This is a genomic window from Vibrio sp. YT-16 (genome assembly GCF_033337405.1).
GTDB classification, from domain to species: Bacteria; Pseudomonadota; Gammaproteobacteria; order Enterobacterales; family Vibrionaceae; genus Vibrio; species Vibrio alginolyticus.
The window spans coordinates 57,672-173,014 of sequence record NZ_JAWOQQ010000001.1 but is presented as its reverse complement, the minus strand read 5'-3'; the positions used below and the strand labels follow the sequence as shown (position 1 = coordinate 173,014).

Below are 115,343 nucleotides of genomic sequence, written 5' to 3'. Positions count from 1 at the left end.
ATCAAACAACGCTGCTGATAAGCCAGCCATTGAAAAACAGGCATAAGGATAAGGCTTAACTTTAATGCTTGAACTACTCTTCTTGTTGTTGCCTATAGCTGCTGCGTATGGCTGGTATATGGGGCATCGCAGCGCTCAGCAAGACAAGCAGAAGCAATCTCATCAAATCTCTCGTCAGTATATGACGGGTCTTAATCTGCTGCTCTCTGACCAATCAGATAAGGCTGTCGATCACTTTATTGAATTGCTCCAAGTTGATAACGAGACCATCGATACTCACCTTGCGTTGGGTAACCTGTTCCGGTCTCGTGGTGAAGTCGACCGCGCAATCAGAATTCACCAAAATCTTATTTCTCGTTCAGGCTTAACACTGGACCAAAAGAACCTCGCCCTTCAACAGTTAGCGAAAGACTACATGGTCTCAGGTTTTCTTGATCGTGCAGAGAAAATCTTCGAACAGTTAGTCGAAGAGCCAGATTACAAAGAGGCGGCTCTTCAACAATTAGTGACCATTTATCAGCAAACACGAGAATGGGAAAAGGCGATTTATTACGCGAACCAATTGGCTAAGTTAGGTAATAAACGCTCAAGGATGCGTGCAAATATTGCCCATTTTTGGTGTGAAATAGCCATGCTCGACCAAGCTGATGGGAATACTAATAAGGCAATACAGCATTTTAAAAAAGCGTTAGCGGAAGACCCGAAGTGTGTTCGAGCAAGTATTGCTTTGGGACGAATTTACCTAGAGTCTGAAGACTATAAGCACACCATCAAATATCTGACGGGGGTACTTGAGCAAGATAAAGACTTTATCAGTGATGTCTTGCCAACTATTGCAGAATGCTATCATCATCTGGGTCAGGAAGATGAACTTGTCGAGTTTCTGAGAGCTTGTATTGATAAGAAAGCAGGCGTATCAGCCGAGTTGATGTTGGCTCAATTAGTTGCTCATCACGAGAACGTTGGGGCTGCTCAAGAGTTACTGACGAAACAATTGCTGAAAAACCCAACCATGAAGGGCTTCTACCGTTTAATTGACTACCACATTGCAGAAGCAGAAGATGGTCGAGCGAAAGACAGCCTATCAACACTACAAGCGATGGTGGGTGAACAGTTAAAAGTGAAACCGCATTACCGATGCCGGAAGTGTGGATTTTCTACCCATTCCCTTTATTGGCATTGTCCGTCCTGTAAAGGATGGGGGACGATCAAGCCAATCCGCGGATTGGATGGTGAATAATTCTTAATGCAGCTGGCAGAGTTTCTGTCCGCTGCATTTTTTTAACTTTTTATTTAATAAGAACCAAAACAGTTAGGAGATGAAATGATCGACCAAAAAGTTATTGTCGCACTGGATTATGATAACCAAGCAGATGCACTTGCGTTTGTAGATAGAATTGATCCTGCGTCATGCCGACTAAAAGTTGGCAAGGAGATGTTTACGCTATTTGGTCCTGATTTTGTACGTGAACTCCATAAACGTGGTTTCTCTGTATTCCTAGATTTAAAATTTCACGATATTCCAAACACCTGTTCGAAAGCAGTTCGCGCTGCGGCTGAAATGGGTGTATGGATGGTGAACGTACACGCGAGCGGTGGTGAGCGTATGATGACGGCATCACGTGAAATTCTTGAGCCATATGGTAAAGATCGTCCACTTCTTATCGGTGTAACGGTACTAACTAGTATGGAACAAAGTGATTTAGCTGGTATTGGTTTGAATGTTGCGCCTCAGGAGCAAGTGATTCGTCTAGCAACCTTGACCAAAAACGCAGGTTTAGATGGCGTGGTATGTTCAGCGCAAGAGTCCTCATTACTGAAGAGCGAACTAGGCCAAGAATTTAAGTTAGTGACCCCTGGTATTCGACCTGCTGGCTCAGAACAAGGTGACCAACGCCGTATCATGACGCCAGTAGACGCTATCCAATCAGGTTCAGATTATCTTGTGATTGGTCGCCCTATCACTCAAGCGTCAAATCCTGCAGAAGTGCTGAAGTCGATCAATGAGAGCTTATCTAACATGTAAGCACTGTCTCGATTGTATGGAGAAAAGTGAGGCTAAGATGCCTCACTTTTTACATCGAATGAAAATACTGATCGCGGTAAACAACCATTCCTTTTAACCAGCTATGTCTGATCATTTACTCGCTTTAACTGGTATATCGGGGCCAATTGAGATAAAGGTTCTGCGGTTTATTCTGAGTAAAGTAGGGCTTGGTACTATGCCGATCACACTTTTGTAACATAACTCACTGTGATGCCTCGAAAATGCAACCATGTGTTATTGATGGCTTGCGTTACAAATGTCTAAAGAATACTATGGCGAAGATGCATTCACTGCGTTGTAAGGTCTAGGATGACCTAGTGAAACTCTTTGAAATTAATATAGAAGCTGGCAGGACGTCACTTCATATTACGTTCCTATTATTTCCTATCTGCGTATTTTAAATCGCAGCTTTCTGTGAGCTTTCACACGCTGTCTTCCTTGTTACGACCTTAGTGCGCAAACACAACAAGGAAGAAACATGACTAAAAAACTGCCATTTTCAGTACTAGCAACACTGACCGCTGCCAGTTTTCAACTGAGTGCGGCAGAATTGCCAGCTGATATCGAATGGATTTCAAACAACAACGAACCTCTATTTGCCTCTGAAGAGGCGGTACGAGGTGGCACCTATCGCACTTACATTCAGAGCTTTCCGCAAACATTACGAAGTGTTGGTCCAGATGCGAACTCAGGTTTGCGCCAATACTTAATGGATGGTTCACCAAAACTGGCTCAGCGTCATCCAAATACTGGCAAATGGATCCCTCAACTTGCTAAGTCATGGGCATTTGGAGAAGACAACAAAACCGTATTCTTTAAACTCGACGAAACGGCCGAGTGGTCAGATGGTGAAAAAATTACAGCAGATGATTACGTCTTTATGATGAAGTACTACACGTCAAAAGACATTATCGACCCGTGGTATAACGACTTCTTCACAAACAGTATTGTGAGTGTTGAAAAAATTGATGACTACACGATCAAAGTCAATCTTGCTGTAGCTCAAAGTCATGACTCACTTATGGTTATGATTAACATGCCAAGTAATGGTTTTCAGCCTCGTCCTGAACACTTCTTTGAAGGAGAAAAGGACGCAAATAACGATGGCATGCCTGATAACTTCGTCAGAAAGTTTAACTTTAAATCTGAGCCAACCGCAGCGCCTTACTACATTGATCAAGTGAAGAAAGGTAAGAGCGTAACATTCAAACATGTCGGTGAAGATTGGTGGGGATACAACAACCGCTACTATAAAAACCGTTATAACGTTGAAAAGGTTCGCATTAAGGTGATTCGCGATCCTGATATTGCCATGAAGCACTTTGAGAAAGGCAACTTAGACTACTTTGAGATGGTGCTACCAAGCTTTTGGCATGACAAGACCAATAGTGATGTGTACAAAAAAGGCTATATCCAAAAGTACTGGGGCTTTAACGAAGCACCGCAAGGAGCTGGTGGTCTTTGGATGAACACAGCGATGCCGATGTTGGATAACCTAGAAGTGCGTAAAGGTGTTATGGCAGCCACTGACTATGACGGCATGATTGAAAACATCATGCGTGGAGATTATTCACGTAAACCGCATGGACTCGGCTTTGGTCATGGCGAATACGATGATCCTAACAATACACCGCCAAAGTTTGATGCTGATGCGGCGGTTAAACACTTCGAAAAAGCGGGCTTTGACAAAGTGGGCGCAGATGGTATTCGTGTTAACGACAAGGGCCAACGCTTGAGCTTTGCTATCACCTACGGATACAACTCTTGGACACCGCGTATTGCATACCTGAAAGAGCAAGCGAAACTTGCTGGTCTTGAGTTCACGTTAAACTTGGTGGATGGCTCATCTGCGTTTAAATACATTCTTGAGAAAAAGCATCAGCTAGCGTTTTTGAATATGGGCTCTGGTGAGATCCCTGCGTATTGGGAATACCTACACTCGGATAATGCAAATCGACCACAAACGAATGCTCACACCAACTACAGCAGCCCTGAGCTAGACAAGTTAATTGAAGCGTATGATTCTGAGTTTGATCAGGAGAAGCGTTACGACTTGTCGCATCAAATCCAAAACTATGTCAGCAAAGCGAATATCATCGTTCCTGGCTACATGGTGCCTTATTCTCGAGTTGCTCATTGGCGCTGGGTTAAAATTCCTAAAAACGGCATGACAAAAGCGACAGAATGGGTGCTTCATCCAATGGATATCGGTAATTTCTGGATTGATAACCAAGTAAAAGAAGAGACAGAAGAAGCGATGGACGAGGGTAAAACCTTCCCAGAATTAACGGTAATTGATGATCGTTACAAATTGTAAATCAGTAGTTTAGATAGAAAATGATAGCCCCGGTAATGAATTTTATCGGGGCTTTCTTTTTTACTTAACAAGGTAAGACACTTCTAAAAGGTAGGTTTTTGCATCACCAAGCAAAGAGAACGCTTTATCGATGGTTTTAAATCGATCATCAAGCGAGTCGCTGGATATCAGCTGGCTGAATGTTTGCAACGAGAAAGCTTCGTTTGCTTTGAAGAACTGATGTACGTTTTCAAGCTGCACTTTATGAATATGCTCCACCTTATTTAGGGCGGTGGTTAAATCGGAAATGTTAATCGACATTGCTACTCGGGAACCTTATCAACAAGACCTATATGAGGTCATAGAGTGGGGTTTTATATTTTGCGACAGAGAGTAACACCGAAGAGCAATTTATAGTCTGATGAAGATCAATTTGCCTTATTTAAGCATCTGTAACGCGGCACTAGACGTGTACCTAGAGCTAGTACACGTTACAACGCTTGAATATAGGCTAGGGTTTCACCTGATCAAAAGTAAAAGCCAAGTCCGACTAAAAGCCCTTGAGAAGCCGTATCATATTCAAATACCTCTTCATTTTTGTAATCGACCCAGGTCGACTTGTAAGCTAAGTTGAGATCAGACCATTCGTTAAAGCGATAACGAACACCAGTTTGAATGGCATAAGTGAAGTGAGTATCGTTGCCAAGTCCGGCGTCGATACTGGCATGAAATCGCCAGTTTTCACTCAATTCATCAATGAGTCGCAAGCCAACTAAAAAATCGACCCAATCTTCTTGTAATGACAGTCTATCTTCTAGTACCCGGTTATCATTACGATACAGCTTGCCGGTGATGTCATTGTCCCACCAACGTAATCCAAACATATAATCCAGTTTACCAAATGAATATTGTTCGCGTTGGAATGCCTTTGCTTCTAGAACACCTTGCCGTATTTCGATGTCCGCACGATAACGAGCGTTAGGCAGAGCGCCCTTGATATTATTAACATCACCACTTAAGTTCATGAAACTATAATCTATGTAGTAGCCCCACTTACTTTGGTAAATACTCTCGAATCGCAACATCGCCCCAATATCGAGGTGGTCTACGATGAACTTAGGATCGACATCCACCTCTGATGAAAAGCGACCAATACTGGTATCCCCGTGGATATTCAGTCCTAGCATGTACACTTCTATGCTATTTCGCCAACGAGATTCTTGTGTCTCGGCTGAGAGCGCTACTGATGTAGGTAATACAAGAATGAGTGAGGAGAGTGATAGCAGGTTACATGGTTTCATCCAATTTCCTTTTCGGCTTTTCGTCAGCTTTCAGCTTAGTAGAAGTCGCTACACTCTGCATAAAAAAGGGAAGCAACTTGCTTCCCTGTAATTAACATTGACTTAGAGTTGTTTGGCAATGTCTGAGGTTAGGCTTTCTAAGCCTATGGATAAAGCGTTGACGAGCGCTTCATAGCCCTCATCTTGAAGCGGCTGTGAGATTTGTATTGGCGCACTGTTTTCGACCTTACCTTCGGCATTAATGAGCAACCATTCTCCCTCAATTTCGATATTACCTTTGTAGCTGCCATTAAATTTATTTAACGTAAGCTGTAGTTTGGCTTCACCGCTTTGATCCAACAGATTGTTCATTTCAGTCGGCCAGTAATGACTTTGCTTTTGACGTAGTTCCGCGACAACTCTCTGAGTGATTTGCTCAGAAATACTGTGCGCCCATTGATTGTGTTTTGCCTGAATAACTTGGGTCTCAGAGATTCGATAAACAATGCCATTATCATTCAAATAACTCGCCAATGTCACTGGACGAACAACTAAAGTTGGGCGCTGAGCGATATCAGAAGAGCTCAGCGTCACTGGTTCCGCCTTAGGTAGAAGGTACATAGCTCCTTTAGTTTGCGGAGCGCTACTGCAACCCGTTAGACCGACAAATAGCGCGATAGACAGAAAGAATACTCGTTTCATTAGTTTTGGCCTTTAACTGGTATTGGGTCACTGATTTCATCTTCTCCAAACACAAGAGAGTTTGGCTTTTCGTTTAGCTGTTTAAGTACGGGTTTAAACTCTGTCATCACGCTTTCTAATTCTTTTAGCGTGGCTTCCATTTCGCTGTACATGGTTGAGTTGGGCCCATAACCATCGAGTGTTTTTTGTAATTGCTGTAAGCTTTGGCGAATATCTGTTGGGATCTCTTGCGTCTCTTTTTGATTCAAAAGTTTATCAATACTGTCCGCCACGCGTTCTGCTGAAGCTAACGTTTTTTCGGACGTTTTTAACGTTGAATTGAGAGAGTCTAGTGTTTCTTCCATTGGTAAGTTATTAATCTTATTTAGGAAGTCGTTCACTTGGCGCTGAACCTGCGCAAAACCACCACGCATGGTTGGGAAAACATCTAAATCAGCAAACTTACTCGGTACGTAAGGCTCGTCGTTTGGATAGAAGTCGGCGTCAACATACAGTGCGCCTGTTAATAAGTTACCTGTTTTTAAAGTACCACGTAGGCCTTTAGCAAACTCACTCTTCAATTTATCTTTTAACATTGGTAAAGATTGGGATTGGAAATCGCCATAAACACGGCCGAGCTCGATACGTACCAATACAGGGATTTTTTTCGCAGAAAAGTTCTCTTCTGGGGTTGGAAGTCGCATTGGTACACGCATCACAGTACCAATTCTCAAGCCTCGATATTCGACAGGTGCCTTACGTTTAAGTCCTCGTACCGATTCATCAAAAAGCATAACGAATTCAATATAATCATCGTACATGCCTTCTCGAAGTTGTTTAATATCATCGTACAAGCGGAAGTTGACCATATTTTCAGTGAGCTGTTCACCGGATTCAAGACCTGGAACGGTATCGAAGGTAACACCACCCGTTAGCATGCTCTCTAATGAGCCAAACTTGACTTCGAACCCTTCAGCGTTGAGCTGTAAATCTACGCCAGAATTCAGCCAGAACTTGGTACGAGTGCGCACTAAGCTGTCATAAGGCTTGAAAATAAAGAGTTGGTATAACGCTTTGCGAGTGTCAACATCAAAGCTGGTTTTCTCTACACGACCAACCGTAAAGCCTTTATAAATGACGGGGTCACCAACGCCTAGCTTACCAGCCTCGCGGTGTGTTAACACAAGGCGTAACCCCTCTGCATCAGGAGAGGCGACTGGGGGAACATCTAAGACCGTAAAGCGCTCTTTCTCTATCTTAGATTTACCCGGCTGAAGTTGGATATAAGCGCCAGAGAGCAAGGTCTCTAAACCTGAAACGCCATCACGGCCAATACGAGGCTTCACAACCCAAAACATGGTGTCATCTCGCAGCATGCGTTCTGCATCCTTGTTCATTTGTGCCTTAGCGATGATGTGATCGTAATTTTCACTGAGAGTGACTTCAGTAATCAGTCCGACTTTTACATTCAATGCTCGGATTTCGGTTTTGCCAACCTCAATCCCATCTGCGGTTGGCAGTTGGAGAGTAATTTGTGGGCCTGTACTGTTGATATATTGGAACAGCATCCACGCTCCCATGGCTAGCGCAAGGATCGGGACAATCCATATCGCAGAAATCTGCTTTTGCGGTTTTATTTGAGCGGTTACGTTGTTCTTATCACTCATATTTGGCTTTCTCGTTTAAGTTGTCAGAAATCGGCTCCTGCACTTCGTTTTGTGGCAATTGCCACAACAAACGTGAGTCAAATATCATTGCAGAAAGCATAGTAAAAATGACCACTGCCGCGAAAGAGAGCGCAGCAGGACCTGGATAAATCGCCATTAAGTTTTGCAGCTGAACCAGTGCAACTAAGATCGCGACGACGAAGATATCGATCATGGACCAACGGCCAATAAACTCAGTTATGCGGTAGATCTTTAAGCGTGAAATACTCTCTTCGTGCGGAAGATATCGCGCTTTTTGCGCATTGTAATACAGCCACGCGAGTGCCAGCATTTTCGCCATTGGAATAAATACGCTAGCAAAGAAAATTACCATCGCAATAGGGTAAGAACCTAAATGCCAAAGCAATATTACCCCCTCCATGATAGTCGAACCTTCTGCATGTCCAAGGCTTACGGTGTACATCATAGGGTAGAGGTTCGCAGGGATATAGAAAATGATTGAAGCAAACAAAAGCGCCCAAGCTTTTTGTAAATTGTCTGCGGGGTTGTATTTGTGAATAGGGCTTTTACAACGAATGCAGTGTTGGTGTTTTTTAGCTTCAATAGGGTTGAGCTGGTGGCACGTATGACAACCAATATGGTTGTGGTTATGGTGCGTATCACCCTCTTTTACATCAGGTAGCTCGATAGCTGGAATAAAGTGCCCCCAGAGCCAGCTTTTGTCGACCATTGATATGCATTTGACTACCAGAACGGTATATACACAAAACGCCCAGAATGAAGTGCCCATTCCTATGTCTGCGAGGGAAGCGATTTTAATTAAGCTGACCAACACGCCAATCAAAAATACATCCACCATTAACCAAGGTTCGACTCGAAACAGAAGACGGCATAAAACTTTTGCCATTCGTTGCTGCTTTTTAGAGGGGGTATGTTTACGTGCTTTTAATGCTTCAAGATGAAGAAAGAGAATGAGACCAACATAGATTGCAGGCAAAACGATAACTGTTGCGAGTAGCAGCACACCCAAAAGCACATTTTGAAACTCAGCCAGCATTTTGGCAGCGTGCAACAAGGTGATTTCTTGCGACAACCCTTGCACGCTGAACGACATAAAAGGGAAAGAAATGCTTAGCACTAACATGATCAAACATGCCGATGATATGGCGATCACGCTTTGGTAAGGCTTGGCATTCACTTTAGTCAGCGAATGCGAACATCGAGGACATTGTGCTTTTTGCCCCTGTTCGATATCGGGAATGCGAACAACAAGGCCGCACTCTTCGCATGAAATTAACTGACGGGAATTAGGTTGAATACTCATCGGGTAGGTTTTAGATTCATTTGCTTTAAGAATACTCTTTTTTCACTAGGCACGCTTGTTTTGATTCAGGAGTTTACGAGTTTCTTACTTTTGGCATTAGAGGATATGGGAGATCTAAGACATAAACGAAGTCGCGTTTGGTACAAGATTTTACGGCGAAGATGAGTATGTTGGAAGTCGAAAATAATGTGATATTGCTTGTCTGTGGAGGGGGGTAATTACTTGTTTTTAAGGGTAAGTAACCCTGCCCAGATAATCAGAGCAGGGAAAAAGAGCATTTTATTTAAGGTACTTAGTTGTACTTTACTTGACCGTTCCGCTCTTAAAGGCATTGGAGCCGACTTGCGTACCGTTGAGCGTTTTGCCGTAATAGCCTTGGTGCTGGTGATATTTCTCCGCGTTTGCGGTGACATTGCCTTTGAATCGAGGATCTTGTGGACGCTCATGGCTGTTGACGTATGCTGCGACATCCCAAGCTTCTTGCTCTGTCAGCTGCACACTTTTCCCAAGCGGCATGTTTTCGTAAATAAAATAGGCCGCTGTGTTAATCCGGTGCATACCTGCGCCCCAGTTATACGCATATTCGCCCCAAAGTGGTGGAATGTATGAATGGTCGTTGGTGTCTTTGATGCCTGAACCGTCGGCGCGATGGCAAGTTTCACAGTTCTTTTCGTAGACCAATGCGCCTCGCTCTATTGATGGTTCTTGCTCAGGGGCGGCGATTTTTGGGTAGCCACGCCCAGAGAGATTACCCCGCTTTTCAATTGGTAATGCTTGTGCGATGGCTTCGGGCAACGGGAAGTCTTTTGCTTTTCCACCAATTTGCAACGTTTTTGCGTCTAGTTCTGGAATGGGTTCATCCGCCATACCATGTTTGTCAAGCAAGCCGCCCATCGCTAACCAGTAGGCGTAAGCACTAAGGGCAACAATTTCTGTCGAATCGTAAGCGGGCGCTTTACCGTTCATGGAATACTCGAAACAACCTTGGATACGGTCAGCATAGCTGTTTACGCGATCGTTTTTCTTACGATATGCCGGGTATGCCATGTAAGCTGCCCACAGTGGCGCAGCGTTTGCTTTTCGTCCTGCCTCTATATGGCAGTTCACACAGTTTTGTTCGTTGCCAACGTATTTTCCGCGCATTTGTTGTGAGTTAACAAAGAGCGAGTAACCGCGTTTTACTTGCTCACCAAATGCGGTGTTTGGGATTGTGCTGAGATCACGCGGTTTTAAGTATTCACCGTGCTTTTCTTTTTCTATCGCAGGTAGCTCTTTCTGGCGGTCCGGTAATGGAGCGTTAGCTAGTACGAGCGTAGAAATGAAAGGCAGTGCGAACAAAGAATAGAAACGTTTCATGACTGCTCCTAGTAACGTAATGAGGCAAAGTAGTAAGCAAGATTTTCGATCTCTTTGTCAGTGAGATTTTTTGCGATGGTCCCCATCATATTGAGCGGGTCGCCACTGCGAGTGCCGTTTTTCCATGCCATCAATTGCGTTTTTAAGTAATCAGCATGTTGGCTTGCGAGGCGAGGGAACTTGTCGACGCCCATACCGCTGGCTCCATGACAAGTTGCGCAAGCTGGAATATTTCTATCCCAATCGCCTTGGAAAATTAACTTACGATACGGGTTACGAATATCAGCTTGGTCGCCGCGTTGTTCTGGATTCGTGAACTCATAGCTCGGGAGGTTAGCAAAGTACTCCATAACTTCCTTACGGCCTGCGGGATCGCTGAGTTCCTTCGCCATGCCTTGCATGACCACATTTTGGCGTTCGCCACTAAGGAATAGTTCGATTTGAGTGTTGAGATAATTCGCGTTTAAACCAGCGATCATCGGCGCGATATTTGGCTGTCCCATGCCATCTTGGCCGTGACAACCGCTACATACGCTGGCTTTTTCCGGAATAGACGAGGCGCTTGCGCCCATAGTGGTTGCTAACAAACAGGCCACCACCACTGGAAGAATTTTTGACATGCTGACTCACTTTAATTTTTATTAATATGTCTAAGTGCTACTTGGTAGTCACTCGGACGATATTGTCGGCCTTGTCAATAATGAAAGGTATTGTGGATTTCCACATATTTAATAAGTGTAAATGGCCGTATTTGTTTTTATTGGTTGTTCTATAAGCTATAAAAACAAAGTGGTGAAGAGCTGCACAAATCGGCAGCTCTAAGTGGTAGAGACGTCTTAACGTGCGGCGTTACGCTTTGCGGATTTTGGCCGGCAAGGACTGACGTGCCGCGGCGCCCACTACCCAATCCAACAATACACCTTTACCTTCTCGGGTAGGATCAATTAAGCCAATGTCGTTAATGTTGACGCCATCTTGGCTGCGCGTTTTTACGGGTTGTTGTTTATCGCCGATCCAGTGCGAGCGTTGTCCTAGCTCGGTATGACCAAACCCATGTTCAAATCCGAGTGTGCTAGGGCGAATCCCGCTGACTATCATCGCAAGTGCTTTGGTGCTTGCAGATGGTGTCTCGATAACAAACTCATCACCCGTTTTAATGCCCGCACGCTCGGCATCGATTGGATGGATGTACACTGGGTTTACGCCTTTAATCGAGTTCAACCTTGGCGATAGGTTGGATACCGCACTGTGAATGTTGGATTTAAAGTTCGTCAGGCTGAAAGGCCATTCTGAGCTTGGGAACTGGTCTTCCATTGATGTGCCATCGGCCAGTTTTTGTGGATGCCATGTTGGGCAACCCGTGTAGAAATCACCGGTCATGGTGTTTCTTGCGCTGCCGACACGTTCATTCCATATCGCGACAGGTCGTGTCCATTTGTGCTTCATTTGCTCACCTTGATACGCTTCGGTTGCATTTTCAAAACGTCCACCGCGAGCAAAAATAAACGCCACACGTTTCATCTCATCCGCTGTCAGCGTCTTCTGCATGGCTGGCATTAAACGCTCTAGGCCGGACCACGCAATGTCTTCTGCCGAAACTTCAGGCACCCCGCCTTTCACATAAGCCAAGTTTGCCGCGGAACGTAAGTAGAAATCTTCAGCGCTGTGGAGAGCGTGCCAATTCCCTTGCGCATCTTGAATCGCGTTGTCACCAAAGCCGCCTAGTTGCATTTTCTTGGCGACATCAATCAAAAAGTTTTCTAAGCAAATCGAACGACCATCGGCGGTTTTCTCTGTTCGCGCTTCCACAATCGGCCAACGAGCGGTGACGGCTTTCACCGGAACGTCGTGCCAAGGCGTTGCCATACCCCAGCTTTCGTAGGTGACCGTGTCAGGTACAATATAATCCGACAACGCGGTGGTTTCGTTAATGAACGCATCAATAGACACAATCAAACCGAGCTGCTTTGGATCTTTAAGCTTGTCTTCCAGCAGCGTTTTCAAACCGGGTACACCATACATCGGGTTCGCCATGTGGTTGATCCACGCTTTAACGCGATATGGATAACCATCAATAGCCGCAGACAAGTGTTCCGTCAGCAGTGGTGCTGCAAACGGATACCAAGGTGCGCGAGTTGGGTAAGGGGATTTTCCTGCCTCAACGCGACGTTTGTATTCGCTGGTTTTGTGGTAGGGGAATTTACTGCGCGACAAAAAGACGCCTTTCGGGCCGACTTTGCCAGCAAATTTGGTGAAGTCGTAACGAGGACCCGCAGCGGAAGTTGGGTAGCCACCCGCTTTCGCCATCGCGCCGCCTTTCATGTTGATGTTACCAATCAACGCATTGAGCATCATGATAGTAAACGAGTTATAGAACCCATTGGTGTGCATGTTGCCACCGTGGGTATCGACCACCGCTTTTGTGCCATAGCTTGTGAAGCGTTTCGCTAGTTCTGCGATTTGCTCTACAGGGATCTCACATTGTTGACTGTAGAACTCAAGGCTGTATTTAAACGCCTCTTCTTTGAGCCTTTGCAGAGACGATTTTACGCGCACTTTGCCTGATGCAAGCGAAACCGTTTTATCGACAAACAGTGTCGCTTCCTCAGTTTGGGTATGAACACCAAATTGGCCACTTTGCTCTTCCACGATGACGTACGGGTCGGAGTCAGACAACGCTACGCCCTCGAATGGCAGATTCAAGTCCGACGCGCGTAAAAACGTGCCGTTTCTCGGGTGCTGATTATCGCTTATCACGAGATGCGTAGCATTACACCAGTGCGCGGTGCCGGCTCGTTTCATCGCGTTTGCCCCCGGCTGCGCCAAGAAGGTTTTGTTGTAGCGTTGGTTTTCGATGATCCACTGGATCATGCCAAGCACGAGGGCAGAGTCGGTGCCCGGTTTGATTGCTATCCAGCGGTTGTTGTCACCGGCAGCCAAGCTCGATGAACCCGCAGGCAAACTTGGCGTGATGATGGTGTATTCCAAGCCACCTTCTGTTCGCGCATTGGCGAGTTGGCGCGCCTGACGCTTAAAAGGGTTGCCAGCTTGCGCAGGCGACATACCGATGAAGATGATGTATTCCGCATTATCAAAGTCTGGCTTCAAATGTGCGTTCTTATCTAAGTCGTTCATAAATGCGCCGCTGCCAGCACGAAATGCGTAGCCGCAGTAAGAGCCGTGATGCCCAAAGTTACGCGTACCATAGCTGTTGAACGCGAAGCGTTTGAATATGTCGTCTCGGCCTTCGTTACCGGCGTTGGTCATTAACAGTTGGTTGGCTTTCGGTCCATATTCTGGGTTTTCAGGATCAACGGGCGTTGTTAAATCGCGAATGTCGCGTAAGCCATCCACATGACCTTCACCAAATAAATCACCGCCCTCGACGACTTCTTCTATCAGTTGTTCGTAACTGATCGGAATCCATTTTCCTTCGCCGCGTTTTCCAACTCGTTTCAGTGGCTGAGTAATGCGGTACGGGCTGTTGCGAATTTCTAGCATCCCATTGCCACGTGCGCATGCTGTTGAACGACCGTCAAGGCCCGCTTCTCCTGCCAAACTTAAATAAGCACCTTTGACTGGCGTTTCGAACGGAATGTGTTGCTGATGAGAGAGTGGGTGATATGGGTTGCCAGTAATACGCAAAATCTCGTCGTTGCGGTTATCAATGCGTACACGCAATCCGCACAGTGACCAACAACCAAAGCACATCGATGGTGCAACGCGCTGATTTGGATTAGGGATTAGGTTGCCTTTGCTGTTGACCGTGTACTCTGGTTCAAGCGAGTTACCGTGGTGAATATCACGCGTTTTTTCTCCCGCAGTGCCTTCGAGCGCACCCTCGACCATGTGTTTGGTGGTGGTGGCGTAACCCGCAGCGAATGCGCCAAGCCCACCCACTGCAATGCCTGATTTCAAAAACTGACGGCGTTTGTTATCCATGATGAAATCCCCTTTGATTAGCGTTCAGTTAAGGTGGGTGATGAGGCTTTTACTTCGATCTTTTGTTTTGGCTGAACCAGCTCCGAACCGAGCAGTGCCAGTGCAAGCCATAATCCGAGCATGCCGATAATGCCTATCCAGCCATTTCCATCCATAGTGAGTTGGTATGGATACAGCCCTGCATCGAACTTGGCGATGGTTTGCACTTCCATGATGGTAAACCAGCGAATCAGCCATGCACTTTCCAGTGCGGCAGCAGACACAAAACTGAGCCCTATGACGTGACGAAATCTGGCTGATGCGGACTTTTTGGTATCGCGCAAGAAGATGAAAGCGAGCAAAACACAACCTAAAACGACAAAAGTGAGCAGGGCAATGTTGTGCATCCATTGTTCGCTAGAATAGAGCGAAAATGCGGAATTGTTGGATGCCCAAATCGGTAGCAGTATCAGCGTTAATACACCGCTGGTAACCACTGATTTTTTAAGTAAATTAGTATCGCCAGATGTCAGTGTCTTTGACTGACTAGGCAGCAAGAGCCAAATCAACAGAGAAAATCCGACCGCGCTCATAAATGCAGTGACAAACCAAAGAACCGGCGACGCGGGTTGGTGCCATAAAGAGCGCGATTTAACGACTGCAATTTCAGCTCCAGTATAAAGGGCGATGGTTAAGCCTGATAACACGGTGATTGCAGATATTGTGAGCATCACTTTGCGAGAAATAGCCCACTCACCAAGCGACAACTTAGATAACAGAGGTAGTACTTTTCCCGGTTGATTTCGCAGTGCGATAAGATCCTGATGCAGATACAGCCATGCAGTCACTACCGCTAAACCTGAGAAAACAGGCAGGAACAGCGAGCCTAGAGACATCCATGACCACGGCGTGATGTGCGCGTAAAAATGCCATGCGCGTCCCGGTTGGTGAAGGTCGCCAGTTAACGCTAATGGCCCCACGATGGCGCCGATGGCCAGCGTCAGAACAAGCGCAGCGCGTAGTCTGTGACTGGTGTGTTTTTCAAATAATAGGGCGATTAGGAATAAAACAGCAGCCGCATAAGCCGAACCGATGTAGAAGAAATATTGCACCGCCCACGGGAGCCAAGCCATCGCTTGAGGTTGGACTAACACTTCGGTGATGTTCATGCGCGCTCTCCCTGTGGGTCGTAAATAGCAGGTTGTCCGTCGATGTGGCTGGTGAAGCGTTCATCCATGCCGATGTAAAACACGTGAGGCTTGGTGCCTTCATTGGGTTTTAGCACTTTGATATCGTCTTGGTGCTTCGCAATTAAGTGGCGGACTTCACTTGATGGATCATTCAAATCACCAATTACACGTGCACCGCCAACACAGGTTTCCACGCAGGCAGGCAATAGACCTTGTTCTAGACGGTGAGCACAGAAGGTACATTTATCTGCGGTGAGGGTGTCTTCATTGATAAAGCGAGCATCGTAAGGGCAAGCTTGTACGCAGTACGCGCAGGCGACGCAGCGGCTGTTATCCACCATGACAATGCCATCTTTGCGCTGAAAGGTTGCTTGAACCGGACACACTGCCACGCAAGGTGGGTTGTCGCAGTGGTTACAAAGGCGCGGTAGCATAAAGGCTTTTGCTTCTCGCGTGGTAGAGCCATCATCTAACGTAACTTCGTATTGCTTTACGGTGGTTCGGAATTGACCGATAGGCGCTTGGTTCTCGATGCTGCAACCCACAGTGCAAGCCTGGCATCCGACACATTTACGCAAATCTATCACCATGGCATAACGCTTCCCGACTTGTCCTTTTCGGTCAGCGGACTGGTTATTTCGAATAATGTTTCCCGCAGTTGCCGTGCCAATGCCAGCGACTGGAATTAACGCGGCTCCGGCTGTGACCGCGCTGAGAAAGCGACGTTTGGTGGAATCCATAACTCACCTGCTTTTTTGTTGTATTTGAATTGACTGATTCCATTGTGAGAAATGCACTGCGAGGCTTATATTGTGGATTTCCACATACCCAGATCAAACTTGATCTAAAACAAATGTGGTTTAGGGAAGGTAGCTGTTATTCTTGTCGTACTCTCTTGACGGAACGATTCGACTCATCATGAAAAAAGCACTGTGGCTTCAGCTTTGGATTCTTTGCTTAGTTGCCTTTGCATCTTTGGCTCACGGCGCAGTTTCTGAACAAGCAGATCTGCAAGAGCAAAAAGCAGAGCAGCCACAGGTCAAGAAAAAAGTCGAAGTGGGCGTGTTAGCGATACGTGGTCATCTTTATGCTGAGCAGAGATGGCAACCGACCATTGATTGGCTCAATCAGCAAATTTCCGATGTGCATTTTGTCCTTCATCCCCTTAACTTGGATGAAATGGGCGAAGCGGTGAAGTTTCAGAAGATAGATTTCATCTTAACCAACCCAGGTCAGGCAGTGCGATTGGGCAGGCAATACGCGCTGTCGTGGATGGCAACGCTAACCAGCAGAGCACCACAAAACTCGAATTACGGCATTGGTTCGGCGCTGGTGGTTCGAGCCAATTCAAGTTATCAGACGGTGCAAGATGTCTCAGGACGTCCCGTTGCGGCGGTATCAGAAAAAGCGTTTGGTGGTTATCTAACGATGCGCTATCAAATAGTCAAAATGGGGCTTAATCCAAACGATTTCTTTTCTGATGTCCGCTATCTTGGTTTTCCTATTGATGCCAACCTGTATCAATTACGTGATGGTAATGTGGAAGCGGCCGTCGTCCCCGCTTGTTTATTGGAACAGATGTTAAGTGAAGGGCTTTTACAACCGGGTAATTACCGAGTTTTAAATCAACAGCCGAACGAGCGCTCGTTATGCGCTGTTTCCACACCGCTTTATCCTAACTGGTCATTTGCCAAAACAGAGCGCGGCTCAGCTCAGATTGCCAAACAGATTGCGCAAGTATTGTTAGCGATGCCACCTGAACACCCTGCGGTTATTGCGGCAGGCGCGTCAGGTTGGACGTCCCCCGTCAGCTTGCTGAGCATCGACAAACTTTATCAGGCGTTGGATCTCCATCCGTTGCAACAACCTTGGTGGAGTGAGGCTCTACGCTGGCTGCGTAGTCATCAAGAATGGGCATGGGCGCTGTTCATGTTTGTGATTGTGTTGAACGCGTACCACTTTTGGCTTGAGTATCGATTTAGCAAGAGTAAGCAAGCGTTGGAGCAGACATCGTTACGATTAAAAGAGAAAAGTGAACAGTTAGAACATTCACAAAGGGTCGCGATTGTCGGAGAAATCGGCACTAGTCTTGCTCATGAACTCAATCAGCCACTGGCAGCCATTCGCAACTATAGTGAAGGCGGTTTACTTCGCTTGGCCAAAAAGCGCCCTCATGAAGATATTGTCCCTGTACTTGAGAAAATACAGGGCCAAGTTGAAAGAGCCGATGCAATTATTCAGCGATTAAGAACGTTGATTCGTAAGCGCAGTGTCGACAAAACGTCGTGCGATCTTCAAGTACTCATTGATGACACGATTGAGTTACTCCATTTTCGAATGCAGAAGCAAAACATTTCTATTGTGGCCAGTACAGAAGGGAACATTCGTCCATTACTTGTCGATGCAGTTGGCGTACAACAGGTTTTAGTTAATGTGATCAGCAACGCGATTGATGCGTGTACTTTGTTCCAAGAGAAATATCACTCATCAGGTTATCAAGGTAAAATTGCCCTGCATTGCGATTACCAAATCAGTCAACTCTCTATTCGAGTGTTAGACAATGGTACAGGGTTGCAGCAAGAGAATCCGACTCAAGCGTTTGTGAGTAGCAAAGAAGAAGGGCTTGGGCTGGGGTTAGCCATTTGTCGCGATGTGATGGAAATGCATGGTGGCGAGTTTGTCATCAGCTCGATAGCACCACATGGTTGTTTGGTTGAGCTTGTGTTTCCATATCAAAACTAATCTGAACTAGGCATAGGAGCACTCAATGAGCAGCGGTGAAAAGCAGCTACCTGTTTTTGTAGTCGATGATGATGAATCGGTGCGTGACTCGCTCGCTTTTATGTTGGAAGAGCATGACTTCAACGTGACGACTTTTGCTGATGGGCAATCTTTTCTCGATAAAGTGAACATTCATCAGGCCGGATGCGTGATCCTTGATAGCCGAATGCCCAACCTTCGTGGCCAGCAAGTGCACCAAATTTTAAATCAAGCCAACAGCCCGCTAGCCGTTATTTATCTGACAGGGCATGGTGATGTTCCGATGGCGGTCGATGCATTGCAAGCTGGGGCGGTCAATTTCTTCCAAAAACCAGTCAAAGGCGATGAACTGGCACGAGCCATTTTGCAGGGACAGGCGCAGTCTGCCACAAACCTCGATATGGCAGCAGCTAAATCGGCTTATGAATCGCTCACACCTAGAGAAAAAGACATTTTACGTTTGATTATTGAAGGAAAGCGCAACATTCGTATTGCTGACGAACTTTGCATAGCAATGCGAACGGTTGAAGTACACCGAGCTAATCTATTGAAGAAGTTCTCGGCAAAAACCGTCGCAGAGTTGGCATATATTTATGGCAAGCTAGATTAAAGCTTACCGAGTGAAGCCTCTTAAGGCTATTTAGAGGATACAACTTGAGCTTTATGACGACTCGCGTATTATCTTCTTCGTTCTTACTTTATCTGAATTCTTATGAGTTTGTTGACTAAACGACATCACACGCCACATAAGCGGGCAAAATGGCTACTGGCGATTATTGGCTGGGTGGTCGTTGTGTGTCTGATGCAAAATTCAGGCTTTGCATCGTCATGCTCTATGAAATATGAGACGGAATCGCCCGCGGTTTCACTTGCTGATGAGCGTTCGAGCGTCAAGTCGATTGATACTAAAGAAACCAGCAAGTGCGAATTGTCTGAAAAGTTAATTCAGTTTTCTCAACATCAACTCGATGTATTTATTGTTGTTCTGTTTGTCGGTCTTTTTGCTTCGGCAATTTGGTTGTGCAGTGCCTATATTGGTGCGCAACATTGGACGGAACCGATAGGCCGTAAGTATCGAGTCCATCTGACTTTCTGTGTGTTCCGAGAATAAAAGCGTGCTTTCTGACCACTAGCGTCAGTTATTTAGCACCTTTGTCTTTTAACTAGGAATCACTATGAATCAAATTACTAAACTGACTCAGTTTGCGTTCATGTTTTTTATGACGCTTGCTTTGAGTTTGCTCTCTCTGAGTATTTCAGCTCAAACTACTGATACAGGTTGGCTAACCAACCCACAACATCCTCCAGTGCAAACGCGCTTTGTGCTCACTGGTCAACAAGATCCGCAAGCCAAAACAATTACTGGTTATCTGGACGTCAAGTTGGCTGGGGACTGGAAAACTTACTGGCGTTCACCTGGTGAGGGCGGCGTAGCACCATCTATTGATTGGCAAAATTCACAAAATTTATCCAAAGTGGATTGGCAATGGCCGCACCCACAAAAATTCGAACTATTAGGTATCGAGACTCTTGGGTATAAAGGCGACACTTTGTTCCCCATGACGCTGCACGTCGAAGACATGTCCAAACCTGTCACGATTGATGCGGTACTGACACTTTCTTCTTGTACGACGATTTGTGTGCTGACCGACTATCAAATTCAATTGACGTTCTTGCCTTCTGATCTAAAAGTCGATGAAGACGTGATGTTCAGTTACGCTCAAGCAGTGAGTAACGTGCCGCAGCCATCGCCGTTTATTGATGTTACTCAGGCGAGTTGGGATGCGAACCAATCGAAACTACAAATCAAGCTACAGAACAGTCAGGGTTGGCAACAACCACAAGTGCTGGTGGATGGTGTCGATGAAGCAACGCGAGACTATAGCTTCAAGCTTGAAGGAATGCATCCAGAAGGAAACATCGTCACCGCGAGCTATATCGTTGATACTTGGCTGGGCGATGTGGAGTTAGATGGTCAGTCGCTGTTTGTGACCATCAAAGACACCAATTTACTAGCAGAAGAAACCACTCAAGCAACTGCTGAGGCAATAGTTGAACCGCTGCCGAGCACGTCTCTAACGAGTGTTTTTCTATTCGCGTTGCTCGGCGGTTTAATTCTTAACATTATGCCTTGCGTTCTTCCGGTTTTGGGGATGAAGCTAAGTAGTATTGTTGCCGCTCAAGGTATCGAGCGTCGTCAAATTCGCGCTCAGTTTGTTGCCTCGTCACTTGGTATATTAACGTCGTTCTGGATTCTCGCTGGTTTTATTTTGGTGCTCAAGCTAACAGGTAATGCCATTGGTTGGGGCGTGCAATTTCAAAGCCCCTGGTTCTTAGGTTTGATGGTGTTGGTCACCACTTTGTTTGGGGCCAATATGCTGGGGCTGTTTGAAGTCCGTCTATCATCGGGTACCAATACATGGCTGGCCTCGAAAGGTGATAACTCCCTAGTTGGTCACTATGTTCAAGGTATGTTTGCCACATTGCTTGCGACGCCTTGCTCCGCGCCTTTTCTAGGAACGGCCGTGGCGTTTGCCTTGGGTGCCGACGTATTAACGTTATTTGCAACCTTTACAGCATTAGCATTGGGTATGGCACTGCCTTGGCTCTTAGTCGCTGTGTTTCCAAATATCGCGCTGAAACTACCAAAGCCTGGCTCGTGGATGAATGTCGTTAAAATAGCGTTTGGCATAATGATGCTGGCAACCAGCGTTTGGCTACTTTCATTAATGGCAAATCATGTACCTATGTTATGGATTGCACTCATCGCTGTGGTTGCTTTTGTTGTAATGATGGCAAGAGTTAAGAAAGTGTATGGTGAGAAAGCGCTTGCTGTATCCGGAACTGCGTCATTAGTGTTGATAGCTGGTGGCCTGTTACTTGGTAGTGTCACTGCCGACCAATGGGCGACACCGCTTCCTGAGGACTTAGCGTGGCAGAAGCTTTCTAACTCGGCGATTGAAGATCACGTCAATAATGGGCGAGTGGTGTTTGTGGATGTCACTGCGGATTGGTGTGTCACGTGTAAAGCGAACAAGATCGGCGTGATCTGGCAAGATCCTGTCTACTCATTGCTGCAAAGCTCTAATGTGGCGACGCTAAAAGGGGATTGGACACATCCGGACGGCTCGGTAACGGACTTTTTACGAGCTCATGGGCGTTACGGTGTGCCGTTTAACATCGTCTATGGCCCGGCGGCGCCACAAGGTATCCCGTTACCTGTGATTCTGACTGATGATGTTGTTTTAAGCGCGGTGAAACAAGCGAGTGGGGGAGCCATTCAATGAGTTCGACAAAGCAGCGTAGAACATTCCGATATTGGCTCATTCAAATCGTACAGATGGTGCTCATTGTCACCGCGATTTCTATCGCGATGGATTGGTATCGCACCAAAGATATTCCTAAACAGGAGGCTCCACCATTGAGCTCCGTATTGAGCGATGGTGAATACTTCGATGCAATCGCGCAAAGTCATGAACAACCTGTCGTTGTTTACTTTTGGGCGACTTGGTGTCCCGCTTGTAAATTTGTAAGCCCAAGCGTGAGCTGGCTGAGTGATGACTACACCGTAGTTGGCGTTTCTGGCTCGTCGGGACCGAATGAGCGTGTGGCGCAGTTTATGAGGGCAAAAGAATATCGTTTTGAAAACATAAACGATCCTTCAAGCTATATTATGCGTGAATGGAAAATTAGCGTGACCCCAACCATTTATATTTTAAGAAATGGTGAAATTTCCTCCGTCACAACTGGCGTTACCACTCCGATAGGAATACTAGCGAGAATTTGGTTAGCTCGATAACGCAATAAAAATCCGATATTCAAAATATTGAGTATCGGATTTTTTTTGTTGTCCTAAACAACCAGTCGGTCACATACCATAAAGAACTAGTCAATCAATAAGTGTCTAGATGCTTATTGCGTGTTACATTCGAGCATCGTTCTGGTTATCAAGGAGGAAACGATGAACGTAGCAAAAATGTATGATGATGTGTCGGATCGCTATCAAAAGTTGGTGGATGACAGTCACTACGTCGGTCCACGTTGGATTTCTGAGAAGTTAAAAACCTCTCCCATCGAGCAAGGCTCGGTTCTCGACCTAGCCTGTGCGACTGGCAGTATCGGACATGTCGTAAAAAGTCACTATCCAGAACTCGCCATCCATGGCTTAGACATCTCGTCCAAAATGGTTGATAAAGCGCGCCAAACTAACCTCTATCAAAGCGTCGCGGTTCATAACCTCGATGAGCCATTTTCCCCTTTGTTTGAGCAAACCTTCGACCTTATCACCGCACTTGGTTTTACTGAGTCTCTAGCCGAGCCTCAACAACTGCTGGAGTGCATTTCGCGTAAGCTAACGGTGAATGGACGATGTTTTATCAGCTTTCAATACCACGATCCGGATGGACAAGATTTGCCTCGAAATACTTATAGTGGATCGGTCGTGCATAAGGCATATACCGAAAGTGAAGTTGAGCAACTCTGTCAGCAAGCTGGGTTGGAAGTGGTTTCCTTAGAAAATGTGATTGGTTACGTATCTGGTGTTGGTTATGTGTGTCGATACTTGATGCTAGAGCTGAAAAAGTCACACCGCTGAAATAAGTAACAAACAAGGACTGTTTTTGAAAACACAGGATTTAACCGAGTTCGGGTCGGGCATTGAATACGATGCTCAATACGACCAGCATTACCATCAAGAAATTGCTTTCATCACAAGGTTAATCGAAGAAACCAATACTCGAAGTGTACTGGATGTCTGTTGTGGTTCCGGCATTGTCACGATTCCAGTCTCTGAGCAACTCAACGAAGCCATTGGCATTGATATTTCTGAAGGGATGCTCAAACACGCAAAGGACAAAGCCAAAAGTAGGAGTAACTTACGTTTTCTTCATCTCGACGCAACCCAGTTTTCGTTAGGTAAGAAGTTTGACCTAGCCATACTGACAGGGAATGCATTCCAAGCCTTTTTAAGTGACGACATGCTGGCAGGCGCACTGAGCTCAATATCAAAGCACCTAGAAAAAGGTGGGCGATTTGTCTTCGATACGCGGTTACCAACGCCAGAGAATCTAGAATTGGATCATGAGATGGCGCTGTGGCAAACCTATGTTTCTCCAACCTATGGTGAAGTGAATTATTTCGGTATGAAGGCCGAGTATGACTTGCAAACGTCCATCATGTATTTGAACAAAGAGCGCCATTTTGAAAGTGGAACGATTGAGCATTCCAGCATTGATTTAAAATATCGCCCGCTGGAAGACATAGAGGTTTTCTTTGAACAAGCGGGATTCAGAATTATAGAGAAGTACCAATCTTGGTCAGCGCATGTATTTGAGGCGAATGCCAACTCGCTTGTCTGTGTGGCTGAGAAAATATAAACCAATGTTGAGGGATACAATGCAAGGGTTTCGAATTACCACGTCGTTAGATGACATGGATTTAGACGTTATCTACCAGTTCATTTCAAACAGTTATTGGGGAAAGGGCATTCCAAGAGAACGCCTTGAGAAGTCATTGCGCCATTCGTTCTGTTTCGCGGTTTTGGATGACGAAAATCAACTCGTCGCTTTTGCTCGGTTAATTACCGATCGCACCACGTTTGCGTATCTTGCCGATGTGTTTGTAGTGGAGGCACACCGTGGTAAAGGCATCAGTAAGTGGTTGATCTCAGAAATTGTTGCTCATCCAGAACTACAAGGCTTACGCCGTATGATGCTTGCAACCCGCGATGCTCATGGGTTGTACGAACAGTTTGGGTTCACTCCTATTGCTCCAGTAGAAAACTTCATGCAAATCTGGAAACCGAATGTTTATCAGAGCTAAACCATGATGAGAGTTGAATATCAACAAGTGGCAATCAGACACCTCAAAACAACAGACGCTGCTCCTCTGTTTGAAAACTATTTAGGCGATGAGCAAGCATGCCGCTTCCTCAATCGCCAAGCCCACCAAAATGTTAATCAAACCCTTGAAGCTATCGAAAGATGGCGTGCTCAATATGATCAAAAGTCTCCCAATCTATTAGTCTTCACCATTGAAGAACTTACTTCTCAAACTCCTATAGGCTGTCTGGTGCTGATACCTGATCAAGACAGCAGTGAAATCCATTTTGGTATTTCTGCTCGCTATCAGGGAAAAGGCTATGCAACCCAAGCCTGCAAACTTGGCGTTGTTTACTTGCAAAGCTTAGGTATAACGCGCATTCGCACTGCCCCGCATATTGGCAACCACGCAAGTATTCGTGTGTTGGAGAAATGTGGCTTTATCAGCCGAGGCATTTTAAAAGCGCATGCGGTTTTTCCTGCTTTAGGACGTGAGGCGCAAGACTGTATGGATATGCGATTGGAGGATACAGAACTGCGCCATTTTGCACGTTGTTCAGAATGAAAAGGGGGGCGGTTGAAACGAGCGGTTACAGAGCTTGTTAGTCGCCATCGTAGACAGCGTCTTTGCTGAATGATTCGTCGAGATTTTTTAGTCTTTGATTGTCAGAGGCGACTGACAAAGCCTTACCAACTGTGACAACCAAACCGTTATTAAAGCAGGATATTATTCCTTCAACTTTGTGTTTTAGGAGTAGTCATTAGACTACCCAATAATTGTTGGAATAAATAATGACGAAACGTTGGCTTGTCTCCGCTGTGAGCATCGCGCTGCTCGGCGGTGGTACGTATTTCTATCTCCAATCTGCTGCTCAACCAGAATTGCTGCCTACATTGATTGTGGAAAAAGGCACGATTGAAAAACAAGCGGTGGCTGTTGGTAAAATTGTCCCTGCACACTCTGTGTCTATCAAGTCACAAATCGACGGTATCGTCGGTGAAATTTACGCGAAAGTTGGTGAAAAGGTGAAGCAAGGCCAACCGCTGATCAAAGTGCGTCCAAACCCAACTCCCCAAGCATTAACGGATGCATCGGCAGAACTCATGCGTAGTGAAGCCGATCTGGAATCCGCCAAACAAAAACTGTCCAACTTAGAAAGCTTGGTCAAGCAGGACATTATTCCAAGTAACTACGACGAATACGTAAGTGCGCGCTCGGCAGTCAAATCTGCGCAAGCGGACGTATTGCAAAAGCGCCAGAATCTCGAACTCATCCGCAGTGGCGAGGCGTCTATCGGCGATGCACGTTTAACGTCGACGATCTACGCGCCAATTGATGGCACGGTACTCAACCAGAAAGTTGAGGTCGGAGAGCCGATCATCTCGACTCAATCAAGCCAAGCCGCGACTGAAATGATGTCATTGGCCGACATGAACAGCCTGATTTTTAAAGGCAGCGTCAGTGAGCATGATGCTGCGCAGTTGTCTCCGGGAATGCCCGTTATGTTGACGGTTGCGCCTTATCCTGATGTGGCGATTTCTGGTGTGCTAACCAAAGTGGCGATTCAATCTGAGAACCTTAACTCACCAGAAGGCAACGCTTCGGCAAAAAGTTTTGATAACGGTTTTGAGGTTGAAGTGGGAGAACTCAAGATCCCACAAGATGTGTTGCTTCGTTCTGGGTTTTCGTCGACGGCTCAAATCATTCTTAAGAAGTCTGAAAACGTACTCACGCTACCGGAGCGCGCTCTGCAATTTGATGGTGACGCACCGAATGTTCTGATCCCCGATAGCTCAGAACAAGGGTTTCATAAACAACCTGTGAAACTCGGTCTGTCAGATGGCATCAATGTCGAAGTGCTTGACGGCGTGGAGCTTGATGAAGAGGTTATCGACAACAGTATGATGGGAGCGGCGCATGGTTAAACTGCAACGATCAAAAATCGCCTTTGCATTGTTGGCTGCCACACTCAGTTTGCCGACCTACGCAATTTCTATTGAACAAGCTTGGCACCAAGCAAAGCAGAACGATCCTAATTACGAAAAAGCGAAAATCGGCGTCCAGCTTGGCGAGGTTGGCGTACAGAGTAGCCGCAGTGCGTTATTGCCGGGTTTAAGTGCCAGTGCGTCAGCGGATTGGAATGAGTCCTCAAGCCATTCGAACAGTTACGGCGCTACCTTATCTCAAACTATTTGGGATAGCAGTTTGTGGTCGGAACTGGATCAAGCGAATGCCAATTATCTCAAAGCACAGTTAGAGCTATCTCAATCACATAACGAGCTTGCGCAGAAGTTGCTCACCGCTTACCTAGATGTAGCAAGCGCACAGGGCGACCTCAAATTGGCGCAGTCCAAGCTGGAGGAGGGGAAAGAACTTCTCAACATCATCGAGAAACGCTATCGAGCAGGCAAAGTGAAGTCGGTTGATGTTGAAGAGATGCGAGCGAATCAAGTTTCTGAGCAAGCAAGTATCCTCAATGCAAAAGCCGATCTCGAAGTGAAAAAAGCAGAGCTTGCGGCGTTAATCAATCAAATGCCGGAGAGTGTCGACCAAATTCGAACGGATTCTCTAATTCAGCCGCCGATGCTGGTGGACTCTCAGGAGCAATGGCTAAAGCTGGCGAAAGACAGTAGTCCAGAGCTGTTGGTCGCGGCGCAGATGGTGAAAGCGAGCGAGTTCGCGAAAGATTCAGCTAAAGGTGGATACTACCCAACCGTCAAAGGCAGTGTGGGCTACAGCGATGGTGACAATCGTTCAAACGGCGAGTTTAACGCTGGGATTAGTTTGAGTTTGCCGATTGACCTCAATGGTGCAGTGCGAGCGAAAGTGGACGAAGCATCGTTGAACATTTTAAGCGCCAAGCAAGATATGCGTAGAGTGGAAATTGATATTCAGAAACGAGTTATTCAGCAGTTTACGCAGGTCGATATCAATTGGAATCAAGTTTTAATAGCGAACGAGCTGGTTGAGTCGCGCGCCAGAGTGTTGCAAAGCAAAGAGAAACTTTACGACGCTGGCCTGCTTGAAGTGTCGGAAGTTATCAGTGCACACAACAGCTTGTTTGAGGCGAAAAACAGTCTGCAAACCAACTTGTACAGCTATTGGCGTAAGAGAATCGGCTTACTGCAAACCGCAGGGAAACTCGATGACGATACCATGGTGTTGATCTCTCGGGCTTTTCATTCATGAGCAGCCTGTTGCAGCAAACTTGGCAAACGTTGATGGCGCACCGCATGAAGAGCGTGCTAGCCATTATCGCGATTGCTTGGGGCGTGATCTCTGTGGTGGTGTTAATCGCACTTGGAGAAGGCTTTTATCGCCATCAGACCCAGTCGTTTTCATTTATGATTAACAATGTGCAAGTGGTGTTTCCGTCGAGTACCAGTAAACCGTGGCAAGGGTTACCTTCAAGACGCCAAATTGATATACCACAAGAAAAAGTCGACATGATCAAACAGTCGGGCTTCGTGCAACAGGCGTCGAGCGTTTACGCCAAATGGGATGCGAATATCACCAATCTCAAAGGACAGAACTTATCGAGTACGGTCAGCGGTATTGATATGTCTTACTTTCCTTTAATGCAACGCAAGCTGCAATCCGGTTCGAGAAACCTGTCACCAAGTGATATGGACAACCACACTCGCGTGGCGGTGTTAGGCGATCAAATTGCGCAAATGGGCGGAATCCAAATCGGGGATAGGCTCAAAGTTAACGGCATTCCGTTTTTGGTGATTGGGATAACCGTCGGTGAGGACACTGGCATTTCATTCGGCGATAGCCGCACGGTTTTCATTCCTCAAACAACGTACCGCGATTTGTGGGATGCGAAACCTTGGATGGTATTGATGAAGCCGAGAGACGGGATGGATGCACCGTCGTTTCGACAAAATATCGTGAACTTTTTCGCCAAGCAGCTTCATTTTGACCCAAGTGATAAAGATGCGGTCGAATTACCCGATTTTAGTGAAGGTGCGGCGGTCATCAGTGGAATTTTGCGTGGCATTCAGATTTTTCTCGGAGCGAGCGGTGCGATGACCATGGCGGTCGGTGCGCTTGGTGTTGCCAACATCATGTTTTTATCCGTCACTGAGCGCACGCGTGAAATCGGTGTGCGTTTGGCGATCGGGGCGACTCAAAAATCCATACTCAGTCAGTTTATTCTTGAGGGGCTTATTTTGGTAGCTGTGGGCACGGCATTAGGTCTGATGTTTTCGTATGCCGTGGTATCTGTCCTAAGCAGCATGGGATTACCGGAATGGATTGGTTTGCCTGTGATCACGCCAGATTCCATTGCTTGGTCTTTACTTGTGACGCTTATCTTGGCATTGATGGCATCGTATTTCCCAGCAAGGCGAGCATCACGTCTCACGCCAGTCATTGCTTTGAGTGCGAGGGCTTAGCCATGTTGTTACCGATGAGACAAATTTTCCAAGAAATGGCCGCAGAAAAGCTGAGACTGGGTTTGACCATTCTAGCAGTAGCGTGGGCGACCCTTTGTATCGCTGCTATGTTGGCGGTAGGTGAGGGTATTCGTCAGGGCGTATTGAAAACCGCACAAAATGGTAACGGCAACTTGATTTATTTGACCGGAGGGATGGCCACCGTCGACCACGGTGCTTTTCACCAAGGTAAGTTTCTGACACTAAAAATGGACGATTCAGAGGTTGTTCGAGCGTTACCCGATGTAAAAAGCGTTGCGCCAACGGCGAAGTGGAAAGAGCGCATCACCGTTGGTGACAGAAGCTCGTGGCAAGAGCCGTTAGCGGTCACGAGCGAGTTTCAATCCATGACCAATTTGGTGCCGATGGCGGGGGGACGATGGTTAAACCCACTCGATCAAAAAGAGACGCGCAAAGTCGTTGTACTGGGTTATGAACTGGCAGCCGACTTATTCAACCCTAATGAGGACTTTAGTTGGTTTGCGACAGTCACATTGCAAGTCAACCCTGTGGGGAAAAAGGTAAAAATCGGCAATGAGGAGTTCATTGTTGTGGGCGTATTGGAGAAAAACAGCGCCCAAATAGAACTGGGGGATCTTATCAACTATTCCAGCTTTGTGCCGTTAGCGACGTGGAAGCGATTTCATGTCAACGGTGAAATTGGTGGCATCAATGTGCAGCCACAAGCGGATGTAGACCGAGAAGCCTTAGCAAAGACGATCAGGCAAGTGATTGCCCGTAAACACGGGGCAAGTGTCAGTGATGAACAGGTCGTCCAAGTCGATGATATGTTCCTTAAGCAAAAGAGTATGCAGCAGTTTCTGATAGGTTTGCAGAGTTTCCTTGGCATTATCGGCTTCGTGACGTTAGCTGTTGCTGGTGTTGGCATCGCCAATGTGATGTATGCCACCGTAAAGCGATCTACGCGTGATATCGGTGTGCGCATGGCAGTCGGTGCAACACCAACGGCTATTCGCATGCACTATTTAGTACAGTCTTTATTGACAATGATGATGGGGGGGGCGTTTGGGTTAGCCGTTACGTACGCGCTGGTGTCTGCCATCAGTTCCATTCCTTTAGAGGGCAATGCTTTTTATGAACAACTGGGTAAACCTGTCCCTGAGTTGTCGTGGGTCGTTGTCGCGATTGTCATCCTCACCTTAGTGATCATTGGTGTGGCATCTGCATGGTTACCTGCAAACCGAGCCGCAAAAGTCAGCCCGTTGGAGGCGCTACAAAGTGAATAACAACAATAACTCTGGAAAGAACATGTCGAACAAGCCACTTGTTGAGCTGACCAACATCTGCAAATACTACTCAAGCGGAGAGGCGGAAGTTCGCGCGCTAGACGGCGTTGACTTAACCATTAATCAAGGCGAGTTTCTTTCGATTCTTGGCCCGTCCGGTTCAGGCAAATCAACGTTGATGAACATGCTCGGCTGTTTAGACAAGCCCACCGATGGCAAGTACCAACTTGGCGGCCAAAACGTCGCAAGTTTAAGTGCGAATGAGTTGGCTGGCATTCGTAACCAAAAGATCGGGTTTGTCTTCCAAAGCTTTAACTTATTGGAATACGCGACGGCGCTTGATAACGTGGCACTGCCGTTGGTTTACTCTGGCATCAAAGCCAAAGAACGTCGCCAGCGCGCAGCTAAATTGCTAGAGCAAGTCGGGCTAGGGGATCGTTTAGACCATAAACCAAACCAGCTTTCTGGTGGTCAAAAGCAGAGAGTTGCTATCGCCAGAGCCTTGGTCAACGATCCGCAAATCATCTTAGCGGATGAACCAACGGGTGCATTGGATTCAAAATCCGGCGCAGAGATTGAAGCATTGTTCAATCAACTTCACGCTGAAGGCAGAACATTGATCATCGTGACGCACGATAACGCTCTGGCAGAGCGCACTAAACGCATCATCACCATCAAAGACGGCAAGGTAATTTCGGATAGGGTGCCGGTAAGTAGGGAGAAATGAGCTTTTCTTAATTGAGAACTGAGTTTTAAGGGAAATAGCGATACAGAGGCTATCTCCCTTTACTTTTTATTCGCGATGTTCGTTTTGTCTCTCTTTTATCAAGTCATGCTTTTGTTCTTTAAGTAGAGTGATTGCGAGCTTAGTGTCCTCAATCAATTTACTGTTATCGTTGAGATCTTTGCTCTTCAAAGGCAAAACTAGATAATGAATGCTGCCATCTGCATTCTGTACTCCGGTAGCGATGATGACATCACCTTCAGACGCCGTACCAAAATACTCTGATACGACTTTGGTTTCGCTGACACCGTAGCTATCCAAATAGGATGACTCCGTATTGTCAAACAAGATAGGAACCCCTTGCCTAGCTAATGTTCGCAATTGTTTTTGCTTTTGCTCGTCGAATGGATAGTCGGTCGTACTGATGTAACTTACCTGTTCAGCTTCAATAAAATCGTACAGTTCATTGCTCAGTTCATTTAATGGGGCAGATATCCAAGGTGTAGCTGGAATGACGTCGGAAGTATCATCATTGCCACTTTGTGGTGTTGGAGTGGTAACCACCTTTTGAGCAGCATCGCTCTCAGGAGGCGTTACACTTATTGTAGCAGCGTCTTCTGTCTTGATTTGCTCGTCAAGGCTTGCAACAGGTTCGGTCTGGGCATTCTTGTTATTTGAATTAATCAGAAATATGGCGAGTACTGCACCAAGTGCCAGCACCGATCCAGTCAAGAGTTTTTTGTTACTTGTCATGTGTCATGTCTTACCGTTTATTTCATTAGTAAATACGGCGGCCACTTATTTATTCCGTGGCCGCAGGCTAATAAGTTAGTGGTAGAGATCGTCATTCCAAGAGATAGTTACGGCTCGGCTAGTCTCTGTCCATTGACTGCTATCACGATTTTTCTTCCAGGTATTTTCTGGAGTGGTATACCAGCTACACCAGTCGCGACCAAAGTAGTAATTGGTTTTTCGCCAACCAGCAACCAGCTTGACCTCTGATGTATCTAGGCCATCTTGAATGTCATTTTTTCTATATACGACGCCGACTTGTGGTTTAAAGTCTGAACGCATAACGACAGGTAACTCATTGTAATCAATCAAATTACCCATGTCACAACTGGTCCAGCGATACAATAACCAGTCTTTAGCTGGCGTATTATGGCGGATAGTCTTGTTTTCAATTAACCAATTAATGCTTTCGTTAGCTTGGTTAAAATCGGCAACCGTTTGAAACTCTGGCTGGTCGTACGTTACACGGTTGCTCCAGGAGATTCCCCCACTAATATTTGGAGAAGTAGAAGCACTGAATCCAAGGTTAAAATCTAGCGACTCACTGACAGATGCCGTTGCAATGGTGTTTTCTGGAGCATGGCTCATGTGGCGTAAAGGGGCGCCATTTAAATAGCTCAGTGCCAGCTTAAAAGCCGTTGGAACGGTGTAACGGTAATCTCCCCCAGTAGCAAAACCATAGATTTGTTCTTTGTTTGGAACATTAGTCATGTCGAAGCCAGAACCGCCATTTAGGATCAACTTGGCTTCTTTAGCGCCATTTGGTAGCAAAGATTGGTTCCAGACATTTTCTAAAGAATAAATTAAGCGGATTTTTTTCGAGCGTGCATCACCATCATCAAGCTGAAGCAATGTCGAAGTGTAAGATTTCAATGTATCTTCAGCATGTGCTGGTGCTAAAGAACCAAGTAAAGCGAGTGCGATAATACTCGCGGAAAGATGCTGTTTTTCCATTATTTTTTCCTATTAGTCAGCCCATAAAGACTTTTGTTTTAAACCATCTTGATGGGCACTTTATAATTATGGACAGGTTATAAATTCAAGCTCAATAAATGAGCGGTGAAATAGTGCATCTTGTTTTTTATTAAAAAAAGAAAAAGGATAGATTCGTGGGATTAATGTCTCATAGTTTTTAAATTCACCACTCAACTATAATAAATAAGAATTTGGTTATTAAGTCTTGTCTTTTTAAGTTATTGCTTAATTTTAATTTTCTAATGTTGTGTTGAGATTTTCTATTGATAAAAGTTAATTTTATAAATGTTAGCCATGTTATTTTTAGGGTTTTTGTTATACCAAATTAAGTAAAGTATCGTTATGTGGTTATCTCGGGTTTATGGGTTTAATTCAAATTAAAACAGAGGTTTATGTTTTTTTTTGTTATTATTTTTTAGAGCTTAATGTAATAGTTTAGTGATAAAGTCCGTCAATGAAGTTGCCATGTTCGTGTATGAAGTTATATGTGCTTTTACAGCAGGAAATTAAACTTTACGTTTAAGATGGTAAAGATAGAAAAAGAAATAAATAAGATTATTAAATAATCATGTTTCGAGAATACAAAATGTAACGTACTTCTAATTAAACGAATGCTTGAATAAACGATGGAGTGTGAAAAGTGCTATTTAAGTTACGCTGTCCTATATTCCAGTTGGTGCCTTGTTCATACAATGCGTTTTCTCGGCTTAAACTGGTTTATGTACTGCTAATCTCTTATCCGTTTCTTAATTACACATATTGGCAATATGCTCGCCAAGTTACGTGTATTGGTGTCAATGAAAAACAGTATCTACGATAGCTCTCTCAGGGTTGGAACTGCCACTATGAATTTCCTTCATGTTCAATGTGAAACAATACCAATATTACTCAACTCGTGAAGCAAGTATAAAAAAAGGACTGCTCTGGTGTTAGGCACTGCGACGGTCGTTTTTTGTACGAACCGTTCGTCGTAAGTGCTGTGCAACCTAACGATTGGGAAAACCAAAAAACAAAAAATGTCCCCATGCACAGAGTTAGGAAAAGTCTGCTTTATCTAAGGAAATAGGATACCAACTCACGATGAATAACGATTTCACATTTGCTATCAAAAGCATTCGCTTTGATGAGAATTACCAACCATCAGACAACACGCGAATCACTACCAACTTTGCTAATCTGGCTCGCGGAAACTACCGCCGAGAGAATCTGCGCAATGCGCTCCGAATGATCGACAATCGTTTTAATGCGTTGGCATATTGGGATAATGCTCAAGGTGACCGCTACTCTGTTGAGCTTGAAATCATCTCCGTTGATATGGATATCCAAGGCAGTGGCGAAGCCTTCCCATCGATTGAAGTGCTCAAAACTAACATTGTTGATCACAACACTAACGAGCGCATCGAAGGCATTGTGGGCAATAACTTCTCTTCATACGTTCGTGATTACGACTTTAGCGTTTTGCTGTTGGACCACAACAAAAACCAGCCACAGTTCAGCATCCCAGCGAACTTCGGTGATTTGCATGGCAAACTGTTCAAAGCTTTCGTTAATTCTGAGTCTTATAAACAGCATTTCAAAAAGCTGCCAGTGATTTGTCTGAGTGTATCGGACAACAAGGTATATCGACGCACCGAAAACCAACATCCTGTTTTGGGCTTTGAATATCAGCCGAACGAATCTTCGTTGACGGAGCAATACTTCAAAAAGATGGGCTTACAGGTGCGCTACTTTATGCCGCCAAACAGTGTTGCACCATTGGCATTCTACTTCTTCGGTGACTTGTTGAACGATTATTCAAACCTAGAGCTTATCAGCACGATAAGCACGATGGAGACATTCCAGAAGATTTACCGACCTGAGATTTACAATGCCAACGCGGTTGCCGGTAATTGCTACCAGCCAAACTTAAAAAACCTAGACCACTCGCTAACTCAAATCGTTTACGACCGAGAAGAGCGCAGCCAACTGGCGATTGAACAAGGGAAATTTGCCGAGGAGCATTTCATCAAACCTTATCAATCTGTGCTTGAACAATGGTCTGCAAATTACGCGTAAAAGATAACGAGAATCTAGAAAGGAATGACGATGAAAACACTATTACCGACTTCAACGGCTGGCAGCTTACCGAAACCTTCTTGGCTGGCCGAACCAGAAAAACTTTGGTCACCGTGGAAACTGCAAGGTGAAGAACTGATTGATGGCAAACGCGATGCGCTACGTGTCGCTTTGCAAGAACAAGAACTGGCAGGCGTTGATATCGTCAGTGATGGCGAGCAAACTCGGCAACATTTTGTGACGACCTTCATTGAGCATTTAAGCGGCGTAGATTTTGAAAACCGCAAAACGGTGACTATTCGCAACCGTTATGAAGCAAGTGTTCCGACTGTGGTTGGCCCAGTAAGCCGCACAAAGCCCGTGTTTGTTGAAGATGCCAAGTTCTTGCGTCAGCAAACTAAGCAACCTATCAAGTGGGCGCTTCCAGGCCCTATGACGATGATCGACACACTTTATGATGATCATTACGGTAGCCGTGAAAAGCTGGCTTGGGAATTTGCAAAAATCCTCAACCAAGAAGCGAAAGAGCTTGAAGCGGCAGGTGTCGATATCATTCAGTTTGATGAGCCTGCGTTTAATGTGTTTTTCGATGATGTGAACGAGTGGGGCATTGCGTGTTTAGAGCGTGCGATTGAAGGGCTGAAATGTGAAACTGCAGTGCACATCTGCTATGGCTACGGCATCAAAGCGAACACGGATTGGAAGCAAACGCTAGGCACTGAATGGCGACAATACGAAGAAGTATTCCCTAAATTGCAGCAGTCAAATATCGATATTATCTCGCTTGAGTGTCATAACTCGCGAGTGCCTATTGAGTTGCTTGAGTTGATTCGCGGTAAGAAGGTGATGGTTGGTGCGATTGATGTCGCTACTAACGAAATTGAAACGCCAGAAGAAGTAGCGAAAACATTGCGAGAGGCGTTGAAGTACGTTGATGCCGACAAGCTTTACCCATGTACCAACTGCGGTATGGCACCTTTGTCTCGTGAAGTATCGACCGCTAAGCTCAATGCGTTAAGTGCGGGTGCGGAGATCATTCGTAAAGAGTTGGTGGGTTGATATTAATACTTAGGCTCCGCGCCATGAACTAAAATTAGGGTCAATCTAGCGAGTTTAAATGAGACTAGGAATCGGTTTACTGCTCGCTAGGAAATAGCGATAACTTCCGCACTTCAAAGCTCTCGGTGGGGAGCTCCTGAATCACGCTCGTCCCTCGCTGTTCAGGATGACGGATGTTGGAAGATATATTGCTCGCCACAACCCTAGGTATTGGAGCAGCTTCAAGATAGGGTCTTTCCGGCGAGTTAAAACGAGACTAGGAATCGGGTTACAGCTCGCTAGGAAATGACGATAACTTTCGCACTTCAAAGTACTCGGTGGGTAGATCCTGAATCACGCTCGTCCCTCGTTGTTCAGGATGACGGATGTTGGAAGATACATTGCTCGCCACAACCCTAGGTATTGGATCTGCTCCAAGAGAGGGTCATTCCAGCGAGTCTAGACGAGACTGGGAATCGGGTTACAGCTCGCTAGGAAATAGCGATAACTTTCGCACTTCAAAGCTCTCGGTGGGTAGATCCTGAATCACGCTCGTCCCTCGCTGTTCAGGATGACGGATGTTGGAAGATACATTGCTCGCCATCCCTCAGGTATTAGAGCAGCTCTAAGGTAGGGTCATTCCAGCGAGTCTAGACGAGACTAGGAATCTGATTACAGCACGCTAGGAAATAGCGATAACTTTCGCACTTCAAAGCACTCGGTGGGTAGATCCTGAATCACGTTCGTCCTTCGCTGTTCAGGATGACGGATGTTAAGAGATACGTTACTCACCTACCCAACTATTTGGCTTGTATTCAAATTTGGGTCATTCCAGCGAGTCTAGACGAGACTAGGAATCTACTAACAACTCACTGGAAAATGGCGATAACCTCAGAACTTCACAGCACTCGGTGAGTCGATCCTGAACCACGCTCGTTCCTCGATGTTCAGGGTGACGGATGTTGGAAGATACGTTACTCACATACCCAATTATTTGGCTTGTATTCAATTTTGGGTCATTCCAGCGAGTTTAAGTGAGACTAGGAATCGGGTTACTGCTCGCTAGGAAATGACGATAACTTTCGCACTTCAAAGCAGTCGGTGAGTAGATCCTGAACCACGCTCGTCCCTCGCTGTTCAGGATGACGGATGTTAAGAGATACGTTACTCACATACCCAACTATTTGGCTTGTATTCAAATTTTGGTCATTCCAGCGAGTCTAGACGAGACTAGGAATCTACTAACAACTCACTGGAAAATGGCGATAACCTTAGAACTTTACAGCACTCGGTGAGTAGATCCTGAACCACGCTCGTTCCTCAATGTTCAGGGTGACCGTTTTAAATAAAAATGCCGCTCACAGTAAAGTGAGCGACATACATTTCCCGTTTCCAGCCTCGGCCAGATTTAATTCAACTCCACGTTCTTCATCTCAGGATGCTTTAGCAATATCACACGAATCCAGTGATGCACCACCCACATCACCATCGCGGTGAGCAGAACAGCAACGAAAATCGAGCTGAAACGGTACAAGATCGAAAAGAACGCGTCTTTTTGTTCTGGCACCAATGAAGTCGTCAGCGGAACCGATAGGGCAGACATGGCAGAAAACGCGATAGCCGCTTTAATTTGTCCCTTGGTGAGCCACAAGCAGAATGGCCCCATCGCAATGGTAAAGGCGAGCCAAAAGAGTAGCCCATGCCCATACCAACTGCCCAATATGAGCTGAACAGCCATCCCTGCGATGCAGCCTAGTGCGGTGCCGATGATGCGAATTTTTGCCATGGCGAGCGAGCCCGCTAAAGTCATTGGGGTTAGGATGATCAAAATGGAAGCTTGTGCGGATAGCGAGTCATATAAGTCTGCTACTTGGAATACGATAAATGCCGCCATCGCCACTACCCAACCCATGGCAACTTGGCTGATGTAGTCAATATCGCTTTTCACGGGGGTCGATATCTCAATGTGTTCGGCGGAGGATTTTGGCTCCGGGAACAACCAATACGCGAATGCGCAAACAAAAATATTGCTGAACGCCATCACCCACATGTTGACGTTGAACTCTTCAATATCCATGAAGTTATAGCTGGCAAAATTCAACACAATTGAACCCACCAACAGCCCCATGTAACCAAACAAATAGGTTTTCTGGTTCATCATTGCAATGCACTTGAACAGCATCATGATTCCGACGGCAACGGTCATTAATGTTGGATGAAACTGCAAGTATTCCAGCAAAAATGTGGCTTGTATGGTTGTCCACACCGCAGAGAAAAACACGATCAATAAAGCCGAAATATTAAAGTTGTCCATTCTGCCCAATATAAACAGCGGCATCATGATGGCAAAAAATCCGTAAGACCAACCGAAGATCATGCTTAGCGCGAGCCCTAAAGAGCAGCCGAACCAAATTCGTAAGGTTTTCATTGTCGCCGCCTAGTAAATGAAGTGGAACCAGCTTGCGAGGTGAATCTGTGCTTGCGCCATCAACTGCCAGAAAATGCTGTTGTCTGGGTACAAAACAATGGTAGCGCGAGAGCCGACAAACAGTGCTGGTGGTAACTCTTCGCTGCTGGTTAGGTTCACTCGTGTACGCTGCGCATCACGTACCCAGCGGTTGTTCACTTCCACTTTGGTCAGTGCGCCATTAGGCGTTTGTTGTGCGGCTGCTACACCGTAATCGCGGCTAGCTAAATCAAAGTCGTACACCGAACCTGGGTTGGCATCAAATGTGACCAAGGCGTGGAAAGTCTTGTCTACGTTCGCGACGGACTTTTCACGAAAATCAGCGGCTACCCAGAGTGATCCTGTTGGTACAAACGTCAGCAATGGCATGTTGGTGTTTGCCATCGTGCCAACTTCTAGTTGCAGGTTGGTCACGACACCATCACTGGGAGCGAGTACCGCGGTATTTGCCAAATCAAGTTGCGCCTTTTCGATGCCGTTTTTGGCAATTCGAACGGCGGTGCTTTGACCTTTTTGATCGCCTAATTGCGCCTCAATGACTTTTAAGTTTTGTCGTTCCGCTTTAAGCGCTGCACGTGATACCTGATTTTGGGCAAAGGCATTATCGAGTGTCGATTGAGAGATGACTTTCTGCTTCGATAGTGTCAGTAAGCGGTTGTACTCGCGGTGTGCATTATCAAATGTCGCTTGTGCGCGGGCAATATTGGCAAGAGCGGCTTCGCGTTGAGAATACAGCGTTGCTTCTTTTTCATAAGCGGATTGCAGAGACAGCTCCGCCTGTTCAAGTGCTATCTTGTATTTACGATCATCAATCGTAAACAACACATCGCCTTTTTGAACGGACTGGTTATTCTCGATGAGAACGTCGGTCACTTTACCAGATACCTCGGGCGCGACTTGGACAACGTATCCTTGTACTCGTCCTTCGGTCGTTAAGGGGGCGTGGCGGTCAGCAATGATAATGTACAAAAATAGTACGATGAACAGGACAATCAAAGTTCGCATCCAGTGTTTAAATTTTTGGTCAGCCGTCATTACAAGTTCCGTTAAACATATTGGATAGCGGATTATAGAGAAGTCACTCACAATTCAGTAGAATGATAATACGAACATGAATGACCTAAAAATAGGACAATGAACGTTAGTTTTGATGATATTTACCTATTCACTCAGACGGTGGTTCACGGCGGTATAAGTGCAGCGGCAGAGGCGAATCAACTACAACGCTCAAAAGTGAGTCGTCGCCTGCAAGAATTAGAGAAATCGCTCGGGGTACAGCTTTTGATCCGCACAACACGCAGCATTGAGTTGACGGAGCACGGGAAACGCTTGTTTGAGTTGGTGGGGCAGCCTATTGACCATATTCAGCAAGGTTTAAATGCCATGCACGAATATCAACAAGAGCTGACGGGCAAGGTGCGTTTAGCCATTCCTTCCGCATTGATGAGCTCTGCCGCGTTTAACGCGATCATCACCGAGTACACAACGCGGTATCCGGAGATTTCGGTCGAGATTGAAAACCATCAAGAGAGTGTCGATCTTAAGCGTCAATCGTTTGATTTACAGCTTCTTCCGAGCGTGGTCAAAGTCACCGATGACAGCTATGTGCAGTTCAGTCTTTTGCCTTATCGTAGTCACTTTGTTGCGTCAAAAGCCTATCTAGAATCGCATCCGCCAGTAAAAACGGTGGAAGATCTTAAGCAGCATCGCCTTTTAACTAATCGTTACAATGCCGATTTGCTCGATTCAGATCTGCATGTGGCGTTGCGCTCGGACGACCTCAACTTGCTGCGCTCGATGGCGATAGCAGGAAACGGCATCGCGTTTATTCCTCAAATTCATTCCAAGCCTGCACTGAGAGACGGTTTGTTGGTCGAGGTGCTGCCTCAATTCGCGCATCCGAAGCAGCATCTTACTCTGATTTATCCCTCGGCCTTATTTCTGCCCAATAAAGTCAAAGCCTTGATTGAACTAATTCGAGAGAAATTTAAATAGTCAGTTCAAACCACCCTTACCTAAGGGCAAATGTGTGAGCGAAGGTCATCTTTCTAGGTTTTATTGCTCTAACATGAAAGGGTTCTGATACATTAACTGTTGCTCAACTTGTTGAGTATGGTTTGTGGTCGCACAAGATAGGAGATGGAAATGTTATCGAAAGGAAACACGGGCCTGATTGTGGTGGATGTTCAGGGCAAACTCGCTACATTAATGCATGAAAGCGACGCACTGATTGAAAATATCACGAAACTGGTAAAGGGTGCCAAAGCACTAGATTTGCCTATTCTGTGGATAGAACAGAATCCAGAAAGGTTGGGCCCAACCGCGGAGCCGATTCGTGAAGTGCTTGAAAGCACGCATTTACCTATTACCAAGTACACGTTTGATGGTTGCAAAGAGGCGACATTTAAGGTCGCGGTGGAGAACGCGAAAGTTGATACCTGGTTGGTTTGCGGTATTGAATCCCACATTTGCGTCTATCAAACCGCGGTTTCTCTGCGCCAGTCCGGTTATCGCGTTGAATTAGTCACGGATTGTGTATCTTCCCGAACCGCTGCCAATAAAGCGCTCGCTCTTGCGAAGTTAACCGCTAACGGTGTGGTGCTCACTGGGCTAGAAATGTGTTTGTATGAAATGGTCGAAGATTGCCGAGCACCTGAATTCAAAGAAATTCTGGCGCTCATCAAATAGTGTAATCACTGGAATCAACAACAACTTTATCTGAACACGCTATTCAAATTCTCGTTGATATCTTGGCAACATCGACTCGTTGCCAAGTAACCCGCCTTGGTGAATGTAAATCACCGTTTTATCTGTGTTCTCTTCCAACCAAGGGGTGAGGCATTGCCACATATACGGGTCGTATAACAGGTCAAATTCGAGGTCGGTTTGCTCAAAGAGTGCTTTCCATGTGATGTAATCTTCTTCGTACAAGCGACCAAAATGGTGTTTGTTGCGGATGGTTAAAATGGTTGGGTGGCTGTTTTCACAGAGCTGGTTGAACTGCTCAGTTAAGTAATCTGCATCGCCTACGCAAGGGCAAGTTAGCACTTCTATGCCGTGTGGGCTTAAATGTTTATGAAGATATAAAGCGGTCGTGCCAGTGCCTGATGGCAGGGCGACGGTAAACTGTTCTTTACCTCTCAATCGCGTCCAATCAAGAATTTCTCGTGCTAACTGTTTGATGCCAGCTTCAGCGAGGTGGGAACGTCCACCCTCTGGAATAAGCAATGTCGACTCATCTAATCTTCGTACCTGGTGGATGTATTCACTAGGGTGGAGTTCGCTACCGATGTCTTGCATGGCGGTGATTTTCATACCCAAATCGAGAGCGCCGCGATAGTTTCCGATGGGGGAGCTTTTTAGCCAAGATGGAATGTGATGAACATAAAACTCAAATGCCCAACCTTTAATCTGGGCGAGAGCCGCTAGCGAATACATCGCGTTGGATTGAGCAGAGCCGTAACTGATGAGGGTTTTGATGTCGCTGTTTTGCGTTTCCATCAACGCCATAAACTTACGTGCTTTGTTCCCAGAAAAGTGAGAATGCAGCATGTCATCACGCTTAAGAAAAAACGTATGACCGTTGAAGTTGTGTTGAGTTATCGGGCTTTCAGAGAGTTTCATGTGACTGCTGACGTGTCCAACCACGCGACCTTGCCGTTAAAAAGGGCGCGTAGTGTAACGCCATTAAACCCAGATAAAAAGTCTGTGTTTCAGTACAACCATTTCGGTTATTCCTGATGCTCTGACGCAAGATCAATCACCGCCTCACAGCCACCTTCTGGATGTGTACCAATCTTAAACTGCCAGCCATAGCGTTGGCACAAATCGTCCACAATCATCAAACCTAATCCGTGCCCATCAGAATGCGGAATGGTTGAAAAGCCTTCACCTTCATCGCGCACCGAGATGGTGTTCTCATCCATATTGATATGAATTGATCCCGATGGTGTCGCGGCGATGCCGTTGCGAATCAGGTTGCCAAGAATAATGGTTAGCACTGCATTGGTCGCGCGCGTTCTTGGGTTGCCGTCTATCTGTACATCAAAGCTAAGTGCTTTCTCATCGGCCTGAGCTTGGCTTTGGAAGATGATTTGGTTGAGTTCTTCTTCGGTGATGTTGCGTACTGGTGAGTCATCTGCATTACGCTCGTAACGCACTAAGCCGAGTAGGGCATCCACCATGGTCGACATCTGCTGCGTTGCATCCTGAATTCGGTTCACTTGGCGGGTCTGGAAATCCGTATTCGCACTTCTCGCCAGTAAGCTGCTTGAGCCTTTCATTACGGTTAACGGTGTACGCAGTTCATGGCTTGCGTATCGTGCAAAGGCTTGCTCACGCTTGATGACTTGGTTGATTTTGTGGCGGTACTCATTCAATTCATCCGCAAGGGTTTGGAACTCTTTGGCCGAGCCCTCGGGCACACTAAAAGTCTGTGTGGCATCGCCTTGGTGGTGATCGAGTTGAGTTTTAAGCGCATTGACGGGTTCAATTAAGCGCTGTGACAAACGCAGCAACAGGCTACCAAACAGGAACACCAGCACGGCGACAATCGATAACACCATAGCGACGACGAGAATGAATTCCTCTGAGGTGATCTCGATTTCATCAATCAAGGAAACCAGAATCACGGGATGTTCAACGCCTTTGTAGGTGTAAGTACTCATGTAAACCATGCGCGAGTATTCACCGTCTTCTACTTCATCAAGAAAGTGCTTTTGACCTATTAGGTATTTTTGGTAGCGCTCGGCAACCAATGAGATGTCGTTGTATGCGGTAGTGAGCAGGTCAAGCTGAATACTGCCTTGCTCTGGATGAGACTGGAAATGTTCAATCGCTTCTTTTTTGTCGACCATAATACGACGCTCGCCCACGCGGTCTTCAGACCAAAGCAGGGAGCCAGTAATCAACAAAAAGCAGAAGATGCCAATCACGACCGACACAAAAGAGAAAAACAGAGCGAGTCGCCCTGTCATACTTTGTGTGCTTTGCGTGCTAGCAAGTAAGCGATTGATCATGCACTTGTCTCCAAGCGGAAGCCAACTTTCGGTACGGTGATCAGCACATGTTGTTCAAATGGCTTATCAAGTTGGTTACGCAGTTGGTAAATGTGGCTTCGCAGAACGTCGTTGTTCGGCTCGTTCTCTTGCCACAGTTGGAAGGCGATTTCTTCACGTGTCACCACGTCTGGCGCGCTTTTCACAAGCATTTCCAGAATGGTGTAAGTGGTAGGGTTTAGCGCCAACAGTTTATTTTGGCGGTAAGCTTTACGCGTTTTTTGGTCGATAGAGACTTCGCCATATTCCAACTTACTCGATGCGACAGTGCCACGGTAACGTCGGATCAGCGCCATCATACGCGCTTCTAGAATATCCAAGTCGAAAGGTTTGGTCAGATAGTCATCGGCGCCGTGTTGGAAGCCTTTGAGCATATCGTCACGGCTATCGAGCGCCGTCAGCATAAGTACCGGTGTGTTGTTGCCCTCGTCGCGAAGTTTATTACACATGGTCAGGCCATCCATGCGTGGCAGCATGAGGTCGAGCAAGATGATGTCGAAGGTGTTTTCCATCGCCAGTTTCAGGCCGAGCTCGCCGTTGTCTGCATAATCGAGTTCCATACCTGCACACTCAAAATAATCGAACAGCATGCCTGCGATTTCTCGATTATCTTCGACTAAAAGTACGCGTTTCATGTATTTCTCTCCAAGTGGGCAGGTGTTCGAAAATAACATTTCGTATTAACCGAACATTATTCACTAAGGACGTGAAAAAGATGTCAATAACATCTCTTTCACATTGATGTTTGTAGACTGGATTCATTCATCGGATTTAGTGGAAGAGTAGCATGTCAACCTTCAACATTCACGCTGTAACCTTTTCAAAGGTGAGCCAACACACTGAGCCTAAAACAGTTTTGTCTGTTGTGGTGCCATTCTTTAACGAGCAAGAAGTCTTGCCTGAATTTCATCGTCGTTTAGCCGCCGTTTTGGATGAAATGCCAGAACGCTGTGAAATCGTCTATGTCGACGACGGTAGCAAAGACGACAGCCTAATGATCGCGCAAAACTTTTCTCAATCTTCTAGCGACGTTCGTTGTATTGCATTAAGCCGTAACTTCGGCAAAGAGTCCGCCATGAGTGCGGGTCTGGAACACTGCCAAGGTGAAGCGGTGATCGTGATTGATGCCGACTTGCAAGACCCGCCGGAGTTGATCCCACAAATGGTATCAAAATGGCGTGAAGGGTATGACGTGGTGAATATGCAGCGCAGCGAACGCCACGGTGAAACTTGGTTCAAACGCTTCTCGGCCGCTTGCTTTTACAAAGTGCTTAATAGCATGGCGAAATTGGATGTGCCGGAGAATGTGGGCGATTTCCGTCTACTGAGCGCAAAAGTGGTTAAACACATCAATGCGCTACCAGAGCGTAACCGATACATGAAAGGCATCTTTTCTTGGCCGGGTTTCAAGCAAGTGACGGTTCAGTTTGAGCGTGACGCTCGTTTCTGTGGTGAGACCAAATGGAACTACCTCAAGTTGATTGGCCTTGCAATGGACGGCATTACCTCGTTTTCCATTCGTCCTTTGCGCTTAGCGACACTTGCCGGTGCATTGGTGGCGTTCAGTGCCTTTATCTATGGCGCATTCATAGTGATGAAAACTGTTGTGTTTGGTGAGCCTGTCACTGGCTACCCATCCATGATGGTCGTCCAACTTGCCTTGGGCGGTGTGCAACTGCTGTCGATTGGCCTTTTGGGCGAATACATTGGCCGCATTTTTGTCGAGACCAAGCAACGTCCTCTTTATCTTGTTCAGTCTGTTTACGAGCAGCCTGCAAAACATCAATCCATCCAAACCATGAAGTTTAAATTGGGAGAAACCGCGTAATCATGAGTATTAATAAAACCCATCTGTGGTTGTTGTTGGCGTTTGCTCTTTTACTTCGTCTTATTTCACTTGCTGCCTACCCTTTGATGGACACCACAGAAGCCCGCTACGGCGAAATGGCGCGTTTAATGGTGGAAACAGGCAATTGGCTTACCCCACAGTTTGATTACGGCGTGCCTTTTTGGGGGAAACCACCCCTGTTCACGTGGATGAGTGCTTACGGCATTGAGCTGTTTGGATTGAATGAATTTGCAGTGCGCGCGCCTCATTGGTTAGCGGGTGTTGCGACGATTGTTTTTGTTGCTTTCATGGCGCATCGCGCTGGCTTTAATGCAGCCATCGCAGCGTTGGTACTGGCGACGTGTGGCATCTTTTCAATTGCGGCGGGTGCAGTGATGACAGACATGGCACTGACATTGGCAATGACCATGGCGATGGTCGGCTTTTACTACTGCTGGCTTGGCAAAGACAACCACAGCCGATTGTGGGGTTATCTCGGTTTCTTTGGCTTGGCTTGCGGGCTGTTAGCAAAAGGTCCGGTGGCGATCGTGATCATGGGCATCGCAGTGTTTCCTTGGCTTGTGATTCAGCATGGTTTCTTCGGTGCCTTCAAAGCCTTGTGGCAGCGTTTTCCAATTGTGTTGGGGTTGGCGCTCATGCTTGCGATTGCTCTACCTTGGTACATCATGGCTGAAATGGCGACGCCTGGATTTATTGATTACTTTATTGTTGGCGAGCACTTTAAGCGTTTTGTTGTCAGCGGTTGGGAAGGGGACCTGTATGGTTCTGCTCATGATCAACCACGTGGGATGATCTGGGTATTCTGGCTACAGTCGGCTGCGCCTTGGTCAATTGTATTGCCTATCTTGGCGTGGAAACGTCGTAAGGTACTCAAAGCCATTGAAACCGATCATCAAGGTTTATTTAGCTTCCTGATGTGTTGGCTGATTTCTCCAATGATCTTGTTCACCATGGCTGGGAATATTCTGCCTGCTTACGTATTACCGGGTGTGCCTGCGTTGGGTATTTTGATTGCAATGCTGGTGGATAAACACGATTTCAAATGGTTGACCGGAACGGCAGCGGTGTTGCCAGCCCTGCTTATGATTGCGATGTTGGTTTTGAATATGGGCAAAGCAGATAGCCGCAGCGACCGTATAATCTTCGCGCAAATTAATGACAACGCTCCGGTCTTTTACATTGGTAAGCGCCCGTTCTCAGGTCAGTTCTATAGTCATGGTCAGGCGAAAAAGCTTGAAGATAAGAATGACTTAAACAATCTGAAGAAATTCCACCTGATTGGTAAATCGCAGCAAGTGGATAGCATGATTCATGAAAATGCGTTGAGTTGTACCAATGAGTTCACAGCAAAATCGAAACGCTCACTCTACACCTGTGTGGTTGGATAACGGAATGCGCAAATTACCAAAATTTGCTTCGCTGGAAAGGTTTGCTTCGTTAACAAGGTTTGCTCTGGTAGGTGGTGTCGGCTTTATGGTCGACACCATTATCTTTTCTGTGTTGTTCCATTGGCTTGGTCTGGAGTTGATGCTGGCTCGTGGGATAGCATTTTTGTTTGCGGCAACCACGACTTGGCTTGGCAATCGCTGGCTGACTTTCTCTCAAGCAGAAAAAACCAACCCTTTCGCTCAATGGCAAAAATTTATGGCGAGTGCCTGTATCAGTGCTTTGCCGAACTTTATTGTGTTCAAAGGCGTAACGCTCTCGTTAGGGACGCAAGGAGTGATGGTCTATTTGGCTTTGATCTTAGGCATATTGGTAGGCATGGTGAGTAACTATTTACTCAGTGCAAAATGGGTGTTTAGTTGAGGATAGAAAGGTTCGGGCTTACTATCCTATCCTCGAGTTAAAAATTCGTTATTTGAACCAATTTTTCTTTTTGTACATCAGAGTAAACCTAAAGCTTTTCATGGGGGGATGTAAAAAGGTAAACAAGCCAAGGTTTATACCTTGGCTGCCGTTAGTTCAGATTTTGATTGTTCGATTTCAGACTCGGTTTGCCACTTGCCGTTGTAAAGATACTTACACTCTGGGAGTGGCGCTTTCGCATCCCTTAAATCAAACACTTCATTGGTAGGGTATTCACGATAATAAGCGGGAGTCGTAAAAAGTCTAGGTTCAGGCTTCGCTTCAAACAGCTTTTTATGATCATTGACCTCTTTACAATCCAGTTTGTAGGCCTCTGACAGTTGCGTGACCATGGATTCTAATTCCACTTCATTTTTAAAGAAAATGTAACAATAAAATCGTCCCTGTGAGCGAAAAGTAATCTCCTGAGCAGTATCTTGGTATTCGCACCTGTCATACTTAAAAAAGAACTTAATTACTTTCCTTTTCTTATTGTAATCAGCAAAGAGCCAGTCTTCACGTTCTCCGACCCTCACTTCTGTTGGTTCATCAGGCTGACGTTTAAGCATTTTAAAGGAGACTAATATAAAAGCACCAGCGCCTGCTAACGCCATCGGGCCAACTACCGCTACCATCAAAACGCAAACTACCGCACCGATCCAGCCAACGGCTTGTGTGGCGGTATTCGCCCACTTAGGCATGTTGCGACGCTTCTTCATCACAAAGCCTTTGTCAGAAAAAATATAGTCATAGCGATAGTCGAGGCCAATCGTAAGGTAAAAGGCTCCAGACACCATCACCGACAAAATAAAAGAAAAAATAGTTACGCCAACCGTGTCACTCGTGTGTATAAACAAAGTTAGTAGGAATGGGGCGATCACAAATGGAAGCGCAAAAAGTTTAAAGTAATAGCGAAATGGTTCCTCTACATCATACTTATGCCATGTTCTGACATTATCGCCTGCGAGTATTTCTTGCTCTTGCGCCTCTTGATAAACTGCCAACTCTTCTGGGGTGATGTAAAATGGTGAATATGCCAAGGGTTACTCCAGAGCTGTAGTTAGTTTAGACTTTGATTGTTCGATTTCAGACTCGGTTTGCCACTTGCCGTTGTAAAGGTATTCACGCTCAGGAAGTGGGGCATTTGACGCCCTTAAATCAAATACCTCTTCGGTTTGATATTCTCTACTACAAACTGGAATACTAAAGAGCCTTGATTCTGGCTTCGATTCAAACAGCTTTTTGTGGTCATCTACCTCTGTACAATCCAGCTTGTAGACCTTTGACAGTTGCGCGATCATGGATTCTAAATCTGCTTCAGTTTTAAAGAAAACATAACAATCTGATCTATCTTGTGAGCGAAAGATAGTCTTATGAGCAGTATCTCGATATCTGCATATGTCCTGCTTAAAATAGAATTGGATCACTTTCCTTTTCTTGTTGTAGCCCGCAAACAGCCAATCTTCTCGTTCGCCTACTCTCACTTCTGTTGGTTCATCAGGCTGACGTTTAAGCATACCAAATGAAACCAATATAAACCCACCAGCTCCGGCAAGAACCATGGGTCCAGCAACCCCAACCATCACGACACAAACTATTGCTCCAATCCAGCCCATGGCTTGAGTCGCAGAGTTGACCCAATTCGGTAAATCACGTCGCTTTTTTATAACCAATCCGCGATCGGACAAGATGTAATCATAACGATTGTCCAACCCAAATGTCAGGTAAGATACACCAGACATGATAATCGTCAGACCCGATAAAATGTAAGTTAAGATCATGTCACTGTTATCATGTAGGAAATAGGTAAGGAAAAATAATGGACTGACAGCGGCTATAGCAATCGATAGGTATAAGTATCGAAAAGGCTCTTCAATATCGTGCTTGTGCCAGGTTGTGAGGTTCATCCCCTTTAGAATTTCTTGCTCTTGTTCTTCTTGATAAGCCGAAAGCTCGTCTGGCGTGATGTAAAAAGGTAAATAAGCCAAGGGTTACTCCTTGGCTGTCGTTAGTTCAGGTTTTGATTGTTCGATTTCAGATTCCGTTTGCCACTTGCCGTTGTAAATACGTCGCCATTCAGGAAGTGGGGCGTTTTTAGCTCTCAGGTCAAAGGTATCGGCTACCGGAAATTCAAGGCTGCGAGAAGGGATATCTTCAATTCGAGGTTCAGGTCTTCCTTCAAAAAACGCTTTATGGTCTGGAAAATCAATACATTCAATGTCGTATTTGTTTGAAAGGGTCTCTAGCATTGCATCTAGGTCTTGAACAGTCCTAAAGAATATGTAGCTATAACCACGAGTTTGAGCTCTGAAGATGGTATGCTTCTCTAGGCTCCATTTAGAACACTCGTCATACTTGTGGTAGAAGCGAATCACTTTACGCTTTTTGTTGTAGTAGGCGAACAGCCAATCTTCTGTCTCTGCTACTCGAACTTCCGTAGGTTCGTCAGGCTGACGATTTAGCATACGAAATGAAACCAGTATAAACCCTCCAGCACCGACAAGAACCATGGGCCCAGCAATACCTACCATTACTACACAAACTATAGCACCAACCCAGCCCATGACCTGCGTTGCTGAGTTTACCCAATTAGGTAAATCACGTCGCTTTTTTATCACTAAGCCGTTGTCGGACAAGGTGTAGTCATAGCGATTGTCTAAACCAAAAGTCAAATAGGACACTCCAGACATGATTATCGTCAGACCCGATAAAATGTAAGTTAAGATCATTTCACTACTATCATGTAGGAAATAGGTAAGGAAAAATAATGGGCTAACTGCGGCTATAGCAATCGATAAATATAAGTATCGAAAAGGTTCCTCAATATCGTGCTTGTGCCAGGTTGCAAGATCTTTCCCCTTTAGAATTTGTTGCTCTTGTTCTTCTTGGTAGGCCGAAAGTTCGTCTGGCGTGATGTAAAAAGGTAAATAAGCCAAGGGTTACTCCTGTAAGCTAAGTTCACTAGCATCAGAAGTTAATGAACTTCTGATCGTTGCTTGTTTAGTATTGTCTGAAATCGCCGTATAAGTTGCACGCTGTTTTGCATTATTTTGGAACCAGTACTTACGGCTTAATTCGTTTTTATCATCAAGGATGTATTCAATCTCAAATGCTAGATAGTTAGCTGAGTCTTTCATTGGTAAAGTTAATTTATAGACGCTTTGAGAATCTGAGGAATCCGTTGAACTATTCAACGTTTCTAGATTTACTCCAGTGTACCAAGCTCCCGACATCAGTCCCTCCTCTGTTACAGAAGTATTTGTCCGAAGTTTTATGCCATCTCTTGCATTATTGGTGGGAACTTGGATATGTAGCTCAATACCAAACAATTCTTGTTTTGCTGCTGGGTACTGTGTTGATGAATTCGGAACGGTACGCATCATTGGTGTTTGGCAGATTAAAGGTTTATCCATTATGGTTTTTAACTCAAAAAGGGCCTCTTGTACTAAAGAAGAATTATGCTTTTCTCTCTTTACCAAGCTTGAGGATTGACTCCAACGTGCTTTATCTGGGTGATAGCCCCAAGGAAGTTTATCTAACCATTTTTGATAATCGTCTTGTTTAAGTTTACTCATGATATGATTACTAAGAAGGTAAACCGCAGTGAGTCCCATAATGACAAACATTACTGGTCCTCCAAAGAGAACGTTTGCCGACCATATACCTGTTATTCCACCAATGGCCTGAAAGGCACCAACGACCGTTAATCCGACCAACGAAGAAAAGTTAAAATACCCAGCGATTCTTGCATCTCTTTCTAGGTCATCGATGCTATTTAAAACACGATAAGCCTCTATTCCTGACGCTAGTGCACCTATGATCCCAGTAACTGCAAGCCATTTATTGAAGGTTTTTATGTCGTCTATTATTAGGTGCTCGAAACCATCGGCTTGATCTGCAATTAGCTTTTTAAGCCTTATCCGTGAGTGTGCTCTGAGTTGGGCTTCACCTTTCACGCTATCCCATAGCTTACCGGTGCGAATTCCCGTCCAAGCGTTTACTGTATAAAAAAGCTTTTGCTGAATATCCAAAAATTCATCTGAGGACATTAACCCCGTGTCTTGGATACTACTCATGGCATCACCAAGCGCGATGCAGTTGAATATTAGTGCTAAAAAGCCTAGGCCACCTGCATTCTCGAACAGTTTATTCAAATCATCGAGCTTATTCATAGCGATCCGAGTTCTAAGCTCGACGGTTCTTTGCGGTAGATCATCGGGTAATTCAATATATTGTGGGTACTCCAATGTAGTTACAGCGAGTGCCTTCTTAATTCTCTTTTTATTTTTTAAAGCTGTTGTGTATTTAGAGTCGGCTTTGCGGTTGTTTTTCTGGAAGTCAGCAATGACCGCATCGTTTTTCTTGAGCTCACTTAGGTAATCATTTACGCGTGTTTTCCATTTTTTAAAATCGCGAGCGTAGCTTTCATTTACAGTCACCGGCATATTGTGTGCCATATGCTCTGCAATAACGGCTAACAAATAATAGCTCTGACGGTTCAGAGGTTTAGCGAAAACAGGCATCAGTAAAATCGATGCTTGTGAAGTCATGCTAACGCCAAACTCTAAAACTCCTTTTGCAAGTGCACCTATTGCAGATTTAAAGATAATGTCCAGCTCTTGGAAGCCTTTGGCGATATCCTTGAGAAAGTCCGTTTCCGCAGTGTTTGGGTTGGAAACAAAATCCATGATCTTAGAGTACATATTCACGCGGTTGCTGGTAGCAGAGATCTGGTCCATCAACTGATTATCAGGATCAGGATTTTCTGAGGCGATCGACTGTTCATCAAGCGCCTCTGTAATATTCTTCTCCATCACTTTAAATAAACTACGACTAAACCCTGAGGCATAGAGAGCAAGTAAACTGGTTGGTTTTTCCCATTGGCTTTCAGCCCACTGTCGGTCTTCTTCTTGCATCACCAGAGTAAATGACTCAACGGCTTGCTTGTGCAGTTGATACAAGCTGTACTGTGTGTCTTCGCTGTATAGGTCGAAGGTTCTTTCGAGATGATGCGGCGTTAAGGACTCCATTACTGCGATAAAGTCGCGTTTGACCGAAACCACTTGGGCTAGCATGGTTTCTTTTTGTTCTGACAGCTCTTGCATCTCGCTCAGCATTTGCTTCCAGTTGAGCTGCTGACGCCAGCGTTCAGTCGCTATCCATTGTTCGTATTTACCAAAACGGCTCGCAGAAATTCGATATTTGTCCTGTATCGCTTTAGCAATGTCACTTTGGGTATGTTGGTGTGATTCAATCGCTCCAGCGGAAAATTTAGCAGGATAGCCGGACTGAACTGAGCTTTTGTTCTGCTCTGCCAAATCAAGTTGGTGAGAGGAGTCATAATAGTCAGCCATGTCGGTATAAAACGACAGCTCTTCGCCGTTACGCTTAACGCTAGCTGGCATGTCTATCTCGTCACTTGCACCAAACATACACAGTTGCATGGCGGTCTGCATCAAGTTCCACTGGTTTGAAAACTGGTCAGTGAAAAGGCGGTAAGGGCTTGCGGCACCAACAAAATGCAGTGACATATCTTGAATGTCTGCGGCGTAATCTTTTATCGCGACGAAGTAGCCTGATTCTTCTTCTGGAATCGCAGAGGTTAAATCGCTTTCGACTGCGACAGGTTTAAAGACAGAACCATCTTCATCTGCTTTGGTGGCGATGCCAGAATCCGCAAAGCGACCATCATCGACGGCAGAAGATTCAATATCAGCGACTTGGGTTAACTTATCTATTGGTGCAATGTTGTGCTGATTCTCGTTTGAGGACAGAACAATGGTTTGCATGCGATCGATATGATTACTCGGATTGTTAAGTACGCGCATGAACGTGTGCCATGTCCACCGGTGCTCAGAGAAGCAAATCGATAGTACGCTTCCGTTGACGTAAGTAAGGAAGGGCTTTGCATCTTGTGGTGTCCCACGCTGCTCTGATTTTGGGCTTTCTGATTCTCCCAACTTATAGAGCGTGAATTGCGTTCCTTTGATTTCGTATTCGTCTAAGCTTTTGTTGATTGCATCATAGACATACAGCCAACCGTCGCGCAGTTGACGCAGGGTGTAACCAACGGTATTGAGTTTGGCTGGGCCTTGGCCTTTCCATTCTTCAGGCAAACCAAAAGGTTGTGTCTCTTCTGTTTCTAGCTGATCGATGGCATAGCGGACTGGGATAAAGTGCGCAGGTGATGCTTCCGTTGCTTCTTTCTCAGTTTTTAAATTGAGAGGCTCAGGTTCAGACGGCGGTGGCGGATCGATTTTTTTTGTTTCTCCCTCCCAAAACATACTGCGCTCTGGGGGTGAGCCAGCAAGATCATCGGATTCCGTGGTTGGAACGATATTCAGCGATTTCAGTGTACCATCGCTTTCAAATGCCTGAACGGCCTCCTCATAGGTATAGCTGTTGTCATACCAGAACATAGAAGTTTTTGGGGGAAGTGGATTATTCATCGTTAGCCCATGTTTAAGAGTTTTACTCTGTTACGCAAATATCGCACCAAAATAAAGCAATTAAAAATCAATGAGTTAGATTTTTATGGTTTTGCGTCAATCAAATAATTGTTTGTTTTTCCAATAAGTTGGTTGGTGTTTACCATTTTTTGTATTGATTGAATCAAAGTTTTAGTTGTGAGTGACGCCTCAATGAGCCGACAAAACAAAAGGGCTCCAGAGTTACCTCTGGAGCCCTTTCTAGTATCTAAGTGCTAAAGAGTTAGCGACGCTTTGGTTTACGTTGACCAGTTGGTTTGCCTTGTGCTTGTGGGCGACCTTGGCCTTGCGGCTTGCTACCTGCCGGGCGGTTTGCACCGTTGCCGCTAGGACGTTGGCCGTTGCTTGCAGGGCGTTGACCACCTGTAGCTTTACCCGAACCGTTACGGTTGCCAGATGGTTTACCATCTTTTGAACCGCCTTCAGAGCGTTTGTTCAAATGACCACCGAAGCCTGGTTGGTTTTTGGTATGTTTGGTTGCAAAGCGGTTTGCCCCGTGACGACCAGATTTACGACGTTGCGCAGGTGTTTGTGCTTCAATGTCTTCTGCAGGAACGAGACAGCCTTGTTTGTCACCAATCAAATGTTTTTTACCCATACTGACTAGGGCTTCACGGATCATTGGCCAGTTTGCTGGATCGTGATAACGCAACAGCGCTTTATGCAGGCGACGTTGACGTTCACCTTTTGCTACAGGTACATCTTCACGTTTTTTGTACTTCACGCGTTTCAGAGGGTTTGTCTCTGAGTAGTACATCGACGTTGCGTTACACATTGGCGAAGGGTAGAAGTTTTGTACTTGGTCACATTCGAAGTTGTTCTTTTTCAGCCACAGAGCAAGGTTCAGCATGTCTTCGTCCTCTGTGCCTGGGTGCGCAGAGATAAAATAAGGGATTAAGTACTGCTTCTTGCCTGCTTCTGCACTGTATTTCTCGAACATCTCTTTAAAGCGATCGTACGTACCCATGCCTGGCTTCATCATTAGATCAAGAGGACCTTTCTCTGTATGTTCCGGTGCAATCTTCAAGTAACCGCCCACGTGGTGAGTCACGAGCTCTTTCACGTATTCTGGTGATTCAATCGCAAGGTCGTAACGTACGCCAGATGCAACCATCACTTTCTTCACGCCTTCAACTTTACGCGCTTCGCGGTATAAATCGATTGTGTGTTTGTGGTCTGTGTTTAGCTTGTTACAGATGCCCGGGAATACACAAGAAGGACGACGACAGTTCGCTTCCGCTTTTGGATCTTTACAGCCCAGGCGGTACATGTTTGCAGTCGGGCCACCAAGATCGGAAATTGTGCCGGTAAAGCCCGGAACTTTGTCGCGAATTTCTTCAATCTCGTTGATGATAGACTCTTTCGAACGGTTTTGAATGATTCGACCTTCATGCTCGGTAATCGAACAGAAAGAACAGCCACCAAAGCAACCACGCATGATGTTCACAGACGTCTTGATCATGTCGTACGCAGGAATTTTTGCTTTGCCGTACATAGGATGAGGAACACGCGCGTAAGGCAGGCCAAACACAAAGTCCATCTCTTCGGTCGTCAATGGGATTGGGGCTTGGTTTACCCAAAGTTCACGATCACCATGGCTTTGAAGTAACGCTCGACCAGAGTACGGGTTCGTTTCTAGATGCAATACACGGCTTGCATGCGCATAAAGAATACGATCGTTTCTTAGCTTTTCAAACGAAGGTAAACGGACCGCAGTCGTCGCAGCATCGTGGCGTGATGGGCGAATTGTGATTGGTTGTGCAACTGGCTCGTCTTTTTTAGTTTCACACTGAGTTTCTACTTCGTATGGGTTCTTTGGTACGAACGCCTCTTTACGAGGTTTTTCAATGCGAGAAGAATCAATAACCGTGTAGCCTTCTGGTGCAGCTGGCAAGTTCACGGCAGTACCACGAATATTGGTCATGGTGCTGATGTCTTCGCCGTTTGCGATGCGATGTGCTACTTCGACAAGTGCGCGCTCTGCGTTACCAAAAAGTAGGATGTCTGCTTTTGCATCAAACAGTACAGAACGGCGAACTTTATCTGACCAGTAATCGTAGTGTGCCACACGGCGTAGGCTAGCTTCGATACCACCTAAAACAATAGGTACTTCTTTGTATGCCTCACGACAACGTTGAGAGTAAACCAACGTTGCTCGGTCTGGGCGTTTGCCACCTTCGTTATTTGGTGTGTACGCGTCATCGTGACGAAGTTTTTTATCCGCAGTGTAACGGTTGATCATGGAGTCCATGTTACCCGCAGTGATCCCGAAGAACAGATTTGGCTTACCAAGTTGCATGAACGCATCTTTATTTTGCCATTCTGGTTGAGCAATGATACCGACACGGAAACCTTGTGCTTCTAGCAGGCGGCCAATGATAGCCATACCAAAGCTTGGGTGATCCACATAAGCGTCACCGGTTACAATGATAATGTCACAGCTATCCCATCCTAGGGCATCCATTTCTTTGCGACTGGTCGGCAAGAAAGGTGCCGTACCAAAACACTCTGCCCAGTATTTTTTGTACTCATGAATAGGAGTGATGTTATTGGTCATATTTTGCTCTCTGTTCCAGGGAGCGCGAATTATAGCGATTTGATTATCAGGTATCTATAACAAACTCATCTATTCCAGCTTAGTTCATCGAGTTTTATTTGGTTTGTAAAAATATCAATGCTCTATCGGCGATTTTCTGTCTAATTTCACCTTGAAAGCCTCATGGTTATAGATCGGTTCATGAAAAATGTCGCAATCTTAATACAAAGTATAAGCAATGGTGTGCTTATATGGGGTAAAGCCTATAATCAAATTAGTGCATATTAAATGCAAAAGGCTGAGCTGCTCTGGAAATAGTTCTAAGTCGATAGGCTTATCGTTGACACAATCCATCTATAAAGAGGATCGGCAGGTCCCAACTGGAATGTCGCGAATTGACTGTGAATTTTGAGCCTTGGGCTAATTACAAAAAAAGGGGCTAGGGTATGAGTGAATCTACGACAACAGTGCATCCAAAAATGCAAACGACTTCCAGTCTAACTCCTGTTATAGAGTGGTCTTACGATATTGATACTCGCGAGTTCGAATGTGATCAGCAAGGAATGGCAAAGGCATTTGGGATAAGTACGCCAGTAACCAGCCTAAATAACTTGTTTGATCATATGCTGATGGGGCAACAAGAAACTCTAAAACAACGAATTCTAGAAGTGGAACTCTTTGGCGGACGGGGGCGGTTTTCTTGTTGCATGATGCTAAAAAACGTTAACTTAGTGCACGTTACTATTAGTTTTGAAAGGCTCAATAAGCGCATTATCCAAGGCACTATCATTCCACAATTAACAATCACTGGTTGCGAGGAGTTAGCGAAAATCCTCGAAACGATTTTTGATTTGCCAAATGTAGGCGTTTTAGTTGCCGATGAAGATACGCGCATCTTAGGTTGTAACCGTGCCTTTGAGTTACAAATGGGCTATCAAAACCGAGATCTGGTTGGGCTTAAAACTCATATATTCAGTACCTCTCACCATAGCCAAGCGTTTTATGAGCAGCTGTGGCAGCAAATTAATGATGAAGGATGTTGGTGTGGTAACTTGCTGAGCAAAACAGCAAATGGTAGCAACCAAGCTCATCATCTTTGTATTTACCGACTTACGTTTCACTCTGGACGAATTCTTTATCTCGGATTTTCTACGGATATTTCTGCTTCGTTGTTGTGGATGAAAAATCGTTGTGAACAACAGCATGATTGGGCTGCCTTTTTACCAACGAGGAAAGAATTTGAACTCCAATTAGCTAACTTAGCGAATGAAAGCAGAAATAAAGAACTCAACATTGTTATGACACTCAGACCCAAGTTTTCGGAGAGATACTTGCTTGAACAGCAATTAGGTTTTGCAGATTTTATTATGCGAAGTCGCTACACCAGTATTGCGGGGCAGTTATCTCGGGACGTGTTTGTCGTATGCTTGCAGACCCCTCATTGTCAATGGTTGAGCCCGGTTCGTTTGATCCAAATTGCCATGAAAGGATTCTTTAATGAGCTTAGAAATGAAATGGGCACAAAAATGCATGCCACTATCGTTAAAGGCCAAACTGGTGTGTCAATCCTTGGCTATGATACGAACCGACCAAGACAAGCGCTAGCACATGCAGCGCAAGCGATGTTGTCCTCTATTTCCGGTGAAGGCAGCTATTTCAACTTTTACGACAGTGAACTTCACTCTGAATTAGTGAAGCGCCAACATCTCGAGGCGTTTTTGGAGGCGCAAATAGAGAGTGGACTAGTGGACGTTTACTTTCAACCGATCATCGACGTTCAAACCGGAAGAGTGGTTAAGTTCGAGGCCCTCGCACGCTTCTATGATGAAAATGATGCGTATTGTACGCAGAAGATGATCGCTATTATTGAAGATCTAGAACTCATAGCGGCACTTGATGATGTGGTCTGCCAAGCTGCGTTGAAGCACTTTCCGCGCTTACAAGAAATTTATGGCGAGGAAGTGGGCGTGACCATCAATCGCTCCCTCAATACGAAATTGGATTCTCTTCAGATCCTTCAGCGGTCGCATGATTTGATTAAAGCCAGTGGTGTAGACCCTAAGCGAGTAACTATCGAGCTAACAGAAACCGCGTATTTTGAACAAGATGAGGAGCATACTCGAGCTCTAGAGGAAGTGCGGAAAGAGGGCATTGAGATCGCGATTGATGACTTCGGTACTGGGTATTCTTCTTTTTCTTATCTAGAAAAAGGGCAGTTTGATTTACTGAAAATAGACCGAAAATTCATCAAGAACATTCATAAAGGGAGCACCAGCTATAACATTGTGAAAATGGTCACCGAGCTTGCACAGCAAATGAATGTAAAAGTGGTTGCTGAAGGCGTGGAATCTAAGCAAGAACTTCAAGTATTGGCAGAAATCGGTGTCGATTACATGCAGGGCTTTCTATTTTCTGCTGCCGTGCCTGTCGATTTGATGGATAAAGCGGACAGTTATGAGCATCTGTTCTCTGACATCGCGATTGAGTCTAAGCAAAGTGATGTGTTGCAATCTTTGAGCCATGAACAAGTCAGGTCTATGGACCCTGGAGAACCGCTCTCCTTGGCAGTGGAGTACATGAATTTGAATCCAAGCTTGCCTTTAGTTGTTCTCAATGAAAATCGTTGTGTTGGGTTAATTACGAAAGAGACGGTGAATTTACACCTAACGCCCTCGATGGGCACAGAGCGAGAAACTGAACGAGAAAGCAGAATTTGGAAACGTCCTGTTAATCAGATAATGAGCACCGAATTTGTGTTGGTTGATGAGGATTTACCTGTCTCTGTTATTCGAGAGTTGGTTAAAACCGGCATTCGTTTCCCTTGGGTATTGTGTAATACCAAAGAAGAGTACCGTGGAGTTTTAACGCAGGAAGACGCGTTGAAGTATCTTGCTTCTCTGTGAATAAAATTGTCTTACCGTTTTAGCTCATTTGGGGGCCGACTTTCGGTGGTTTGGCGATAGTTGATTTGATATTATCGCCCCCCCAAAATGACTTTTGAGCGTGCATTCAACATGATTCAACAATTGCTGGTTACTTTCCCTCCGATGCTATTTGGCGCACAAGCGCTACTGACTTTGCTTCTAATCAAGGGCGATATTTGTCCTGGTCAGCGAGGACGTCTTCATAAAATGTTGCCTGCAGTAGCTGTATTGTGGCTCGCTGTTGCGTCACTTCGCATTGAAGCATTTATGATCGTGTTTGCTATTTTCTACTTCTATTCTCAGGTTCAAACCAAGAAAACGCGTGAAAAAGGGCCACTATGGGCGATGCATTTAGCGAATGGTTTGGCCTTTGCGTATGTGAGTATTCAAGTATTTGAGCAATCAAGCTGGCCAGCATCGATAGCGATGGCGCTAATGATATTTTTCCTTGGGGCGTCATTTTCTCAATTGCTGCTTACGATAGCTCGCAGCAGATTACAGGCATTTCACCGTATTTTACCAGTTACGGGCATTGTGTCTGGAATGCTATTAGTCATCGCAACGTTGTTTGCTTCTTATCAGTTAAATGAAGCCACACTAAACGCTGCGACACAGCCGATCTTGCTGTCTTTAGCTATGCTAATTTCTTCAATTATTGTGTGGTGTTGGCATATTTTTACGCATAAGAAACCAGAAAAGGTGCAACTGAGCGTTGCCTTGTTGCTAGCACTCGCGTCGATGACGAGCCTGCAAGGTTTATTCTCTCTCGCGGCTTAACCTCTATTCTAAAGACAAAGCTAGACAGCTTATATCCAAGTGCTTTCTTGGTGCTTGGGTATAAGGTGATCACGTTTTAGATCGCACTCACTTTAAATTCGCGTGATTACTACTACGCTTGTTTATATACCTTGTCGAAGAGGAGAGTCGCGATGGATTTAAGCAATGTAGGTAATCTGGACAGCACTATTTTGCTAGGTATCGTCAACGAAAAGCTACGTTTAGAGTGCGACAGTTTTGACGAGTTAGTATCAGTGTATGAGATGGATGTAGAGTCTGTAGTCGGCAAGCTTGATATGCTCGGTTATCAGTACGATCCATTGACTAACCAATTTAAAGCATATCAACGCTAAGCCTTTCATAACCCAAATCTTTTAAGCCACCTTGATTCCGTCAAGGTGGCTTTTACATTGTAGCCTCGCGGTTGCGAAAAAAGCTTGTAAGTAACGCTTTTCTTTCTCTGAGTGACGCGTTGCAGCAAACAAGCGACGCCATAAGCCTTGGCCGAAAGGTTTACTGGTAATAAGACCTTGGCGAGAAAATTCAGAAATCGCCCAATTGGGTAGTGCCGCCACCCCTAATCCAGCAGAGACCATCTGAACTAACATGAGAGTGTTGTCGGCTTGCTTCCATTTCGCAGGTTCTATTCCTGCTGGCTGAAGAAAGTGTTTTACGACGTCTAGCCTTTGTTTTTGAACCGGATAAGAGAGCATGGTTTGATCTGCGAGATCTTGCGGATCAATAATTTCTTTTTCCGCCAATGGGTGGTTGGTTGCGGTAATTAAACGCATTTCAAAGTCGAATAGAGGCTCGTAGTGGACTTCAGATCGAGGTTGGATATCGGAAGTAATAACGAGATCGAGTTCGCCTGCCAATAGAGCTGGGAGTGGTTCAAAGCCAAAACCAGAGGAAAAGTCCAATGTTACGCTAGGCCAAGCAAGTTGGTACTCCCTAAGTGCAGGCATTAGCCATTGGAAGCAAGAGTGACATTCAATGGCCATATGTAATCGGCCATTGACGTCCTCTTTCAAGCTCGCTAAATCATTTTCTGCTCTTGCGAGTTTCGGAAGGATATCTTCTGCAAGACGCAATAGGATTTCTCCCTCTGAAGTGAACTTCACCGGACGAGTCTTTCTCAGGAACAGTTGCCCTCCAATTCGCGCCTCCAAATCTTTGATCTGATGAGACAGTGCCGACTGAGTGAGATGCAAAGCGGTCGCTGTCGCCGTTAGAGAGCCAGTGTCTCGAAGCGAAGTGAGTGTCCGCAAATGTTTTAGCTCTATCATGAATTCCTTTCATCCTTTGTTGCTCGCTATGAACAGAATAGCAATCGTGTAAATAACTTAACGACAAAAAATGGATATGTAAACGTCTAGACGTCTATTTGTTGTTTTTATTTGCGAATCATGTCGCTTCATGATGAATTTTTTTAATAAACAAGTTGAATAAATGGACGTTGTTCTAATATCAGATGAGAGCGATAGTTTAGCCATCCAGACATCTTATTATTTACCGAAAGATGCTCTGACCCAAACAAATTGAACAAAATTGAGAAAGGAATAGGGACATGGCGACAACGACTCACATACTAGGTTATCCACGCATTGGTGAAAAAAGAGAATTAAAATTCGCTCAGGAGAAATACTGGCGAGGAGAAATTGATCAAGCTGAGCTTAAAAAGGTTGGGGCAGATCTACGCGCCAAAAACTGGCAAACACAAACGGATGCTGGTCTGAGTTTTGCCACCGCTGGCGACTTCGCTTGGTACGATCATGTACTGACGACCACGTTGCTATTGGGTCATGTGCCAAAGCGTCACGCTGATGGTTTCCCTAACCTGGATACGTTGTTTAAAGTGGGTCGCGGTCAATCTCAGGCGGGTTGCAGCTGTGCGGGCGCTGCGGCATCGGATATGACCAAATGGTTCAACACAAACTACCATTACATTGTCCCTGAGTTCAGCAAGGACGATACGTTTGAAGTGAGCTGGCCGCAACTGTTTGAAGAAGTCAACGAAGCGCTTCAAGCTGGCCACCAAGTGAAGCCTGTTTTGCTTGGCCCAGTCAGTTACCTTTACTTGGGCAAAGAGGTCGAAGAAGGGTTTGACCGCTTAACCCTGCTACCACGCTTACTTACTGCTTACCAAGCTATTTTGGCAAAGCTAGCAAGTCAAGGTGTTGAGTGGGTTCAGATTGATGAGCCAATTTTGTCACTGGAGCTAGAAAGCAAATGGGCTGATTCGTTTAAGCTAGCCTACCAAGTGATTCGAAGCGATGTAAAAGTGCTGCTAACGACGTACTTTGACTCCGTAAGCGATACGCTAGACAAAATTGTAGAGCTACCGGTGGATGGTTTGCATATCGATTTATCTGCCGTCCCTCAGCAGCTTGACGATGTGGTTGCCAAGTTACCGGAGGGGTGGGTGCTTTCTGCCGGCGTTGTGAATGGTCGTAACGTGTGGCGTTCAGATTTAAGTGCCCAACTCGAGAGTCTACAGCCAGTCAAAGAGAAACTGGGCGACAAACTTTGGGTTGCCAGTTCATGTTCTCTGCTACATAGCCCTGTTGATTTAGCACTGGAAACAGAACTGAGCGAAGAAGTAAAAAGTTGGTTTGCCTTTGCAAAACAAAAAGTGGCAGAAGTCGCCTTGCTTGGCCGAGCGCTCGATGGTGACCAAAATGCGATTCTCGCTTGTGATACCTATAGCCAGCCAATCAAAGCGCGCAAGACAGCAACACATGTGAATAAACCTCAAGTACAAGCGCGTTTAAACAACATTACCGCGTCACTTGCCGAGCGCAGCGCACCTTATGCAGAGCGTGCTGCGCATCAAGCTGAAGTATTGGGCTTGCCTTTGTTGCCAACAACGACAATCGGCTCTTTTCCTCAAACGGGTGAAATCCGGGTGCAGCGCAGCGCTTATCGTACAGGTCAATTATCTGAGTCTGAATATATCCAAGCACTTAAAGGACATATTGCTGACGCAGTAAAACGTCAAGAGGCGCTCGACCTAGATGTGCTAGTTCATGGTGAAGCAGAGCGTAACGACATGGTGGAATACTTCGCTGAGAACTTGGCGGGTTTTCAAACGACCAAATTTGGTTGGGTACAGAGTTATGGTTCTCGCTGTGTGAAACCTGCCATTGTAGTTGCTGACATTGAACGTGAAAAACCGATCACAGTTGAATGGTCGACGTACGCCCAGTCGCTAACCAGCAAACAGATGAAAGGCATGTTGACTGGACCAGTAACGATTTTATGTTGGACGTTCCCACGTGAAGACATCACACGTCAAGAAATTGCGCAGCAACTTGCTTTGGCACTACGTGATGAGGTGTCTGACCTGCAAGATGCAGGCATCAATATCATTCAAATTGATGAGCCAGCCATTCGAGAAGGTTTACCACTCAAAAAACGCGATCACAAAGCGTACTTAGAATGGGCCGTAAATGCGTTTAAGGTCTCTGCGGCAAGTGCAAAACCAGAAACTCAGATTCACACTCATATGTGTTACAGCGAGTTCAATGAAATCATTGATTCGGTTGCGGCACTCGATGCGGACGTCATTACCATTGAAACATCTCGCTCAAATATGGAGCTGCTGAAAGCATTTGAAGAGTTCAATTACCCGAACGAAATTGGCCCTGGTGTTTATGACATTCACTCACCAAACATTCCTACGGAAGAATGGATTGAAGGTTTAATCAAGAAAGCGGCAGAAAAAATTCCGGCTCAACGTTTGTGGGTAAACCCAGATTGTGGTCTGAAAACACGAAACTGGAAGGAGACAGAAGCCGCATTGGCAAATCTGGTTTCAGCGGCGAAGAAGCTCCGTGCTGAGCTGGCGTAACACATCGTTACAGCAAATAAAAACGGAGACTGTAGTCTCCGTTTTTCTATTCTTAATTGTTAACTTTCGTTTTCAGATTATTCAATAATAGCGAATCATCGTCTCGTGCCGAAAGCAACAAAAATTACTGTAGCTACTTCACCTGAGTACAAGTCTGTGCGGAAACCAACTCATCTGCCATCAACTGACCGCGAGAATTACGTACCTTAATACGATACATCAAGCCCATATCAATTTGCTTGCGAACTTCTGGGTTGCTGCAGTAGGTATAGATACTGGTATTCAGTACTTGATTTAACGGCTTTGCACCGAGTGCGCCATCGTTATAAATCATCATCATCTCTACAACATTTTTGTTGGATGAGACACGCATTATTTGCAGTGGACCGTACTCTAAAGGGAGACCAGCAGACAAAACTCCTGCTCGGTTTGATGCCATAAGCTCAAGTTGGCGCTGCTTATCATCGGTTGATGAACAGCCAGCCAGAGCACCAAATACCAAGAAAAGACACAGTAATTTTTTCATAAATTAAAACACTTTTTTGAACGGTTTCACGATTACATGATCGTAAACACCAGCCGCTACATAAGGATCGGCTTCTGCCCACGCTTTAGCATCCTCTAGAGAGGCGAATTCAGCGATGACAGTTGAGCCCGTAAATCCAGCTTCACCAGGATTGTCAGAATCTATCGCAGGCATCGGACCAGCTGTAAGAAGGCGGCCTTCGTCTTGTAGCTTTTGTAAGCGATCCAAGTGTTGTGGGCGAACGCTCATGCGTTTTTCCAACGAGTTCTCAACGTCCTGTGAAAAGATGACATACCACATAGCATAGTTCCTTAATTGGTAGGGTAAAGTGTTAATTTAACGCCTTTTTTGTGTCTCTCACAAGTGAACAACAGAAAATGTGAGATCCTTTCTAACTGTTAGCGTTGTAGGTTGACTAATTCTGAACCGGACGTGGTTTACCTTCACTGTCAATGGCTACGTAGTTGAAGGTCGCATCACAAACCATGAAGCGTTCGCCAACACCGTGAGCTTTGACGGGTTTGACCCATACTTCCAAATCGACACTCATGGATGTGCGGCCGATCTTAGTGCATTCGCCGTAGCAGCATACGACATCGCCCACACCAACAGGTTTTTTGAACGTAATGCTTGATACCGAAACGGTGACAACGCGACCACAAGAGATCTCTTTTGCCAGAATCGCGCCCGCTAAGTCGAGCTGAGACATTATCCAACCGCCAAAAATATCGCCATTGGCGTTTGTATCTGCAGGCATTGCAAGGGTACGAAGCAGCATTTGACCTTTCGGAGAGCTAATTTCTTGACTCATTGTGACATCCTAAATCTTAAAGGCGCTCAAACTAAGCGCCAACATAGTAAATACCTAGAACCAAAGGTCCTTAAAAAACCGCAGATACCGGACCAGAGAAAGTTGATTTACAGCAGCAAGAATGGTCTGAAAACGGTACGTTGTTTGAGCGGTTTACTGATACATGGAGCAAAACAGCGACCCTAAGGTCGCTGTGAAGTCGCGGATTATAGCAAAACTGAGTTTTTAATCATCAGTGGACACATCGGATGAGTTATTTTTTTGTTCTTTTGGCATGTGTTTATAAATGTAAAAGCCAGTCGCAATCATGTAGGCAAATGTCGCGATCAACATTCCAAATACTTTGAAGTTAACCCAAACATCCAACGGCAATTCGTAAGCAATATAAATGTTTAGGCCAGCGAAGAATGAGAAGAAGCCAACCCAAGCCCAGTTAATCTTTGCCCAAACAGCGTCAGGTAACGTAATTTCCTTGCCTAGCATACCTTTGATGGCTGATTTTCCCAATGCGTGGCTCACTGCTAAGCCAATCGCCAGAATCGCGTAAATGATGGTGACTTTCCACTTTATAAAATTGTCGTCGTGGAAGAAAAGGGTCATGCCGCCGAAGATAGTGACGATAACAAATGTTATTAGCTGTATCTTTTCGACTTTCTTATATAGCGCATAGGTGACGACAAGCTGAATGGCTGTTGCTGCGATCAGTGCACCTGTCGCCACGTAGATGTCGTACAGCTTGTATAAAGCGAAGAAAACGATGAGTGGTATAAAGTCTAGGATCTGCTTCATGATGGCAAAATCTACCTAATTATTGAATTGAAGACAGTCTAACGGAATCTGACAAGATGTGAATACTGAGGAAGTTAAGGTAAGAATAGTAACGCTTAGTATATCGTACAGCCCGCAAGCTTCTTCCACGTCGAAACAGCAAATGGAAGGAATAAAAATTGCCGCGATGAGGCGGCAATAAAGTTGAGAGTTTTAAACCTTAAGCAACACGTTGATATTGGGAAATAAGCGTTTTTACATCTTCTAAATAGCCTTCCCGTAGTAAGTTATCGACCGTTGCTTCTAGCTCTTCGAGAGACATCGTGAAGCAAGTGGATTTACCAGTCATCAGGCTCAGATATTGATGATACTCTTCTTCTGTATAGTGGCCTAAGCGATCAAGTAACAGTGTTTTGATTCCATGATGAATCAAGCCGTAGTATGTATGTCGATGAAGTAACATGGCGATCTCCTTATCAAGCTCATACGCTACTCATTTGCAGCCTGCTTGACCTTCTGGATAATTCGATTTACTCCAATAATGCACATCTAGTGCCAGTTCTATATTTGCAAATTAAAAAGTGTTGGAAGGTGCAAAATTCTCGTTCTGTAGCCATCTTTGGATGACGACTTGAAGTGCATTTAACGTGGTGGGCTTTTCGAGTCTGTCATCCATGAGTTTCGAAATTAGCTCCAACTCTCTAGCTCCAGACTCACCAGATAAGGCAATGATTGGAACGGAGGATGTGATTTGCTTAATCCGTTGGCTTGCGTCAAATCCATTCATTACCGGCATTTGGACATCCATAAGAACGAGATCAATCTTGTGAGAGTGGAATAGTTCTACCGCAGAGGCTCCATTATTTGCTTGTAAGCTGTTGACTCCCAGCCTTTTTAAATACATCTGTACCAAGGTGCGTTGCACCTCTTTGTCATCAACAATGAGCACTGTTGGTGCATCTATAGATACTTGTACGTGTTGAGCTGAATGATTTTCAGAATGTGATGCAGTTGCTTTCCAGCTATCAAAGTCCGGTGCTCTTAATGTCTCTGGTTTTGGTGCGTTTGGTACGACTGGGAAATACAAGTAGAATTCTGTGAACTCGTTCAATTCAGACTGGCACTCTATTCGTCCTCCGAAGGAGCGCATAACACGTTGGCAATAGCCCAAACCTAAGCCACTGCCTCCGCTTTTTTGATACGAGAAAAAGTCATCAAATATCTTGTGTAAGATACTGCTACATATACCTGGCCCACTATCTCGGAAGATCAGAATGTTTTCGTAAGCCCCCGTCTGGGTACGAATCTCAATTTGACTGTCGGGATAAGAATCAAAATAGTAGATAGCGTTACGAATCAAATTGAAAATGACAAAGTTAAACAGGGTCTCATTTAACTTCGCGACAAAATCGTGTGCCTGTGGCAGGTTAATTCTCTCTATTATTTGATCGTTTTCAAAACCATAACGGCTTACTGCTTGGTCGATGGCTTTATGTATGGAAGTGAGAGCTAAAGGCTCATGCTCTGGTGAGCTGTCGCTAACTTCTCGTAAAATAATATCGATAAGTTGTCGACCGCGTTGTATAGCGGCTTCACCTTTATCAATTTCTCTTTTTAGCGTATCCAGTGAGGCGTTTGACTCTATATGCTGTTTTAAAGCTTCAAATTGTAATTGTACTTGAGCGAGAGGGTTACGCATTTCATGTGCAATGGAGTTAGCCAGCGCACGGCTTTGGCGTACCTTTCTATCGGCTTCAATGGTGCTCTGGATGCGAACTAATAACGTTTGCAGAGCTGAGATTTCTTCATTAGAAAACAGCTTATTATCTATTTTATGTGAAGAAATTAGTAAGTGAGTAACAGACTTTCCACGACCGAAGAGAGGCATAACGAGCGCAGTATTGCTTGAGCGCATACGCTCGTAGAGCTTTCTCATCGACCCTTTAGAAGAGGAGGCATAATCAATTTCTTCAGACAACTCATCAAGCACGAGAACTGACTTGCTTGACGGCAGGTACTCTTCGTAAAACGTTTCTGTGTAATTGCTAGTGACTAGCTGTAGCTTGTTGTTTGGTATGTTAAGTAACGATGCCAACTGACGCATAGCATCATCTATTGAGCGTTTAAACTCTTCCTCTAACCCAAGGATTTGCTGAACGGGAGTGTGTCGTTTCCCATAAATAAAATACGAAGCGTAATGACTGACTCGCTTAAAAAGCAAGTGCCAAGTGATACCGATAAGCGCACATAAAGGTACCGCAACAAGCCATTGGTTATCTTCAGAGATCGGAATAAATATCGCCCCTAGCGGCAGAACAAAAATGGCGCAGACTAAGAGCGCGCTTACCGTTAAGTACGTGAGATATTTAGCGCTGTAGAAGCGAGAGGTAAGTAGGGCATAGCCCACAAACAACATTTCGCTGATTGAAAGTGCTGGTGGTAACCAAGTTAGGGAGAAGTCGCCAAGGAAATACGTCATTCCAAGGTGTATCACTGCCGTAGATAACATGAATACCAAAATGCCAGCGATCATATAGTTGCTTTTTGCTAGCGTGAGCTTGCTGCTGTTCGCGCGCATGGCAATCAAGTTAAGCAGCGTTAGTACCACGAAAGCTAGCAAACTAATGAAAAAATATGAGGTATGTGGGCCAAATTCAATGACGAACAGGCTTGGACCACTAATGGTGACATTTTCGACAGTAAGATTCGGCACTAAGTTGATGTACAGTGAATACGTTGCTAGTGCGACAAAGACGACTTTTTGCCAGACTTTGACCGCTGTTTTTTTTACATCTGCGGTTAACTGGCAAGAAAAATAGAATGCAAACGCAAAGGCGAAAAAAGACGCTAAGTTCGCTAACTTAGCCATAAAAATGCCACCAACAGAGCCTAATTCTGGCAATAAATCGGTATGGAAATAGGCGTTGCTGCTTATCCAAATAATGATACAGCTGGAATAAGCGATGTAAGGCGCGTGATGCGAGCCTAAGATTGATTCACTCTTCTGTTTTAGGCGATAGCAGTAATACAGTAGCCAAGCGAATACTATTAGTACAGTCGCGTACAATGCCATTGCTTTTGGGTAAAAGAGACCGTGCAAATGAACATCAAGCATGCTCATTCACCTTTTTATCCATTCTTTTTGTTCGTACGCAATGTTTGTAGTCGCGAAATTGTATGTCTTGAAATGCTTCAACCATCATACCTAAATTCCAGAAACCGCGGTATGTCTTGGTACCGTCACCGTTAATGTCGCGGTATCCTGAGTGAAAGTAGGCACTTAAATCAATAGATTGATAGAAATTTAACATAAATACTTGCTCAATAATGGTAAAGCCGAGCTTATAGCCTGCTTTATAGAGCTCGCTCATCATAGTTTTTTGCGCCAGATACAAAAAATACAGCTTTTGTTGAATGTTGCCTCCCACCGTAAGACGCAGTACTTCGCAAACCGCTTCACTGTTCTTTACACGAGATTGAAACTGAGCATCAAACTCAATAAGAGTGTGCTCATGAGTTAGAGCACGACACTCCAAAATACCCAGTTGATTGAGAACACTGTACCCATGATTAGGAAAGCAAAACTGCCATTGTTCGTTACTAAACTGTGGTGAGTAACTGAGCCAGTTATTTCGTTGATGCCAGCTTTGCACTAAAGCGGAGGAGACCATGATTGGTGAAGATGACGATTTGAGCAAGAGGGCAAAGTGCTGCCCTTTTTGCGAGAGTGATAAAAGAGGCAAGATTTCAAACCATTGTTCAGTTTGGACGAAAAGCTCAAGATTACTCAGTGTGATCGCTTCGGAAATCGGCATTAACGCTGCATGATTTGGCAGCATTACCTCAAGATCGCAATCTGCGATATCTTCAATTAACACGCTAGTATAGCTGTGGTCGTCAAACGGAAGCGGAGTAGGAATCGCAGCTTCGTTTGAAGGATATTTTTGCTTGATTGCTTCGATCTCGCATTGACACCAGAAAACCATCCAATGCGGGTAACAATCTGCGGCAAGTTGTTCAAGTAAACGAATCTCTTTGGAGAAACCTGTCGGATACTGTTGCACTAAATCTCGATAATCCATTAACTCAAATAGTGCAGAAAGACTTTTTGATGCGTGTTTAGGAAAGAGAGATTTAAGCAGTTTTATTCGATACAGAGCAACCTGTTGAAAAAGAGCATCTCGTTTTTGTTTCGTTAGGGTAAGAATAACTGAGTCAACCAGGGCCTGCTGCTTTGATTCGATCGGCAAATTTATTTTGGTGAGATATTCCAAAGATTGCTCAAGACTCATGATATAACCTAGCTCTAACGTTTTGTTATATTTTGTAATGGTTTATATCATTTTGAAAAATTTATGCCATCGGTTTCTATTTGTATAGTTACGTAATGCAAGAAAAGACAAAAAAACCGCTCATTATGAGCGGTTTTTGGTCTATTCAAGAAAGGGTTAGGCTTCTTGCTTTTTTAGCTCAGCTTCTGCCGTTTCTTCTTCAATTAGCGCATCAACGATAACTGCACATGCAGCATCACCTGTGATGTTCAGTGCTGTACGAATCATATCGAAAATACGGTCAAGAGCGAATAGCAGCGGTAGACCTTCAATTGGAATGCCAGCGGCAAGAAGCACGGCAACCACTAGGAAAGAAGGGCCAGGAACACCCGCTTGACCAACCGCACCCAATGTAGACGTTACGATAATTGCAATGTAAGCGCCCATGCCTAGATCGATATTGAACAGTTGAGCAAAGAAGATAGCAACCAAGCCATAGTAAATCGCATTACCTGACATGTTGATCGTTGCGCCTAGAGGCAGAACAAATGATGCAGTTGAATTTTTTACGCCCAGCTCTTTTTCACAGGTGTCCATTGTAACAGGCAGTGTTGCCATAGAAGACGCTGTTGAAAGCGCAACTGCTTGCGGTTTCTTCATTGAAGACAGGAATTTCTTCGCAGATGTCTTCGTGAAAACATGCACCATTGCTGGGTAAACAACGAAACCGAAGATTAGGATGGCGGCAACGTAAACAACGAACAGTTTAAACACCACCATTAGTGCACCAAAACCGAACGTACCGACGGCTTCTGCCATCAGACCAAATACACCGATAGGTGCAATGATCATTACTTTGTTGATCATCCAAACCATTGCGTCAACGATGCAGTTAACACCATTGATGATTGGTTCACGACGCTCTTTTGCTTGCTTAGAAATCGCAATACCAAAGAACATACAGAAAACGAGGATCTGTAGGATGTTTGCTTCATTTAGTGATTGGAAAACGTTGGTTGGGATCATACCAGTGATGGTTGCCCAGAAAGTAGGTAGTTCACCTTTTGAAGCGTATTCTGCTGAGAACATGCCTTCAACGCCAGAGACGTCGATACCCATGCCTGGTTGGAATACTTCACCCATAAATAGTGCAAGCGCAACGGCTAGGGCGGATGTTAAACCAAAATAACCTAGAGTGACGATGCCAACTTTACCTGCTGACTGGCTGTTCCCAAGACCAGCGGCGCCAGAAATCAAGGCTACAGCGACCAAAGGAATAACCAACATTTTGATTAAGTTGATAAAGATAGCACCTAAAGGAGCGAACACTGTCGCATCATGACCCATCATGGCACCAACGGCTGTGCCCACGATCATGGCGATTACGACTTGTACGCCAATGTTGTTTAGCAAACTCTTTTCTTTTAACACTTCCATAACCTCTGTGCTAATAAAATGTAAAATCCTAAAATTACCCACTAACCATAAATGGATTTACGGATAATTATCTCGCCTTGCTTTTTACACTTATCGTTTACAATTGGCAATATGCAGCAAGGTATTATTGATGGATTAATCGATATTTTATTGACGAACGATAAAGTTTTGTTCAATAGCAAACGTTTGCTATTGATTTTTCTTATAAGGGTCGCGCTTAGGATTGTTCAAGTTTATTTTTCTTTATTTGTTTTCTTTTTGTTAATTTTAACCGCTTTTGTATTTGCTATTGCAGTCAGAGTTTTTAGTGACTTGGGTTGATATTTATAACAATTCATCTCTTTCAAGCTCACACTTTTATTAATTTGCCTTCTGAAATGTTAATTGCTTTACATTCTTGGCTCTAATTGCGTTGTAAACATAATGTTAAATTGTAATGACTGGTGAGACTCAAATGCTGACGATCCAGTGTTAGAGATAACTTGCTTAGTTAATGCTCCTGAGCTGATTAGACGAGAAAGACAAGTAAGAGGTGAAGAGACTATGATGAATCTTGCTGCTGCGTTACAAAGAAATGCTGCGAGTAAACCAGATAAAACGGCGTTGATATGTGGCACTGAAAAGATAAATTATGCGCAGTTTGATGCGATCGCCGGCAAGATCGCAGCGTCTTTAATCAATAAAGGCGTAAAGCCAGGTGACCGCGTTGCGATTTCATGCCCAAACATTCCTTTTTTCGCGTTTGTTTATTATGCAATACAAAAAGCTGGCGCGGTTGCAGTCCCATTAAATGTGCTTTTGAAAGCGCGAGAAATTAAGTATCACTTAGAAGATTCAAAAGCGAAGTTTTATTTCTGCTTTGAAGGGACGAAAGAACTGCCAATGGCAAAAGAGGGTGTCAAAGCCTTTGAACAAGTCGATACATGCGAAGGCATAGTCGTATTGACTCAATCTCAAGATGAAAGCTATTGGAATGGTGTAATAACTCTCAATGCGTTTATAGCCGATGTCCAACCGTTGCCGGATTATATACCGCGTAATGCGGATGATACATGTGTGATTTTGTATACATCAGGGACGACAGGCTTACCAAAAGGCGCTGAACTGACTCAGCAGAACATCATAATGAACGCTCTGGTGGCACAAAACATTATGGGCAGCCAGGCCGATGATATTCACTTAGTAACTTTGCCTTTATTTCATACATTTGGTCAAACCGTCCACTTAAATGCTAGTGTTTTGGGCGGGGCAACATTGGTGTTAGTGCCTAGGTTTGAGCCTAAACATGTTCTTGAGCTGGTGGAAAAACATAGGGTGACGATATTTGCTGGTGTGCCAACGATGTACATCGGTCTGCTTCATGTGCAGCATCAATTTGATACCTCGTCATTGCGTGTTGCAGTAAGCGGTGGTGCGCCATTACCAACCGAAATCTTTCGAACCTTTGAAGAAACATTTAATGTGCCGATCTTAGAAGGATACGGGTTGTCGGAGACAAGTCCTATTGCATGTTTTAATCATTTAGATCAGGAGCGAATACCAGGCTCGGTAGGTCAACCGGTTCAAGGCGTCGAAGTAAGAGTTATCGACATTGAAGGCAATGCACTACCGATAGGCGAAGAAGGTGAGATTGTTGTGCGTGGTCATAATGTTATGAAGGGATATCTTGACCGCCCAGAAGTTACTGAATCTGCGCTACAAAATGGTTGGTTCCATACTGGTGATGTGGGCCGCTTTGACAGTTCAGGTAATTTATTTATTGTCGATAGAATGAAAGATCTGATCATTCGAGGTGGATTTAATGTTTATCCCAGAGAAATTGAAGAAGTTTTCATGACTCATCCTGCCGTTTCAATGGTCGCGGTGATAGGGATTCCAAATGAAGAGTATGGCGAAGAGATAAAAGCCTACGTTGTACTTAAACCAAAAGAATACATTGACGCCGATTCATTACAAAAGTGGGGTAAAGAGCAATTAGCCTCGTTTAAATATCCTCGTTATGTCGAAATTCGTGAACACCTCCCGATGAGTGCGACAGGAAAGATTTTGAAACGTGAGTTGAAATCTGAATTGAATATAGCTTAGTTAATTCAATGGTTTTTGTGTCACAGCGCCACTTGCCTAAGCGCAAATGGTGTTGTGCTCTTGACCAATTAGATGCATAAGGTTTTTAGCTATCGTTAGACAATACTTACCGTTTGTTGAATGGATCTATTGCTCGAGTTCTTTAAAGTATTCTTCTAAGCGTTTCGGATTGGTAATGGTTACTGAGCCATAGTTTAGCTCTAGCATCCCAATACTTTCTAATCGTTTTAGTATCTTGTGTACGCTCTGACGAGTTAGCCCCATCATGTTAGCGATATGTTCTCTTGTTACCCTGACAACGCATGGTCGAGTATCGATCGCTTGATTAAGTTGGTATTCAGCAAGTAGCAGCAACCTTTTGGCGACTCGTTCTTCAATTCCTCTAATCGCGTCATCTTCGATAACAGAAATAGCAGACCACAAGCGGCGGCTAAGTAAGTCGAGTATAGTGGGGTAACTTTGAGGGTATTTGGCGAGTAATTGGCGAAATTTATCTCCAGGAAGCTCCATTACAGTCACGTCCGAATGCGCGGTCGCACCAAAAATACGAGGCATGCCGGGAGAAAAAACATTGTCTCCAAACCAGCCACCATCTTCGAAAATCATCAGTGTGACTTCTTTGCCTTTTGAACTAATTGAGTTCACTCTCACTGCACCTTGAGCTATGACCATAAGAGAAGATTGAAGCGCACCTTTATTGCAAATCAGTGCTTTTTCGTCGAAGCAGCGAACCTTAGTCATTTGCGCTGCTTCACTAAGCCCTTTATCTGGCAGCCCTGATAGTACAGGACATTTGGCTAGCAGTGTTTTGACTTCTTCCATGTAGCAACCTTACTGCACATTGCTTTATTGAGTTAGTTAAGTTACCCAAGCTTAACACTCTTTGAGTGCTCTGCTTGAGATAGATTTGGAAAGTGCGGGCGTTGAACAAAAAATGACGTGGTATAAACGCGATAGTAAGAAAACGCCCACTAAACATAATGTTAAGCGGGCGTTGTTATGTCATATCAAACTGAAATTATTTTTGAGTGGCAGCTTTCATTGCAGAAACGAATTCACCTAGCTTGTCGAGCATAATTTGTGGCTGCTCAACGTTCGCTTCAATGATTTTTACCACGGCTGAACCAGAAATTGCACCAGCCGCACCAGATTCTAGTGCTTGTTTCACCTGTGCAGGCTCAGAGATGCCAAAACCAAGTAGCGCTGGTGGTGCATCAAATTGGTTCAGTCTATCGAGCATATGACCTACAGGCATGTTTGCTTTGGTTTCTGCGCCAGTAACACCTGCACGAGAGAGTAGGTAAGTGTAGCCGCCACCCAACTCTGATACTTGCTTCAGTGTTTCATCACTTGCCGTTGGTGGTGCGATGAAGATTGGGTGAATACCAAACTTTTCTGCAGCAGCAACAAATTCAGCACTTTCATTAGTTGGTACGTCTGCAATCAAAACAGAATCGATGCCTGCTTTTGCACAACGCTCATAGAAGTTCTCGATACCACGAGAGTAAACAAGGTTCGCGTACATAAGAAGACCAATAGGTAACTCTGGGTATTTAGCACGGATCTTACCAATTTGCTCAAAGCAGATATCTGGTGTTGCGCCTGAGTCTAACGCGCGAATGTTAGCGCCTTGGATGGTTGGGCCATCGGCTAGCGGATCTGAGAATGGAATACCAAGTTCAAGGGCATCTGCACCAGACTCAACCAGTGTTTCCATGATTTTGTAAGACTGCTCGGCGTTTGGATCGCAAACCGTTACGAACGGTACAAATGCGCCTTGGTTCTTTTCGTTTAGGCGCGCAAACATCTTCTCATAACGGCTCATTAGATTGCTCCTTTTTCTTCTAGGATGGCATGTACAGTGAAGATATCTTTATCACCACGACCTGATAGGTTAACAACCAACAATTGCTCTTTTTCTGGATTCTCACGTGCCATACGTAGTGCGTGTGCCACGGCGTGAGAAGATTCAAGAGCAGGGATGATGCCTTCATGGCGTGCAATCTCTTGGAATGCTTCTAGTGCTTCATCGTCTGTCACGTTGTCGTATTCAGCACGGCCAATTGCGTTTAGGTGTGCGTGTTGTGGGCCAACTGAAGGGAAATCAAGGCCAGCAGATACCGAGTAAGACTCTTCTACTTGACCGTTTGGATCTTGCATCAATGGCGCTTTCATACCGAAGAAGATGCCTGTTTTACCGTGCTTAAGTGGTGCACCATGTTGGTCTGTATCGATGCCTTTACCCGCAGGTTCTACACCAATTAGGCGAACGCTTTCTTCTTCGATAAAGTCAGCAAACATACCAATCGCGTTTGAACCACCGCCCACACATGCGATAACCGCATCAGGAAGACGACCTTCACGTGCCAAAATCTGATTCTTCGTTTCTTCACCAATCATGCGTTGGAAGTCACGCACGATCGTTGGGAATGGGTGAGGACCTGCCGCTGTACCTAGTAGGTAGTGCGCGTCTTCATAAGTTGCAGACCAGTCGCGTAGCGCTTCGTTACATGCATCTTTAAGTGTCGCAGAGCCCGAGTGGACAGGGATAACTTCTGCGCCCATTAGTTTCATACGGAATACGTTCGGGCTTTGACGCTCAACGTCTTTTGCACCCATGTAAACGCGACACTTAAGGCCAAGCAGCGCACACGCTAGTGCAGTTGCTACACCGTGTTGGCCTGCGCCTGTTTCTGCGATGATTTCGTTTTTACCCATGCGTTTTGCAAGCAGCGCTTGACCCAACACTTGGTTGGTCTTGTGCGCGCCACCGTGAAGTAGGTCTTCACGTTTTAGGTACAGTTTGGTTTTCGTACCTTTGGTTAGGTTACGAGTTAGAGTCAAAGCCGTTGGACGGCCCGCATACTCTTGAAGAAGGGTCATGAACTCACTGCGGAATTCTGGATCTTCTTGCGCGTCGATAAACGCTTGCTCTAGTTGCTCCAGTGCTGGAACTAGAATTTGCGGAACGTACTGACCGCCGTATTCGCCAAAGTAGGCATTCAGTTTTGCCATCGTTATATTCCTTCTCGTATTTTTCGCTACGAATAGCTTTAAATTTTTTAGCTGATATCCAGCTTTAGTAGTTGCGAATGGCGCTGAATGCCGCAAGCAACTTCTGTGAATCTTTTTTGCCTGGTGCGCTTTCTACACCAGAGTTTAAATCTAATCCCAAGCAACCTAGTGTCGCTGCTTGTTGAGCATTTTCTGGCGACAGTCCGCCCGCTAGCATAATTTGACTTGGGTCGCCGATCAGTGACCAGTCGAACACTTGTCCGGTTCCACCTGTTTGAGTGCCAACTTGCGCATCTAATAGGTGACGGTCAATGTTGTCCGAAAGCAGTTCTGGCTTGGCATCAGTCACGCCGTAAGCTTTCCAAATTTCTACCGCTGCTGGCAGTTCGGCTTTAAGTTGGTTTACGTAAGCTTGGTCTTCTTGACCGTGCAGTTGCACCGCTTTTAAACCCAAAGAGGTCACGACAGAAGCAACAAAATCGATATCGTGATTTTGGAAAACGCCCACGTAGTTCAGTGGAGCACCGCTCATGGTTAGGCGAGCACCTTCAAGGTCAACCGCACGCTTCGACTTCTCGACAAAAATCAGGCCACCAAATACCGCGCCAGCTTGATATGCTTTTGCTGCGTCATCTGGATGCGTTAAGCCACACACTTTGTTTTCGCCTAAGGTCACTTTACGTACAGCAAGTTCCAAGTTGTCTTCTGCCATCAGTGAACTACCAATCAAGAAGCCGTCTGCGTATTCCGCTAAATCACGAACTTGTTGATGCGTATAAATGCCAGATTCTGAGATTACTGTTGCGTTAGGAGCCAGTTCGCGAATTGTCGGTGCCAGTTCTTTAGTACGATTCAAATCAGTACTTAGGTCGCGAAGGTTACGGTTATTAATGCCGATAACGCGTGCGCCTAGCTTAACTGCACGATGAAGCTCTTCTTCGTTGCTGACTTCGGTCAAGATACCCATGTTCAGGCTGTGCGCCGCTTCCTCTAGCGCTTTGTACTCTTCGTCATTAAGGACAGAAAGCATCAGTAGCACGGCATCAGCACTGTAATGACGTGCTAGGTAAACTTGGTAGGTATCTACCATGAAGTCTTTGCACAGAACCGGTTGTTTGACTTGACCGCGCACTTGAGGAAGAAAGTCAAAGTTACCTTGGAAGTACTTTTCGTCTGTTAGGACTGAAATTGCATCTGCGTGGTTGTTGTAAACCGACGCAATGTAATCCAAGTCGAAGTGATCACGAATCAAACCTTTAGAAGGAGATGCCTTCTTACATTCTGTGATGAATGCCGTCTTTTCGCCACTCAGAGCATCGTAGAAGCTGCGGTCCGATGGCAGCAAATCAGACTGAAATGTGCTTAGCGGTTGAGACATCTTACGGTCTGCTACCCACTGATATTTGTCGCGGACAATTTTCGCCAGTACTTCTGCCATTTCTGCTTCTTTCTTAGAAACGTGTTCAGACAGGTTGTCAGCTTGCTGAGTGTTGAAGTCAGTCATCTTCTTCAATTCCTTAAGCGTGTGCGGCAAGTTGTTGTACCAATTGGTACGCCTTGCCTGAATTCATTGCCTCAATCGCTTGTTGCGTGTTGGCTTTTAAATCTTCGTGGCCGAATAGACGCATTAGCAGAGCAACGTTTACTGCCACTGCGCCCAATTGTGCGTCTGTCCCTTTACCCGTCAGAATATTGGTAATGATCGCTTTGTTTTCTTCAGGATCGCCACCTTTGATTGCTTCTAGTGGGTGCGCTTCTAGACCGAAGTCTGCAGGCGTTAATTTGTATTCTGTGATCTTACCGTCTTTGATTTCGGCAACGGTTGTTTCACCGTGAATTGCTACTTCGTCCAAACCACTGCCGTGTACTACAGCGGCGCGCTTCATACCCATTTGTAGCATGGTTTCTGCGATAGGACGAACCAGTTCTTCACTGTAAACGCCCATCAATTCGATGTTAGGACGAGCAGGGTTAATCAGTGGGCCAAGAATGTTAAAGATGGTGCGTGTTTTCATGGTTTGACGCACTGGCATCGCATGGCGCACACCACCGTGGTATTGAGGTGCAAATAGGAAAGCAACACCGATATCGTCTACCGCTTTGCGCGTATCTTCTGCGCTCATAGCTAGGTTGATACCAAATGAATCAAGAAGGTCAGAAGACCCCGATTTGCTTGAAACGCTGCGGTTACCGTGTTTCGCTACTTTTAGACCACATGCTGCAGCAACAAACGCCGCAGTGGTTGAAATGTTGATGGTGTTGTGACCGTCGCCGCCAGTACCTACGATATCCGCGAAATCATAATCTGGACGAGGGAATGGGTTTGCGTTTGCCAGCAGTGCTTTTGCCGCGCCTGCAATTTCGTCTGGCGTTTCGCCTTTGATTTTTAGTGCAGTCAGCGCTGACGCCATCAAAATTGGATCTAGTTCACCACGGATAATGATGTCGAATAGCTGTTGGCTCTCTTCCTGAGTAAGCGATTCTTGCTCGTACAGTTTGGTAATAATAGGGTTGATGATTGCTTCCATATTTCCTCTCCTAAATTTCTTATGTGCCAAGTGCTTTTTAAGCAGTGAGTGGGTTCGCTGAAGTTTGTTCTTCAAGTGCCCATTCAATGGCATTGGCCAACAGTGTTGCTCCGTAGGTCGTCATAATAGATTCCGGGTGGAATTGGAACCCGCAAACTTTATCTTCTTCATGTACAACAGACATTACCAAGTCATCCACTTCTGCTGTGATGGTTAGGCTCTCAGGAACCTTGGTCGCAACCAGCGAGTGGTAACGTGCAATTGAAAGTGGTGATGGTAGGTTTTGGTAAATCGCATGGTTTTGGTGCTCCATCATAGAGACCTTACCGTGAATGATTTCGCCCGCGCCAGCAACGGTGCCGCCGTATGCTTCAACAATCGCTTGGTGACCAAGACAAATTCCGATCATCGGCACTTTGCCCTTCATGCGTTGGATAAGCTCCGGCATTGAGCCTGCCTCTGACGGTGCGCCAGGACCTGGCGATAGCAGAACCACCGGGTTTTCAAGCTCGTTTATCGCTTGTTCAATGGTTTCTGCTGGAATGTTGTTTCGGTAAATCTTGACTGAGTGACCTAGCGAGCGGAATTGATCCACAAGGTTGTAGGTGAACGAGTCAAAGTTGTCGATAAAAATGATATTAGCCATCTCTGAACCCTATTCCTTATTGTGACTTATGAGCTGCTTGGATAGCAGAGATTACCGCTTGTGCTTTGCCGCGCGTTTCGTCTGCTTCCGCTTGTGGATCAGAGTCGAACACCACGCCCGCACCAGCTTGAACTTGAGCAATGCCGTTCTCAACGTACGCTGAGCGGATCACGATACAAGTATCTAATGTACCTTCGCCAGTAAGGTAACCCACAGCACCGCCGTAGCTACCGCGTCGTGCGCCTTCTACATCGCGAATCAACTGCATTGCACGAATCTTTGGTGCGCCAGTGAGCGTACCCATGTTCATACAAGCTTGGTATGCGTGCAGTGCATCTAGGTCTTCACGCAGTTGGCCAACCACACGAGATACCAAGTGCATTACGTGGCTGTAACGGTCGACTTTTAGAAGGTCTGCTACGTGGCGAGTGCCAGCTTGAGCAATACGAGCGACGTCGTTACGTGCCAAGTCAACCAACATCATGTGTTCTGCGTTTTCTTTCATGTCGGTGCGCAGTTCAAGTTCGATGCGGCTGTCTAGGTCGAAATCAATCTCGCCGTTAGGGCGCTTACCGCGGCGACGAGTGCCTGCGATTGGGTAGATTTCAATTTGGTTGGTATCGGTTTCATACTTAAGCGCGCTTTCTGGTGATGCGCCAAACAGAGTGAACAGCTCATCTTGCATGTAGAACATGTAAGGGCTTGGGTTACTTTGTTTCAGTTCTTTATAAGCAGCCAGTGGAGAAGGACAAGGTAGAGTGAATCTACGAGACGGTACAACTTGGAATACATCGCCTTTCACTACGAACTCTTTTAAGTCGCGAACGGTTTGGCAGAAGTCTGCATCAGACACGCTAGGTTCTACCGTTACATCTGTTATTTGCTCTGCACTCGGCAACAGTTTTGGCGCTGCACACTGGGCGCTAATTTCTGCAATACGAGTCTCTAACGCTGTTTTCTCTGAACCATCAACAAACAACGTCGCTTGAAGCTGGCAAGATTCCGTTTGATGGTCGACAACAAGTAGTGTTTCCGCGACGTAGAAAACGTAATCTGGACACTGATTTGTTGCTTCGGCATTACCAAGCGGCTCGAAGTTTGCGACTAAGTCGTAGGCAAACAGACCACCAAGGAAAATCGCGTGTTTGTCTTGCTGTGAAATATCAAAACTATGCTGAACCAAACGCAGCGCATCGAAAGAAGAGGCTTCACGTAGGCGAGAGTCTTCATCTAACGTGTCGCATGGCTGGTTAAACTCCAAAGTTAGCGTTTCGCCATCGAACTTGCTCTCAACGTCACCACGGATGTTCTGGTTTAGGTGAGACAGTAGGTTTTTACCGTTATTAGTCAAGGCGTGCATGCTAACGGTATGGCCGAAGCAAACAATGCGAACCGCTGAATCTACGATCAGCAGGGATTTTAAATTTTGCTTTGAATCGATCTCAGCAGATTCCAGCAATAGGCTGTCAGTTTTGTTCTCACATAGTGTGTGGAACAAGCGAGTCGGGTCTTGAGTATAAGGGACGGAAGCCGTTAGCACTTCAAGCTGTCCAAGTTTCTTAATTTCAATGGCCTTGTTCACAAGACCTCCTTGTAGCTGTTTAAATCTTCCTGCCGTACATAGTCGCATAAAGCAAACGTTCTCCCAATCTAGAGTTGGCTATATTCGATTAATGTTTAGGCAGTTGAATGTGAAATGAGCAACAAAACAAAAAAGCCCGCTTAAGTAGCGGGCTTTACAACGTTTGGTTCTATAAACTAGAAGTATACGTTTGCCCACCAAGAACTAGTCCAAGTGCGCCACCAAGCAAGATCTGATGAGTTTGCCTTATTAATACAAACCGCAACTTTCGCTTTTTGGTTTTGGTTAAATTCTTGTAACATGGTGAACCTTAAATTACGTACTTTGTATTTGTGTACTAGTTAACTAGTGCGGGAGTAAAAAGTCAACCCCAAAACGGCATTAAAACGATAAAAATATGAGAATTGATTTACATAGTCACACCACTGCATCGGACGGTCGGTTAGAGCCTAAAGATTTAGTGGAAAGGGCGCTGAGTTTTGATATCGAGGTTTTGGCGATCACTGATCACGATACGGTTGACGGTTTGGCGTTAGCTAAGCAATACGTTCAAGATAATAATTTGCCGATAAAAATCATCAATGGCATTGAGATATCGACCGTCTGGCAAAACAAAGACATTCATATTGTCGGCCTGAATATCGATCCGGAAAATGAACAATTATCTGCCCTCATAGAACAGCAGAAGCAGCATCGCATAACACGATCTGAGTTAATTGCAGAGCGACTACAAAAAGCAACTCGAGTAGGTGTGCTTGAAGAGGTAAGGCAAATCGCCGGTGATGCTCCAGTGACAAGAGCGCATTTCGCGAAATGGTTGGTAGATAATGGTTACGCAAAAACCATGCAAATGGTGTTTAAAAAATACCTAACGCGTAATAACCCAGGTTATGTACCACCGAATTGGTGTTCGATGAAGGATGCGGTTGATGCTATCCATGCGGCTGGTGGAATGGCGGTATTAGCGCATCCTGGTAGATATAAGTTGACAGCGAAGTGGATTAAGCGTCTTCTAGCAGCGTTTGTCGAAGCGGGTGGTGATGCGATGGAAGTTGCACAGCCACAGCAAGCGCAACAAGAAAGGCGCAACTTGGCTGATTATGCTATACAATACAAACTATTAGCCTCTCAAGGCAGTGATTTTCACTACCCATCACCGTGGATGGAGCTAGGAAGGAACCTATGGTTGCCTGCTGGCGTCGAACCAGTTTGGAAAGATTGGGGAATAGATCCTTCGTTGAATAATACTCAGTAATACGAAGTCGAGAACCCATAAAAATATAGAGCCGAGAGGCTCGATAATGAGGAATTACAATGAGCCAGTTTTTTTACGTTCACCCAGAAAACCCACAGGCTCGCTTGATTAATCAAGCAGTAGCAATCATTCGTAACGGCGGCGTTGTGGTTTACCCTACTGATTCAGGGTACGCACTTGGCTGTCAGTTGGAGAACAAACAGGCACTGGAACGAATCTGTCAGATTCGTCGTCTGGATGATAAGCATAACTTTACTTTACTGTGTCGTGATTTGTCGGAGCTTTCTCTCTATGCGCGAGTGGATAACTCTGCATTCCGACTGCTGAAAAATAACACACCAGGTCCTTACACCTTCATCTTCAAAGGCACAAAAGAGGTGCCGCGTCGTTTGATGAATGCAAAACGTAAGACCATCGGTATCCGTGTTCCAGACAATCAAATTGCCTTGGACTTGTTGGAAGCATTAGGTGAGCCGATGATGTCTACGTCGTTGATTCTACCTGGCAGTGACGTAACAGAATCTGATCCAGAGGATATTCGCGATAAACTAGAACATGCGGTTGATGTGATTCTTAATGGCGGTTACCTAGGTGAACAACCTACGACTGTAATTGACTTTAGCGAAGGTGAACCTGTTGTGGTTCGTTTGGGATCTGGTGACCCTGCACCATTCGAATAGTAGACGCACACCACCGTCAAACAAAATAGGAGGCATCGCGCCTCCTATTTTTGTTATCATATCGAATATCTCATTGAACTTAACTGATTGAGGTTAAGCGAAATCGAAAATGTCGATACCATTTTGTTCTGCATAGTTGATGTATGCAGAGCTCACACCGTTTAGTGTCACTTCAACATTGTATTCATCACTTGAGAATACTGCCCAGCCACATTCATTGTAAGATAAAGTCAGATCATCCGCTGAATCCAAGAACGTATCTCGAATGCCATCGTTATCAGTGTCTCGGCCCATATCAAAGACAAGTTTGTCATGGAAAATATTAAAATCGACAATGTCGGCTTTAACATCAATATCGTTGGAAGACACTGGCTGATCAGGTACACCAATAGCCAGGCGGTTTGTAAGCACGAAGGTGTCGTCTCCACAGCCACCGCTCAGTACTGATTCACCATCACCAACAACGAGCGTGTCGTTACCCCAGCCACCACTCAAGTAGTTGTTGCCTGAATAATCAAAAATTGTGTCGTCGCCGCAGCCACCAAAGAGTTTGTCGTTTCCTAATCCGCCGGATAGGAAATCGTTTCCAAAGCCGCCAGAAACAAAGTCGTTACCTCGGCCACCAAGCAAGGTATCATCTCCCCAGCCACCGAAGACAATATCATTACCTCCGTATCCTACAAACTTATCATCACCACAGAAGCCGAAGAAAATATCGGTTGTTTCAGAGCCTTTTGTGCCTGTCATATCGTCATCTTGAGATGTCCCAAAAATCCAATTTAGGTCGAGATTTAGCATAGACATTGTTCTATTCCTTTTTGTCTGATTTATGCCAATCGCCGAGAGTGCAGAGCGAACCTAGAGAGTCAGAGTACACGATAGCATTAGTGTTATTTTTGATGTGAACTAATGACTTAAAGACAATTTTTGTCTTGTTACCCACGACCTTGCTTTGCTATGAGCGCTCATTGTCTGCGGTGATTGGTATTACTTAGCAGCAAACAGGGACGGCTTATTTTTCGTTGCTTTCTAGCAATACGAACAGTAAACACACCCCAAGTGGTTATTGTTGTAACCCTGACAATTTTATCAGGTACCGCGTGGTTAAAGTGGTTCAGGAAGACCGATATTAGTGGGATTCTCGTTGAGCAATGCCTGCTTTAAGTAGTAAAAAAGTTGCAGAATAGGACAAATATTTCGGTCATTTTTGAAGTGAATTTTGGTGTGGAGAATGGCGCCGATTTAGCTTACATTAACTAAGAAAGTTACGTATAATGTCCGACCGAAAAATCCCACTGAAATGGGTAAATAGCAAAATACAGACCAATCCTGGTCTAGACGTCTGTGAAGACGACACATAGGTAGATAAATGAGCGAAAAGTTACAAAAAGTATTAGCACGTGCTGGTCACGGTTCTCGTCGTGAGATTGAATCGTTAATTAAATCTGGTCGCGTTAGCGTGAACGGTGTAGTCGCTAAGCTTGGTGAAAGACTTGAAGACGAGAGCAGCGTAGTTCGTATCGATGGTCACATTGTCTCTGCAAAGATTCAAGAAGAAGTGATTTGTCGTGTACTTGCGTACTACAAACCTGAGGGTGAACTGTGTACTCGTCACGATCCAGAAGGTCGTCGTACTGTTTTTGATCGTCTGCCAAAAATTCGTGGCTCTCGTTGGATTTCAGTTGGTCGTCTGGATGCGAACACTTCTGGTCTTCTACTTTTCACAACGGATGGTGAACTGGCGAACCGCTTAATGCACCCAAGCCGCCAAGTTGAACGTGAATACCTAGTACGTGTGTTCGGTGAAGTAACTGAACAGAAAGTTCGTAATCTAGTAAAAGGTGTTGAACTGGAAGACGGTTTAGCTCGCTTTGAAGATGTTGTTTACGCGGGTGGTGAAGGCATGAACCACACGTTTTACGTTGTTATCAACGAAGGTCGTAACCGCGAAGTTCGTCGACTATGGGAATCGCAAGAGTGTACCGTTAGCCGTCTGAAACGTGTTCGTTACGGCGACATCTTCTTAGACAAGAAACTGCCTCGTGGCGGTTGGATGGAGCTTGACCTGAAAGAAGTAAACTACTTGCGTGAGCTTGTAGAGCTTCGTCCAGAGAAAGAAACCATGCTTGATCTGAACAAAGACAACACGTCACGCAAACGTGAGCGTGCACGCAGCCAAAAAATTCGTCGCGCAGTTAAGCGCCATGAAGAGCGTGTTAACACACCAAAAGGTCGCAGCAACAACCCTTCTCGTCGTAAGCCGAAGAAGACTGCTGGTGACCAAGGCGCACGCAACAAGCATCGTTAATCGATAGCAAAACATCAGAAAGGCTTGCCAATTCGGCAAGCCTTTTTCTTATCTGTTACATAACAAAAGGATCTAAAGCCGATATAGAGCAGGGTGTTTTGGATAAACAAATATCTCAGCTAAACAAAAACAGCAGATAAAAAAATACCAGCACTAGGCTGGTATCTTTGTTCATGATGAAGAAACGTTAATCGCGTTTCCAAAGCATATGGCAGAACTTATGTTCAGGGTCTCGGCTGATTAGCATACGAGCAAATACGTCATCAAGAACGTCATTTTCCTCATTTACTAGGCCGATACGAACCTCTGCATATACTTCTTTATCGATCTCGAAGCCAACATGTTCAACCCAGTCATCACCGGTTTCAACAAGTTCTGCGGCACCACGATCTTCAAATTGCGCAGTAAACAGAATCACGTCAGCAGGCTCTAGGTTATCTGGAGCCATCTCAAGGAAAATGTCGTACGCTGCGTCGATGACGTCGTCGTAAGAAATCAAATCAGACATGCTTATGCTCGGCTCATGTATTTACGTTCAGCTGTGTTAATGATAACACGGTCACCAGTTGCAATGTACTCAGGAACCTGGATGACAAGACCTGAAGCGAAGCGTGCTGGCTTAGTGCGAGCAGATGCAGAAGCACCTTTGATTGAAGGGTCAGTTTCTTCAATCACTAGCTCAACAGAAGATGGTAGTTCAATACCCACTGCAGCACCGTTAACAAGGATAATGTGGATACCTTGTGTATCTTCGTTGATGAACAGCATGTCGTCTTCAACTTCATTGTGCTTGAATGTGTATTGTGAGTAGTCTTCGTTATCCATGAAGATGTGCTCATCGCCGTCAGCGTATGAGTACACAACTGCACGTTTGTTCATTTCTACCGTTTCAACAACGTCATCAGACTTGTAACGCTCATCTACACGTGCGCCCGTGTTTAGATCTGTACAACGCATTTTGTAGATTTTAGCGCCGCCACGACCGCCTGGAGTCGTTACTTCGATGTCTTTAACTAGAAGAGTTTTACCATTAGACTCGATTGCGAAGCCTTTTTTGATTTCACTTGCCTTTGGCATTGTATATTCCTATTCATACTTATTAAGCAAAACTCGGTGATTATAGCGCTAAGTTAGCCGCCTAGCATTAAAATTCATTGCAGAAATTTGTTGTTACTCCCATGACTAAACACCTGAATGGACTTGATTCAGTGAGTCGGCTAAGAGAACATATAGTCCAACTTCTTGAACCATCTGAGAACACGTTTTAAGTCATGTCTCTGCCTGTTATCGATCCTAAACAACCATTTCAACCAGAGTTTGCGCCTTTAATTAGGGAAGTCATCGCTTGTCTCAAAGGTGGACTGGGGCAAAACTTACACAGCGTTTATGTATACGGTAGTGTTGCTCGTAAAACAGCGATCGTTGGGAGGTCGAACTTAGACCTGGTTGTCGTTACTCAATCATCCTTTGAGCACAATCGCGCGACTTTGCTCAACACAATTAAGTGGCGTGCGCAGCAGAGTTACCCTCACGTGAATGGTGTATCGGTCCGTACAGCCTTAGTGAGCGAAGTAGCTAATTTAGACAGTATTTTCACTTGGGGTTTTATGCTTAAGCATTGCTGTGTCTGTGTTTATGGTGATGATCTAGCAGACTGTTTTGGTGATTACGTCCCAAGTTGGGAAATTGCTAAGCACTGGAATATGGATGTGGAAGATTGGATTACGGTGTATCGCAAAAAAATCGTACAAGCGAAGACGATAGAAGAGCAGGTGGCCGCCCAGCGAGTGATTGCTAAAAAGTTACTAAGAGCGTCATACTCTTTGGTGATGTATCGAGATAAACGTTGGTTTGATGACCCTATACAATGTGGCAAGGTATTCTTAACTTATCATCCTGAAAAGCAGCTTGAGATCGAGCGGCTAGAAATTTTACTTTCTGGCCGGGGGATTCCCAAGCGTTCTGTTATCGGGCTAATTGATGCGTTTGGTGATTGGTTAGTCAAACAGTACCAGAAAACAGAGTTTCGTATCGGCTAAAACAACCCCATTTGTGGCGCTGAAAGCCTGTCAAAGTCCGTCCCAATGAAAGGGAGAATCGCATCCGCAACGGGTTTGAGTTGTTTATCAATGTAATGTTGATAATCAATAGGGCTATTGAGGTACTCATAAGGTTCAGGACCGCTCACGGTAATAATGTATTCAATTCGCCCTTTGTTTTGATACTGTAATGGGCGGCCAAGCTTGGCATTTATCTCATCCGCTAAACGAGCTGCACGCACTTGTGGCGGGACGTTCTTCTGATACTCATGCAGTTTTCTGCGCAGTCGCTTTTGATACACCAACTGTTCATCAAATTCACCGTTGTTAGTTTTCTCAACCATCTCTCGGACATAGTCGCTTGGATCTTCACCATGGAAAATCATGCTATAGAGTGTATTTTGAAATTTCTGTGCTAACGAGGTCCAGTCAGTACGGGCACTTTCTAACCCTTTAAATACAATCCGTTCTTGCTCTCCTTCACCGATTAAACCCGCATAGCGCTTTTTCGAGCCAGTTTCTGCGCCACGAATCGTTGGCATAAGGAATCTGCGATAATGGGTTTCATACTCGATTTCCAACATAGATGTTAGGTTGTACTCAGAACGCAGGTGTTCTTGCCACCAAGAGTTGATGTAATCAACTAATTGATTTCCAACAGCGTCAGCTTCTACTTGACTGTATGGTCGATTCAACGACACGAATGTGGAATCCGTATCGCCGTAAATCACTTGATATCCTTGCTCTTCAATCAGCACCTTAGTTTGCTTCATGATTTCATGTCCGCGCATGGTAATACTAGAAGCTAACCGAGTATCAAAGAAACGACATCCCGATGAGCCCAGTACGCCATAAAAGGAGTTCATGATGATTTTGATTGCCTGAGAAAAAGCTTTTTCATTGTTCTTCTTTGCAACATCACGTGCTGCCCAAAGCTTTTCAATCATTTCTGGTAAAAAGTGTTTCGTACGATGGAACTGCCCACCGCGAAAGCCAGGTACAGCCTGATTTTCTTCTTTTCCAATATCGAGCAATAACCCCTCAACTAAACCCATAGGATCAATCAAGAAAGAGCGAATAATCGATGGATATAGACTCTTAAAATCCAATACTAAAACAGAATCATATAGGTTAGGGATGGAGTCCATCACGTAACCGCCGGGGCTCGCAATCCAATTTTCTGGGTGTAGGTTCGGGGCAACATAGCCTGCGCGGTGTATTTGCGGCATGTATAAGTTAGTGAATGCCGCTACCGAGCCACCGACACGATCCAGTTCTACACCAGTGAGGCGAGAGCGTTCAATTGCAAAGTCGAGCAGGTGAGTGTGATTGAAAATCTTGTTCACCAACACGCAGTCTTGTAAGTTATATTTAGCCAGCGATGGTTTGTCGGAGCGGTACATACGATTGATTTCATCCATACGGTCATGAACGTTGTGGATTTCTTTCCCTTCCCCCAAGAGTTCTTGAGATACAGACTCTAATGACCAAGACCGAAAGTGATAGGTCGCCGTTTTTAACGTATCGATACCGTCCATTACAACTCGCCCGGGAATGGAAATAAACCCTTGTTGGCTTTGAGATGAACTTCTGAAAAAGCTGGCTTGGTCTGCTCTGCCAAGCATTAGCTTCATGTTGTGCCATTCTACTCGTTTGTGTAGCAGGCGAAAGTCAAAATCAATGACGTTCCAACCGACAATGACATCGGGGTCGAATTGTTTAAACCAATCGATGAGTGCTTCTAGAAGCGCCTTTTCATCCTGGACCCATTGTATCGGTGTATCCGAAGGTTCTGGTTCTCCGATCATGATAACGCGGGAATCCATGACGCTGTCTAATCCGATGGAGTAAAGAATGCCTTTCTCAGAGCATTCTAGATCTAACGAGACAACGTTTAACTTCGGCTCATATTGCCCCGTACGGCATTTTGCGTTCTGGACGCGTTGGTAGCCATTGGTGCGAGTCACATTGCCTGTAAACTCGATACTGCCTTTGATAAAACGCTCCATTAGGTAGCGATCGGCGAGGCGAATATCACTTTCATACGTAGTGATATCTTTTTGAGCGAATGTGTCTTTGAGTGCGAGAGCGTCTCTGGTTACATTGGTATAGCAGGCAGCAAGAGGCGTATGTTCAAACGTTTTGAGATCCAAAAGGCGGATGTCGACGAATATGTTTTTTTCTCGTGCGAGTGTCTTTGCTTGTTCTGAGTGTTTCTGAGCGATGAAAAATACTGGCTTCTCACCATTAATAAGTAACTGAGTAGGACCTGCTTCTGTCGAAAGCCACAGCTCGATTTGAGTTTGACCTTTGATGTCTCGTGCCTGTCGAGTTAGCAGGAAGCCTTGTTGAATATTCAAATGTGAGAAACCTTAGAAAACTTGAAGAACGTTAGTTTAACACTAAGAACTGTAAAAATAACCAGTAAAGAAAGCGTCTCAAATTTTTGCTGGAATTAGTGATTACAAGTTAGTCTTTGGTGCAAGAGGGACAGTGTCATTTTAAGTTATAGCGTGTTTCTCTGGGCAATATGAAACCTAGTTACTTGATTTATTGTACTTAATGTTGTTAATTGTCTTTTCTTAGATTTCGGTTCTGCTCATCACGCTCTAAAATAATAGAGTGGTTTATGAATAAGTTCTTGCTAAAGTTTGCGTTTCAGCACATATTCATAGAAAGCAATTTTTTGTCGATTACGTTAGTATATAGGCAGTCATACTGATATCCACATTTAACAAATAATGGTTATGTGGGTGCAGAACCAATACAAAGTGTGGAGATACAAGTTTGATAAATGTTTTCCTTGTAGATGATCACGAGCTGGTTCGCACAGGGATACGACGTATTATTGAAGACGTCCGTGGAATGAACGTAGCAGGAGAAGCTGACAGCGGTGAAGATGCAGTAAAATGGTGTCGCAGTAATCATGCTGACGTCGTTTTAATGGACATGAACATGCCAGGAATTGGCGGCTTGGAAGCCACTAAAAAAATTCTTCGCGTGAATCCTGATGTGAAAATCATCGTACTTACCGTTCATACAGAAAACCCGTTTCCAACCAAGGTGATGCAGGCAGGTGCGTCTGGTTATTTAACCAAAGGTGCTGGCCCTGACGAAATGGTGAATGCGATTCGTGTAGTTAATAGTGGGCAGCGTTACATCTCGCCAGAGATTGCGCAGCAGATGGCATTGAGTCAATTTTCTCCAGCCTCTGAGAACCCTTTTAAAGACTTATCCGAGCGTGAATTGCAGATCATGCTTATGATCACCAAAGGCCAAAAGGTAACGGATATTTCTGAGCAACTTAATTTAAGTCCAAAGACAGTCAACAGCTATCGCTACCGACTCTTTAGTAAATTGGACATTAATGGTGACGTTGAGTTAACTCACTTAGCGATTCGCCACGGAATGCTGGACACCGAGACCCTTTAGCGTGAATCCTCCCTTCGATTCGGCTTCCTTTCTCAAAACAGTAACTCATCAGCCCGGCGTTTACAGAATGTACAACGCCGAAGCTGTTGTAATCTACGTAGGTAAAGCCAAAGACCTTAAAAAGCGCCTTTCAAGCTACTTTCGAAAAAAAGTAGACAGTGAGAAAACTCGCGCGCTTGTCAGTAATATCGCCAAAATAGACGTCACGGTGACTCACACTGAGACAGAGGCGCTGATCTTAGAGCATAACTACATCAAGCAGTATTTGCCGAAATACAATGTGTTGCTGCGAGATGATAAGTCTTACCCTTATATCTTTATTAGCGGTCATAAGCACCCACGGCTTTCTATCCACCGTGGCGCCAAGAAGCGCAAAGGTGAATATTTTGGCCCCTACCCAGATTCTGGTGCAGTAAGAGAAACATTGCATTTGCTGCAAAAGATATTTCCTGTGCGCCAGTGTGAAGACACTGTCTATTCCAACCGAACGCGCCCATGTTTGATGTACCAAATTGGTCGTTGTGCAGGACCATGCGTTAATACCATCATTTCTGATGAAGAATATGCAGAGTTGGTTGGCTTTGTGCGCATGTTTTTGCAAGGCAAAGATCAGCAAGTACTCAAACAACTGATCGAGAAAATGGAAGTTGCCAGTCAGCAATTGAGCTTTGAAGATGCCGCTAAATTTCGCGATCAAATCCAAGCGATTAGGCGTGTTCAAGAGCAGCAGTACGTCTCAGAAGACAGCATGGATGATATGGATGTACTCGGGTTTGCTCAGGAGAATGGTATCGCGTGTATCCATATCCTGATGATACGCCAAGGCAAAGTGCTTGGTAGCCGTAGCCATTTTCCGAAAATCCCACAAAATACAAGCCAGCAGGAAGTGTTCGATAGTTTTCTGACTCAATATTATTTGAGCCATAACGAAGCACGTACAATTCCTTCTCGTATTATTTTGAATCAAGAGTTGGCAGAAGATATTGCGCCAATACAGAAAGCGTTAAGTGAAGTGGCAGGCCGTAAGGTTCATTTTCATACGTCGCCAACTGGCTCTCGAGCAAGGTATCTCAAGCTTTCGAACACGAATGCACTAACGGCGATTACCACCAAAATCAATCACAAGATGACGATTAATCAGCGTTTTCATGCGCTTCGCGAAACATTGAAGTTGGAGTCTATAGCTCGAATGGAATGTTTTGATATCTCCCATACGATGGGGGAAAGCACGATTGCGTCATGCGTGGTGTTCAACAACGAAGGCCCCGTAAAGCAAGAGTATCGTCGCTACAACATTACTGGGATTACCGGTGGTGATGATTACGCAGCAATGGGACAAGCGTTGGAGCGCCGTTATTCGAAGCAATTGGACGTAGAGAAAATTCCCGACATCATCTTTATCGATGGCGGTAAAGGTCAGTTAAATCGTGCGCATGACATCATTTCGCAATATTGGGGGGATTGGCCAAAGCGTCCCATCATGATTGGTATTGCAAAAGGCGTTACTCGCAAACCAGGTTTAGAAACGCTGATTACAGTCGATGGGGAGGAGTTTCATTTACCAAGCGATGCTCCTGCGCTGCACCTTATCCAACATATTCGTGATGAAAGCCATAACCATGCTATAGCGGGGCACCGTGCTAAGCGAGGTAAAACCAGACGTACGAGTGCACTCGAAGGGATTGAGGGAATCGGCCCTAAACGACGTCAGGCGTTACTCAAGTACATGGGTGGGTTACAAGAACTTAAACGTGCAAGTGTCGAAGAAATCGCCAAAGTACCGGGAATAAGTCACTCTTTAGCAGAAATTATTTTCCAAGCATTGAAACAATAAGGAAAATCGCGCAACATTAAGCCGCAATGTGTAAGAGAATAATAAAATGCGTTTGAATATCCCGAACATTCTGTCTCTTCTTAGACTGTTCCTAATCCCTGTTTTTGTGGTTGTCTTTTATCTACCTTATTCATGGGCACCGTTTGCAGCAGCAATGGTGTTTTGGGTAGCGGGTTTTACCGACTGGCTTGACGGCATGTTGGCCCGTAAACTTGGCCAAACTTCTCGTTTTGGCGCGTTTATTGATCCTGTCGCTGATAAAGTGCTAGTGGCAACGGCATTGATTCTAATCACGGAACATTATCATTCAATTTGGGTGACCATTCCTGCGGTAACGATGATTGCGCGAGAAATCATTATCTCAGCATTGCGAGAATGGATGGCTGAAATCGGTAAGCGAGCGAGTGTTGCGGTATCTTGGGTTGGCAAAGTAAAAACTGTTTCGCAAATGTTCGCCTTATGGGTGTTGATATGGCGTTACGATGAATGGATGGTTTGGCTAGGCTTTGCGGCCTTGTATGTGGCAACTTTCTTGACATATTGGTCAATGATTCAATATTTGGCTGCTGCGAAAGACGATCTGTTGAATGAAGAGCACCATTAAATTCTGATGTTAGAAAGCAGGCTTAATAGCCTGCTTTTTTGTACTAAGACAATCTACAGCATTTTTTGGCTTCTCTCGCTTTTCAATGCTTGCTAACGGCCATGTTTGCAATTTGTATCTGGGGCTTTTGCTTCGATAGAGTTCTATTTGTGATCTAAGTCTTGTTTTTGTCCTTGGAGAGTCTTAGAGAGGCGAGTCTTCTGATTATTAATACTTCAATGCACGCAACGCACGGCCAGCAGTGTAAGGCGTAGCCAAAGTTTTATGATAAACAAGTGTATTTAAGCGATTTTTAGTATTAAAACTAAGCAATCCATCGTCTTTCGCACAAATTCTAGTCAAACGATTTAAAAAAATAAAAATAGTGTTGACTCGATCGCTCGAATCCGTAGAATGCATCCCGTACCCAAGAGAGCACGGCTCGAAAGGGTGGTGAAAAAGCTTAGCTTTATTCACAAATGAGGCGCCTTGGCAGAGTGGCTATGCAGCGGATTGCAAATCCGTGGACCTCGGTTCGACTCCGGGAGGCGCCTCCATTATTCTTTTGAGAGTGAATGGCTTTCGAGAATAAATGCGACACTAGCTCAGTTGGTAGAGCGCAACCTTGCCAAGGTTGAGGTCACGAGTTCGAACCTCGTGTGTCGCTCCAAATTTTATTGATATGGCATTTAGCGGTATCAGATGGTGTTTTACTTTTCTGTAAAGGCATCACAAAGAATATTTGTGTGCCCTGGTGGTGGAATTGGTAGACACAAGGGATTTAAAATCCCTCGACGTTCGCGTTGTGCCGGTTCAAGTCCGGCCCGGGGCACCATCTCATATTAAATGCGACACTAGCTCAGTTGGTAGAGCGCAACCTTGCCAAGGTTGAGGTCACGAGTTCGAACCTCGTGTGTCGCTCCAGATTTAAGGCCTAACATGAAAATGTTAGGCCTTTTTCGTATTTTTTGAAAATCTCAAACTTCTTTTCTGTCACAGACTTCGTTAAGTAACGAACCCTTTGTCTCATTGACTCAAGTGATTGTTCATTCTGCCATTGCAATGCATCTTAGCCATTCCTACTAGTCTATGTTTAAACCATCACTTGTGGAGAATAACCACTCTTGCTCCAGGCAAAGCTGTGACGAGAATGCTATCTTTTTAAATGTTCCGGATATAGAAAGGAATGTTTTACGATTAAGCAGCACAACCTTAAACCTCTGTTGGATGAGGTGATGATATCTCAAGAATATTTGTTTAAATAACAGCTGTTTGAGAGAAGCAGAAAAGCATAGCTCATGAATATGAACATGTGAGTTGCAATGGGGTATGTTTTGTTGTGATTTACATCACTGTTACTAATATGAAAAATCGTTGCCAGAAGATTTTATTTTGTGATAAATTCGCGCGCAATCTCGGAGCGTAATTAACAACGTTTGATCTCTGGGGGATACGCGTAGTGACCATTCAAGCTGATTGTGACACTGCGTAGGGTAGGTATCGGCAAAGCCTTTTGTCGATAGACGGGATACTAATGCTGTAAACGCGGCATATTAATGGGAAACCCAACATTGAAACCTTTGAATAAACACACACTAATCAGCTTCATACTGCCGAAATGTCCTGTTTTACAAAACGGGTGCATTACAGAACCTTGATTAATCCCTTTTACATATAAAGTCGCGAGTATCGTGGCGGATGATCTGTATTTGTCATTTATGCACTGACAAATGCGGAGGGGTATTCACACCTCCTGTAATTTCATTCTAATGATTATTAATACAGGATACAGAATTATTATAATTCAAGGGATTATGTAGTATGAGCACTGCCTTTGAAGTCGATAGCAATATCGCAAACATTTTTTCGTCTCAGGTTCCTATCGTTGAGGGAACGTATGACTTAACGCCAGATCAAGTATTGATTGATCAGGCTGAGCATGAATCTGAAGTACGTTCTTATCCACGTCGTTTGCCGATCGCAATTAAACAAGCCTTTGGGTGCTTGGTTGAAGATACGCGTGGACAGATCTTTCTAGACTGCCTTGCTGGGGCAGGCACTCTAGCTTTGGGGTATAACCATCCTGAAATAAACCAAGCTCTGAAAGAGCAATTAGATTCAGGACTGCCATATCAGACGCTAGATATTGCAACATCAGTAAAAACGACGTTTATTCAATCTGTTAAGTCTTTTCTTCCTCAAGAGTTAAGCGAGAACAGCGTTATCCAATTTTGTGGCCCGTCTGGAGCTGATGCGGTTGAAGCTGCTATCAAGCTCGCGAAACAGACTACCGGTCGCAACACTATGTTTGCCTTCCGTGGCGCATACCATGGTATGACTAATGGTACGATGGGGATGATGGGTAACTTAGGCACGAAAGCTCGTCGAACTGGTTTGATGTCGGATGTGCACTTTATGCCTTTCCCATACAACCTGCGTTGTCCTTTTGGGCTTGGCGGTGATGAAGGTGCGAAAGCAAGTATTCGTTATATCGATCGTCTTTTAAACGATGATGAGTCAGGCATTATGAAGCCTGCCGCGATTATCGTGGAGCCAGTGCAAGGTGAGGGTGGTGTTGTTCCTGCGCCAGCATTCTGGCTACGAGAGTTACGTCGTATTTGTGATGAACACGGTATCTTACTGATCTTCGATGAGATCCAGTGTGGTGTTGGTAAAACTGGCTACAATTTCGCGTTCGAAGAGTCGGGCATTGTTCCAGATATTCTGTGTTTATCAAAAGCAATTGGTGGTGGTTTACCAATGTCGCTATTGGTTATCAACAAGCAACATGATACATGGAAGCCGGGTGAGCACACAGGTACATTTCGTGGTAACCAGCTAGCCATGGTCTCTGGTGCGAAAGCATTAGAAATTATCCAGCGTGATAATCTTGTTGAGCATGCCAATATTGCGGGTCAGTACTTGCGCTACGGCCTTGAAAGTATTCAAAAGCGTGTGAACTGTATCGCAGAGGTTCGTGGCAAAGGTTTGATGCTAGGCGTGGAGATTAAAACTCCAAACGGTGAGCTCAATAAATTTGGTGAACCTCAAGCGGATAGTGAACTCACACTTTCTATTCAACGCGCAGCACTCGAGCGTGGCTTGATCGTTGAGAAAGGTGGACGCGAAGGCGCAGTAATTCGTTTCCTTCCTCCTCTTATCATCTCGTTTGAGCAAATCGACTTTGCTTTACGTGTATTTGAAGACGCGATTTTAGCCGCTGGCGGTAGTCACATCGAAACTCAGCCACAAGATGAATGGAAGAAGCATTTCATCCACACTGGAGAGATGGGCAGCAATGAATTTGCTTCGGTGATGAATCACACTACTACGGCAATGAAGTCAGTGTTTGAACAAGTGACTGCACCGTATTCAGGTATGGATTCAAAAGCATTGGAAGCAGCGATTCACGACGTTGATCTTGATAATGGAAATGCGCCTCTTAAAACCGTTATCGACGATGCTGCTGAGCTGGTCGCGAAAAACGCAATTTTTACTCAACATCCAGATTGTATTGCTCACCTGCATACTCCACCTTTGATGCCAGCGATTGCGGCAGAGGCAATGATTGCGGCTTTGAACCAGTCTATGGACTCATGGGATCAAGCTTCATCAGCGACTTATGTTGAACAGAAAGTTGTGAACTGGCTATGTGATAAATATGAGTTAGGTGAAAAAGCGGACGGTATCTTCACGAGCGGCGGCACGCAAAGTAACCAAATGGGCTTGATGTTAGCGCGTGACTGGATTGCTGACAAACTCAGTGCACACTCAATTCAAAAGCTTGGCCTTCCTGAATACGCAGACAAGCTACGTATTGTATGTTCGAAAAAATCCCACTTCACGGTTCAAAAATCAGCGTCTTGGATGGGGTTGGGTGAAAAAGCGGTCATGACTGTCGATGCTAATGCCGATGGAACGATGGATGTCACTAAATTAGACGAAGTTCTCAATCAGGCCAAAGCAGAAGGTTTGATCCCATTTGCCATTGTTGGCACAGCGGGCACAACGGACCACGGTGCTATTGATGACTTAGACTTTATCGCCGATATGGCAGCGAAACATGACATGTGGATGCATGTCGACGGTGCATACGGTGGAGCTCTGATTCTAAGTAGCCAAAAAGCGCGTCTGAAAGGTTGTGAGCGTGCACATTCCATCAGCGTAGACTTCCATAAGCTGTTTTACCAAACCATCAGTTGTGGTGCGCTATTGGTAAATGACAAGTCTAACTTTAAATTCCTGCTTCACCATGCAGACTATTTGAACCGCGAACACGACGAACTACCGAACTTGGTGGATAAGTCTATTGCGACAACTAAGCGCTTTGATGCGCTCAAAGTGTTTATGACGATGCAAAGCGTAGGGCCAAAAGCCCTAGGCGATATGTATGATCATTTGCTTGAACAGACGCTTGAAGTGGCGGACATGATTCGAGATAACAAACACTTTGAGTTGTTGGCTGAACCATCACTATCTACGGTTCTGTTCCGCGCGACACATGAATCAGCGGATCTGGATGAACTGAACAAAACGTTGCGCTTAGAAGCGTTAACACGCGGTATCGCGGTATTGGGTGAAACCATTGTCGACGATAAAACTGCATTGAAATTTACGATTTTGAACCCGTGTCTGACGACGGCGGACTTTGAATCTTTGCTCTCAAAAATCAATACGCTAGCGGCAGAGCTAGTTTAACAAAGGTAACGGAAAACTATGGCAATTCTACAGATTGGTGCAGGCGGCGTTGGCTGGGTAGTTGCACATAAAGCAGCACAAAACAACGACGTTCTGGGTGATATCACAATCGCATCACGTACCATAGGTAAGTGTGAGAAAATCATCGAATCGATTCAGAAGAAAAACAATCTGAAAGATTCAACTAAGAAATTAGAAGCGCGAGCGGTAAACGCGGACGACGTAGATTCTTTAGTTGCTTTAATTAAAGAAGTACAACCTGACTTAGTGATCAACGCAGGTCCTCCTTGGGTGAACATGTCTATTATGGAAGCATGTTACCAAGCTAAAGTGTCATACCTTGATACATCTGTTGCGGTTGATTTGTGCTCTGAAGGCCAACAAGTACCTCAAGCTTACGATTGGCAGTGGGGTTACCGTGAGAAGTTTGAAGAAGCCGGCATTACAGGTATTCTTGGTGCTGGTTTCGATCCGGGCGTAGTATCGGTGTTTGCCGCATACGCAGTGAAGCATCTGTTCGATGAAATCGATACTATCGACGTAATGGATGTAAACGCAGGCGACCACGGTAAGAAGTTCGCAACTAACTTTGATCCAGAAACGAACATGCTTGAGATTCAAGGCGATTCGTTCTACTGGGAAAACGGCGAGTGGAAACAAGTACCTTGTCACTCACGTATGCTTGAGTTTGAATTCCCGAATTGTGGTTCACACAAAGTGTACTCAATGGCGCACGACGAAGTTCGATCTATGCAAGAGTTCATCCCGGCGAAACGCATCGAATTCTGGATGGGCTTTGGTGACCGTTACCTAAACTACTTCAATGTGATGCGCGACATCGGTCTACTCAGCCCAGATCCACTAACGCTTCACGACGGTACGGTTGTTCAACCTTTGCACGTGCTAAAAGCACTACTACCAGATCCAACATCACTCGCACCAGGCTACACTGGCCTAACGTGTATCGGTACTTGGGTTCAAGGTAAGAAAGATGGTAAAGAGCGCAGTGTATTTATTTACAACAACGCTGATCACGAAGTCGCATACGAAGATGTTGAACACCAAGCTATCTCATACACCACTGGCGTACCAGCGATCACTGCGGCTTTGCAGTTCTTCCGTGGCAAGTGGGCAGACAAAGGCGTGTTCAACATGGAACAACTAGATCCAGACCCATTCCTAGAAACCATGCCATCTATTGGTCTAGATTGGCATGTTCAAGAACTGGAGCCAGGACAACCTGTTATCCATAAATTGAAGTAAGAATTTAGCGACTCTTATTTGTACGTTTAAGCCGATGCACTTGCGTCGGCTTTGTTCGATTTTATAGTGCCTTTGCTAAGGCGAAGGGACGTAAGGTATCAAAATGCAACAAAACGAACTAAAAACGCCATACTTCATGATCAATGAAGACAAGCTGATTGAGAACCTAGAGAAAGCAAAACAGCTAAAAGACATCTCTGGTGTGAAGCTTGTATTAGCACTGAAGTGCTTCTCAACATGGGGTGTATTCGACATCATCAAGCCTTACCTAGACGGAACAACAAGTTCTGGCCCGTTTGAAGTGAAGCTTGGCTACGAAACGTTCGGTGGTGAGACACACGCATACAGTGTGGGTTACAGCGAAGATGACGTTCGCGATGTGGCGGACATCTGTGACAAGATGATCTTTAACTCTCAGTCACAGCTAGCGGCTTATCGTCATATTGTCGAAGGCAAAGCATCGATTGGCTTGCGCCTAAACCCAGGTGTGAGCTATGCAGGGCAAGACTTAGCAAACCCAGCGCGTCAATTCTCTCGTCTTGGTGTTCAGGCTGATCACATCAAACCGGAAATTTTTGATGGTATTGATGGCGTAATGTTCCACATGAACTGTGAGAACAAAGACGTGGATGCGTTTATCGGCTTACTCGATGCTATTTCAGATCAGTTTGGCGAGTACCTAGATAAGCTGGACTGGGTAAGCATGGGCGGCGGCGTGTTCTTCACATGGCCGGGGTACGATATCGAGAAGTTAGGGTTAGCACTTAAAGCGTTCTCAGAGAAACACGGCGTACAAATGTATTTAGAGCCGGGTGAAGCGATAATTACTAAGACAACTGATCTCGTTGTAACAGTGGTTGATATTGTAGAGAACGTAAAGAAGACGGCGATTGTCGATTCAGCCACAGAAGCTCACCGCTTAGATACGTTGATCTACAATGAGCCAGCGTCAATTCTTGAAGCATCTGAAAATGGTGAACATGAGTATGTGATCGGCTCGTGCTCTTGTTTGGCTGGTGACCAGTTCTGCGTGGCGAACTTCGAACAGCCTCTAGAGATAGGACAGCGTCTGCATATTCTAGATAGTGCCGGTTACACCATGGTGAAACTGAACTGGTTTAACGGTCTACGTATGCCGTCGGTCTACTGTGAACGCTCGAATGGTGACATTCAAAAACTGAATGAATTTGACTACTCTGATTTCAAACGTTCACTGTCTCAGTGGTCAGTGAAATAAAACGTATTGAGTATTAGAACGACAAAGAGCAGCTGAATTGCTGCTCTTTTTATTGGGGAAGCGTTAAAGGTATGCAGTTAGCTTTCTACAATTACACGAGTGTCTTCACTCAGAGATTCTAACTCATTGGCTATGTCTTCAATTTCTAGCTCGCTAGGTAGTTTTATCGCCATTTTAGCGCTGAATAAGCTAGAGCTTACCCCTCCGCCTCCAGCAATGAATACACGCTGACAATCCATATCTAAAATTGAGATACCTTGATTATCGAGAACGTGAGTAATTTCATTCACAATACCCGCTCTATCGTTGGCATCTAAACGAAGTTGGAAGATAGTGTCTTCACGATATGAGTGAGGCTCAGAGTCGACGAACCTAACAACAAGAGTCTGACAAGAAGAGAACGCTTGTTTAACGATGTCGACATTTTCTCTTGGAAGCTCTACTTTGATGACACCTGCAACTTGGTCTTCGATAAAGTTTACTTTGCTGATCAGCCATTTCCCGCCGTTTTCGTGTGTGATTGCAGCGAGCTCTTTAATCGTGGCGGGTGACGCTTGTCCGACAAAATTAACAATAAATACGGTGTTCATAATGTCCCCTCCTGGAATCAAGGTTTGGACGCAGTACGAATAAACGTGCTACTTAAGTTATTGGAATAAATCCTTTTATTTAGTGTAGGTGCTAAGGGCAGGTAATGTTTGATGAAAGTCAATTTTTAACACTAATTCGTGATGCAAATAATTAAAACAATGTTCAGAGCACAAAAAAAGCAGCCATCGTAAGGCTGCTTTTTACCGAGTATCAACTTAGGATTAGAAGGTTACTTTTAACTCGACACCATAAAATTGACTGTCATAGTTTGCGCCTGCGTCCATGGCGAATTTTGCAACATCTTGGTTTCCAAACCAAGGTGATGAATTGAATTGTAGTTCTGCACTACCGCCCCATGCATCAGTTACCCAATAATGAACATGTCCAACAGGGTTTAAGAAGAAGAGCGAAACATCACCTGCGGTTTCAGAGCCCATAACTTCGCCGCCGTTTGCAATAATGTCTTGCTCAGCCGTTAACATCATTTCACCAACAACAGCACCAAAGAATGGTGTGATAAAAATATCCTGCCAAGATGGTACTTCTGCGAACGCCTCCACGCCATACTCCCAAAAGAACGTCGACATAGTTGCGGAGTACAAAAACGACTGAAATTCATTATAGCCAGCGTGACGTGCTGCCGTGTAGTAAACGCCGCCAAAATATGGGTGCATGATGTAGTTGAGGACATGTTCATCGCGATCCCAAACGGGGCCGTCAGAGACATTATCTTTCCACTTTTGCCCCAACTTACTCATGTCTCGGTCTTCTTCGTCCCATTTGGTGATACTTTCTGGAAGAAAAGTCATCATGCCTACGGTCGCGATACTGAGACCTAGAATGGTGTAGGTTTGACCCATCAGGTAATCCCAGTCTTTATCTTGAGGGATGATGAGATGTTTAGGCTGAAGCCCTGCGTCAAGGTTTAGCGAATCATCATTATTCTGTTCATACATAACACCGCGATTTTGAGCCTCGAAGGTGTACAGAGTCGTCGTTTCGCAGTAACCTGACAAGCAATCAGGTGTGTAAGAAAACTCTGTATGACGGCTTAGGTCATAGTGACTTGCGTGCGCAAGCGCTGACGAAGCCAAGCAAAGGCCTGTTAGAGTCGTCTTGAACATGGATGATTTTGACACAAAGGTCTCCGAGTTAATGGTGTATGTTCGGGCTCGTAATTATCCCTCAAAACATCAATCATTTAAACACTTGACCCTTATTTAGTCCCAACAAACCTCGGCGAGATTTGTCCAAATAAAAAGAAAAATAAGCGCTATAACGAAAATAGGATTGTGCTTACGTTCAGGAGTCAGTTGTGAAAATAGCAATGCTTAGTACTGGTGAGGAAGTCCTCCACGGTGATATTGTTGATACTAATGCGGCATGGTTGTCTAGCCTGTTTTATCAACATGGATTTGGCTTAACAAAGCGCTCAACGGTTGGCGATAGCCTATCGAGTTTGGTTGAAGAGTTTTTAATGCTCAGTTTTAACAACGATGTGGTTATTGTTAATGGTGGTTTAGGCCCTACAACGGATGACATGAGTGCTGCCGCCGCCGCGAGAGCCGCCGATTGTAAACTGGTGCTATTCAAAGAGTGGTTGCAGCATCTAGAAAGTTTGTATGCTCGACGTGGCATCCCTATGCCGGACAGTAATTTAAAGCAAGCGATGCTGCCAGAAACAGCAGAGATATTGGACAACCCGATAGGCACTGCTTGCGGTTTCAAAGTGCTGATTAATGATGCCATTTTTTATTTCACACCGGGGGTACCAAGTGAATTTAAGCTCATGGCAGAGACGCAAATTCTTCCCGATCTGAGAAGAGTGTTTCCAGATGTTCAAGGCTCATGTTGTAGTCGAATCTACACGTTTGGTCTATCTGAATCCGGTATTTCAGATAAGCTAGATCAGCTAAAACTTCCTCAAGGCTATGAGCTAGGGTATCGCTCTTACTTGCCTTTTATTGAAGTGAAACTTTTTGGTCCTTCAGATCAGATTGAACAGCGTTTGAAACTAGTACAGATAATTAATAAACACCTTGAGAGTAATACCGTTAGTATTGACTTACCTATGGTTGAAAATGTCGGCCAGTTGTTGGTCGATAAAGGACTAACGGTGTCGACCTCCGAAAAAAGTAGCGGAGGATACTTAACGTACTGGCTAAACGGCGATGAAAACGCTGAAAAGCAACTAGGGCATGGTTGGATACTACCGAGCCTGACTCAAGCGATGGCCAACAGCGGAGATCCATTAGCAGAGACGTTTGCTCTGGCTGGCGCTACGCGAGAGAAGTGTGGGACGGATTTATCACTCGTTACTGGCCATATTGAAGAGGGCGTTTTTTCCGTCGCTTTATCGACACCGTCAGGCGAGTGGGGAGCGTTATATAAACTCTCGAAAAAGTATCAGCGCAGTGATCAAGTTAAAGTGATCAGCACGGCAGCACTAGACTTGTTGCGTCGCTACCTAGAACGTAAACCGATGTTTGCGCATTATGCATTTTTAGAGAAAGTTAAAGAGATGCACCTCCCGAGCAGTGCTTTATAACCAAAGCTCTCTACAGTAGTCTGAGAGACAAAAAACAGAGACAAAAAAGCCAAGGTGATTACCTTGGCTTTTGCATTTTATACCGTCGAGTCAACGTTATGCGCGCTGCTTTTCTTTCATCGCGTAGTTAACGCCGCTAAGTGACAAATCTGATTTTGCTTTACAGATACAAGGTAATATTTCATCACTTTGTGTGTAAGCCATGGCAAAACCAACATACTCCACTTCACCAGACTCCAATTTGCAGCGACAGGCGCCGCAGTGCCCATCACGGCAGTTGTATTCTGGTAATAGGCCAGCTTGCTCCATTGTTTCCAAAATCGTATTGGAAGGGTTGGATTCAATGCTGATCAGTTTGTTGATTTTGAGTGTTGCCATTACAGCTCGAATCCTTCGAAGTCATCTGCGCGAACTTCATTGTCAATTTGACCCACAAGGTAAGAAGAGATTTCTGCTTCTTGAGGCGCAACTTGAACGTTATCTGAAGACAACCAAGCGTTAATCCATGGAATTGGGTTGGTTGTTGCTTTTGGATACGCTGCTGGTAGACCTACCGCTTGCATACGAATATTTGTGATGTATTCAACGTATTGGCTTAGGATGTCTTTGTTTAGACCGATCATAGAGCCATCTTTGAATAGATACTCTGCCCACTCTTTTTCTTGCTCAGCCGCTTCTTTGAATAGGTCAAAACAGTCCTGTTTTGCCTCTTCTGCGATTTGCATGAAAGTGAAGTCATCTTGACCGTTACGTAGCAGGTTGATCATGTGCTGCGTGCCGTTTAAGTGAAGTGCTTCGTCACGAGCGATCAGCTTGATGATTTTCGCGTTACCTTCCATTAGTTCGCGTTCTGCGAAAGCGAAAGAACATGCGAAACTGACGTAAAAACGAATAGCTTCTAGTGCGTTAACAGACATCAAACAGATGTACAGCTTCTTCTTAAGATCGTACAGACTAACCTTAACCGTTTCACCGTTAAGGACATGCTCACCTTCACCGTAGCGATGGTAATCATTCGTCGCTTGAATCAAATCGTCGTAGTAGTGCGCGATGTCTTTTGCACGCTTCAGAATGTGCTCGTTCTCAACGATATCATCAAACACTACAGCAGGGTCGTTCACGATGTTACGAATAATGTGTGTGTAAGAACGAGAGTGAATCGTTTCAGAGAAAGACCAAGTCTCAATCCAAGTCTCTAGTTCTGGCAGAGACACAAGCGGCAGCAGTGCCACGTTAGGGCTGCGGCCTTGGATAGAGTCAAGAAGCGTTTGGTACTTCAAGTTAGAGATGAAGATGTGCTTCTCGTGATCTGGCAGTTTGTTGTAATCGATACGGTCGCTAGATACGTCTACTTCTTCTGGACGCCAGAAGAAAGAAAGTTGTTTCTCGATAAGTTTTTCGAAAATCTCAAACTTTTGTTGGTCGTAACGTGCAACGTTTACTGATTGACCTAGGAACATTGGTTCCTTCAATTGGTCATTCTTTTTTTGGTTAAAAGTACTGTAAGCCATAATGCCTCAATTCCTTTTAAACCTCCCCGTAAGGGGGAGGTTATCGATAGTCTGTCTTTACGGGGTCGCTAGGTACGGGAAGATTAAATCTTACAACCGCCGCCAGCACAATCGTCATCTTGTGGTTGAACAGCGTCTTTCTGTTCATCTTTCGCGCCATCACGAGTGTTGTGGTAGTAAAGCGTTTTCACACCAAACTTATACGCTGTTAGCAGGTCTTGAAGTAGTTTCTTCATTGGAACCTTGCCAGTCTCGTAACGTGACGGGTCGTAGTTAGTATTAGCAGAGATAGCTTGGTCAACAAACTTCTGCATAATACCCACAAGGTGTAGATAACCGTCGTTCGAACCGATATTCCAAAGCAGTTCATAGCTGTCTTTAAGTTCTGTGAACTCTGGTACAACTTGCTTCAGGATACCGTCTTTCGAAGCTTTTACTGAAACGTAACCACGTGGTGGCTCAATACCGTTAGTTGCGTTTGAAATCTGAGAAGAAGTCTCAGAAGGCATTAGCGCAGTCAGTGTTGAGTTACGTAGGCCGTGCTCCATAATTTCTTTACGTAGGCTGTCCCAGTCGTAGTGCAGCGCTTCGTCACAAATTAGGTCGATATCTTTCTTATACGTATCAATCGGCAGTAAGCCTTTCGCGTAGTTCGTCTCGTCGAATGAAGGACACTTACCTTGTTCTTTCGCCAGTGCTACAGATGCTTTCAATAGGTAGTACTGCATTGCTTCGAACGTACGGTGAGTTAGGCCGTTCGCGCTACCGTCAGAGTATTTCACGCCATTCTTCGCTAAGTAGTAAGCAAAGTTAATCACACCAACACCTAGCGTACGACGGTTCATAGTCGATTTGTATGCCGCTGGTAGAGGGTAATCTTGGTAATCAAGCAGTGCATCTAACGCACGAACAACAAGATCGGATAGCTCTTCGAAATCATCTAGAGACTTGATAGCACCTAAGTTGAATGCAGAAAGCGTACACAGTGCGATCTCGCCTGAGTCATCTTCAACGTTAGTTAATGGTTTCGTTGGCAGTGCGATTTCTAAACATAGGTTCGACTGACGAACTGGAGCGACTTCAGAATCAAATGGGCTGTGAGTATTACAGTGGTCCACGTTCTGGATGTAGATACGACCCGTTGATGCACGCTCTTGCATTAGCAGAGTGAACATTTCAATCGCTTTAACCGTTTCCTTCTTGATTGAAGGATCGTTCTCGTACTTCACGTATAGACGCTCAAACTCTTCTTGGTTTTCGAAGAATGCGTCGTACAGACCAGGTACATCAGATGGTGAGAATAGCGTAATATTGCCGCCTTCAACTAAACGTTGGTACATCAGTTTGTTTAACTGAACACCGTAGTCCATGTGACGAACACGGTTTTCTTCAACACCACGGTTGTTCTTAAGTACCATTAGTGAGCGTGCTTCACCGTGCCACATTGGGTAGAACACAGTAGCTGCGCCACCACGTACACCACCTTGTGAACAACATTTTACTGCTGTTTGGAAGTACTTGTAGAACGGAATACAACCAGTGTGGAATGCTTCACCACCGCGAATCTCTGAGCCTAATGCACGGATACGACCTGCGTTGATACCAATACCAGCGCGCTGAGATACATAACGAACAATTGAGCTTGCTGTTGCGTTAATAGAATCAAGACTGTCGCCACACTCGATCAGAACACATGAGCTGAACTGGCGAGTAGGGGTACGCACGCCAGACATAATTGGCGTAGGTAGAGAAATCTTAAATGTCGATGTCGCATCGTAGAAACGTTTGATGTAATCAAGACGTGTCGCTTTTGGATATTTCGCAAATAAGCACGCTGCTACAAGGATGTATAAGAACTGAGCACTTTCGTAAATTTGGCCCGTAACACGGTTCTGTACGAAGTACTTACCCTCTAGCTGCTTAACTGCCGCGTATGAGAAGTTTAGGTCGCGTTTATGGTCGAGGTACGCATCAAGTTCGTCGAGTTCTGCTTTTGTGTAGTCTTCTAGAATATGTTGATCGTACTTACCCATATCGACGAGGCGAGACACGTGATCATAAAGCGTTGGTGGCTCGTATTGGCCATACGCTTTTTTACGCAGATGGAATACCGCTAGGCGAGCAGCTAGGTATTGATAATCCGGAGTCTCTTCAGAGATCAGGTCTGCCGCAGACTTGATGATTGTCTCGTGAATATCTGTCGTTGTGATGCCGTCGTAAAACTGGATGTGAGCGCGAAGTTCTACTTGAGAAACCGAAACATTATCTAGACCTTCTGCAGCCCAAGTGATAACGCGGTGGATTTTATCCAGATCGATACTTTCTTTACGGCCATCACGCTTGGTGACGGTAAGTTGTTGGTTCATTCTGCTTTATTTCCCTAAGAAAACTGATAAAAGCCGTATTTTTGTTTGTTTATGTGCAATATGAGTAAAGCTTGCGGCGGCTTTGTGATCAAAGTCTATCTATATATTGTCGCTTAAACACAACATATAGGGGTTCATTTGTTTGCGGGTTACAAGATAGTGCTATTACACTGATTTATCAAGGTACAGATCGGGGATGACTTGTGGATAACTGACAAAATGAAAAAAATCAGTAAGTGAACACTAACCGATGAGAAAAGGGCAGACTTGAATGGTTAAAAGTACGGTTTCGAGATCGGTTTAGAAATAACCGCATGCAAAAATATTTTCCTTGATCTTTGGTCGTTTTTATCTACGAAAAATAGCTTGGTCAAAATGGAATCTAGAGCACGAATTTTAGCCATAAAAAGACAAAAAAAGCGGCAACTTTGTGCTACCGCTTCCGATTCATTTTCTTTAAAAAATGTCAATCACAAAACTCATTTTTTAACTTAATAGCGTTCAGTATTTTTTAGTATGAACGATGTAGTTTACATCTACATTACGACCGAGTTTATAGCTGTCATTTAGAGGGTTGTAATGAAGCCCAGTAATGCCCATTTCCGTCAGGTCAGTTTGGTCTATCATCTTCATCATTTCGGCTGGCTTGATAAACTTATCGTGCTCATGAGTGCCTTCAGGAACAATCTTAAGAAGCTTCTCAGCACCGACAATAGCAAATAAGTACGACTTAATGTTTCGGTTCAAAGTTGAGAAAAACACGTGACCACCGGGTTTGACTAGCGCAGCACAAGAGCGGATAACGGAGAGAGGATCTGGAACGTGTTCAAGCATCTCCATACAAGTCACGACATCGTAAGTTCCTGCGTTTTCTATAGCGTGGTCTTCTATTGTGCTCTGAATGTAGGTCAGTTGAGTGCCTGTTTCTAATGCATGTAGTCGCGCGACTTCTAATGGTTCTTTACCCATATCAAGCCCCGTCACAATAGCGCCTTCTTTTGCCATGCTTTCAGCAAGAATGCCACCACCACAGCCGACATCAAGTGTTCGCTTGCCAAACAAGCCATTTGCTTTTTCAAGTACATAGTTCAAACGAAGTGGGTTAATTTGATGAAGCGGCTTAAACTCGCCTTCTAAATCCCACCATCGAGAAGCCATGTCCTCGAATTTCTTAATTTCACTTGGGTCGACGTTTTGTGCTTTAGTCATAATTGGTTTTATTGCATTCAATCTGAGTCCTTTAGAGGGCGCCAGTATACTCCAACGTTTTACACCCAAACAACCTCGATGTGCTTAGTTAAGGGACAATGACAGAGTTCACTGGCGCGGCAATCGAGACAGGTGCCTGTAATTTGTAAAGCGCTAACTATTGTTTTTGGTTCATCCTTGAACTGGTGCCAGTGATAATAACTCTAAAACCTGCATTTTCGCGTTGTGTGGTTAAAGGAATTTACCTCGCTTTTCCGCGTAAAGGGTCCGATTTTGCTCAATATTGACCGAAATATAACCACTAATCAGAAAGATATGGGATGAGTGTGCAAATTCTCGACATTTGATTCATAACCAAGCTCACAACCTGATAAAAGGAGAGGGAAAGTGATGCCGAAGTGATGAATTGTGTGTTATATTTTTGCACCTTACACGTATCGTAATTACGATCAGATAATAGAGGGATAATGGCTCTATGAGCGATTTAGCTAAAGAGATCACGCCCGTAAACATTGAAGATGAGCTTAGAGGTTCATACCTAGACTATGCGATGTCAGTCATCGTGGGTCGTGCTCTTCCAGATGTGCGTGATGGCCTAAAACCAGTACACCGCCGCGTTTTATTCGCGATGAACGTACTAGGCAACGATTGGAACAAACCATATAAAAAATCAGCCCGTGTTGTCGGCGACGTAATCGGTAAATATCACCCACATGGTGATAGTGCTGTGTACGACACAATCGTACGTATGGCTCAGCCGTTCTCGCTTCGTTACATGCTGGTCGATGGTCAAGGTAACTTTGGCTCGATCGATGGCGACTCTGCTGCGGCAATGCGTTACACCGAAGTTCGAATGGCAAAAATTGCCCATGAACTATTGGCTGACCTAGACAAAGAAACCGTAGACTACGTACCAAACTACGACGGTACTGAGCAGATCCCAGCGGTTCTTCCAACTAAAATTCCAAACCTATTGGTTAACGGTGCTTCTGGTATCGCAGTAGGTATGGCAACCAACATCCCGCCTCATAACCTTGGCGAAGTGATTGATGGCTGTCTTGCATACATCAATAATGAAGAAATCACTATTGATGAACTAATGGATTACATTCCTGGTCCTGATTTCCCAACGGCGGCGCTTATCAGCGGTCGTAAAGGCATTGTAGACGCGTACAAAACAGGTCGTGGCAAAATCTACATGCGTTCGAAAGCGGACATCGAAGTGGAGAAGAATGGTAAAGAGACCATTATCGTCACTGAAATTCCTTACCAGGTGAACAAAGCTCGCTTGATCGAAAAGATCGCTGAGCTAGTTAAAGATAAGAAAGTAGAAGGCATCAGTGCACTGCGCGACGAGTCAGATAAAGACGGTATGCGCATTGTTATTGAGTGTAAGCGCGATGCTGTGGGCGAAGTAGTTCTAAACAACCTTTACGCTCAGACTCAGCTGCAAACCACTTTCGGTATCAACATGGTGGCCCTAAACAATGGCCAGCCACAGCTATTCAACCTAAAAGATATGCTGAAGTGCTTCGTTGATCACCGTCGTGAAGTTGTGACACGTCGTACTATCTTCGAACTGCGTAAAGCGCGTGAACGTGCTCATATCCTTGAAGGTTTAGCTCTAGCGCTTGCTAACATTGATGAAATCATTGAGCTTATCCGTAAGGCACCTACACCGGCTGAAGCAAAAGCGGGTCTTATCGCTCGTGGTTGGGATTTAGGCAACGTTTCAGCAATGCTAGAGCGTGCTGGTACAGATGCTGCGCGCCCTGAATGGCTAGAGCCTGAATATGGTATTCGTGATGGTCAGTACTTCCTGACTGAGCAACAAGCACAAGCTATCCTAGATCTACGTTTACATAAACTAACAGGTCTAGAACACGAGAAGATTCTTGGCGAATACAAAACACTTCTAGAAGAAATCGCTGAACTCATGCATATCCTTGCGAGCACTGAGCGTTTGATGGAAGTGATCCGTGAAGAACTTGAAGCGGTTCGTGACGGCTTTGGTGACGCTCGTCGTACAGAAATCACAGCTGCGAGCCATGATATTGACATGGAAGAGCTGATCGCACGTGAAGACGTTGTGGTTACTCTATCTCACGGTGGTTACGTTAAGTACCAAGTACTGAGCGACTACGAGTCACAGCGCCGTGGTGGTAAAGGTAAGAGTGCGACTAAGATGAAAGATGAAGACCATATCGAGCGTCTTCTAGTGGCGAATACCCACGATAACATCTTGTGTTTCTCTACTCGTGGTAAGACATACCGCCTGAAAGTTTACCAATTGCCTCTAGCGAGCCGTACTGCGCGTGGTAAGCCAATTGTGAACATCCTTCCATTAGAAGAAGGTGAGCGCATTACCGCGATTCTACGTGTTGATGAATTCTCTGAAGACAAATTCATCTTCATGGCAACAGGTGACGGTACGGTTAAGAAAACGCCGTTGAACCAGTTTGCAAACGTACGTTCAAACGGCCTAATCGCTGTGAACCTACGTGAAGACGATTCGTTAATCGGTGTGGATATCACTAACGGCGAAAACGAAATCATGCTGTTCTCTAAAGCGGGTAAAGTGGTTCGCTTTAAAGAAGCAGAAGAGATTCCAGTACTTGATGAAAATGGTAAACCAGTTCTTGATGAGAATGGTCAGCCAGAGATCAAGTTTAAAGGTGTTCGTCCTATGGGTCGTACCGCCTCTGGTGTTCGTGGTATGAAACTGGCTGAAAATGACCAAGTTGTATCACTTATTGTTCCTTCGCACGAAGGCGATATCCTAACGGTTACAGAAAACGGTTATGGTAAACGTACAGCACTTAGCGAGTACCCGACAAAAGGTCGTGGCACTCAAGGTGTAGTTTCTATCAAAGTTTCTGAGCGAAATGGCCCGGTAGTTGGTGCTATCCAGGTTGTTGAAGGTGATGAAATGATGATGATCACCGACGCTGGCACGTTAGTACGTACTCGTGTGGGTGAAGTTAGCCAGGTTGGTCGTAACACACAAGGTGTAACGCTTATCCGTACTGCGGAAGATGAATCAGTTGTTGGTTTGCAACGTATTGAAGAAGTTGATGATGAAGAGCTGCCTGCTGATGAAGATGCAGAAGCGTTAGAGTCAACAGGCGAAAATACGCAGCAAGACGCTTCAGAAGCTCCAGCTGCTGATGATGCAGAGGAAGATAACGAAGAGTAATCTTACATCGTTATCCTGATATGAAAAGCCGAGCCCTTAGTTGCTCGGCTTTTTTGTATCTGTATCAACGCATTTAAAGTAAGAAATGCGTACACTGACGTTATCTTTGTTTACAGGACGTGTTATGTCTGTTTGGTTTTTCGCTGCCATCACTCTGATGGGGTTGTTTATCGTACTCTTATCACTGAGTGCATCAAAAGTTAAACCTGCTCAATGGTTTGGCTTTTGCCTGTTAGTACTTGTCGTGACGAGTGCCAGTTTCTTATTGCTGCATCAAACACCGCCTAAACCAATACAAGCGGAAATGTCACGAATGATGACTGCTCGTGACATCATGAAAGAGATTCAAGACCAGTTGCGTGAAGATCCGAACAACGCTGAATTGTGGTTCCAACTCGGGCAGGGCTACCTGCTAGAGGGGGAATTTGATGGCGCGCTGATTTGTTTTGATTACGCGATCCAACTGACTGAGCCAGTCAGTGCCACGCAACTTGCTGCAAAGGCGACGACCTTGTACTACATTCACCAGCAATCAATGACGCAAGAAGTTAGCTTGCTTTTGGAGCAAGCTTTGCAGATAGAACCGCACAATGAAGCCGCTTTGTCTTTGATCGCAAATGATCATTTTCTGTCATTCCGATTTCAGGAAGCGATTGATGCCTGGGTAATATTATTAGATTCTAATGATCCAAATTTAGATAGGGTGCAAATCATTAACTCTATTAACAAAGCAAAAGAGCTATTGTAAGCGTACAATTTAACAAGCAATAGAGAGAAAGGTGGGCAACGAATGAAAAATAAAGCACTAAGCATATTGGTTTTGCTGTGCGGCTCTGTGCTGGCGGGTTGTAGCTCTTCCGATCATTCTGGCTCTTCCTCTACGGTTTATTATTCATCGGGTTACTACGACCCGTGGTGGTACGATCATGACGACTACTGGATTTATTACTATCCGGGCTGTTGCGATAACGACGATGAATACAAAGAGAAACTGGAAGAGTGGTGGAATGGTTTAGATGAAGACCAACAGCAATCCATCAAAGACAAAGTCGAAGATTGGAAAGACGACGATATGTCCGCCAATATCGATAACATGAAACGCCAACTTGACGATCATTGGCAATCACTGCCTGACGAGCAAAAGCAAGAGATTCGAACCCAATGGGAGAATCGTCCGGAGCATATTGAACCAGCGACTTTACAAGGCAAGGCGGTGAAAGAAAAGGTTCAACAAAGAAAAGCATTACCGGAAACGAAGATCCAGCGTCCAGTTGCTCGTCCAAATGTGCAGATACCTAAAGCACGTCCAAATATTCAACCTAGACCTAGGCTTCCTCGTCGCTAGTACATTCGATTTTTGTCTCTCGATAGAATCAGGATGAAGAGATAAAGATAATAAAGAAAGAAAAGGGGCGTTCAGTACGCCCCTTGTTGTATCTATAAACTAACCTCTGCAAGTTAGACTAATATGTGGCTTCGCGTTCAGCTGCTGCTTTATCCCATTCTGGTGCCACCGTTTCTAGGAAGTGTTTCTTGTCTGCGTTCATCTTATCCATATCCATGCCCAGTGCTTGCTGTGCTTTCGCTTTGGTCGAGATATCTGGAATTTGAACAGGGTCAGTAATGCCTTTGGTTGCCAGTAAGCGAACCAACTTGGTACGGGCGTCAGCAGCGCGGTCAACTGCAGTACCAAGTACTTCTAGTGCTACCTCAGGAGCATGCATGTGGACACCGTGAGAAGCAATCGCGTAGTCCCAACGCCATTGTGCATGGCGAATATCTTGTAGGATAGGTTCCATCTCTGCTTCTGTTGCACCTGCTTTCCACGCTGCGCCTGCTTCAAAGTGTGCCGCTACGATTTGCTTCTCGGCGGTTAGCTTCATGTTCAGTACTTGCGCTTTGCGAGTCGAGACGATGCCTTGTAGCTGCTCTTTAGTTTGGGTATGGCATTGCGCACAGGTGTCTTCAAAACGATCAAATGGGTTACCCACTTTGTGGTCTGTGTACACCGTACCGTCTTCTTTGGTCACTTTAGGCATGTGGCAGTCCACACACACCACTTTGTTTTTACCATGAATACCCGCTCTCCAAGTTTCGAAACCCGGGTGTTGTGCTTTTAGCATCGGCGCGTTAGATACGGCATGCGTCCAATCTTTGAAATTCAACGCGTCGTAGTATTTCTCCATGTCATTAACGGTGGTGCCCATATCCCATGGGAATTTAACCGCTTTAGTTGGGCCGGTGAAGTAGTATTCAACGTGACATTGAGCGCAGACCGATGCTTGCTTATCTAGGCGAGACTGTTCATCAAAGTTTTTACCAATAGTATCAAAAGCACGCTCGACGTATGGGCGAGTCAGTGCCAGCGCGGGTTCGCCTTTCTTGAAGGCTTCAGAGCCCGTGTTGTGGCAATCGGAACAACCGATAGGGTTGACGATTTCTGAGCCTAAGCGTGCCCATTTACCTTCGAAATAACCGTCTTCACCACGTTCATCAATCACGCGAGCGACGTCTGGGCTTTTACAGCTCCAGCACGCCATCGGCATAGGCCCGGACTTCTCGTCGGTTGGTGCGCCAGTACGTAAGGTTTGGCGAACATCATCAAGTGCGTAAAAGTGACCGCGCGCTTTGTTGTAGTCTTTCGCGAAGCCATAACCTGCCCACAGGATAACCATGTTTGGGTCTTCACTTAGAGCATCTTCTATGTGCTCACTTTCGGATGTTGCTTTCCAAGAGTGGTATTGGTCGGGATGGTTCTGTTCAAAGGCGTCATTTCGAGGATCGATAAAATCCTTCTCTTCTGCCGCTAACGGAGCGCCAACCAAAAATAATTGGCTGGCGAATAAGGTCGCAACCGCAATAGGTGCGCTCATCCAGTGTTTTATGCTCACAGTGTTATCTCCATATTCGTTTTTATTAGCAGCGTTGTGAGGAGCTATTCCAAATAAGAACTGGAGATCTACGATTAATAATATTGCTTAATTGGATAGATGAAATAGTGAGTGAATCTTGTCTTGTTTTAGATCAATTTACACCAGTGATCTCAGTCATGTTTGAATTTATATACCTCTAAAGTGGTAGTTGTTAAGTCATTGTTCTACAATGCTTTGGGGTTTTAACCTTTTTAAAAATAGGGTGATTTAGTTCGCTTTTTGAGCAGGTGTTTCTACCCCTTATGAATAATAGAGGTATTATAAATATAGGTTTAGCGTTGTGGCTTTCCGAAATAAGAATTGATGTCATTTGAAGATCTAAAAAATATCTTCAGAGGAAATTAATTGTCGCTCAAATAAATAATTGAGAATAGTTATCAATTATTGTCGAGCTAAGGAAAGAACAATATGGGCAATATAAAATTGACCATAGAGACAATGCTGAAACTTCTCTTCGTCTTTGCCATCTATGGTTTCTCCATCGCCGCCCATGCGACTTCTTCAGAGCCGATTGAAGGTGCTCAAGCTGAGCGTCATCAAGTCGAGTTGATCCGTGACCGAGACTACAAGTGTCTTCAATGTC

At 45.0% G+C, this 115,343-nt stretch carries 95 protein-coding genes, 4 tRNA genes and 1 other annotated feature (2 of these 100 cut by a window edge); of the genes, 49 read left to right on the top strand and 50 right to left on the bottom strand.

Translation table 11 applies throughout. The features are described from left to right. The 4 genes from R7F07_RS00755 to R7F07_RS00740 form a co-directional block, all read left to right on the top strand. Nucleotides 1-46: the 3' end of a LapA family protein gene (locus tag R7F07_RS00755; protein ID WP_005376663.1), read on the top strand. The gene continues 251 nt to the left of window position 1, outside the view; only the last 46 of its 297 coding nucleotides appear in the window; the start codon falls outside the window, past its left edge; it ends in the stop codon at nucleotides 44-46. A gap of 18 nt (nucleotides 47-64) precedes the next feature. Beyond that, nucleotides 65-1,240, top strand: coding sequence for a lipopolysaccharide assembly protein LapB (lapB, locus tag R7F07_RS00750; protein WP_005376665.1), 1,176 nt, complete (start codon nucleotides 65-67; stop codon nucleotides 1,238-1,240). An 84-nt stretch (nucleotides 1,241-1,324) separates the two neighbouring features. Beyond that, nucleotides 1,325-2,026, top strand: a complete 702-nt coding sequence (pyrF, locus tag R7F07_RS00745) for an orotidine-5'-phosphate decarboxylase (protein ID WP_005376667.1) — start codon at nucleotides 1,325-1,327, stop codon at nucleotides 2,024-2,026. 499 nt (nucleotides 2,027-2,525) lie between these two features. Further along, a complete protein-coding gene (locus tag R7F07_RS00740) occupies nucleotides 2,526-4,364 on the top strand; it encodes an extracellular solute-binding protein (protein WP_017633867.1) in 1,839 nt (612 codons plus the stop codon). Nucleotides 4,365-4,424: 60 nt separating this feature from the next. Here the strand turns inward: R7F07_RS00740 and R7F07_RS00735 are convergent, their stop codons facing one another. The 10 genes from R7F07_RS00735 to dsrO all read right to left on the bottom strand — a co-directional run bounded on the left by R7F07_RS00735 (nucleotide 4,425) and on the right by dsrO (nucleotide 16,502). Beyond that, nucleotides 4,425-4,664, bottom strand: a complete 240-nt coding sequence (locus R7F07_RS00735; protein WP_017821658.1) for a hypothetical protein — start codon at nucleotides 4,662-4,664, stop codon at nucleotides 4,425-4,427. Between the two features lie 206 nt (nucleotides 4,665-4,870). Further along, complete coding sequence (locus R7F07_RS00730) at nucleotides 4,871-5,644, bottom strand: hypothetical protein (protein WP_017633868.1); 774 nt, start codon at nucleotides 5,642-5,644, stop codon at nucleotides 4,871-4,873. Nucleotides 5,645-5,746: 102 nt separating this feature from the next. Beyond that, the gene (locus tag R7F07_RS00725) at nucleotides 5,747-6,325 is read right to left on the bottom strand and encodes a membrane integrity-associated transporter subunit PqiC (protein WP_258634336.1); all 579 of its coding nucleotides are present in this window, start codon (nucleotides 6,323-6,325) and stop codon (nucleotides 5,747-5,749) included. Beyond that, nucleotides 6,325-7,971 (bottom strand): intermembrane transport protein PqiB, encoded by a 1,647-nt coding sequence (gene pqiB / locus R7F07_RS00720; RefSeq protein WP_318110418.1) that lies wholly within the window; start codon nucleotides 7,969-7,971, stop codon nucleotides 6,325-6,327. Before pqiB ends, R7F07_RS00725 begins: the two co-directional genes overlap by 1 nt. Next, nucleotides 7,964-9,295: a paraquat-inducible protein A gene (locus tag R7F07_RS00715; RefSeq protein ID WP_005376683.1), complete on the bottom strand. Its 1,332-nt coding sequence runs from the start codon at nucleotides 9,293-9,295 to the stop codon at nucleotides 7,964-7,966. Before R7F07_RS00715 ends, pqiB begins: the two co-directional genes overlap by 8 nt. Nucleotides 9,296-9,598: 303 nt before the next feature. Next, nucleotides 9,599-10,651, bottom strand: coding sequence for a c-type cytochrome (locus R7F07_RS00710; protein ID WP_318110417.1), 1,053 nt, complete (start codon nucleotides 10,649-10,651; stop codon nucleotides 9,599-9,601). Between the two features lie 8 nt (nucleotides 10,652-10,659). Next, complete coding sequence (locus R7F07_RS00705) at nucleotides 10,660-11,223, bottom strand: c-type cytochrome (protein WP_372059261.1); 564 nt, start codon at nucleotides 11,221-11,223, stop codon at nucleotides 10,660-10,662. 277 nt (nucleotides 11,224-11,500) lie between these two features. Next, entirely contained in the window at nucleotides 11,501-14,593 is a 3,093-nt protein-coding gene (locus tag R7F07_RS00700) for a tetrathionate reductase subunit A (RefSeq protein ID WP_318110416.1), read from the bottom strand. A 17-nt stretch (nucleotides 14,594-14,610) separates the two neighbouring features. Continuing rightward, nucleotides 14,611-15,741 (bottom strand): NrfD/PsrC family molybdoenzyme membrane anchor subunit, encoded by a 1,131-nt coding sequence (gene nrfD / locus R7F07_RS00695; RefSeq protein WP_318110415.1) that lies wholly within the window; start codon nucleotides 15,739-15,741, stop codon nucleotides 14,611-14,613. After that, nucleotides 15,738-16,502 carry a sulfate reduction electron transfer complex DsrMKJOP subunit DsrO gene (gene dsrO / locus R7F07_RS00690; protein ID WP_047103392.1) on the bottom strand — a complete coding sequence of 255 codons (765 nt, stop codon included), beginning with the start codon at nucleotides 16,500-16,502 and terminating at the stop codon, nucleotides 15,738-15,740. Before dsrO ends, nrfD begins: the two co-directional genes overlap by 4 nt. Nucleotides 16,503-16,680: 178 nt before the next feature. Between dsrO and R7F07_RS00685 the strand changes: the two genes are divergently transcribed. From R7F07_RS00685 to R7F07_RS00620, 14 genes are all read left to right on the top strand, one after another. Beyond that, nucleotides 16,681-18,504 (top strand): sensor histidine kinase, encoded by a 1,824-nt coding sequence (locus R7F07_RS00685; RefSeq protein ID WP_053306603.1) that lies wholly within the window; start codon nucleotides 16,681-16,683, stop codon nucleotides 18,502-18,504. 25 nt (nucleotides 18,505-18,529) lie between these two features. Continuing rightward, complete coding sequence (locus R7F07_RS00680; RefSeq protein ID WP_025767241.1) at nucleotides 18,530-19,132, top strand: response regulator transcription factor; 603 nt, start codon at nucleotides 18,530-18,532, stop codon at nucleotides 19,130-19,132. Between the two features lie 102 nt (nucleotides 19,133-19,234). Continuing rightward, on the top strand, nucleotides 19,235-19,633 hold the full coding sequence (locus R7F07_RS00675) for a hypothetical protein (protein ID WP_005376702.1): 399 nt from the start codon (nucleotides 19,235-19,237) through the stop codon (nucleotides 19,631-19,633). 64 nt (nucleotides 19,634-19,697) lie between these two features. After that, nucleotides 19,698-21,809 (top strand): protein-disulfide reductase DsbD family protein, encoded by a 2,112-nt coding sequence (locus R7F07_RS00670; protein ID WP_171342890.1) that lies wholly within the window; start codon nucleotides 19,698-19,700, stop codon nucleotides 21,807-21,809. Continuing rightward, nucleotides 21,806-22,321: a protein disulfide oxidoreductase gene (locus R7F07_RS00665; RefSeq protein WP_171342891.1), complete on the top strand. Its 516-nt coding sequence runs from the start codon at nucleotides 21,806-21,808 to the stop codon at nucleotides 22,319-22,321. Before R7F07_RS00670 ends, R7F07_RS00665 begins: the two co-directional genes overlap by 4 nt. A gap of 162 nt (nucleotides 22,322-22,483) precedes the next feature. Then, nucleotides 22,484-23,116 (top strand): class I SAM-dependent DNA methyltransferase, encoded by a 633-nt coding sequence (locus tag R7F07_RS00660; RefSeq protein WP_171342892.1) that lies wholly within the window; start codon nucleotides 22,484-22,486, stop codon nucleotides 23,114-23,116. A 25-nt stretch (nucleotides 23,117-23,141) separates the two neighbouring features. After that, nucleotides 23,142-23,897: a class I SAM-dependent methyltransferase gene (locus R7F07_RS00655; RefSeq protein ID WP_171342893.1), complete on the top strand. Its 756-nt coding sequence runs from the start codon at nucleotides 23,142-23,144 to the stop codon at nucleotides 23,895-23,897. Between the two features lie 19 nt (nucleotides 23,898-23,916). Further along, nucleotides 23,917-24,342 carry a GNAT family N-acetyltransferase gene (locus R7F07_RS00650; protein WP_005486380.1) on the top strand — a complete coding sequence of 142 codons (426 nt, stop codon included), beginning with the start codon at nucleotides 23,917-23,919 and terminating at the stop codon, nucleotides 24,340-24,342. Nucleotides 24,343-24,345: 3 nt separating this feature from the next. Beyond that, nucleotides 24,346-24,906: a GNAT family N-acetyltransferase gene (locus tag R7F07_RS00645; protein WP_171342894.1), complete on the top strand. Its 561-nt coding sequence runs from the start codon at nucleotides 24,346-24,348 to the stop codon at nucleotides 24,904-24,906. 227 nt (nucleotides 24,907-25,133) lie between these two features. Further along, a complete protein-coding gene (locus tag R7F07_RS00640; protein WP_005376722.1) occupies nucleotides 25,134-26,267 on the top strand; it encodes an efflux RND transporter periplasmic adaptor subunit in 1,134 nt (377 codons plus the stop codon). Next, nucleotides 26,260-27,531, top strand: coding sequence for a TolC family protein (locus R7F07_RS00635; protein WP_005376723.1), 1,272 nt, complete (start codon nucleotides 26,260-26,262; stop codon nucleotides 27,529-27,531). The genes R7F07_RS00640 and R7F07_RS00635 overlap by 8 nt, the downstream gene beginning before the upstream one ends. Beyond that, nucleotides 27,528-28,742 carry an ABC transporter permease gene (locus R7F07_RS00630; protein WP_171342895.1) on the top strand — a complete coding sequence of 405 codons (1,215 nt, stop codon included), beginning with the start codon at nucleotides 27,528-27,530 and terminating at the stop codon, nucleotides 28,740-28,742. Before R7F07_RS00635 ends, R7F07_RS00630 begins: the two co-directional genes overlap by 4 nt. A 2-nt stretch (nucleotides 28,743-28,744) precedes the next feature. Continuing rightward, a complete protein-coding gene (locus R7F07_RS00625; protein WP_054574777.1) occupies nucleotides 28,745-30,028 on the top strand; it encodes an ABC transporter permease in 1,284 nt (427 codons plus the stop codon). 22 nt (nucleotides 30,029-30,050) lie between these two features. After that, the gene (locus R7F07_RS00620; protein WP_025767247.1) at nucleotides 30,051-30,755 is read left to right on the top strand and encodes an ABC transporter ATP-binding protein; all 705 of its coding nucleotides are present in this window, start codon (nucleotides 30,051-30,053) and stop codon (nucleotides 30,753-30,755) included. A 66-nt stretch (nucleotides 30,756-30,821) separates the two neighbouring features. Here the strand turns inward: R7F07_RS00620 and R7F07_RS00615 are convergent, their stop codons facing one another. Then, nucleotides 30,822-31,505 (bottom strand): topoisomerase I, encoded by a 684-nt coding sequence (locus tag R7F07_RS00615; RefSeq protein ID WP_042523048.1) that lies wholly within the window; start codon nucleotides 31,503-31,505, stop codon nucleotides 30,822-30,824. 75 nt (nucleotides 31,506-31,580) lie between these two features. After that, nucleotides 31,581-32,498: a leukocidin family pore-forming toxin gene (locus R7F07_RS00610; protein ID WP_005376731.1), complete on the bottom strand. Its 918-nt coding sequence runs from the start codon at nucleotides 32,496-32,498 to the stop codon at nucleotides 31,581-31,583. Between the two features lie 1,101 nt (nucleotides 32,499-33,599). Here R7F07_RS00610 and R7F07_RS00605 point away from each other — a divergent pair. Beyond that, nucleotides 33,600-34,574 (top strand): DUF1852 domain-containing protein, encoded by a 975-nt coding sequence (locus R7F07_RS00605; protein WP_017636059.1) that lies wholly within the window; start codon nucleotides 33,600-33,602, stop codon nucleotides 34,572-34,574. A gap of 30 nt (nucleotides 34,575-34,604) precedes the next feature. Further along, nucleotides 34,605-35,633 (top strand): methionine synthase, encoded by a 1,029-nt coding sequence (locus R7F07_RS00600; protein ID WP_005376742.1) that lies wholly within the window; start codon nucleotides 34,605-34,607, stop codon nucleotides 35,631-35,633. 1,387 nt (nucleotides 35,634-37,020) lie between these two features. Here the strand turns inward: R7F07_RS00600 and R7F07_RS00595 are convergent. Continuing rightward, nucleotides 37,021-38,040, bottom strand: coding sequence for a DUF2955 domain-containing protein (locus tag R7F07_RS00595; protein WP_005376743.1), 1,020 nt, complete (start codon nucleotides 38,038-38,040; stop codon nucleotides 37,021-37,023). A 9-nt stretch (nucleotides 38,041-38,049) separates the two neighbouring features. Continuing rightward, nucleotides 38,050-39,114 carry an HlyD family secretion protein gene (locus tag R7F07_RS00590; protein ID WP_005376744.1) on the bottom strand — a complete coding sequence of 355 codons (1,065 nt, stop codon included), beginning with the start codon at nucleotides 39,112-39,114 and terminating at the stop codon, nucleotides 38,050-38,052. 99 nt (nucleotides 39,115-39,213) lie between these two features. On the opposite strand from R7F07_RS00590, the gene R7F07_RS00585 reads away from it, so the two are divergent. After that, nucleotides 39,214-40,074 (top strand): LysR family transcriptional regulator, encoded by an 861-nt coding sequence (locus R7F07_RS00585; protein ID WP_005376746.1) that lies wholly within the window; start codon nucleotides 39,214-39,216, stop codon nucleotides 40,072-40,074. A gap of 150 nt (nucleotides 40,075-40,224) precedes the next feature. Continuing rightward, a complete protein-coding gene (locus tag R7F07_RS00580; protein ID WP_005376747.1) occupies nucleotides 40,225-40,767 on the top strand; it encodes a hydrolase in 543 nt (180 codons plus the stop codon). Between the two features lie 39 nt (nucleotides 40,768-40,806). Here R7F07_RS00580 and R7F07_RS00575 read toward each other — a convergent pair whose 3' ends face one another. From R7F07_RS00575 to R7F07_RS00565, 3 genes are all read right to left on the bottom strand, one after another. Then, nucleotides 40,807-41,703: a 1-aminocyclopropane-1-carboxylate deaminase/D-cysteine desulfhydrase gene (locus R7F07_RS00575; RefSeq protein ID WP_005376749.1), complete on the bottom strand. Its 897-nt coding sequence runs from the start codon at nucleotides 41,701-41,703 to the stop codon at nucleotides 40,807-40,809. A 107-nt stretch (nucleotides 41,704-41,810) separates the two neighbouring features. Then, nucleotides 41,811-43,097, bottom strand: a complete 1,287-nt coding sequence (locus R7F07_RS00570) for a sensor histidine kinase (protein WP_005376750.1) — start codon at nucleotides 43,095-43,097, stop codon at nucleotides 41,811-41,813. Next, nucleotides 43,094-43,771, bottom strand: a complete 678-nt coding sequence (locus tag R7F07_RS00565; protein WP_005376751.1) for a response regulator transcription factor — start codon at nucleotides 43,769-43,771, stop codon at nucleotides 43,094-43,096. Before R7F07_RS00565 ends, R7F07_RS00570 begins: the two co-directional genes overlap by 4 nt. 152 nt (nucleotides 43,772-43,923) lie before the next feature. Between R7F07_RS00565 and R7F07_RS00560 the strand changes: the two genes are divergently transcribed. From R7F07_RS00560 to R7F07_RS00550, 3 genes are read left to right on the top strand one after another with little or no spacing between them, the layout of a single operon-like run. Beyond that, a complete protein-coding gene (locus R7F07_RS00560) occupies nucleotides 43,924-44,964 on the top strand; it encodes a glycosyltransferase family 2 protein (RefSeq protein ID WP_005376753.1) in 1,041 nt (346 codons plus the stop codon). A 2-nt stretch (nucleotides 44,965-44,966) separates the two neighbouring features. Continuing rightward, a complete protein-coding gene (locus tag R7F07_RS00555) occupies nucleotides 44,967-46,373 on the top strand; it encodes an ArnT family glycosyltransferase (protein WP_171343046.1) in 1,407 nt (468 codons plus the stop codon). Between the two features lie 4 nt (nucleotides 46,374-46,377). Beyond that, nucleotides 46,378-46,794, top strand: coding sequence for a GtrA family protein (locus R7F07_RS00550; RefSeq protein WP_005376755.1), 417 nt, complete (start codon nucleotides 46,378-46,380; stop codon nucleotides 46,792-46,794). A gap of 134 nt (nucleotides 46,795-46,928) precedes the next feature. Here R7F07_RS00550 and R7F07_RS00545 read toward each other — a convergent pair whose 3' ends face one another. The 5 genes from R7F07_RS00545 to R7F07_RS00525 all read right to left on the bottom strand — a co-directional run bounded on the left by R7F07_RS00545 (nucleotide 46,929) and on the right by R7F07_RS00525 (nucleotide 55,878). Further along, complete coding sequence (locus R7F07_RS00545; RefSeq protein ID WP_017634703.1) at nucleotides 46,929-47,873, bottom strand: hypothetical protein; 945 nt, start codon at nucleotides 47,871-47,873, stop codon at nucleotides 46,929-46,931. 3 nt (nucleotides 47,874-47,876) lie between these two features. Next, complete coding sequence (locus R7F07_RS00540; RefSeq protein ID WP_017634702.1) at nucleotides 47,877-48,821, bottom strand: hypothetical protein; 945 nt, start codon at nucleotides 48,819-48,821, stop codon at nucleotides 47,877-47,879. 3 nt (nucleotides 48,822-48,824) lie between these two features. Further along, a complete protein-coding gene (locus R7F07_RS00535) occupies nucleotides 48,825-49,769 on the bottom strand; it encodes a hypothetical protein (RefSeq protein WP_033905695.1) in 945 nt (314 codons plus the stop codon). A gap of 3 nt (nucleotides 49,770-49,772) precedes the next feature. Next, nucleotides 49,773-53,282 carry a T6SS effector BTH_I2691 family protein gene (locus R7F07_RS00530; RefSeq protein WP_171343047.1) on the bottom strand — a complete coding sequence of 1,170 codons (3,510 nt, stop codon included), beginning with the start codon at nucleotides 53,280-53,282 and terminating at the stop codon, nucleotides 49,773-49,775. A 262-nt stretch (nucleotides 53,283-53,544) separates the two neighbouring features. Next, nucleotides 53,545-55,878 (bottom strand): YgiQ family radical SAM protein, encoded by a 2,334-nt coding sequence (locus R7F07_RS00525; protein ID WP_054574765.1) that lies wholly within the window; start codon nucleotides 55,876-55,878, stop codon nucleotides 53,545-53,547. A gap of 425 nt (nucleotides 55,879-56,303) precedes the next feature. Between R7F07_RS00525 and R7F07_RS00520 the strand changes: the two genes are divergently transcribed. From R7F07_RS00520 to R7F07_RS00510, 3 genes are all read left to right on the top strand, one after another. Next, complete coding sequence (locus R7F07_RS00520; RefSeq protein WP_171343048.1) at nucleotides 56,304-58,760, top strand: EAL domain-containing protein; 2,457 nt, start codon at nucleotides 56,304-56,306, stop codon at nucleotides 58,758-58,760. 87 nt (nucleotides 58,761-58,847) lie between these two features. Continuing rightward, nucleotides 58,848-59,558: a hypothetical protein gene (locus R7F07_RS00515; protein ID WP_005389354.1), complete on the top strand. Its 711-nt coding sequence runs from the start codon at nucleotides 58,848-58,850 to the stop codon at nucleotides 59,556-59,558. 152 nt (nucleotides 59,559-59,710) lie between these two features. Next, nucleotides 59,711-59,911, top strand: a complete 201-nt coding sequence (locus R7F07_RS00510) for a DUF4250 domain-containing protein (protein WP_005376762.1) — start codon at nucleotides 59,711-59,713, stop codon at nucleotides 59,909-59,911. A gap of 21 nt (nucleotides 59,912-59,932) precedes the next feature. On the opposite strand, the gene metR is transcribed toward R7F07_RS00510, so the two are convergent. Beyond that, complete coding sequence (gene metR / locus R7F07_RS00505) at nucleotides 59,933-60,844, bottom strand: HTH-type transcriptional regulator MetR (protein ID WP_005376763.1); 912 nt, start codon at nucleotides 60,842-60,844, stop codon at nucleotides 59,933-59,935. A gap of 281 nt (nucleotides 60,845-61,125) precedes the next feature. Here metR and metE point away from each other — a divergent pair, with 281 nt between their 5' ends. Next, nucleotides 61,126-63,408, top strand: a complete 2,283-nt coding sequence (gene metE / locus R7F07_RS00500; protein ID WP_053306592.1) for a 5-methyltetrahydropteroyltriglutamate--homocysteine S-methyltransferase — start codon at nucleotides 61,126-61,128, stop codon at nucleotides 63,406-63,408. A 133-nt stretch (nucleotides 63,409-63,541) separates the two neighbouring features. Here the strand turns inward: metE and R7F07_RS00495 are convergent, their stop codons facing one another. The 8 genes from R7F07_RS00495 to R7F07_RS00460 all read right to left on the bottom strand — a co-directional run bounded on the left by R7F07_RS00495 (nucleotide 63,542) and on the right by R7F07_RS00460 (nucleotide 71,221). Next, nucleotides 63,542-63,934, bottom strand: a complete 393-nt coding sequence (locus R7F07_RS00495; RefSeq protein ID WP_005376765.1) for a GspS/AspS pilotin family protein — start codon at nucleotides 63,932-63,934, stop codon at nucleotides 63,542-63,544. Nucleotides 63,935-63,937: 3 nt separating this feature from the next. Then, nucleotides 63,938-64,234 (bottom strand): YciI family protein, encoded by a 297-nt coding sequence (locus tag R7F07_RS00490; RefSeq protein ID WP_005386727.1) that lies wholly within the window; start codon nucleotides 64,232-64,234, stop codon nucleotides 63,938-63,940. 115 nt (nucleotides 64,235-64,349) lie between these two features. Continuing rightward, a complete protein-coding gene (gene yciA, locus R7F07_RS00485) occupies nucleotides 64,350-64,745 on the bottom strand; it encodes an acyl-CoA thioester hydrolase YciA (protein WP_005376768.1) in 396 nt (131 codons plus the stop codon). Nucleotides 64,746-64,970: 225 nt separating this feature from the next. Further along, nucleotides 64,971-65,534, bottom strand: coding sequence for a septation protein A (locus R7F07_RS00480; RefSeq protein ID WP_064368603.1), 564 nt, complete (start codon nucleotides 65,532-65,534; stop codon nucleotides 64,971-64,973). A 199-nt stretch (nucleotides 65,535-65,733) separates the two neighbouring features. Next, a complete protein-coding gene (locus R7F07_RS00475) occupies nucleotides 65,734-65,976 on the bottom strand; it encodes a hypothetical protein (RefSeq protein WP_005376770.1) in 243 nt (80 codons plus the stop codon). 111 nt (nucleotides 65,977-66,087) lie between these two features. Beyond that, nucleotides 66,088-68,628: a hybrid sensor histidine kinase/response regulator gene (locus R7F07_RS00470; protein WP_171343049.1), complete on the bottom strand. Its 2,541-nt coding sequence runs from the start codon at nucleotides 68,626-68,628 to the stop codon at nucleotides 66,088-66,090. Further along, nucleotides 68,621-69,805 carry an acyl-homoserine-lactone synthase gene (locus R7F07_RS00465; RefSeq protein ID WP_054730548.1) on the bottom strand — a complete coding sequence of 395 codons (1,185 nt, stop codon included), beginning with the start codon at nucleotides 69,803-69,805 and terminating at the stop codon, nucleotides 68,621-68,623. Before R7F07_RS00465 ends, R7F07_RS00470 begins: the two co-directional genes overlap by 8 nt. Before the next feature lie 156 nt (nucleotides 69,806-69,961). Then, nucleotides 69,962-71,221, bottom strand: a complete 1,260-nt coding sequence (locus R7F07_RS00460; protein WP_005376774.1) for a dicarboxylate/amino acid:cation symporter — start codon at nucleotides 71,219-71,221, stop codon at nucleotides 69,962-69,964. A gap of 543 nt (nucleotides 71,222-71,764) precedes the next feature. Between R7F07_RS00460 and R7F07_RS00455 the strand changes: the two genes are divergently transcribed. Next, on the top strand, nucleotides 71,765-73,306 hold the full coding sequence (locus R7F07_RS00455) for a long-chain-fatty-acid--CoA ligase (protein ID WP_054577046.1): 1,542 nt from the start codon (nucleotides 71,765-71,767) through the stop codon (nucleotides 73,304-73,306). A 126-nt stretch (nucleotides 73,307-73,432) separates the two neighbouring features. Here R7F07_RS00455 and R7F07_RS00450 read toward each other — a convergent pair whose 3' ends face one another. From R7F07_RS00450 to R7F07_RS00415, 8 genes are all read right to left on the bottom strand, one after another. Beyond that, entirely contained in the window at nucleotides 73,433-74,128 is a 696-nt protein-coding gene (locus R7F07_RS00450) for a Crp/Fnr family transcriptional regulator (RefSeq protein ID WP_171343050.1), read from the bottom strand. A gap of 196 nt (nucleotides 74,129-74,324) precedes the next feature. After that, a complete protein-coding gene (gene trpA / locus R7F07_RS00445; RefSeq protein WP_005376778.1) occupies nucleotides 74,325-75,131 on the bottom strand; it encodes a tryptophan synthase subunit alpha in 807 nt (268 codons plus the stop codon). Continuing rightward, the gene (gene trpB, locus R7F07_RS00440; RefSeq protein ID WP_005376781.1) at nucleotides 75,131-76,321 is read right to left on the bottom strand and encodes a tryptophan synthase subunit beta; all 1,191 of its coding nucleotides are present in this window, start codon (nucleotides 76,319-76,321) and stop codon (nucleotides 75,131-75,133) included. The genes trpA and trpB overlap by 1 nt, the downstream gene beginning before the upstream one ends. A gap of 64 nt (nucleotides 76,322-76,385) precedes the next feature. Next, nucleotides 76,386-77,825: a bifunctional indole-3-glycerol-phosphate synthase TrpC/phosphoribosylanthranilate isomerase TrpF gene (gene trpCF / locus R7F07_RS00435; RefSeq protein ID WP_171343051.1), complete on the bottom strand. Its 1,440-nt coding sequence runs from the start codon at nucleotides 77,823-77,825 to the stop codon at nucleotides 76,386-76,388. A gap of 13 nt (nucleotides 77,826-77,838) precedes the next feature. Continuing rightward, nucleotides 77,839-78,849, bottom strand: coding sequence for an anthranilate phosphoribosyltransferase (gene trpD, locus R7F07_RS00430; RefSeq protein WP_017635721.1), 1,011 nt, complete (start codon nucleotides 78,847-78,849; stop codon nucleotides 77,839-77,841). A gap of 37 nt (nucleotides 78,850-78,886) precedes the next feature. Beyond that, complete coding sequence (locus tag R7F07_RS00425; protein WP_132936805.1) at nucleotides 78,887-79,495, bottom strand: aminodeoxychorismate/anthranilate synthase component II; 609 nt, start codon at nucleotides 79,493-79,495, stop codon at nucleotides 78,887-78,889. A 16-nt stretch (nucleotides 79,496-79,511) separates the two neighbouring features. After that, nucleotides 79,512-81,077 carry an anthranilate synthase component 1 gene (locus R7F07_RS00420; protein ID WP_025767265.1) on the bottom strand — a complete coding sequence of 522 codons (1,566 nt, stop codon included), beginning with the start codon at nucleotides 81,075-81,077 and terminating at the stop codon, nucleotides 79,512-79,514. A 126-nt stretch (nucleotides 81,078-81,203) separates the two neighbouring features. Beyond that, nucleotides 81,204-81,307, bottom strand: a sequence feature (Trp leader region). Continuing rightward, nucleotides 81,254-81,379 (bottom strand): Trp operon leader peptide, encoded by a 126-nt coding sequence (locus tag R7F07_RS00415; RefSeq protein WP_171343053.1) that lies wholly within the window; start codon nucleotides 81,377-81,379, stop codon nucleotides 81,254-81,256. (Overlaps the previous feature by 54 nt.) A 95-nt stretch (nucleotides 81,380-81,474) precedes the next feature. Between R7F07_RS00415 and rnm the strand changes: the two genes are divergently transcribed. Continuing rightward, nucleotides 81,475-82,332 (top strand): RNase RNM, encoded by an 858-nt coding sequence (gene rnm / locus R7F07_RS00410; protein ID WP_005386777.1) that lies wholly within the window; start codon nucleotides 81,475-81,477, stop codon nucleotides 82,330-82,332. Nucleotides 82,333-82,391: 59 nt separating this feature from the next. Next, nucleotides 82,392-83,012: an L-threonylcarbamoyladenylate synthase gene (locus R7F07_RS00405; protein WP_005376791.1), complete on the top strand. Its 621-nt coding sequence runs from the start codon at nucleotides 82,392-82,394 to the stop codon at nucleotides 83,010-83,012. A 93-nt stretch (nucleotides 83,013-83,105) separates the two neighbouring features. On the opposite strand, the gene R7F07_RS00400 is transcribed toward R7F07_RS00405, so the two are convergent. Continuing rightward, complete coding sequence (locus tag R7F07_RS00400) at nucleotides 83,106-83,816, bottom strand: calcium-binding protein (RefSeq protein WP_005376796.1); 711 nt, start codon at nucleotides 83,814-83,816, stop codon at nucleotides 83,106-83,108. 565 nt (nucleotides 83,817-84,381) lie between these two features. Here R7F07_RS00400 and rluB point away from each other — a divergent pair. Next, complete coding sequence (rluB, locus tag R7F07_RS00395; RefSeq protein ID WP_005376798.1) at nucleotides 84,382-85,320, top strand: 23S rRNA pseudouridine(2605) synthase RluB; 939 nt, start codon at nucleotides 84,382-84,384, stop codon at nucleotides 85,318-85,320. A gap of 187 nt (nucleotides 85,321-85,507) precedes the next feature. On the opposite strand, the gene R7F07_RS00390 is transcribed toward rluB, so the two are convergent. Both R7F07_RS00390 and yeiP read right to left on the bottom strand, forming a co-directional pair. Next, a complete protein-coding gene (locus R7F07_RS00390) occupies nucleotides 85,508-85,828 on the bottom strand; it encodes an HI1450 family dsDNA-mimic protein (RefSeq protein WP_005376800.1) in 321 nt (106 codons plus the stop codon). Between the two features lie 2 nt (nucleotides 85,829-85,830). Next, the gene (gene yeiP, locus R7F07_RS00385) at nucleotides 85,831-86,397 is read right to left on the bottom strand and encodes an elongation factor P-like protein YeiP (protein WP_005376801.1); all 567 of its coding nucleotides are present in this window, start codon (nucleotides 86,395-86,397) and stop codon (nucleotides 85,831-85,833) included. 194 nt (nucleotides 86,398-86,591) lie between these two features. Between yeiP and R7F07_RS00380 the strand changes: the two genes are divergently transcribed. After that, nucleotides 86,592-87,359, top strand: coding sequence for a nucleotidyltransferase (locus R7F07_RS00380; RefSeq protein WP_053306582.1), 768 nt, complete (start codon nucleotides 86,592-86,594; stop codon nucleotides 87,357-87,359). On the opposite strand, the gene R7F07_RS00375 is transcribed toward R7F07_RS00380, so the two are convergent. Beyond that, nucleotides 87,356-89,719: a DNA polymerase II gene (locus R7F07_RS00375; RefSeq protein ID WP_171343054.1), complete on the bottom strand. Its 2,364-nt coding sequence runs from the start codon at nucleotides 89,717-89,719 to the stop codon at nucleotides 87,356-87,358. The genes R7F07_RS00380 and R7F07_RS00375 overlap by 4 nt on opposite strands. A 427-nt stretch (nucleotides 89,720-90,146) precedes the next feature. Between R7F07_RS00375 and uvrY the strand changes: the two genes are divergently transcribed. The 10 genes from uvrY to nspC all read left to right on the top strand — a co-directional run bounded on the left by uvrY (nucleotide 90,147) and on the right by nspC (nucleotide 100,406). Continuing rightward, complete coding sequence (gene uvrY, locus R7F07_RS00370; RefSeq protein WP_005386783.1) at nucleotides 90,147-90,791, top strand: UvrY/SirA/GacA family response regulator transcription factor; 645 nt, start codon at nucleotides 90,147-90,149, stop codon at nucleotides 90,789-90,791. A gap of 1 nt (nucleotide 90,792) precedes the next feature. Beyond that, complete coding sequence (gene uvrC, locus R7F07_RS00365; RefSeq protein ID WP_171343055.1) at nucleotides 90,793-92,625, top strand: excinuclease ABC subunit UvrC; 1,833 nt, start codon at nucleotides 90,793-90,795, stop codon at nucleotides 92,623-92,625. A 46-nt stretch (nucleotides 92,626-92,671) separates the two neighbouring features. Continuing rightward, complete coding sequence (gene pgsA / locus R7F07_RS00360) at nucleotides 92,672-93,229, top strand: CDP-diacylglycerol--glycerol-3-phosphate 3-phosphatidyltransferase (protein WP_005394805.1); 558 nt, start codon at nucleotides 92,672-92,674, stop codon at nucleotides 93,227-93,229. A 462-nt stretch (nucleotides 93,230-93,691) separates the two neighbouring features. Then, nucleotides 93,692-93,765 (top strand) — tRNA-Cys (locus tag R7F07_RS00355). A 37-nt stretch (nucleotides 93,766-93,802) separates the two neighbouring features. After that, nucleotides 93,803-93,878: transfer RNA gene (locus tag R7F07_RS00350), tRNA-Gly, on the top strand. A 78-nt stretch (nucleotides 93,879-93,956) separates the two neighbouring features. Beyond that, nucleotides 93,957-94,043, top strand: a tRNA-Leu gene (locus tag R7F07_RS00345). Between the two features lie 13 nt (nucleotides 94,044-94,056). Further along, nucleotides 94,057-94,132: transfer RNA gene (locus R7F07_RS00340), tRNA-Gly, on the top strand. Between the two features lie 897 nt (nucleotides 94,133-95,029). Beyond that, on the top strand, nucleotides 95,030-97,906 hold the full coding sequence (locus R7F07_RS00335) for a pyridoxal phosphate-dependent class III aminotransferase (protein ID WP_025767272.1): 2,877 nt from the start codon (nucleotides 95,030-95,032) through the stop codon (nucleotides 97,904-97,906). An 18-nt stretch (nucleotides 97,907-97,924) separates the two neighbouring features. After that, on the top strand, nucleotides 97,925-99,169 hold the full coding sequence (locus tag R7F07_RS00330) for a carboxynorspermidine synthase (protein ID WP_171343056.1): 1,245 nt from the start codon (nucleotides 97,925-97,927) through the stop codon (nucleotides 99,167-99,169). Between the two features lie 103 nt (nucleotides 99,170-99,272). Continuing rightward, the gene (gene nspC, locus R7F07_RS00325) at nucleotides 99,273-100,406 is read left to right on the top strand and encodes a carboxynorspermidine decarboxylase (protein ID WP_025767273.1); all 1,134 of its coding nucleotides are present in this window, start codon (nucleotides 99,273-99,275) and stop codon (nucleotides 100,404-100,406) included. Between the two features lie 77 nt (nucleotides 100,407-100,483). Here the strand turns inward: nspC and R7F07_RS00320 are convergent, their stop codons facing one another. Continuing rightward, nucleotides 100,484-100,996: a glycine cleavage system protein R gene (locus R7F07_RS00320; RefSeq protein WP_017636131.1), complete on the bottom strand. Its 513-nt coding sequence runs from the start codon at nucleotides 100,994-100,996 to the stop codon at nucleotides 100,484-100,486. A 222-nt stretch (nucleotides 100,997-101,218) separates the two neighbouring features. Then, a complete protein-coding gene (locus tag R7F07_RS00315) occupies nucleotides 101,219-102,121 on the bottom strand; it encodes a DUF3943 domain-containing protein (RefSeq protein WP_025767274.1) in 903 nt (300 codons plus the stop codon). A 191-nt stretch (nucleotides 102,122-102,312) separates the two neighbouring features. Here R7F07_RS00315 and R7F07_RS00310 point away from each other — a divergent pair, with 191 nt between their 5' ends. Further along, nucleotides 102,313-103,545 (top strand): CinA family nicotinamide mononucleotide deamidase-related protein, encoded by a 1,233-nt coding sequence (locus R7F07_RS00310; RefSeq protein ID WP_171343057.1) that lies wholly within the window; start codon nucleotides 102,313-102,315, stop codon nucleotides 103,543-103,545. A 96-nt stretch (nucleotides 103,546-103,641) separates the two neighbouring features. On the opposite strand, the gene yfaE is transcribed toward R7F07_RS00310, so the two are convergent. From yfaE to ubiG, 4 genes are all read right to left on the bottom strand, one after another. Beyond that, nucleotides 103,642-103,923: a class I ribonucleotide reductase maintenance protein YfaE gene (gene yfaE / locus R7F07_RS00305; protein WP_005376817.1), complete on the bottom strand. Its 282-nt coding sequence runs from the start codon at nucleotides 103,921-103,923 to the stop codon at nucleotides 103,642-103,644. Continuing rightward, complete coding sequence (gene nrdB / locus R7F07_RS00300; protein ID WP_064368593.1) at nucleotides 103,923-105,056, bottom strand: class Ia ribonucleoside-diphosphate reductase subunit beta; 1,134 nt, start codon at nucleotides 105,054-105,056, stop codon at nucleotides 103,923-103,925. The genes yfaE and nrdB overlap by 1 nt, the downstream gene beginning before the upstream one ends. Nucleotides 105,057-105,139: 83 nt before the next feature. After that, the gene (nrdA, locus tag R7F07_RS00295) at nucleotides 105,140-107,422 is read right to left on the bottom strand and encodes a class 1a ribonucleoside-diphosphate reductase subunit alpha (RefSeq protein ID WP_005376819.1); all 2,283 of its coding nucleotides are present in this window, start codon (nucleotides 107,420-107,422) and stop codon (nucleotides 105,140-105,142) included. A gap of 501 nt (nucleotides 107,423-107,923) precedes the next feature. Continuing rightward, on the bottom strand, nucleotides 107,924-108,631 hold the full coding sequence (gene ubiG, locus R7F07_RS00290) for a bifunctional 2-polyprenyl-6-hydroxyphenol methylase/3-demethylubiquinol 3-O-methyltransferase UbiG (RefSeq protein ID WP_017636129.1): 708 nt from the start codon (nucleotides 108,629-108,631) through the stop codon (nucleotides 107,924-107,926). Between the two features lie 475 nt (nucleotides 108,632-109,106). On the opposite strand from ubiG, the gene gyrA reads away from it, so the two are divergent. The 3 genes from gyrA to R7F07_RS00275 all read left to right on the top strand — a co-directional run bounded on the left by gyrA (nucleotide 109,107) and on the right by R7F07_RS00275 (nucleotide 113,172). After that, a complete protein-coding gene (gene gyrA, locus R7F07_RS00285; protein ID WP_171343058.1) occupies nucleotides 109,107-111,827 on the top strand; it encodes a DNA topoisomerase (ATP-hydrolyzing) subunit A in 2,721 nt (906 codons plus the stop codon). Between the two features lie 124 nt (nucleotides 111,828-111,951). Further along, complete coding sequence (locus tag R7F07_RS00280; RefSeq protein ID WP_031778934.1) at nucleotides 111,952-112,575, top strand: tetratricopeptide repeat protein; 624 nt, start codon at nucleotides 111,952-111,954, stop codon at nucleotides 112,573-112,575. 42 nt (nucleotides 112,576-112,617) lie between these two features. Continuing rightward, nucleotides 112,618-113,172: a hypothetical protein gene (locus tag R7F07_RS00275; RefSeq protein ID WP_005376825.1), complete on the top strand. Its 555-nt coding sequence runs from the start codon at nucleotides 112,618-112,620 to the stop codon at nucleotides 113,170-113,172. 118 nt (nucleotides 113,173-113,290) lie between these two features. Here the strand turns inward: R7F07_RS00275 and nrfA are convergent, their stop codons facing one another. After that, nucleotides 113,291-114,718 (bottom strand): ammonia-forming nitrite reductase cytochrome c552 subunit, encoded by a 1,428-nt coding sequence (gene nrfA / locus R7F07_RS00270; RefSeq protein ID WP_031778935.1) that lies wholly within the window; start codon nucleotides 114,716-114,718, stop codon nucleotides 113,291-113,293. A 450-nt stretch (nucleotides 114,719-115,168) separates the two neighbouring features. Here nrfA and nrfB point away from each other — a divergent pair, with 450 nt between their 5' ends. After that, nucleotides 115,169-115,343, top strand: the start of a protein-coding gene (nrfB, locus tag R7F07_RS00265) for a cytochrome c nitrite reductase pentaheme subunit (RefSeq protein WP_005376830.1). It continues 428 nt past the right edge of the window; 175 of the gene's 603 nt are visible here — the first part of the coding sequence; the start codon lies at nucleotides 115,169-115,171; its stop codon lies off the right edge, out of view.

Bases quoted from the DNA above. Each gene is read 5' to 3' on its own strand.
- R7F07_RS00600 (WP_005376742.1), top strand. From the start codon at position 34,605: ATGAAAACACTATTACCGACTTCAACGGCTGGCAGCTTACCGAAACCT.
- R7F07_RS00560 (WP_005376753.1), top strand. From the start codon at position 43,924: ATGTCAACCTTCAACATTCACGCTGTAACCTTTTCAAAGGTGAGCCAA.
- trpD (WP_017635721.1), bottom strand. From the start codon at position 78,849: ATGGAAGCAATCATCAACCCTATTATTACCAAACTGTACGAGCAAGAA.
- R7F07_RS00610 (WP_005376731.1), bottom strand. From the start codon at position 32,498: ATGGAAAAACAGCATCTTTCCGCGAGTATTATCGCACTCGCTTTACTT.
- ubiG (WP_017636129.1), bottom strand. From the start codon at position 108,631: ATGACTAAAGCACAAAACGTCGACCCAAGTGAAATTAAGAAATTCGAG.
- R7F07_RS00555 (WP_171343046.1), top strand. From the start codon at position 44,967: ATGAGTATTAATAAAACCCATCTGTGGTTGTTGTTGGCGTTTGCTCTT.
- R7F07_RS00400 (WP_005376796.1), bottom strand. From the start codon at position 83,816: ATGTCTATGCTAAATCTCGACCTAAATTGGATTTTTGGGACATCTCAA.
- yeiP (WP_005376801.1), bottom strand. From the start codon at position 86,397: ATGCCAAAGGCAAGTGAAATCAAAAAAGGCTTCGCAATCGAGTCTAAT.
- metR (WP_005376763.1), bottom strand. From the start codon at position 60,844: ATGATAGAGCTAAAACATTTGCGGACACTCACTTCGCTTCGAGACACT.
- R7F07_RS00590 (WP_005376744.1), bottom strand. From the start codon at position 39,114: ATGACGGCTGACCAAAAATTTAAACACTGGATGCGAACTTTGATTGTC.
- R7F07_RS00735 (WP_017821658.1), bottom strand. From the start codon at position 4,664: ATGTCGATTAACATTTCCGATTTAACCACCGCCCTAAATAAGGTGGAG.
- R7F07_RS00415 (WP_171343053.1), bottom strand. From the start codon at position 81,379: ATGTTACAAGAATTTAACCAAAACCAAAAAGCGAAAGTTGCGGTTTGT.
- rluB (WP_005376798.1), top strand. From the start codon at position 84,382: ATGAGCGAAAAGTTACAAAAAGTATTAGCACGTGCTGGTCACGGTTCT.
- R7F07_RS00515 (WP_005389354.1), top strand. From the start codon at position 58,848: ATGACTTTTGAGCGTGCATTCAACATGATTCAACAATTGCTGGTTACT.
- R7F07_RS00730 (WP_017633868.1), bottom strand. From the start codon at position 5,644: ATGAAACCATGTAACCTGCTATCACTCTCCTCACTCATTCTTGTATTA.
- R7F07_RS00675 (WP_005376702.1), top strand. From the start codon at position 19,235: ATGAGTTTGTTGACTAAACGACATCACACGCCACATAAGCGGGCAAAA.
- R7F07_RS00565 (WP_005376751.1), bottom strand. From the start codon at position 43,771: ATGAAACGCGTACTTTTAGTCGAAGATAATCGAGAAATCGCAGGCATG.
- nrfD (WP_318110415.1), bottom strand. From the start codon at position 15,741: ATGAACATCACCGAAGTGTTAGTCCAACCTCAAGCGATGGCTTGGCTC.
- trpA (WP_005376778.1), bottom strand. From the start codon at position 75,131: ATGAGCCGTTATGAGAAGATGTTTGCGCGCCTAAACGAAAAGAACCAA.
- R7F07_RS00650 (WP_005486380.1), top strand. From the start codon at position 23,917: ATGCAAGGGTTTCGAATTACCACGTCGTTAGATGACATGGATTTAGAC.
- pqiB (WP_318110418.1), bottom strand. From the start codon at position 7,971: ATGAGTGATAAGAACAACGTAACCGCTCAAATAAAACCGCAAAAGCAG.
- R7F07_RS00455 (WP_054577046.1), top strand. From the start codon at position 71,765: ATGATGAATCTTGCTGCTGCGTTACAAAGAAATGCTGCGAGTAAACCA.
- R7F07_RS00640 (WP_005376722.1), top strand. From the start codon at position 25,134: ATGACGAAACGTTGGCTTGTCTCCGCTGTGAGCATCGCGCTGCTCGGC.
- R7F07_RS00495 (WP_005376765.1), bottom strand. From the start codon at position 63,934: ATGAAAAAATTACTGTGTCTTTTCTTGGTATTTGGTGCTCTGGCTGGC.
- gyrA (WP_171343058.1), top strand. From the start codon at position 109,107: ATGAGCGATTTAGCTAAAGAGATCACGCCCGTAAACATTGAAGATGAG.
- R7F07_RS00490 (WP_005386727.1), bottom strand. From the start codon at position 64,234: ATGTGGTATGTCATCTTTTCACAGGACGTTGAGAACTCGTTGGAAAAA.
- R7F07_RS00620 (WP_025767247.1), top strand. From the start codon at position 30,051: ATGTCGAACAAGCCACTTGTTGAGCTGACCAACATCTGCAAATACTAC.
- R7F07_RS00320 (WP_017636131.1), bottom strand. From the start codon at position 100,996: ATGAACACCGTATTTATTGTTAATTTTGTCGGACAAGCGTCACCCGCC.
- R7F07_RS00510 (WP_005376762.1), top strand. From the start codon at position 59,711: ATGGATTTAAGCAATGTAGGTAATCTGGACAGCACTATTTTGCTAGGT.
- R7F07_RS00605 (WP_017636059.1), top strand. From the start codon at position 33,600: ATGAATAACGATTTCACATTTGCTATCAAAAGCATTCGCTTTGATGAG.
- R7F07_RS00475 (WP_005376770.1), bottom strand. From the start codon at position 65,976: ATGTTACTTCATCGACATACATACTACGGCTTGATTCATCATGGAATC.
- R7F07_RS00705 (WP_372059261.1), bottom strand. From the start codon at position 11,223: ATGGGCGCAAGCGCCTCGTCTATTCCGGAAAAAGCCAGCGTATGTAGC.
- R7F07_RS00625 (WP_054574777.1), top strand. From the start codon at position 28,745: ATGTTGTTACCGATGAGACAAATTTTCCAAGAAATGGCCGCAGAAAAG.
- R7F07_RS00665 (WP_171342891.1), top strand. From the start codon at position 21,806: ATGAGTTCGACAAAGCAGCGTAGAACATTCCGATATTGGCTCATTCAA.
- trpB (WP_005376781.1), bottom strand. From the start codon at position 76,321: ATGGCAAAACTGAATGCCTACTTTGGCGAATACGGCGGTCAGTACGTT.
- R7F07_RS00680 (WP_025767241.1), top strand. From the start codon at position 18,530: ATGAGCAGCGGTGAAAAGCAGCTACCTGTTTTTGTAGTCGATGATGAT.
- yciA (WP_005376768.1), bottom strand. From the start codon at position 64,745: ATGAGTCAAGAAATTAGCTCTCCGAAAGGTCAAATGCTGCTTCGTACC.
- R7F07_RS00330 (WP_171343056.1), top strand. From the start codon at position 97,925: ATGGCAATTCTACAGATTGGTGCAGGCGGCGTTGGCTGGGTAGTTGCA.
- R7F07_RS00700 (WP_318110416.1), bottom strand. From the start codon at position 14,593: ATGGATAACAAACGCCGTCAGTTTTTGAAATCAGGCATTGCAGTGGGT.
- trpCF (WP_171343051.1), bottom strand. From the start codon at position 77,825: ATGACTGACTTCAACACTCAGCAAGCTGACAACCTGTCTGAACACGTT.
- R7F07_RS00470 (WP_171343049.1), bottom strand. From the start codon at position 68,628: ATGCTTGATGTTCATTTGCACGGTCTCTTTTACCCAAAAGCAATGGCA.
- R7F07_RS00335 (WP_025767272.1), top strand. From the start codon at position 95,030: ATGAGCACTGCCTTTGAAGTCGATAGCAATATCGCAAACATTTTTTCG.
- R7F07_RS00520 (WP_171343048.1), top strand. From the start codon at position 56,304: ATGAGTGAATCTACGACAACAGTGCATCCAAAAATGCAAACGACTTCC.
- R7F07_RS00525 (WP_054574765.1), bottom strand. From the start codon at position 55,878: ATGACCAATAACATCACTCCTATTCATGAGTACAAAAAATACTGGGCA.
- R7F07_RS00530 (WP_171343047.1), bottom strand. From the start codon at position 53,282: ATGAATAATCCACTTCCCCCAAAAACTTCTATGTTCTGGTATGACAAC.
- R7F07_RS00425 (WP_132936805.1), bottom strand. From the start codon at position 79,495: ATGGCTAATATCATTTTTATCGACAACTTTGACTCGTTCACCTACAAC.
- pgsA (WP_005394805.1), top strand. From the start codon at position 92,672: ATGCGTTTGAATATCCCGAACATTCTGTCTCTTCTTAGACTGTTCCTA.
- R7F07_RS00480 (WP_064368603.1), bottom strand. From the start codon at position 65,534: ATGAAGCAGATCCTAGACTTTATACCACTCATCGTTTTCTTCGCTTTA.
- rnm (WP_005386777.1), top strand. From the start codon at position 81,475: ATGAGAATTGATTTACATAGTCACACCACTGCATCGGACGGTCGGTTA.
- nspC (WP_025767273.1), top strand. From the start codon at position 99,273: ATGCAACAAAACGAACTAAAAACGCCATACTTCATGATCAATGAAGAC.
- R7F07_RS00670 (WP_171342890.1), top strand. From the start codon at position 19,698: ATGAATCAAATTACTAAACTGACTCAGTTTGCGTTCATGTTTTTTATG.
- yfaE (WP_005376817.1), bottom strand. From the start codon at position 103,923: ATGGCAACACTCAAAATCAACAAACTGATCAGCATTGAATCCAACCCT.
- R7F07_RS00725 (WP_258634336.1), bottom strand. From the start codon at position 6,325: ATGAAACGAGTATTCTTTCTGTCTATCGCGCTATTTGTCGGTCTAACG.
- nrdB (WP_064368593.1), bottom strand. From the start codon at position 105,056: ATGGCTTACAGTACTTTTAACCAAAAAAAGAATGACCAATTGAAGGAA.
- R7F07_RS00280 (WP_031778934.1), top strand. From the start codon at position 111,952: ATGTCTGTTTGGTTTTTCGCTGCCATCACTCTGATGGGGTTGTTTATC.
- R7F07_RS00465 (WP_054730548.1), bottom strand. From the start codon at position 69,805: ATGAGTCTTGAGCAATCTTTGGAATATCTCACCAAAATAAATTTGCCG.
- dsrO (WP_047103392.1), bottom strand. From the start codon at position 16,502: ATGGATTCCACCAAACGTCGCTTTCTCAGCGCGGTCACAGCCGGAGCC.
- R7F07_RS00570 (WP_005376750.1), bottom strand. From the start codon at position 43,097: ATGATCAATCGCTTACTTGCTAGCACGCAAAGCACACAAAGTATGACA.
- R7F07_RS00550 (WP_005376755.1), top strand. From the start codon at position 46,378: ATGCGCAAATTACCAAAATTTGCTTCGCTGGAAAGGTTTGCTTCGTTA.
- R7F07_RS00595 (WP_005376743.1), bottom strand. From the start codon at position 38,040: ATGAAAACCTTACGAATTTGGTTCGGCTGCTCTTTAGGGCTCGCGCTA.
- R7F07_RS00575 (WP_005376749.1), bottom strand. From the start codon at position 41,703: ATGAAACTCTCTGAAAGCCCGATAACTCAACACAACTTCAACGGTCAT.
- R7F07_RS00585 (WP_005376746.1), top strand. From the start codon at position 39,214: ATGAACGTTAGTTTTGATGATATTTACCTATTCACTCAGACGGTGGTT.
- R7F07_RS00460 (WP_005376774.1), bottom strand. From the start codon at position 71,221: ATGGAAGTGTTAAAAGAAAAGAGTTTGCTAAACAACATTGGCGTACAA.
- R7F07_RS00390 (WP_005376800.1), bottom strand. From the start codon at position 85,828: ATGTCTGATTTGATTTCTTACGACGACGTCATCGACGCAGCGTACGAC.
- metE (WP_053306592.1), top strand. From the start codon at position 61,126: ATGGCGACAACGACTCACATACTAGGTTATCCACGCATTGGTGAAAAA.
- R7F07_RS00710 (WP_318110417.1), bottom strand. From the start codon at position 10,651: ATGAAACGTTTCTATTCTTTGTTCGCACTGCCTTTCATTTCTACGCTC.
- R7F07_RS00615 (WP_042523048.1), bottom strand. From the start codon at position 31,505: ATGACAAGTAACAAAAAACTCTTGACTGGATCGGTGCTGGCACTTGGT.
- R7F07_RS00380 (WP_053306582.1), top strand. From the start codon at position 86,592: ATGTCTCTGCCTGTTATCGATCCTAAACAACCATTTCAACCAGAGTTT.
- R7F07_RS00635 (WP_005376723.1), top strand. From the start codon at position 26,260: ATGGTTAAACTGCAACGATCAAAAATCGCCTTTGCATTGTTGGCTGCC.
- R7F07_RS00740 (WP_017633867.1), top strand. From the start codon at position 2,526: ATGACTAAAAAACTGCCATTTTCAGTACTAGCAACACTGACCGCTGCC.
- lapB (WP_005376665.1), top strand. From the start codon at position 65: ATGCTTGAACTACTCTTCTTGTTGTTGCCTATAGCTGCTGCGTATGGC.
- pyrF (WP_005376667.1), top strand. From the start codon at position 1,325: ATGATCGACCAAAAAGTTATTGTCGCACTGGATTATGATAACCAAGCA.
- R7F07_RS00715 (WP_005376683.1), bottom strand. From the start codon at position 9,295: ATGAGTATTCAACCTAATTCCCGTCAGTTAATTTCATGCGAAGAGTGC.
- nrdA (WP_005376819.1), bottom strand. From the start codon at position 107,422: ATGAACCAACAACTTACCGTCACCAAGCGTGATGGCCGTAAAGAAAGT.
- R7F07_RS00315 (WP_025767274.1), bottom strand. From the start codon at position 102,121: ATGTTCAAGACGACTCTAACAGGCCTTTGCTTGGCTTCGTCAGCGCTT.
- R7F07_RS00685 (WP_053306603.1), top strand. From the start codon at position 16,681: ATGAAAAAAGCACTGTGGCTTCAGCTTTGGATTCTTTGCTTAGTTGCC.
- R7F07_RS00580 (WP_005376747.1), top strand. From the start codon at position 40,225: ATGTTATCGAAAGGAAACACGGGCCTGATTGTGGTGGATGTTCAGGGC.
- R7F07_RS00630 (WP_171342895.1), top strand. From the start codon at position 27,528: ATGAGCAGCCTGTTGCAGCAAACTTGGCAAACGTTGATGGCGCACCGC.
- R7F07_RS00450 (WP_171343050.1), bottom strand. From the start codon at position 74,128: ATGGAAGAAGTCAAAACACTGCTAGCCAAATGTCCTGTACTATCAGGG.
- R7F07_RS00660 (WP_171342892.1), top strand. From the start codon at position 22,484: ATGAACGTAGCAAAAATGTATGATGATGTGTCGGATCGCTATCAAAAG.
- R7F07_RS00645 (WP_171342894.1), top strand. From the start codon at position 24,346: ATGATGAGAGTTGAATATCAACAAGTGGCAATCAGACACCTCAAAACA.
- R7F07_RS00275 (WP_005376825.1), top strand. From the start codon at position 112,618: ATGAAAAATAAAGCACTAAGCATATTGGTTTTGCTGTGCGGCTCTGTG.
- R7F07_RS00405 (WP_005376791.1), top strand. From the start codon at position 82,392: ATGAGCCAGTTTTTTTACGTTCACCCAGAAAACCCACAGGCTCGCTTG.